This window comes from Paenibacillus senegalensis JC66 (assembly GCF_000285515.1).
GTDB lineage: Bacteria > Bacillota > Bacilli > Paenibacillales > NBRC-103111 > Paenibacillus_L > Paenibacillus_L senegalensis.
The window spans coordinates 475,086-590,428 of record NZ_HE610959.1; the positions used below are offsets into that span (position 1 = coordinate 475,086).

The 115,343-nt window shown below is 48.6% G+C and carries 120 protein-coding genes, 1 pseudogene, 2 riboswitches and 1 other annotated feature (1 of these 124 only partly in view); of the genes and pseudogenes, 13 read left to right on the forward strand and 108 right to left on the reverse strand.

Features of this window, described 5'->3' with window-relative positions:
* Positions 1-71 precede the first annotated feature (71 nt).
* The 22 genes from PSHG_RS14175 to PSHG_RS14280 all read right to left on the reverse strand — a co-directional run bounded on the left by PSHG_RS14175 (position 72) and on the right by PSHG_RS14280 (position 19,523).
* Positions 72-344, reverse strand: coding sequence for an HU family DNA-binding protein (locus PSHG_RS14175; protein ID WP_010273870.1), 273 nt, complete (start codon positions 342-344; stop codon positions 72-74).
* A 284-nt stretch (positions 345-628) separates the two neighbouring features.
* A complete protein-coding gene (gene spoIVA / locus PSHG_RS14180) occupies positions 629-2,107 on the reverse strand; it encodes a stage IV sporulation protein A (RefSeq protein ID WP_010273872.1) in 1,479 nt (492 codons plus the stop codon).
* Positions 2,108-2,588: 481 nt separating this feature from the next.
* Entirely contained in the window at positions 2,589-3,362 is a 774-nt protein-coding gene (locus PSHG_RS14185) for a hypothetical protein (protein ID WP_235782057.1), read from the reverse strand.
* Positions 3,363-3,409: 47 nt separating this feature from the next.
* Positions 3,410-3,754 carry a 2Fe-2S iron-sulfur cluster-binding protein gene (locus PSHG_RS14190; protein WP_010273876.1) on the reverse strand — a complete coding sequence of 115 codons (345 nt, stop codon included), beginning with the start codon at positions 3,752-3,754 and terminating at the stop codon, positions 3,410-3,412.
* A 20-nt stretch (positions 3,755-3,774) separates the two neighbouring features.
* Complete coding sequence (locus PSHG_RS14195) at positions 3,775-4,359, reverse strand: hypothetical protein (protein WP_010273879.1); 585 nt, start codon at positions 4,357-4,359, stop codon at positions 3,775-3,777.
* Positions 4,360-4,446: 87 nt separating this feature from the next.
* A complete protein-coding gene (locus tag PSHG_RS14200; protein ID WP_010273881.1) occupies positions 4,447-4,746 on the reverse strand; it encodes a 2Fe-2S iron-sulfur cluster-binding protein in 300 nt (99 codons plus the stop codon).
* Between the two features lie 356 nt (positions 4,747-5,102).
* A complete protein-coding gene (locus PSHG_RS14205; RefSeq protein ID WP_010273883.1) occupies positions 5,103-5,381 on the reverse strand; it encodes a stage VI sporulation protein F in 279 nt (92 codons plus the stop codon).
* Positions 5,382-5,471: 90 nt separating this feature from the next.
* The gene (locus PSHG_RS14210) at positions 5,472-6,497 is read right to left on the reverse strand and encodes an NAD(P)H-dependent glycerol-3-phosphate dehydrogenase (RefSeq protein ID WP_010273884.1); all 1,026 of its coding nucleotides are present in this window, start codon (positions 6,495-6,497) and stop codon (positions 5,472-5,474) included.
* Positions 6,498-6,609: 112 nt separating this feature from the next.
* On the reverse strand, positions 6,610-7,218 hold the full coding sequence (gene plsY, locus PSHG_RS14215) for a glycerol-3-phosphate 1-O-acyltransferase PlsY (RefSeq protein ID WP_010273885.1): 609 nt from the start codon (positions 7,216-7,218) through the stop codon (positions 6,610-6,612).
* Between the two features lie 15 nt (positions 7,219-7,233).
* The gene (gene der / locus PSHG_RS14220) at positions 7,234-8,556 is read right to left on the reverse strand and encodes a ribosome biogenesis GTPase Der (RefSeq protein ID WP_010273886.1); all 1,323 of its coding nucleotides are present in this window, start codon (positions 8,554-8,556) and stop codon (positions 7,234-7,236) included.
* A gap of 149 nt (positions 8,557-8,705) precedes the next feature.
* Positions 8,706-8,885, reverse strand: a complete 180-nt coding sequence (locus PSHG_RS14225) for a capping complex subunit for YIEGIA (RefSeq protein WP_010273887.1) — start codon at positions 8,883-8,885, stop codon at positions 8,706-8,708.
* 77 nt (positions 8,886-8,962) lie between these two features.
* A complete protein-coding gene (locus PSHG_RS14230) occupies positions 8,963-9,850 on the reverse strand; it encodes a YIEGIA family protein (RefSeq protein ID WP_010273889.1) in 888 nt (295 codons plus the stop codon).
* Complete coding sequence (locus tag PSHG_RS29425; RefSeq protein WP_148497725.1) at positions 9,847-10,476, reverse strand: hypothetical protein; 630 nt, start codon at positions 10,474-10,476, stop codon at positions 9,847-9,849. Before PSHG_RS29425 ends, PSHG_RS14230 begins: the two co-directional genes overlap by 4 nt.
* A gap of 275 nt (positions 10,477-10,751) precedes the next feature.
* Entirely contained in the window at positions 10,752-12,014 is a 1,263-nt protein-coding gene (gene rpsA / locus PSHG_RS14240; protein ID WP_010273894.1) for a 30S ribosomal protein S1, read from the reverse strand.
* Positions 12,015-12,123: 109 nt separating this feature from the next.
* Positions 12,124-12,714: a lysophospholipid acyltransferase family protein gene (locus PSHG_RS14245; protein ID WP_010273895.1), complete on the reverse strand. Its 591-nt coding sequence runs from the start codon at positions 12,712-12,714 to the stop codon at positions 12,124-12,126.
* Positions 12,711-13,388 (reverse strand): (d)CMP kinase, encoded by a 678-nt coding sequence (gene cmk, locus PSHG_RS14250; RefSeq protein ID WP_010273897.1) that lies wholly within the window; start codon positions 13,386-13,388, stop codon positions 12,711-12,713. The genes PSHG_RS14245 and cmk overlap by 4 nt, the downstream gene beginning before the upstream one ends.
* Positions 13,389-13,492: 104 nt before the next feature.
* A complete protein-coding gene (locus tag PSHG_RS14255; protein WP_010273899.1) occupies positions 13,493-14,143 on the reverse strand; it encodes a flagellar brake protein in 651 nt (216 codons plus the stop codon).
* A 180-nt stretch (positions 14,144-14,323) separates the two neighbouring features.
* Positions 14,324-15,679 carry a germination protein YpeB gene (gene ypeB / locus PSHG_RS14260; RefSeq protein ID WP_010273900.1) on the reverse strand — a complete coding sequence of 452 codons (1,356 nt, stop codon included), beginning with the start codon at positions 15,677-15,679 and terminating at the stop codon, positions 14,324-14,326.
* 327 nt (positions 15,680-16,006) lie between these two features.
* On the reverse strand, positions 16,007-16,711 hold the full coding sequence (gene prsW / locus PSHG_RS14265) for a glutamic-type intramembrane protease PrsW (protein ID WP_010273901.1): 705 nt from the start codon (positions 16,709-16,711) through the stop codon (positions 16,007-16,009).
* Between the two features lies 1 nt (position 16,712).
* Positions 16,713-17,963 carry a Glu/Leu/Phe/Val family dehydrogenase gene (locus PSHG_RS14270; protein ID WP_010273904.1) on the reverse strand — a complete coding sequence of 417 codons (1,251 nt, stop codon included), beginning with the start codon at positions 17,961-17,963 and terminating at the stop codon, positions 16,713-16,715.
* 263 nt (positions 17,964-18,226) lie between these two features.
* On the reverse strand, positions 18,227-18,835 hold the full coding sequence (locus tag PSHG_RS14275) for a genetic competence negative regulator (RefSeq protein WP_010273907.1): 609 nt from the start codon (positions 18,833-18,835) through the stop codon (positions 18,227-18,229).
* Positions 18,836-19,160: 325 nt separating this feature from the next.
* The gene (locus PSHG_RS14280; RefSeq protein WP_010273909.1) at positions 19,161-19,523 is read right to left on the reverse strand and encodes a hypothetical protein; all 363 of its coding nucleotides are present in this window, start codon (positions 19,521-19,523) and stop codon (positions 19,161-19,163) included.
* A 181-nt stretch (positions 19,524-19,704) separates the two neighbouring features.
* Between PSHG_RS14280 and PSHG_RS14285 the strand changes: the two genes are divergently transcribed.
* Positions 19,705-20,637 (forward strand): polysaccharide deacetylase family protein, encoded by a 933-nt coding sequence (locus PSHG_RS14285; RefSeq protein ID WP_235782058.1) that lies wholly within the window; start codon positions 19,705-19,707, stop codon positions 20,635-20,637.
* Positions 20,638-20,648: 11 nt separating this feature from the next.
* Here the strand turns inward: PSHG_RS14285 and PSHG_RS14290 are convergent, their stop codons facing one another.
* A complete protein-coding gene (locus tag PSHG_RS14290; protein ID WP_010273913.1) occupies positions 20,649-21,251 on the reverse strand; it encodes a CPBP family intramembrane glutamic endopeptidase in 603 nt (200 codons plus the stop codon).
* 276 nt (positions 21,252-21,527) lie between these two features.
* Positions 21,528-21,775: a binding site (T-box leader), on the forward strand.
* Positions 21,776-21,920: 145 nt separating this feature from the next.
* Here PSHG_RS14290 and serA point away from each other — a divergent pair.
* On the forward strand, positions 21,921-23,507 hold the full coding sequence (serA, locus tag PSHG_RS14295) for a phosphoglycerate dehydrogenase (RefSeq protein ID WP_010273915.1): 1,587 nt from the start codon (positions 21,921-21,923) through the stop codon (positions 23,505-23,507).
* Between the two features lie 94 nt (positions 23,508-23,601).
* Here the strand turns inward: serA and PSHG_RS14300 are convergent, their stop codons facing one another.
* The 10 genes from PSHG_RS14300 to PSHG_RS14345 form a co-directional block, all read right to left on the reverse strand.
* Complete coding sequence (locus PSHG_RS14300; RefSeq protein ID WP_026021382.1) at positions 23,602-25,425, reverse strand: ATP-binding protein; 1,824 nt, start codon at positions 25,423-25,425, stop codon at positions 23,602-23,604.
* Positions 25,425-26,141, reverse strand: a complete 717-nt coding sequence (locus tag PSHG_RS14305) for a response regulator transcription factor (RefSeq protein WP_010273920.1) — start codon at positions 26,139-26,141, stop codon at positions 25,425-25,427. Before PSHG_RS14305 ends, PSHG_RS14300 begins: the two co-directional genes overlap by 1 nt.
* A 51-nt stretch (positions 26,142-26,192) precedes the next feature.
* Positions 26,193-27,413, reverse strand: coding sequence for a cytochrome c biogenesis protein CcsA (gene ccsA / locus PSHG_RS14310; RefSeq protein WP_042122091.1), 1,221 nt, complete (start codon positions 27,411-27,413; stop codon positions 26,193-26,195).
* Between the two features lie 35 nt (positions 27,414-27,448).
* On the reverse strand, positions 27,449-29,122 hold the full coding sequence (gene resB / locus PSHG_RS14315; RefSeq protein ID WP_026021384.1) for a cytochrome c biogenesis protein ResB: 1,674 nt from the start codon (positions 29,120-29,122) through the stop codon (positions 27,449-27,451).
* A gap of 69 nt (positions 29,123-29,191) precedes the next feature.
* Entirely contained in the window at positions 29,192-29,716 is a 525-nt protein-coding gene (locus PSHG_RS14320) for a redoxin domain-containing protein (protein WP_010273927.1), read from the reverse strand.
* A 75-nt stretch (positions 29,717-29,791) separates the two neighbouring features.
* A complete protein-coding gene (locus PSHG_RS14325) occupies positions 29,792-30,541 on the reverse strand; it encodes a pseudouridine synthase (RefSeq protein ID WP_010273929.1) in 750 nt (249 codons plus the stop codon).
* 139 nt (positions 30,542-30,680) lie between these two features.
* Positions 30,681-31,214 carry a spore maturation protein gene (locus tag PSHG_RS14330; protein ID WP_010273931.1) on the reverse strand — a complete coding sequence of 178 codons (534 nt, stop codon included), beginning with the start codon at positions 31,212-31,214 and terminating at the stop codon, positions 30,681-30,683.
* Between the two features lie 14 nt (positions 31,215-31,228).
* Positions 31,229-31,819, reverse strand: a complete 591-nt coding sequence (locus PSHG_RS14335; RefSeq protein ID WP_010273934.1) for a nucleoside recognition domain-containing protein — start codon at positions 31,817-31,819, stop codon at positions 31,229-31,231.
* Between the two features lie 91 nt (positions 31,820-31,910).
* Positions 31,911-33,071 (reverse strand): D-alanyl-D-alanine carboxypeptidase family protein, encoded by a 1,161-nt coding sequence (locus PSHG_RS14340; protein WP_010273935.1) that lies wholly within the window; start codon positions 33,069-33,071, stop codon positions 31,911-31,913.
* 200 nt (positions 33,072-33,271) lie between these two features.
* Entirely contained in the window at positions 33,272-33,982 is a 711-nt protein-coding gene (locus PSHG_RS14345; protein ID WP_010273936.1) for a FadR/GntR family transcriptional regulator, read from the reverse strand.
* A gap of 109 nt (positions 33,983-34,091) precedes the next feature.
* On the opposite strand from PSHG_RS14345, the gene PSHG_RS14350 reads away from it, so the two are divergent.
* Together PSHG_RS14350 and PSHG_RS14355 are read left to right on the forward strand one after the other, a co-directional pair.
* On the forward strand, positions 34,092-35,507 hold the full coding sequence (locus PSHG_RS14350; protein ID WP_010273937.1) for an FAD-binding oxidoreductase: 1,416 nt from the start codon (positions 34,092-34,094) through the stop codon (positions 35,505-35,507).
* On the forward strand, positions 35,504-36,997 hold the full coding sequence (locus tag PSHG_RS14355) for a (Fe-S)-binding protein (RefSeq protein WP_010273938.1): 1,494 nt from the start codon (positions 35,504-35,506) through the stop codon (positions 36,995-36,997). The genes PSHG_RS14350 and PSHG_RS14355 overlap by 4 nt, the downstream gene beginning before the upstream one ends.
* Positions 36,998-37,084: 87 nt before the next feature.
* Here the strand turns inward: PSHG_RS14355 and ytfJ are convergent, their stop codons facing one another.
* From ytfJ to pdhA, 19 genes are all read right to left on the reverse strand, one after another.
* Positions 37,085-37,543 (reverse strand): GerW family sporulation protein, encoded by a 459-nt coding sequence (gene ytfJ, locus PSHG_RS14360; protein WP_010273939.1) that lies wholly within the window; start codon positions 37,541-37,543, stop codon positions 37,085-37,087.
* Positions 37,516-38,151, reverse strand: a complete 636-nt coding sequence (locus PSHG_RS29430; protein ID WP_010273940.1) for a DUF2953 domain-containing protein — start codon at positions 38,149-38,151, stop codon at positions 37,516-37,518. The genes ytfJ and PSHG_RS29430 overlap by 28 nt, the downstream gene beginning before the upstream one ends.
* Before the next feature lie 178 nt (positions 38,152-38,329).
* Positions 38,330-38,935, reverse strand: a complete 606-nt coding sequence (scpB, locus tag PSHG_RS14370) for an SMC-Scp complex subunit ScpB (protein ID WP_010273941.1) — start codon at positions 38,933-38,935, stop codon at positions 38,330-38,332.
* On the reverse strand, positions 38,904-39,686 hold the full coding sequence (locus PSHG_RS14375) for a segregation and condensation protein A (protein ID WP_010273943.1): 783 nt from the start codon (positions 39,684-39,686) through the stop codon (positions 38,904-38,906). Before PSHG_RS14375 ends, scpB begins: the two co-directional genes overlap by 32 nt.
* A gap of 32 nt (positions 39,687-39,718) precedes the next feature.
* Positions 39,719-40,357, reverse strand: a complete 639-nt coding sequence (locus PSHG_RS14380) for a site-2 protease family protein (RefSeq protein WP_010273945.1) — start codon at positions 40,355-40,357, stop codon at positions 39,719-39,721.
* A complete protein-coding gene (ribH, locus tag PSHG_RS14385) occupies positions 40,357-40,827 on the reverse strand; it encodes a 6,7-dimethyl-8-ribityllumazine synthase (protein ID WP_010273947.1) in 471 nt (156 codons plus the stop codon). The genes PSHG_RS14380 and ribH overlap by 1 nt, the downstream gene beginning before the upstream one ends.
* Before the next feature lie 2 nt (positions 40,828-40,829).
* Positions 40,830-42,062 carry a bifunctional 3,4-dihydroxy-2-butanone-4-phosphate synthase/GTP cyclohydrolase II gene (locus tag PSHG_RS14390; RefSeq protein ID WP_010273950.1) on the reverse strand — a complete coding sequence of 411 codons (1,233 nt, stop codon included), beginning with the start codon at positions 42,060-42,062 and terminating at the stop codon, positions 40,830-40,832.
* Between the two features lie 119 nt (positions 42,063-42,181).
* Positions 42,182-42,856 (reverse strand): riboflavin synthase, encoded by a 675-nt coding sequence (ribE, locus tag PSHG_RS14395; protein WP_010273952.1) that lies wholly within the window; start codon positions 42,854-42,856, stop codon positions 42,182-42,184.
* Between the two features lie 7 nt (positions 42,857-42,863).
* A complete protein-coding gene (gene ribD, locus PSHG_RS14400; RefSeq protein WP_010273954.1) occupies positions 42,864-43,964 on the reverse strand; it encodes a bifunctional diaminohydroxyphosphoribosylaminopyrimidine deaminase/5-amino-6-(5-phosphoribosylamino)uracil reductase RibD in 1,101 nt (366 codons plus the stop codon).
* 401 nt (positions 43,965-44,365) lie between these two features.
* Positions 44,366-44,536: riboswitch (FMN riboswitch) on the reverse strand.
* Between the two features lie 78 nt (positions 44,537-44,614).
* A complete protein-coding gene (locus PSHG_RS14405) occupies positions 44,615-45,046 on the reverse strand; it encodes a peptidylprolyl isomerase (protein WP_010273956.1) in 432 nt (143 codons plus the stop codon).
* Positions 45,047-45,188: 142 nt separating this feature from the next.
* Positions 45,189-46,523, reverse strand: coding sequence for a diaminopimelate decarboxylase (gene lysA, locus PSHG_RS14410; RefSeq protein ID WP_010273958.1), 1,335 nt, complete (start codon positions 46,521-46,523; stop codon positions 45,189-45,191).
* A gap of 403 nt (positions 46,524-46,926) precedes the next feature.
* A complete protein-coding gene (gene sigF / locus PSHG_RS14415) occupies positions 46,927-47,682 on the reverse strand; it encodes an RNA polymerase sporulation sigma factor SigF (RefSeq protein ID WP_010273960.1) in 756 nt (251 codons plus the stop codon).
* A 15-nt stretch (positions 47,683-47,697) separates the two neighbouring features.
* Positions 47,698-48,138, reverse strand: coding sequence for an anti-sigma F factor (spoIIAB, locus tag PSHG_RS14420; RefSeq protein WP_010273962.1), 441 nt, complete (start codon positions 48,136-48,138; stop codon positions 47,698-47,700).
* On the reverse strand, positions 48,135-48,488 hold the full coding sequence (gene spoIIAA, locus PSHG_RS14425; protein ID WP_010273964.1) for an anti-sigma F factor antagonist: 354 nt from the start codon (positions 48,486-48,488) through the stop codon (positions 48,135-48,137). The genes spoIIAB and spoIIAA overlap by 4 nt, the downstream gene beginning before the upstream one ends.
* Before the next feature lie 129 nt (positions 48,489-48,617).
* The gene (locus PSHG_RS14430) at positions 48,618-49,790 is read right to left on the reverse strand and encodes a D-alanyl-D-alanine carboxypeptidase family protein (RefSeq protein WP_010273966.1); all 1,173 of its coding nucleotides are present in this window, start codon (positions 49,788-49,790) and stop codon (positions 48,618-48,620) included.
* A 240-nt stretch (positions 49,791-50,030) separates the two neighbouring features.
* The gene (lpdA, locus tag PSHG_RS14435; RefSeq protein WP_010273968.1) at positions 50,031-51,440 is read right to left on the reverse strand and encodes a dihydrolipoyl dehydrogenase; all 1,410 of its coding nucleotides are present in this window, start codon (positions 51,438-51,440) and stop codon (positions 50,031-50,033) included.
* Between the two features lie 3 nt (positions 51,441-51,443).
* Positions 51,444-52,775 carry a dihydrolipoamide acetyltransferase family protein gene (locus PSHG_RS14440; RefSeq protein ID WP_010273970.1) on the reverse strand — a complete coding sequence of 444 codons (1,332 nt, stop codon included), beginning with the start codon at positions 52,773-52,775 and terminating at the stop codon, positions 51,444-51,446.
* Positions 52,776-52,833: 58 nt separating this feature from the next.
* A complete protein-coding gene (locus PSHG_RS14445) occupies positions 52,834-53,814 on the reverse strand; it encodes an alpha-ketoacid dehydrogenase subunit beta (RefSeq protein WP_010273973.1) in 981 nt (326 codons plus the stop codon).
* A gap of 114 nt (positions 53,815-53,928) precedes the next feature.
* The gene (gene pdhA / locus PSHG_RS14450; protein WP_026021385.1) at positions 53,929-55,014 is read right to left on the reverse strand and encodes a pyruvate dehydrogenase (acetyl-transferring) E1 component subunit alpha; all 1,086 of its coding nucleotides are present in this window, start codon (positions 55,012-55,014) and stop codon (positions 53,929-53,931) included.
* A 328-nt stretch (positions 55,015-55,342) separates the two neighbouring features.
* On the opposite strand from pdhA, the gene PSHG_RS14455 reads away from it, so the two are divergent.
* Entirely contained in the window at positions 55,343-56,071 is a 729-nt protein-coding gene (locus tag PSHG_RS14455; RefSeq protein ID WP_010273978.1) for an alpha/beta hydrolase, read from the forward strand.
* A 70-nt stretch (positions 56,072-56,141) separates the two neighbouring features.
* On the opposite strand, the gene PSHG_RS14460 is transcribed toward PSHG_RS14455, so the two are convergent.
* From PSHG_RS14460 to PSHG_RS14520, 13 genes are all read right to left on the reverse strand, one after another.
* The gene (locus PSHG_RS14460) at positions 56,142-56,987 is read right to left on the reverse strand and encodes a lipoate--protein ligase family protein (protein WP_010273979.1); all 846 of its coding nucleotides are present in this window, start codon (positions 56,985-56,987) and stop codon (positions 56,142-56,144) included.
* Positions 56,988-57,797: 810 nt separating this feature from the next.
* A complete protein-coding gene (locus PSHG_RS14465) occupies positions 57,798-59,150 on the reverse strand; it encodes a pyrimidine-nucleoside phosphorylase (protein ID WP_010273982.1) in 1,353 nt (450 codons plus the stop codon).
* Between the two features lie 551 nt (positions 59,151-59,701).
* The gene (locus tag PSHG_RS14470; RefSeq protein ID WP_235782059.1) at positions 59,702-60,469 is read right to left on the reverse strand and encodes a C40 family peptidase; all 768 of its coding nucleotides are present in this window, start codon (positions 60,467-60,469) and stop codon (positions 59,702-59,704) included.
* 129 nt (positions 60,470-60,598) lie between these two features.
* Positions 60,599-60,744: riboswitch (cyclic di-AMP (ydaO/yuaA leader) on the reverse strand.
* Positions 60,745-60,833: 89 nt separating this feature from the next.
* Positions 60,834-61,679 carry a purine-nucleoside phosphorylase gene (locus PSHG_RS14475; RefSeq protein ID WP_010273986.1) on the reverse strand — a complete coding sequence of 282 codons (846 nt, stop codon included), beginning with the start codon at positions 61,677-61,679 and terminating at the stop codon, positions 60,834-60,836.
* A 27-nt stretch (positions 61,680-61,706) separates the two neighbouring features.
* Complete coding sequence (locus PSHG_RS14480) at positions 61,707-62,525, reverse strand: purine-nucleoside phosphorylase (protein WP_010273989.1); 819 nt, start codon at positions 62,523-62,525, stop codon at positions 61,707-61,709.
* A gap of 107 nt (positions 62,526-62,632) precedes the next feature.
* On the reverse strand, positions 62,633-63,802 hold the full coding sequence (locus PSHG_RS14485; protein ID WP_010273991.1) for a phosphopentomutase: 1,170 nt from the start codon (positions 63,800-63,802) through the stop codon (positions 62,633-62,635).
* Positions 63,802-64,779 carry a tyrosine-type recombinase/integrase gene (locus PSHG_RS27705; RefSeq protein WP_162137289.1) on the reverse strand — a complete coding sequence of 326 codons (978 nt, stop codon included), beginning with the start codon at positions 64,777-64,779 and terminating at the stop codon, positions 63,802-63,804. Before PSHG_RS27705 ends, PSHG_RS14485 begins: the two co-directional genes overlap by 1 nt.
* Positions 64,780-65,031: 252 nt before the next feature.
* Complete coding sequence (locus PSHG_RS14495; RefSeq protein WP_010273994.1) at positions 65,032-65,265, reverse strand: DUF4227 family protein; 234 nt, start codon at positions 65,263-65,265, stop codon at positions 65,032-65,034.
* A gap of 141 nt (positions 65,266-65,406) precedes the next feature.
* Positions 65,407-66,522, reverse strand: coding sequence for an alanine dehydrogenase (gene ald, locus PSHG_RS14500; protein WP_010273996.1), 1,116 nt, complete (start codon positions 66,520-66,522; stop codon positions 65,407-65,409).
* A gap of 166 nt (positions 66,523-66,688) precedes the next feature.
* A complete protein-coding gene (gene fur / locus PSHG_RS14505) occupies positions 66,689-67,177 on the reverse strand; it encodes a ferric iron uptake transcriptional regulator (protein ID WP_010273999.1) in 489 nt (162 codons plus the stop codon).
* A 218-nt stretch (positions 67,178-67,395) separates the two neighbouring features.
* On the reverse strand, positions 67,396-68,046 hold the full coding sequence (gene spoIIM / locus PSHG_RS14510) for a stage II sporulation protein M (protein WP_010274001.1): 651 nt from the start codon (positions 68,044-68,046) through the stop codon (positions 67,396-67,398).
* A gap of 143 nt (positions 68,047-68,189) precedes the next feature.
* On the reverse strand, positions 68,190-69,389 hold the full coding sequence (locus tag PSHG_RS14515) for an endonuclease Q family protein (protein ID WP_010274004.1): 1,200 nt from the start codon (positions 69,387-69,389) through the stop codon (positions 68,190-68,192).
* A 4-nt stretch (positions 69,390-69,393) separates the two neighbouring features.
* A complete protein-coding gene (locus PSHG_RS14520; RefSeq protein WP_010274006.1) occupies positions 69,394-69,954 on the reverse strand; it encodes an NUDIX hydrolase in 561 nt (186 codons plus the stop codon).
* Between the two features lie 130 nt (positions 69,955-70,084).
* Between PSHG_RS14520 and mciZ the strand changes: the two genes are divergently transcribed.
* Entirely contained in the window at positions 70,085-70,267 is a 183-nt protein-coding gene (gene mciZ / locus PSHG_RS14525; protein ID WP_010274008.1) for a Z-ring formation inhibitor MciZ, read from the forward strand.
* A 32-nt stretch (positions 70,268-70,299) separates the two neighbouring features.
* On the opposite strand, the gene wsfD is transcribed toward mciZ, so the two are convergent.
* From wsfD to PSHG_RS14540, 3 genes are all read right to left on the reverse strand, one after another.
* The gene (wsfD, locus tag PSHG_RS14530) at positions 70,300-71,901 is read right to left on the reverse strand and encodes a glycan biosynthesis hexose transferase WsfD (protein WP_010274010.1); all 1,602 of its coding nucleotides are present in this window, start codon (positions 71,899-71,901) and stop codon (positions 70,300-70,302) included.
* An 82-nt stretch (positions 71,902-71,983) separates the two neighbouring features.
* On the reverse strand, positions 71,984-72,532 hold the full coding sequence (locus PSHG_RS14535) for a GNAT family N-acetyltransferase (RefSeq protein WP_010274011.1): 549 nt from the start codon (positions 72,530-72,532) through the stop codon (positions 71,984-71,986).
* Positions 72,533-72,734: 202 nt separating this feature from the next.
* Complete coding sequence (locus PSHG_RS14540) at positions 72,735-73,877, reverse strand: M20/M25/M40 family metallo-hydrolase (protein ID WP_010274012.1); 1,143 nt, start codon at positions 73,875-73,877, stop codon at positions 72,735-72,737.
* 150 nt (positions 73,878-74,027) lie between these two features.
* On the opposite strand from PSHG_RS14540, the gene prli42 reads away from it, so the two are divergent.
* Entirely contained in the window at positions 74,028-74,126 is a 99-nt protein-coding gene (gene prli42 / locus PSHG_RS30565) for a stressosome-associated protein Prli42 (RefSeq protein ID WP_157213455.1), read from the forward strand.
* 8 nt (positions 74,127-74,134) lie between these two features.
* Here the strand turns inward: prli42 and PSHG_RS14550 are convergent, their stop codons facing one another.
* The 4 genes from PSHG_RS14550 to lpdA (PSHG_RS14565) form a co-directional block, all read right to left on the reverse strand.
* Complete coding sequence (locus tag PSHG_RS14550; protein ID WP_010274014.1) at positions 74,135-75,508, reverse strand: dihydrolipoamide acetyltransferase family protein; 1,374 nt, start codon at positions 75,506-75,508, stop codon at positions 74,135-74,137.
* Positions 75,509-75,541: 33 nt separating this feature from the next.
* A complete protein-coding gene (locus PSHG_RS14555; RefSeq protein WP_010274015.1) occupies positions 75,542-76,528 on the reverse strand; it encodes an alpha-ketoacid dehydrogenase subunit beta in 987 nt (328 codons plus the stop codon).
* Positions 76,529-76,531: 3 nt separating this feature from the next.
* The gene (locus PSHG_RS14560; protein WP_010274018.1) at positions 76,532-77,545 is read right to left on the reverse strand and encodes a thiamine pyrophosphate-dependent dehydrogenase E1 component subunit alpha; all 1,014 of its coding nucleotides are present in this window, start codon (positions 77,543-77,545) and stop codon (positions 76,532-76,534) included.
* A gap of 154 nt (positions 77,546-77,699) precedes the next feature.
* Positions 77,700-79,121 (reverse strand): dihydrolipoyl dehydrogenase, encoded by a 1,422-nt coding sequence (lpdA, locus tag PSHG_RS14565; protein WP_010274020.1) that lies wholly within the window; start codon positions 79,119-79,121, stop codon positions 77,700-77,702.
* 260 nt (positions 79,122-79,381) lie between these two features.
* Here lpdA (PSHG_RS14565) and PSHG_RS14570 point away from each other — a divergent pair, with 260 nt between their 5' ends.
* Positions 79,382-79,669 carry a DUF2627 domain-containing protein gene (locus tag PSHG_RS14570; protein ID WP_010274022.1) on the forward strand — a complete coding sequence of 96 codons (288 nt, stop codon included), beginning with the start codon at positions 79,382-79,384 and terminating at the stop codon, positions 79,667-79,669.
* Positions 79,670-79,927: 258 nt separating this feature from the next.
* Here the strand turns inward: PSHG_RS14570 and spo0A are convergent, their stop codons facing one another.
* From spo0A to PSHG_RS14700, 26 genes are all read right to left on the reverse strand, one after another.
* Positions 79,928-80,731, reverse strand: coding sequence for a sporulation transcription factor Spo0A (gene spo0A, locus PSHG_RS14575; RefSeq protein ID WP_010274024.1), 804 nt, complete (start codon positions 80,729-80,731; stop codon positions 79,928-79,930).
* A 235-nt stretch (positions 80,732-80,966) separates the two neighbouring features.
* Complete coding sequence (gene spoIVB, locus PSHG_RS14580; RefSeq protein ID WP_010274026.1) at positions 80,967-82,304, reverse strand: SpoIVB peptidase; 1,338 nt, start codon at positions 82,302-82,304, stop codon at positions 80,967-80,969.
* Between the two features lie 120 nt (positions 82,305-82,424).
* Positions 82,425-84,170 (reverse strand): DNA repair protein RecN, encoded by a 1,746-nt coding sequence (gene recN, locus PSHG_RS14585; RefSeq protein WP_010274027.1) that lies wholly within the window; start codon positions 84,168-84,170, stop codon positions 82,425-82,427.
* A 22-nt stretch (positions 84,171-84,192) separates the two neighbouring features.
* Positions 84,193-84,642: a transcriptional regulator AhrC/ArgR gene (ahrC, locus tag PSHG_RS14590; RefSeq protein ID WP_010274028.1), complete on the reverse strand. Its 450-nt coding sequence runs from the start codon at positions 84,640-84,642 to the stop codon at positions 84,193-84,195.
* Between the two features lie 6 nt (positions 84,643-84,648).
* A complete protein-coding gene (locus tag PSHG_RS14595) occupies positions 84,649-85,119 on the reverse strand; it encodes a hypothetical protein (RefSeq protein WP_010274029.1) in 471 nt (156 codons plus the stop codon).
* Positions 85,120-85,184: 65 nt separating this feature from the next.
* Positions 85,185-86,030 carry a TlyA family RNA methyltransferase gene (locus tag PSHG_RS14600; protein ID WP_010274031.1) on the reverse strand — a complete coding sequence of 282 codons (846 nt, stop codon included), beginning with the start codon at positions 86,028-86,030 and terminating at the stop codon, positions 85,185-85,187.
* A 17-nt stretch (positions 86,031-86,047) separates the two neighbouring features.
* A complete protein-coding gene (gene dxs / locus PSHG_RS14605) occupies positions 86,048-87,955 on the reverse strand; it encodes a 1-deoxy-D-xylulose-5-phosphate synthase (RefSeq protein WP_010274032.1) in 1,908 nt (635 codons plus the stop codon).
* Positions 87,956-88,212: 257 nt separating this feature from the next.
* The gene (locus tag PSHG_RS14610; protein WP_010274035.1) at positions 88,213-89,118 is read right to left on the reverse strand and encodes a polyprenyl synthetase family protein; all 906 of its coding nucleotides are present in this window, start codon (positions 89,116-89,118) and stop codon (positions 88,213-88,215) included.
* Positions 89,115-89,369 carry an exodeoxyribonuclease VII small subunit gene (gene xseB / locus PSHG_RS14615; RefSeq protein WP_010274037.1) on the reverse strand — a complete coding sequence of 85 codons (255 nt, stop codon included), beginning with the start codon at positions 89,367-89,369 and terminating at the stop codon, positions 89,115-89,117. Before xseB ends, PSHG_RS14610 begins: the two co-directional genes overlap by 4 nt.
* Complete coding sequence (gene xseA, locus PSHG_RS14620; RefSeq protein WP_010274038.1) at positions 89,344-90,720, reverse strand: exodeoxyribonuclease VII large subunit; 1,377 nt, start codon at positions 90,718-90,720, stop codon at positions 89,344-89,346. Before xseA ends, xseB begins: the two co-directional genes overlap by 26 nt.
* Before the next feature lie 3 nt (positions 90,721-90,723).
* Positions 90,724-91,587: a bifunctional methylenetetrahydrofolate dehydrogenase/methenyltetrahydrofolate cyclohydrolase FolD gene (folD, locus tag PSHG_RS14625; protein WP_010274039.1), complete on the reverse strand. Its 864-nt coding sequence runs from the start codon at positions 91,585-91,587 to the stop codon at positions 90,724-90,726.
* A gap of 160 nt (positions 91,588-91,747) precedes the next feature.
* A complete protein-coding gene (gene nusB / locus PSHG_RS14630) occupies positions 91,748-92,197 on the reverse strand; it encodes a transcription antitermination factor NusB (protein WP_010274041.1) in 450 nt (149 codons plus the stop codon).
* A gap of 194 nt (positions 92,198-92,391) precedes the next feature.
* The gene (locus tag PSHG_RS14635; RefSeq protein ID WP_010274043.1) at positions 92,392-92,625 is read right to left on the reverse strand and encodes a DUF2273 domain-containing protein; all 234 of its coding nucleotides are present in this window, start codon (positions 92,623-92,625) and stop codon (positions 92,392-92,394) included.
* Positions 92,626-92,638: 13 nt separating this feature from the next.
* Positions 92,639-93,199, reverse strand: a complete 561-nt coding sequence (amaP, locus tag PSHG_RS14640) for an alkaline shock response membrane anchor protein AmaP (protein WP_010274046.1) — start codon at positions 93,197-93,199, stop codon at positions 92,639-92,641.
* A gap of 229 nt (positions 93,200-93,428) precedes the next feature.
* Positions 93,429-93,839 (reverse strand): Asp23/Gls24 family envelope stress response protein, encoded by a 411-nt coding sequence (locus PSHG_RS14645; RefSeq protein ID WP_010274048.1) that lies wholly within the window; start codon positions 93,837-93,839, stop codon positions 93,429-93,431.
* Positions 93,840-93,974: 135 nt separating this feature from the next.
* Complete coding sequence (accC, locus tag PSHG_RS14650) at positions 93,975-95,318, reverse strand: acetyl-CoA carboxylase biotin carboxylase subunit (RefSeq protein WP_010274050.1); 1,344 nt, start codon at positions 95,316-95,318, stop codon at positions 93,975-93,977.
* Positions 95,319-95,377: 59 nt separating this feature from the next.
* Complete coding sequence (gene accB, locus PSHG_RS14655; protein ID WP_010274052.1) at positions 95,378-95,857, reverse strand: acetyl-CoA carboxylase biotin carboxyl carrier protein; 480 nt, start codon at positions 95,855-95,857, stop codon at positions 95,378-95,380.
* Between the two features lie 211 nt (positions 95,858-96,068).
* A complete protein-coding gene (locus PSHG_RS14660; protein ID WP_010274054.1) occupies positions 96,069-96,719 on the reverse strand; it encodes a SpoIIIAH-like family protein in 651 nt (216 codons plus the stop codon).
* Between the two features lie 566 nt (positions 96,720-97,285).
* The gene (gene spoIIIAG / locus PSHG_RS14665) at positions 97,286-97,915 is read right to left on the reverse strand and encodes a stage III sporulation protein AG (RefSeq protein ID WP_010274056.1); all 630 of its coding nucleotides are present in this window, start codon (positions 97,913-97,915) and stop codon (positions 97,286-97,288) included.
* Between the two features lie 51 nt (positions 97,916-97,966).
* Positions 97,967-98,716 (reverse strand): stage III sporulation protein AF, encoded by a 750-nt coding sequence (gene spoIIIAF, locus PSHG_RS14670; RefSeq protein WP_010274058.1) that lies wholly within the window; start codon positions 98,714-98,716, stop codon positions 97,967-97,969.
* A gap of 27 nt (positions 98,717-98,743) precedes the next feature.
* Entirely contained in the window at positions 98,744-99,946 is a 1,203-nt protein-coding gene (gene spoIIIAE / locus PSHG_RS14675; RefSeq protein WP_010274061.1) for a stage III sporulation protein AE, read from the reverse strand.
* A 33-nt stretch (positions 99,947-99,979) separates the two neighbouring features.
* Positions 99,980-100,369 (reverse strand): stage III sporulation protein AD, encoded by a 390-nt coding sequence (gene spoIIIAD, locus PSHG_RS14680; RefSeq protein ID WP_026021388.1) that lies wholly within the window; start codon positions 100,367-100,369, stop codon positions 99,980-99,982.
* Between the two features lie 9 nt (positions 100,370-100,378).
* A complete protein-coding gene (gene spoIIIAC / locus PSHG_RS14685) occupies positions 100,379-100,582 on the reverse strand; it encodes a stage III sporulation protein AC (protein ID WP_010274064.1) in 204 nt (67 codons plus the stop codon).
* Between the two features lie 82 nt (positions 100,583-100,664).
* A complete protein-coding gene (gene spoIIIAB / locus PSHG_RS14690; RefSeq protein WP_010274066.1) occupies positions 100,665-101,183 on the reverse strand; it encodes a stage III sporulation protein SpoIIIAB in 519 nt (172 codons plus the stop codon).
* Positions 101,184-101,202: 19 nt separating this feature from the next.
* Positions 101,203-102,183 carry a stage III sporulation protein AA gene (gene spoIIIAA, locus PSHG_RS14695; RefSeq protein WP_010274069.1) on the reverse strand — a complete coding sequence of 327 codons (981 nt, stop codon included), beginning with the start codon at positions 102,181-102,183 and terminating at the stop codon, positions 101,203-101,205.
* Positions 102,184-102,252: 69 nt separating this feature from the next.
* On the reverse strand, positions 102,253-102,519 hold the full coding sequence (locus PSHG_RS14700) for a YqhV family protein (RefSeq protein WP_010274071.1): 267 nt from the start codon (positions 102,517-102,519) through the stop codon (positions 102,253-102,255).
* Between the two features lie 201 nt (positions 102,520-102,720).
* Between PSHG_RS14700 and comA the strand changes: the two genes are divergently transcribed.
* Together comA and PSHG_RS14710 are read left to right on the forward strand one after the other, a co-directional pair.
* Positions 102,721-103,518: a phosphosulfolactate synthase gene (comA, locus tag PSHG_RS14705; RefSeq protein ID WP_010274073.1), complete on the forward strand. Its 798-nt coding sequence runs from the start codon at positions 102,721-102,723 to the stop codon at positions 103,516-103,518.
* A gap of 69 nt (positions 103,519-103,587) precedes the next feature.
* Positions 103,588-104,052, forward strand: a complete 465-nt coding sequence (locus tag PSHG_RS14710; RefSeq protein ID WP_010274074.1) for a DUF441 domain-containing protein — start codon at positions 103,588-103,590, stop codon at positions 104,050-104,052.
* Positions 104,053-104,105: 53 nt separating this feature from the next.
* On the opposite strand, the gene PSHG_RS14715 is transcribed toward PSHG_RS14710, so the two are convergent.
* The 4 genes from PSHG_RS14715 to aroQ all read right to left on the reverse strand — a co-directional run bounded on the left by PSHG_RS14715 (position 104,106) and on the right by aroQ (position 107,761).
* Complete coding sequence (locus PSHG_RS14715) at positions 104,106-105,362, reverse strand: aspartate kinase (protein WP_010274075.1); 1,257 nt, start codon at positions 105,360-105,362, stop codon at positions 104,106-104,108.
* 203 nt (positions 105,363-105,565) lie between these two features.
* Positions 105,566-106,123, reverse strand: a complete 558-nt coding sequence (efp, locus tag PSHG_RS14720; protein ID WP_010274076.1) for an elongation factor P — start codon at positions 106,121-106,123, stop codon at positions 105,566-105,568.
* A 105-nt stretch (positions 106,124-106,228) separates the two neighbouring features.
* Positions 106,229-107,308 carry a M24 family metallopeptidase gene (locus PSHG_RS14725; protein ID WP_010274078.1) on the reverse strand — a complete coding sequence of 360 codons (1,080 nt, stop codon included), beginning with the start codon at positions 107,306-107,308 and terminating at the stop codon, positions 106,229-106,231.
* A 6-nt stretch (positions 107,309-107,314) separates the two neighbouring features.
* Positions 107,315-107,761, reverse strand: a complete 447-nt coding sequence (gene aroQ, locus PSHG_RS14730) for a type II 3-dehydroquinate dehydratase (RefSeq protein ID WP_010274081.1) — start codon at positions 107,759-107,761, stop codon at positions 107,315-107,317.
* A 209-nt stretch (positions 107,762-107,970) separates the two neighbouring features.
* On the opposite strand from aroQ, the gene PSHG_RS14735 reads away from it, so the two are divergent.
* Together PSHG_RS14735 and PSHG_RS14740 are read left to right on the forward strand one after the other, a co-directional pair.
* A complete protein-coding gene (locus tag PSHG_RS14735) occupies positions 107,971-108,918 on the forward strand; it encodes a DUF1385 domain-containing protein (RefSeq protein WP_010274083.1) in 948 nt (315 codons plus the stop codon).
* Positions 108,919-108,943: 25 nt separating this feature from the next.
* Positions 108,944-109,246, forward strand: a complete 303-nt coding sequence (locus PSHG_RS14740) for a hypothetical protein (protein ID WP_026021389.1) — start codon at positions 108,944-108,946, stop codon at positions 109,244-109,246.
* 35 nt (positions 109,247-109,281) lie between these two features.
* Here the strand turns inward: PSHG_RS14740 and PSHG_RS14745 are convergent, their stop codons facing one another.
* From PSHG_RS14745 to mntR, 3 genes and pseudogenes are all read right to left on the reverse strand, one after another.
* Complete coding sequence (locus PSHG_RS14745) at positions 109,282-110,265, reverse strand: patatin-like phospholipase family protein (protein WP_010274086.1); 984 nt, start codon at positions 110,263-110,265, stop codon at positions 109,282-109,284.
* 114 nt (positions 110,266-110,379) lie between these two features.
* Positions 110,380-110,496, reverse strand: a pseudogene (locus PSHG_RS30570) (transposase); the annotation flags it as partial.
* Between the two features lie 401 nt (positions 110,497-110,897).
* Positions 110,898-111,320, reverse strand: coding sequence for a transcriptional regulator MntR (gene mntR / locus PSHG_RS14750; RefSeq protein WP_010274087.1), 423 nt, complete (start codon positions 111,318-111,320; stop codon positions 110,898-110,900).
* Between the two features lie 301 nt (positions 111,321-111,621).
* Here mntR and splB point away from each other — a divergent pair, with 301 nt between their 5' ends.
* Positions 111,622-112,680 (forward strand): spore photoproduct lyase, encoded by a 1,059-nt coding sequence (gene splB / locus PSHG_RS14755; protein ID WP_010274088.1) that lies wholly within the window; start codon positions 111,622-111,624, stop codon positions 112,678-112,680.
* A 41-nt stretch (positions 112,681-112,721) separates the two neighbouring features.
* On the opposite strand, the gene PSHG_RS14760 is transcribed toward splB, so the two are convergent.
* The 3 genes from PSHG_RS14760 to PSHG_RS14770 all read right to left on the reverse strand — a co-directional run.
* The gene (locus tag PSHG_RS14760; protein ID WP_010274090.1) at positions 112,722-113,528 is read right to left on the reverse strand and encodes a metal ABC transporter permease; all 807 of its coding nucleotides are present in this window, start codon (positions 113,526-113,528) and stop codon (positions 112,722-112,724) included.
* A gap of 63 nt (positions 113,529-113,591) precedes the next feature.
* A complete protein-coding gene (locus tag PSHG_RS14765; protein WP_010274092.1) occupies positions 113,592-114,422 on the reverse strand; it encodes a metal ABC transporter ATP-binding protein in 831 nt (276 codons plus the stop codon).
* 264 nt (positions 114,423-114,686) lie between these two features.
* Positions 114,687-115,343 carry the 3' portion of a metal ABC transporter solute-binding protein, Zn/Mn family gene (locus tag PSHG_RS14770; RefSeq protein WP_010274094.1) on the reverse strand. It continues 603 nt past the right edge of the window, so the window shows 657 of its 1,260 coding nt (coding positions 604-1,260); its start codon lies beyond the right edge, outside the window; its stop codon occupies positions 114,687-114,689.

The following is a 115,343-nucleotide window of genomic DNA, read 5'->3' on the forward strand; positions in this document are numbered from 1 at the left end:
AGTTTACAAAAAAACCGTGCTGAACCAGCACGGTTTTACATGTCACTCCGATTTAATATGTAAATGGAGAATTATTGGATGCCGTCTCTAAGAGCTTTTCCTGGTTTAAATGCAGGAACTTTGCTCGCTGCGATTTCAATCTCTTCACCGGTTTGCGGGTTACGTCCTTTACGGGCGGAACGTTCGCGAACTTCGAAGTTACCGAAACCAACCAACTGGACCTTGTCACCGTTTTGCAGCGCTTCGGAGATGGCTTCAAAGACTGCTTCTACAGCCTTAGTAGCATCTTTCTTGGAAAGCTCAGATGTTTCAGCCACTTTAGCAATTAATTCAGATTTGTTCATTCCTTATTCACCTCCTCCAACAAGTGGAATTTGTTCTTAATTCATTGTTTAACGAATTCAACGGAATTTATACGTATGCCTAGGAAAAACGGACAAACTAATAGTAATACACCTTGTGGGCACATTTCAAGTATTCAGCCCTCTTTTTTTAAAAAGGAAAGGAACACCCCGAGAGAGTGCTCCTTAATTAATTCTATATGGGTGGCAATATCATCCAGATACAACCACCTAATGGAAGACCTTAAATCTGTTGCAATTTCCGAATTCCATGTCTGTCCTAAGGCCTACAAAATTATAGCAATCAGTCCGCCGGAGCCTTCATTGATGATCCGTCCTAACGTCTCCTGCAATTTGTAGCGGGCATTGTCCGGCATCATCGCAAGCTTGCCCTGTATTCCCTCACGAACAATGGAATGCAGCGAACGCCCGAAAATGTCAGACTCCCAAATTTTTAATGGATTGTCTTCGAAATCCTGCATCAGATAACGGACCAGTTCCTCACTTTGCTTCTCGGTCCCGATAATCGGCGAGAATTCGGATTCCACATCGACACGGATCATATGAATTGAAGGGGCTGTCGCTCTCAAGCGTACCCCGAAACGGGAGCCCTGGCGAATCAATTCAGGTTCGTCAAGCGCCATTTCAGCCAATGTAGGCGGCGCAATGCCATAACCCGTTGTCTTAACCATTTCCAGCGCTTCCGCGAACTGGTCATATTCGCGTTTGGCATGGGTGAATTCCTGCATCAGCTGCAGCAAATGATCCTTGCCGCGAATTTCTACGCCTACTACTTCAACCAGAATGCGGTCATACAATTCATCCGGTGCATGGAGATCAATTTCAGCCACTCCCTGCCCCATGTTCATTCCGGCCAAAGCCGCTTTTTCAATAAAATCATACTCAGCAAACTGGCCCACGACTCGGTCCACATCGCGCAAACGGCGGATATCCTGGACAGTCTCCCGCACAGAGCTTTCAAAGTCGTTTCTCAGCCAATGATTTTCCTTGAGGACCATTACCCAGCTCGGCAGATTAACATTCACCTCATGGACAGGGAACTCATAAAGCACTTCTCTAAGGACTGACATGCATTCCTCTTCACCCATCGTCGCCACGCTCATCGCCATTACCGGAATATCATATTTCTCGGCAAGCTCATTACGCAGCTCCAGTGCCGACTCACTTTGCGGCTTCATCGTATTTACGACGAGAATAAACGGTTTGCCTACTTCCTTTAGTTCAGCAATGACTCGTTCTTCTGCCTCCACATACGAAGACCGGGGAATTTCTGAAATGCTGCCGTCTGTCGTAATGACTACTCCCAAGGTGGAATGCTCCTGGATGACCTTGCGGGTCCCGATTTCTGCGGCCTCCTGAAAAGGAATCGGATCATCAAACCATGGGGTCGATATCATCCGCGGGCCATTCTCATCCTCATAGCCTTTAGCGCCCTCCACAGCATACCCGACACAATCAACTAGACGGACATTGACATTCAGTCCCTCGGTCACAGTAAGCTGTACGGCATTGTTCGGGACGAATTTCGGCTCCGTAGTCATGATGGTGCGTCCTGCGGCGCTTTGAGGCAGCTCATCCTGGGCGCGGACTCGATCCGATTCATTGCGAATATTCGGGAGGACACCCGCCTCCATAAAGCGTTTGATAAAGGTTGATTTACCTGTGCGGACCGCTCCGACGACTCCTAGGTAGATGTCCCCGCCAGTTCGTTCCGCGATGTCCTTAAAAATATCGATTTTTTCCACAAAGATCCCCTCCCACAAGTTAGGTTAACGAAGCACGCGTTTGGACGAACCGGGAAGCCGCGAGCGGGATCGGTTCGTATGCGGCCACACTCGTACATTCATTTGGACTAGTAATAATATATGTGCGGTTTCATAGATTATGACTTATTAATCCCTCTTTCTTTGTTCAGCTTTTTGCCTAAACGCCGTCCAAGCCTGTGACAAGATCTCCGGCAGGAAAACAAATTACAATAAACTGCTCTATTATAAAATGAATGAAGCCTCACTATGTTTATATGTCCATGCTCTTATGTTTATACGGAAAAAAGTAAGCCACAGCAAAAAGGGGCTGTCCAGAAAGTCAGTGTAAACTGACTGATGGACGCCCCATTTCACTTCCGATTGCGCTGCGGAGGCAATTGTATGCGTTTTTTTGCATAAAACATGCTTGTACAGCATCATCGAATTCCAAGAAAAGAATATCTTTGATTTTCAATTCCCTTTATTCCTGCAGATCAGGCCGAAGGACCGGCTCGCCGTCAAGAAGCCCATAGGGCAGCGACCACACTGGAACAAAAGTCGATTGCTGAACGATCAGCTCTCTCAAATCGGTATCCTCCGCTGGAGCTTCCACTTGACCTGAGGTTATTAAACTGCGCAAATCCAGAGAATAATCGATATACAGCTGTCCATCCTCATTAATCAGCACAGGAAGAGTTTGTCCTGTGTTTGGGCTTTTTATCGTTTCCGCATTTCTGCCCAGCTTCTCGCGATCGAGCCAATAAAGGCCTTCCTGAACCTCATCACCTGCCGGCAGCTGTCCATTGCGGTGCATATACTCAGAAACCATGTGCTGCATTTTGGTCATCGCCTGGTAGGAGACCAGGTCCAATAGCTTGACCGTAGGTTCAGTTTCCACGTCTACAAGAACATAAATGGCCGTTCCTCCATTTTCGAAGGAATTAGTAGGAATAAGGCTGAGCAGCCCGTAATCCTGCAGCTTCTTAAAATCAATAAAGTATTTTTCATACAGCGGAGTATCGTTAGGCTTGTTTTTAATCGGCAGCACTCCCGTTCTTTGCTGAAACTGGTCTACCGCATTTTGCACTAGCAGCATATACTCCCCCGGGGCTGGAGCGTTCTCCCGCACAATCTGGCCTCCATATAAACAACCGCTCAGCAAAGTGCTAATCAACACCAAACTGGCAGCAAGCCTCCATATGCGGAATGCCCCCCGTGAAGACCTGCCCATCCGACTGATGTTACGGATTCTCATTGTTTTCTATCCTTTCGCACTGAAAATCATATACCGTTGCGTAAAAACTAATCCCAATCGTCCTCTTCCTTTTGCTTGGCTAACAGGGCCCGCACAGCAGCACGCAGCGGGTCTTCCGGGACTAGGACACTCACCGCCCCAGTAATTTTGGCCTGACAAGCCAGACGATAGCCTTGTTCGGCCAGATTGCCCAGTTTATTGACTTCCGCCCTAGTTAAAGGAGACAAGCCCTGCTGGTCCTCGACTATCACCTTGCACATTAGACAGCCTGCCTTGCCCCCGCATCTTGTACGAATCCCCGCACCCGCTTTGCGGCCGGCAGCGAGCAGAGTCATGCCAATCCGAAATGTTCCGGTGTACTCTGACGGCTTAAAGGTAACCGATGCCTCCACCTCGGCCTCCTCCTTTCTGCTTAGCTTCCCAGCAGCAGCTGGTTAACCTGCCGGATTACCTTCTCAGATAAGGAATTATCCTTAATAATGGTAAAAAGAGCGGGTCTGTGCAGCTGCGGTTCCTCACGTATCTTTTCAGCTATGGAGTAATATCGATCAGGACGCTGTCTCAGCAAATTAAAAACCAGCTCATGCGCCAAAGGCATCAAGCCCACCCGAATCCCGCCCACATCTGCTGTACTGCAGGCTTCCTTCAGCTTGGAAATGCTGACATTATATTGTCCCAGCGCAGTGCTGACTTGAAACCCGCCGACCAGCTCTACATTCATCCCTGAAATGAGAAAGCGGGACAGGACGGAACGATAACGGTCCGTTTCACTGAGTGCCGGCGGTTCACAAGCAAAAGGAAGCAGCTGCTCATAGATCGCAGTTATGTCAGGCGTATCTGCATAAAGATCAATATCTTTTGGCGGCTCAGCTAAACGTACACCCTGCAAAAGCAGCCCGCAGCTGCCGCCGAGCAGAGCAGTTCCCGCTGTAAAAGGGGTTTGTAATCGAGCAGCTAATGTTTCCAATATTTGTTCCAGTTTTGCCTCAAGCACCATGGTTCACACGCACCATACCTTCCGAGTCTTCATCCTGTATGTCATCTTTTATCTGATTTCGAATCGCGGCACTGACCTGATTCGAGGTTAAAAATAGGTCTTATTGATAGCTGCGATAGCCCCGTTCTTTTTAACAACAGCCTGGCAGCCGAGACGGTAGCCTTCCTCAATTTCCTCTGGCTCCAAACGATCCCATTCGGCATCAGTCGGTTCCTCAAGCAGCTCTCTCCCCTCCGTTACAAGACAGCGGCAGCGGGCGCATGTTCCCCGGGTACAGGAAAACCCCCACTGCACTTTATTTTTTAAGGCATGATCAAGTATGGAGTGTCCGATCTGTTCTTCCACTTCCACAGTTTTTTCCGCAAAACGGGTAGTTAATGAAAGCATCCGGTATTCCCCCCTATTATTTCTGAAGCTTATCTTTCTTTAGCTCAACTTATCTAGTATTAGTATAAGTGAAGCATTCTTTTGCCGATATCTCTATTAACGGCATCTGTCGTCATTATACCATTTACGGCCTTCATTTGTGAAATCAGGAACAGACAGATTGTGGGCAAAGGAGCTCCAAGACTTACCCCGCAAGGCGGGACTTTCACTTCGAAGCTTATTCAGGTAGCTTGCAGGGACCCCGAAAAGCTTATAATTTTTCAAGTTCAAAAAAATGCCCGGACTGTTCCATTTCCCTGAATAGAGGGCTATGGAAAGCCGGGCATTTTAGCAGGCGCATTCATCGATTACCGGATTTACTTTTTGGAGATCATCTTCATAAGCTGTTCCAGATTATCCGGGCTAACTTTGCTTCCTTTGACCGCTTTGACAATATCGTTCATTGTGGACTCGGATACTTTGACATTGACCAAAGCCGACACTTGCTTGATCAGCTGTCTTAATTGAGCCTCACTCTGCATCGTCGAAGGCTTTACTCCGCTAGCCAGCTTTTGAATGTCTTTCTCCGAGACGGATTTGCCGGTTTTGCTTTTCACAACGTTAAGCACATTCCTGGGAATCTGTCTGCCACTCATTCCCATACCTCCTTAGTCCCATTATGACTGCTAAGGTATAGTATGTTAGGGTGACTTCTTTGGTGTAGGCTGTGCTGTCCGAACAGGCTTTTAACGCTTGGCAATTTCCTCAAGCTCATGAGTAGGCACGCGGCCCATCAGCTGCTCCACGGCTTCCTTGGCTTTTTTTCCGTTGAATAAGACATCGTATAATGCCTCGGCAATGGGCATTTCCGTGTTGTACTCGCGAGCCAGCTGGTAAGCCGATTTCGTTGTTTTGACCCCTTCCACGACCATTCCCATCGATTCCAGCACATGGTCCAGGTCCGCTCCCTGTCCAAGCATATGACCTGCGCGCCAATTACGGCTGTGCTTGCTTGTGCAGGTTACAATCAGGTCGCCTACTCCAGCCAGTCCGGCAAACGTTAACGGATTCGCCCCCATAGCGACACCGAGTCTTCCCATTTCGGCCAGTCCGCGGGTCATTAAGGCGGCTTTGGCATTATCTCCATATCCAAGACCATCGGACATGCCGGCCCCAAGAGCAATGATATTTTTCAAGGCGCCGCCAAGCTCAACCCCCTTAACATCGGGATTTGTGTACACGCGGAAATAAGAATTGCTAAGCAGTTCCTGGGCTTGTTCAGCTGCCTGCAGTTGAGCGGCAGCCACTACAACCGTAGTCGGGCATTGTTTGACTACTTCTTCCGCATGACTAGGCCCTGACAGAACGACGATTCGTTCCTGCGGATAACCGACCAGCTCTTCTGCAATCACCGTCGTCATAGCTTTTAAGCTGCCTACTTCAAAACCTTTGGTCGCATGGATCAGCAGCGTTTCTTGATTGAGATGGGAGTACAGCTGCTGGCATACCTCCCGCATTCCATGTGATGGAGCGGCTAAAATGATCGCATCAGCATCCTGTACCGCCTCTTCCATAGAGGTTGTTGCTTGAATTGCAGGAGATAACTCCGCCTGCTGCAAAAATCGTGAGTTCCGGTGGTCCCGGTTAATTTCGGCTGCCTGCGCTTCATTACGCGACCAGATCGTGACCTCGTGCCCGTTGGCTGCCAGCACCGTTGCCAAGGCAGTACCCCAGCTTCCTGCAACCAATACGGATGTCTTCCGATATGTCATGATGGATACCTCACTTTTAATTGCGGAATCGATATCCGCTATTCTCGTTCTTGCTTCAGACCTTATATGTAGACTTGTTCATTTGCTTAATACTGCTCGATTGCTGCTCATCCTATCCCGCTTTTTTCCCGATTTTGCTCTCTTGCTTACGAACCAGCTTGATTATGTTGCTCTTATGCCGGACAAATGCAAAAATAGCGATCAGCAGTGTACCGATTACAATCTCTAATTCCCAGCCCATAACAGCAGCAAAGATAGGCAGCAGCCCGGAAAAAATTAAAGAACCCAACGAAACATAGCGGGTAATAAAGATGGAACCGATAGCAATCACCCCGGCTATCAATGCCGGCAGGAAGCATAGGGTAGCCGTAACGCCGATAGCGGAAGCAATACCCTTTCCACCTTTGAAGCCAAAGAATACCGGCCAATTATGCCCGGCTATTACAAGAAGCCCGCATATTACCGGAATCCATGTGTTGCCGTCTCCCAGCCATTTGCCAATCCAGACTGCCCCAATTCCTTTAAGGACATCCAGGGCGAGCACCAGAATGGCCGGACCCGTCCCTAAAATCCGCAAAGTATTCGTTGCCCCCGCATTGCCGCTGCCATGCTTGCGGATATCAATTCCTTTGAGGAGCTTGCCTGCAAAGAAACTGAAGCTCACTGAGCCTAGCAAATAACTGAGTACAAATGCCGCAAAATATTGAACTCCCACTCCCACGTCCTGCTCCCCCTATCAATCATCCGCCGATTTTCTGCGCGTCATAATTCGCAAGGGTGTTCCCTCAAAATTAAAGGCTCCCCGAATTTTGTTCTCGAGATAGCGCTCATAGGAGAAATGCATTAACTCCGGCGAATTGACAAACAGAATAAATGTCGGCGGCTTTACCGCAACTTGTGTTACATAATTGATCCTCAGCCTTCTTCCCTTATCGGTGGGCGGAGGGTTAATGGCCACTGCATCCATAATGATGTCGTTCAACAGATGAGTCGTGACCCTCATCGCGTGATTCTCCGCCACTTGGACAACAAGCGGCAGCAGCTTGTGAAGGCGCTGCTTGGTCTTGGCAGAGACGAACAATATCGGAGCATAGGACATGAACAAAAAGTGATCGCGAATGCTTTGCGTAAACTGCTGCAGCGTTTTGTCATCCTTTTCCACCGCATCCCACTTATTGACTATTAATACGCAAGCTTTTCCTGCTTCATGAGCATAACCGGCAATATGTTTGTCTTGCTCGATAATTCCTTCTTCTCCGTTAATGACAATCAAAACAACGTCCGCTCGCTCGATCGCTTTCATAGCGCGCATTACACTGTATTTCTCCGTGTTTTCATAGACCTTGCCGCGCTTGCGCATGCCCGCTGTATCGATCAGTACGAAGTCTTGCCCATCTCGTTCAAAAGGAGTATCTATAGCATCGCGTGTCGTTCCGGCTACACCGCTCACAATGACCCGCTCTTCACCGAGAATCGCGTTGACCAGCGATGATTTCCCCACGTTGGGACGGCCGATTAGCGCCACCTTAATGACTTCCTCGCCATACTCATCCTGGTCGTCCGGAGGACATTTCTCCAGTGCCGCATCCAGCAGATCCCCAATGCCGATCCCGTGAGAGCCGGATATCGGTATAGGATCTCCGAAGCCAAGGCTGTAAAATTCATAGATCATTTCAGCTCGCTGCGGATTATCTACTTTATTAACGGCAAGCACTATCGGCTTGCCCGAGCGAAACAGAAGTTGTCCAATTTCTTCATCAGCAGGCGTAAGCCCGGCTTTGCCGTCCACCATAAAAATTATGACATCTGCTTCTTCAATAGCCAGTTCTGCTTGTACCTTAACCGATTTAATTATCTCATCCTCGCCATCAATTTCAATACCGCCGGTATCGATTACATTGAACGTGGTGTCAAGCCATTCCCCCGTTCCGTATAACCGGTCTCTTGTGACACCGGGCTTGTCTTCCACAATGGCCAACCGATCACCAATCAAACGATTAAAAATCGTTGATTTGCCTACGTTAGGACGGCCTACTATGGCTATAACCGGTCTTGCCATACTATCCTCTCCTTGCTAATAAGCTGAGCTAATGATGCCGGTAAAGGTCTCAATAGTCCCTTACCCTTTCTGTAGTTCATTTATAGAACTTAAATCCATTCTTCATCATAGCAAAAATGCATGGAAATGGCTATTTTTGTTTCTGCATATCAATGCTTGACCAAAAGAATCGTCCCATTCTCCAGATCATGCGCCATGGCATCCAATATTTTTTCCAGCTTGAAGGCTAAAGGCTGAACGTCCTCTTCTTTGTCCGCGATAAAAATAGGGATCCCCCCGGATACCTTGCTTTTCTCTGCGGTTACAATCGCCATAATTCTTCGTTCCATCACTGGCTCCTTTCCTCCAACGCTTGGAAAGCTGCAGCAGCCTCCCCTTAGTCAGCATACTCCATTATCCATTCTTCTTATACTTTTACATCCGTAGGCATTTTCACGGCACTCTCTAATAGCGGGACATCAAGCGTTACCTTTCTCGCTTTGTGAACATCCCTTTCCTGCGGGAGCAAAAAAATGCCCAGCCGCCCGTCCGAGATATCCAGCTTGGATAGTGGAAGCAGGGAGGGCTCTCCCGAATCCCGGCAGACGCCAAGTATGGTCGACAAATCATGAAGCAGGGCCTGCCTTTGCCCAAGATTACCAAGAATCGCACGGGCATTTTTATTTTTGGGTACAGCGATTAATCCAATACCCTGTTTAGCTATCATCTCCTGTGAGGCCTTTAATCCCACATTCATAATATAAATGTCACCTACATAAAGGTTAGGACCATCCTGGATCACTTCAGCTATTTCGATGTCGGCTACATCCTTTAATGTTTTCCCGGAACGCAGCATAATCCCAGTAACCAATGCGGCAATTCCGAAAAGCACTCCCCAGTACCATGCTGACAGGACACTGATACAAGTTGTCATTAATGACGAAAAAATAACGAGGTAGTTACGGCCTTCAAAAACCATGGCTATCCCCTCTATATAAGAAGCCCCACGGGGCACCAATTCCATTTCGTCCAGCTTTGATAACGTCTCTCGTTCCATATTGCGGACTTCCCTGAATTGCTGGGCCGCGAGTGACAGAAAGGTGATGGCTGTGAAATCCTTGTCGATAAATGCCGGTACAGCGACGGCCCCTAGTCCGGCCGCAATAACACCAAGCGATAAATGAATAATTCGTCCGTGCGGATAGGTCGGATATTGTCTATAGTCTGTTCTTAACAAGACCATACGGGTTATTATGCCTATTGCAAGCCCTATCGCAATTCCGATCACAGTATTCTGATCTTCCAGCCAATTCATTTATACTTCCTCTCCTTCCATAGTTCAATTCCGTACCGGTATACATGGCGGGAGAAGGTTAGAAAGTACTGCAGCAGGACAGAGACGGCGCGTATGGAGACCATAAACAGCCACCAATGGTCTGCAAGCAGCCGGGGCGTTATTCTCATTCCTTGAAGATGCGTCTCGGCATACCCTTGAAGGAGTGCGCCAAATAGCAGTGCTCCCGTCACTATAGTCAACTGCTCATTTACCTGTCTGGTTATTCCGATTACCATCACTGTTATTACCGTGACTAATGTTGCGTTTACCGAGAAGGGGAACCAGGGAAAGCTTGTCGCAGCTTCAACAGATAAAAAATAGTACAGGCCAATGAGCATAGCGCTTAGCATAGTCCGTATACGGGTCCACTCATTGGATAGGGAGAGCAGAAGAAACAGCCACAGAAGTATGAGCAGCACATAAATCCCGCTTACGAGCCGGTCTCCAACAGGGATAGATATTTTAAAGCCTATAAACCAGCCTAGAAAGAAGCAAAACAGCACACGGGAAGAAATATTACGGACCAAAGCCTGCTTCCAGCCGCTCAACAGCAGGGTAATTACCATACAGATCAATATATAGGACAGGTAACCGGCATTCATCATTATCCTCCGAAGGGTAGCGCATTCCGAGAAGTTCCTTGTTAGTATGTAACCAGAACATAAAATTAACCCTTCAAACTTGGCAGGAGCTAACCAGCAAGATAAGAACCCCACAAAGTAGGAATTTCGCTTCGCAGCTTATACAGACACTTTGCGCAGGCCGCGAAAAAACTTAGCCATTCTTTAAGTTCAAAAAAAAGCTGGGTGGAAAACGTGATGTTTTCCACCCAACTTCTTGATTAAGGATATATTTACAGCCCAATAATCATCATGCGGGCTTATTTGAATTTGCTTAGCTTGTCGCCAAAGCGCTCCCCAAGGGTCAGGCTCAAGCTTTGATTAGGCTGAGCAACATAGTCCCCGGTGTTATCCTTTTCTTTACGCCCTTTCTCCGGTTTAGCCGGAGCTTCAGGAGCTTCTTCGGTTTCTTTAATGCTGAGGCTGACTCTCTTCTCCTGAGGGTTAAGATCAAGAATTTTCACTTGAACTTCCTGGCCTTCTTCGAGAACTTCATGCGGAGTACCGATATGACGGTGGGAAATCTGGGAAATGTGAACCAGACCCTCAACTCCTGGAGCGATCTCTACGAACGCGCCAAAGTTCACTAGACGCTTGACTGTTCCAGAAACAACGGCGCCTACTTGGATATGATCGCCAAGCTGCTCCCATGGTCCTGGCTGAGCGGCCTTCATACTGAGGCTGATGCGCTCGTTCTCCGGATCAACCTTAAGCACCTGAACCTTGACCTTATCGCCTTCCTTAACTAGCTCGGAAGCTTCTTCTACATGGTGCCATGCCATTTCGGAGATGTGAACCAGACCGTCAATACCGCCGATATCAACGAAAACGCCAAACGGAGTCAGACGCTGAACCGTTCCTTCAATCTCTTGACCAATCTCGATGCTGTTCAGGATTTCTTGTTTTTTCGCATTGTATTCTTCATCCAGAACGTCCTTCTGGGAGAGAATAACCTTGTTCTTCTCGCGATCCAATTCTTTCACTTTCATGCGCAGCGTACGGCCTTTGTAGTCGCTGAAGTCTTCTACAAAATGACGCTCGACCATGGATGCAGGAACGAACCCGCGAAGTCCAACATCAATCACCAAACCGCCTTTTACTACATCGGCGACTTTGGCTTCGATTGTTTCTTGGCTCTCCAATTTAGCCTGCAGGTCATCCCATGCCTTCTCGCTGTCCACCAAGCGTTTGGACAGGATGAGTTTTTCCTTCTCGTCATCGATTTTAACGACTTTCAGCTCAAGCTCTTGACCAACTTCAACGGCTTCTGAAGCTTCGCTGATCGAGACTGCGGATAATTCTCTCAAAGGAATAATGCCGTCATACTTATAACCAATATCTACAAAAGCTTGCTCGTTATCGACTTTAACGATTTTTCCTTTTACGGTATCGTCTTTTTTAACGGCTGCGATATCAGCGTAATCCGTGTTCTCCTCAGCTGCAGCTGGAGCCGCGTTCTCTTCGGTAACAGCTTTCTCCTCGCTGATCTCAGCATTTCCTTGTACTTTAGTTTCCTCTGACATTCTTAAAAAACCTCCTCGTTTAGCAACCCATTTCTATATGAAGATGGGCATAGTAGACATTGTTAAATAAAGTTGTATAATTCCAAGATACCATGTCCATGCCCATCAATCAATTTTTCGCCGAATTTTTGTGGTCGGCTATCATGCCGCGAATGGTAGTCATGATTTTCTCGGTTGCTTTCTCTAGTTCCTCGGATCCACCCTCGGCGAATTCAGAAATATCGACCGGAGGACCATATACTACATACATTTTGCTAAAAGGCTTGTAATTGCCAATTACAGCAACAGGGATGACGGTTGCATTGGATTTCAAGGCCAGCATTGCCGCACCCTTCTTTCCCATGCCTCCAGCATTTTTGCGTGTTCCTTCCGGAAAAATGCCGATGATTTTTTCTGACTTCAGCATGTTGATAGCCGTTCTTATGGAGTCTTTGCTGACTCCCCCCCGTTTCACTGGGAATGCCCCAAGCTGGGTAATCAACCATCCGAATACCGGAACATTAAACAATTCCTGCTTAGCCATGTAATGGACCTTGCGTTCAAGCGGAATGCCTACTACCGGGGGATCCAGATTGCTGATATGGTTGGAGCATAAAATGACCGGGCCCCCATCGGGGATATGGTCTAGCCCCCTTGGCTCCAGACGATAGACGATGGCAAAAAACATTCTTAACAAAGCTCTGCAAAAACGATAGATCATTCAGCTCCGCCCCCAACTCGATCCATGCACAGTTCAAGCACAGCATCGACCACTTCTTGAAGACTCATCTCCGAGCTGTCCAGATGATAAGCATCTTCCGCTTCTCTAAGCGGGGAAACCTCCCGGTTACGATCGATGTCGTCCCTGCGTTTAATTTCTTCTTCCAGCTCTTCCAAAGTCATCTCAGGCTGTTCAAGCTCGGCATACCTGCGCTCCGCGCGGACACGAGGATTGGCCGTAAGAAATACCTTGACCTCGGCATCAGGCAGCACAGATGTTCCGATATCTCTTCCATCCATGACCACTCCTTTATTTGCAGCCATTTGCTTCTGCATCTGAACCAGCCTCTGGCGAACAGAAGGGATTTGAGAAATTTGTGAGACGGCTTGATTGACCTCGGAAGATCTAATGAATGTCGTGATGTTCTCCCCATCTACTATGACTTGCTGGCCTGTTTCACCGGGATGCAGGACCAGATGCATGCGCTCCACACAGTCACGGACGGAACTCTCATCAGTAATGTCAAGACCCGATTGAAGCGCTTTCCAGGTTACTGCCCGATACATGGCCCCTGTATCCACATAAATATAGCCAAGCTTATGAGCCACCATTCGAGCTACTGTACTTTTACCCGCTCCAGCAGGTCCATCCAATGCTACGTTAATTTTGTCCAACAACGTGTGCCTCCCCTAGTTCGCTGCCAACCGCGATAACAGGCGATTGAGCCATCTAACGGACAAAATTATACCATAACTTCACTGCCCGATGCAAAAACAGTTCAGGCTTTTCGCGTCCTTCTCTGCTTTTCGAAACAATAACGGACGATTTCCTGGCGATGCTGCTCTTTGATTTCCGTAAATGTCATCTGAACTACCTGGCCATTTGGGGTGATTGGCAAGCTTCGCACCAGCTCGGCCCGGAAGTCGACGACTACCGGATTGCCCTTGCTCGTATGCAGCAGCAGCCAGCAGTGATATTCCTCATGATGAATGAGCTTGATCGTGCTTTCGCAAGAGAAGGTTACACCATCGCCGCTCACCTGCTCCGTTATCGCTACAAAATGCAGCCCGCCCGGACCCTTGACGGCTAGTTCCAGCTGTCCATCCATTTTAAAATAACTTTCTTCATAATCAAGGAAAATTTCTCTTCTGCGGGGCCGCTTAACAACGATTAGAGGAACCGGTTCCTGCAAATGGCCCAGCACGGAAGTAAGAAAGGAATGACTGCGGCCGTTCCGCGTATACGTGATCCGGAGCTCATCCCCGATATAGGGTAGTGTGAGCTTCCCCGATTCACAATGAATCGGAATGTCGATCATTATATACTGTGAATTGTAATCAGCCAGTCTGGAACGGTATTGCGCCTGCTGCCCCGGGGAAGAACCGGTAGAAAATTGGCACTTTAATTCTTGTGCAATCTGCGGCTCCATAAAATCCTCTCCTTCAGATCGACATATGCTTATTGAAGCACCCATACCTGGGCATTCTCCGGGCCTTAAACCATTATACCACTGACGCTTCATGATAAAAAAACCTGCACCGAAAAAAGAACAGGTCTCAATTTGAGAAGCCTGTCCTTCGTGATGGCTCTGATGCCTATATTAACAGCACTACGCCTCGGCTTGTACATCCTGCTCTCTGATCGGCTCTACTCTTTCCTCAATGCCGTCGTTGGCGTTCAGGAAAATTTTGAAGCGTGAGCCGTTGACCCTCCCTAAAAACTCATAGCACAGCACTTCTTCATCCATCTCGTTGCGAATCAGGCTTAAACGGGTTTGCTGCACCTCAAATTCCGGATTGAGATTTTCCCTTGCCTCCGCTTCCGTCATTGCCGGCTCTTCGAAAGAACGTTCCTTCTTTTCCAGGATATAGTCGGCCGTCTGCAAACCGATTACTTCGCCGGTATCAAGAGCCACCTCAACTACCATTTTTTCCGGATATACAAACACATCTCCTATTCGGTTAACCATCGTCAGCGATGCAATATTCATATATTCGTCAAAAGAAATTGGGCTCATCTCCGCGAATCCGAGCCGGTCCAGAAATTCAAGAGCGGCATCCCTTGCTCCGCGGATGTCGATATTTTTGGAGGCAACGTCTCTAGGCGCCATGTACCAGGTCATTTGGCCGCCCTTTTTCGTGTAGTCGATATGGACTTCTTGCCCGCTGTCCGGCTTTGTCGTAACTACCCGGTAGGAATGAAGCGGTGTGCCTTTCCCTTCCTCAATCACCTGTAAAGTGCTCTGATCCTGGATGCCGAGAAATTCTGCTGCTTTGGCACGCACCTGCTCCGCACTAACATCCTCTCCCGGTATGGAAGCGAAGGAACGGAGCGGGGTTTGTCCCGGGGTTCCCGGTCCCCATTGGATCTCCGGGTATTCACCGATTTTTTTGTCGACCAGCTGAAAACCATCCAATATGGCGTTATCCACCGGCTGTTTTTCTGAAGCTATCGCCATTTCGACATCCATCCACCGCAAATTGCTGGACAAAATGTTGTGCTGAACCGTGGACAGTTCATTAGAAATTTCTTTGGAGTGTTCATATAAAGCAAACAATGTATCTCTTTCTTCTTCTGTCATCGGTTTTTTGGAAAGGTCCCTTACTGCTGTGCGATAAGAAAACTTGGAAATTTGGTCCAGGAAATCCGATGTTTTGGTAAATGGCATTACCGCCAAAGGAAGCTGGCTGATCTCATTCTGAGCCTGGCTGGTCAACCTCCATATGTTAACCAGACCTTTCCGGTACATGTCATTATGGGTTGAGTTTACGGCGAGTGTATTACCAAGCTCGGTTTGCAGCTTGCCCATATGGGAGGTCAAATCGTGAAAGGCTCTTTGATATTGGTTTTCCGCTTTAATAAGTACGGAGTTCTTTTCTTTATTCTCCTGATACCCCCACACAGCCATTCCAATTAGAGCAACCAGTAAGATAGGAAACATAACACCGCTTAATCTTCTGTACATAGCTAGGGCACTCCTTTAATCATTTATTGGATGCCCATAGCTTTCGTCAAAAGGGAAACCTTTATTCATTTAGTAAGAAGTGGGTGTAATAAGGGACTAACGTCCATACCGCTACTGGCTGCTCTTGCCATAGGTCAGGATAAAACATCTATTTCGAAATCCGAATCATTGTTGCAAAGACATCTTTGAAATCCGGTCTCAACCTTTCCGTTACTTTGCACTCCTCTAAGGACAAATCTTTCGCCGCAGTGAATGCAGCGGATTCTTACTTTTATTCTCGTATTCAAACCTGTTCCCTCACTTAACTAATGGTCTATTTATCCACCATTATAGACCGGTGCCTGACATTTTAACCTCATCTTCAAAAGGGATTTGCCTTAGCGATGATTTACTGTTCGCTTTTTTAACCTTCCATAAGCTGCGCAGCCACAAGAAAGTCATCAGCGGCACCATCAGCATAACCCAGTTGGTGTGAATGAGCAAAATATAGTCAAAAATTCCGTGATACAACATTGGAATGATTAGAGCCACCAGCAAATATTTGCGTTTTTCCGTTGGATGGAACCTTGCCTCGCCGAGATAATATCCCATCGTAACCCCAAACATCGCATGAGCGGAAACAGGCAGCAATCCTCTCAGAAACAAATCGAAAAACGTAGGCTGATTAAGAAAGGCATAAAAAATGTTCTCCATGGTAGCAAAGCCCACTGATACAGCTACCGAATAAATAATTCCGTCATAAGGCTCATCAAAGATAACGTTCTTAAATAAAATGAAAAACAAAATAAACCATTTAAAGAATTCTTCAATGCCTGCCGAGTAGATAAAGGAATACACTAAAGGATTCTCACCAAAGCCGAGTACCAGCGCTCTTTGAAAGACCATTGTCGGAAACACGATCATGATCCCCATCAAGAACATTTTGGCAACCATTCCAATAGGTTCCGTATCATATTGATCTCTCAGGTAGAAGTAGAGAACCAGACACAGCCCGGGGGCAACCGCGGCTGTGAGCAGGGCAAGGAAAATCATCTTAGATCCAGCCCCGGAAGCGAGCCGCCTCCGCCATTTTGCGAACACCGACCATATAGGCGGCCAGACGCATGTCTACACGACGGGTCGTATGAACGGTATACACGCTCTCAAATGCATTCACCAGCACTTCATGGAGTCTGGAGTGCACCTCTTCTTCCGTCCAGTAAAAGCCCTGATTGTTCTGCACCCATTCAAAATACGACACGACCACTCCGCCTGAACTCGCCAATACATCAGGGACGAGCAGGATTCCCCTCTCCGTGAGTATGCGAGTTGCCTCAATAGTGGTTGGTCCGTTGGCTGCTTCCACGACGATGCTGGCCTGAATCCTCTCGGCATTTTCATGGGTAATCTGGTTTTCAATGGCTGCTGGAACAAGGATATCACAAGGAAGCTCCAACAGCTCTTTATTCGTTAATGTGTTCTTGAACAGCTTGGTTACCGTACCAAACGAGTCTCTGCGGTCCAGTAAATATTCGATATCCAGGCCGTTTTCATCATATAAAGCACCATATACGTCAGAGATAGCGACGACCTTGGCGCCAGCTTCATGCATCATTTTAGCCAGATAGCTTCCCGCATTCCCAAATCCTTGTATAGCTATTTTGGCTTCTTTTAAAGGAATATTCCGTTTTTGCAGCGCCTGGTCAATCATCAAGGTAACGCCTTTGGCGGTGGCAGTCTCCCGCCCTTGGGAACCTCCCAGCACGATTGGCTTGCCCGTTATAAATCCAGGTGAGTCAAATTCACGGATTCTACTGTACTCATCCAGCATCCAGGCCATAATTTGAGAGTTGGTCATGACATCCGGAGCCGGAATGTCCTTGGTAGGACCTACAAGCTGACTAATAGCACGCACATATCCGCGGCTCAGTCTCTCCAGCTCGCCAAATGACATCTCCCGGGGGTCACAGATGATGCCTCCTTTACCCCCTCCATAGGGCAAGTTAACGATACCGCATTTCAAGCTCATCCAAATCGACAAAGCTTTCACTTCGTCTTCGGTAACATCGGGATGAAAACGAACTCCTCCCTTGGTCGGACCGACAGCATCATTATGCTGGGCCCTATACCCTGTAAACACCTTAACCTTGCCATCATCCATCCTAACTGGAATTCGCACCGTAAGCATTCTCATAGGTTCTTTAAATAACTCATACATTTCATCGGGATACCCCAGCTTGGCCAATGCCTTCTGAACGATAAGCTGTGTTGAGTTAAGTACATTCAAGTGATCGGTTTCCGCCATTTGTTTCACTCCGTTCCAAATGATAGACAACTCTCATTGATGACATGTCCGCCAGATAATGAAATCTGACTCTTACCATATCCTTCTATAGAATAGCATCAATCTCAGGATTTCAACCATAGGTTTTTCTGATTATTTTATCCTGCATCAATTATACTTTAATTATAGACTAACCTGACATGACTTGTCCGGTATTTTTAAATTTTGGAACAATGAAAAAGCATCCAGCAAAAACAATAGTTTTTGAAGATGCTTGTCAAGGTTTACTTAAAGTGCTCGCATAATGTATGGACCGCTTCTTCAGCAATTACAACGGTACCATACTCATCTAGAAAAGCGCTCGTCACAGATGTAGCTTCCCCATATTCAGACAACACGGCGATAATGGCCTGATATCTCTGTTCCTTCTCATCCATTCCGTCAGGATCAAGCAGCAGAATCCACTTATTCTGGTAAGAATACAAGGTGCCTCCTTGATGGGCCAGCGGTTTGATTACCTTAGCCATACGGATTAGATCCTCAAAATCATGAAATACGTAAGAGATGGTTTCGCTCTGCTCCAAAGTGACTTCCATTTCATACATATCCTCATCGTCATCGTCCAGCAAGGCGTCATCCGTATCGGAATTCATCTTGCCTCTTGTGACAATTACGACCATCCCTTGAGCGGGGACAGAGAACACCTCTACAGCCAAAGGTCCGGTAGCGTCAAAACCGAGTTCAGAGTATGCTTGCTCCATCATTTCACTAAAAAGCTCGTGAACCTTCGGAATTTCCCTCCACATGTCTTCCTTCTGGATCCCGCGTTCCGTCAAATCATCAAAAGTGAGGAAAATCCTGATTTTGTCGGTACTCAAACGCTCAATTTTCATACTAGGATCCCCCTTAAGCTCTCCATAACCCGATAATCTGCCCGCTTGCTAGCTTTCTTTGCTATTCTATACTAACAGATTATGAAAATTATGTTTTTTTGTGCTTCCTAAAGTATAAATGTTTATACCACTAGTATTATAGCATGTTCTACTTTAAGAATGCCATTCCTATTCAAGTTCTTTGTCCGGCGGCCGCCTTTGCACGGTCAAGACTCCCAAGTTCCTAGCTGCGCACAGGCCTCTGCCTGATATGAAGCCTATCCGTTTCGGGCGGGTTGAAAAAGCCTGGCAGCTTCAAAAATAGCTGCCAGGTCAAGTAATTTACTTAGTGATGGGCTTGGGATTGCTCATTGTTATGCTGCAAAATTTCCTGTACAGTAGCACTTAGATTAGGATCTTTTGCCACCCATTGCCTTACCTCGTCCAGCCCGTTATTCGCGGGAGCACTTGTTGTTCCCGTTGCGAACGCTGCATGCGAAGTATTCGCCGCGGCCAGGTCCTGTTTTGCGGATGCTTCCGGCTGAGCCCCTGCTTGTCTTTGTGAAGATTGGGAAGAAGAAGCAGCCGGCTGAAAGCCGGACAAGATCAGATCCGTTGTCAGATTAAACAGCCTGTCTTTATTTTTGTACAGGTAGACGGTGGCGGCGGCGCCTGCCAGACTACCAAGAATAAAACTTGCCATGCGCATTTGATTAGTCCCCTTTCCGCTGGAATCGGTTAGTCGGTTTTCTTTTCGTATTGTTTGCCCGGATTAGGAAAGTATTCACGTGAAAATAAGGAAACAGCAGCCGTCAGAACCACACTTAGATTGACCGTTCACAACCCCTTCAGGGTCTAACATTTAATCACTTAGAAATGGAGAGATCAAGATGTCGACTCAAACCTTAAGTCAAGATAGGACTACTAAAGCCGCTTCGTCAAAACAGCACCTTGCGCGAGCCTGGTGGACACGAACCCTTCCATTGGCAGTATTTGGCCTTATGCTGCTGACAGCTGCCTGCCAGTCGAATGCGGGTGAAGAAGGGGCATTGCCCCCGAGCGTGCCTCCGCAAGCCCAGGATCAGGTGCAGCAGCCCCCCTCAGCTTCCCCTTCTGCAAAGGAAAATGAAGATGGAGCGGATGAGGAAGCGGCACCGGAGCCCCAGCCGGAGCTGGAACCGCCTGCCAAAGCCTATCGGATGAATCAGAATTATGTCTTCGTGCCGCTGCAGGAGGAAGAGGATAACAAGGTCGTATTATTGACATTTGATGACGGCCCGAAGCATCCTGATACTCTTGAGCCTTTACTGGACACCCTGGACAAGTTCGAGGCTAAAGCGATTTTTTTTGTTAATGGCACCCGGGTTGAGCAAAATCCCGAGCTGCTGCAGCTGATTCATGAGCGGGGACAGATAATCGGAAATCACTCTTGGGATCATATCAATCTGAAGAATGAACCAGCGGATGTCATTGATCAACAGGTGGAGAAGGTACAAGCCATTGTGGAGGAAGTCACGGGGACGGTGCCGCAATTTTTTCGGCCCCCTCACGGAGCAGGCAACGACTATTTGCGCCAGAAGGTTCGCGAGGAAGGCATGCTGTACATGACCTGGTCGAATGGCTCCCTGGATTGGGATGCCTCCGCGCGTGACAATCCCGATGCCGTTGTCAGCAATGTGCTGGAGCAGCTGCATCCAGGAAGTAATATTTTAATGCATGAGCTGCCCTGGACGGCAGAAGCCCTGGAGCCGCTGCTAACCCAATTAGTAGAGCTCGGGTACGGATTCATTGATCCCGATACAATCGAGATAGAGCTTGAATGACCCGGCAGCCCTTAGCGGCTGTCCTTTTTTTGATAGCGGATTATACAGCCCATGACCAGATCAATAACAAAGTGAGCAATAATAGGCGCCCACAGCGTGCCAGCTTGGATGTAAATCCACCCTAATGCATAGCTGATACTAAAAACGAGACCGGTCATTAACCAATGCCTTAAATATCTTACATGAATAAGGGCAAAAAGAATACTTGTCCAGTACGGTCCAAACCAATGCTGAAGGGCCCCTCTGAACAGCAGTTCCTCACAAACGGAGACGACAAAACAGAGCGCGATGATATGCCACAAAGGCAGCGTCCTAAAAAGCTTCTCATTAATTCCCCCATCATCGCTCATTTCCTCCGGAACCCAGCGGGTAAGAAGCAAATCGGCAGCAATGACGGCTACCGCCAAGCCTACTCCCCAATACACGGGCTGCCATCCGTTTGTCCACAGAAAAAGGCCTAACAGAGGATTGTCTCTTTGAAACAGTATTAAAATAATAGCCAGCAGCAGACATAGCAGTTGCGTAAAATATACATTGATCAGTAGCAAGCGGGGGTCCAAATTATTGATATCCAGCGGCTGAAGCTGCGGTTTTTTAAACTTCCATTTTTTCATATATTCCCCTTATCTTGACATCCTAGTTGTCGTAAGCTTTACTTGCAGAATAGCGAAAAGAAGGAACAAATTCAAGCCGCGGCCTTCTGTTGTGTACAGCAAATCGAGCTTGACACAAAATAGTCTTTATTTAATAGTTGACACTGCTTGACCGCCATGTTACATTATGTAAAAACTTCTATCGGATTCATTTCAATAAATGTATACCCGCGAGGAAGTAAACATGGCGCGCCGAAGGCTTTTATTCAACCAGCGGCAGCTTACAATTGCATATCCGCACAAACCATGAAGGAACCAAGCATAAAGAAGCCTACAGAGAGCCGGTGGTTGCTGCAAACCGGTGGTGATGCTTTATGTGGAGCATTCCGGAGTTATTATGTTGAACCAGCCGTTCCTCGGCAGTAGGCATAATCGGATGGGAAACCGTTAAATTTCCGGCCTGATTTTCAGGCCATGAGGCTGTATTACGCAAGTAAGCAGCGAATGAAGGGTGGTACCACGATCAGCTGACTCTCGTCCCTTCTATACAGGTAAGCTGTATAGAAGGGCGGGAGTTTTTTTAGGTCGCCCTCGTCGGCATTCCCGTTCAGATCGGCTCCACCCTCTTGCTCGTTAGGCTTATTCTTATGAACTCTACTGTTTTCAATACATCAAGGAGGTTAATTAAGCATGTTTAAAGTATTAGTATCTGATCCAATCAGCGATTTTGGACTTCGCCAGCTAAGTGAGGCAGAGGATGTCATCGTTGACAAGAAAACCGGACTTTCCGAGGAAGAATTGCTGTCCGTTATTGGCGAGTATGATGCCCTGCTCGTCCGCAGCCAAACCAAGGTTACACCGGCTATTATGAAGGCAGCCAAGAAACTAAAAGTGATCGGCCGAGCCGGAGTTGGTGTTGACAATATTGATTTGGACGCGGCTACTCAATATGGCATTGTAGTCGTTAACGCTCCGGACGGAAATACGATCGCCACCTGCGAGCTGACATTTGCGATGATCATGGCTGTCGCACGGCAAATTCCTCAAGCCTATCAGAAGACAGTCTCCGGTGTATGGGATCGCAAAGCGTTTGTCGGGGTAGAGCTCCGCAACAAAATCATCGGAATCGTTGGCATGGGACGCATCGGCAGCGAGGTGGCCAAAAGAGCCAAGGTGTTTGGCATGGAAGTATACGGCTATGATCCATTTCTCACCGAGGAAAGAGCCGACAAGCTGGGAGTCAAGCTATCTTCCGTTGACGAAATAGCTGCCCATGCTGATTTCATCACTGTTCATACCCCGCTTACCAAGGAAACCCGGCATTTGATTGACCGCCCCCAGTTTCAGCTGATGAAGCGCGGCGTGCGGATTATCAACTGCGCACGCGGTGGTATTATTAATGAGGAAGCACTGGTCGAAGCCATTGATGAAGGCATAGTAGCAGGTGCAGCCTTTGACGTATTTGTCGAGGAGCCGCCGGCGCCCGATCATCCTTTCCTGAACCGCCCGCAAATGATCGTAACGCCTCACCTTGGCGCATCCACGGTAGAGGCGCAGGAAAATGTGGCCATAGATGTTGCTGCGGAAGTGCTGCACATTTTGAGAAACGAGCCTTTCAAGAATGCTGTTAACATGCCTGCTGTTCCTCCTATGGTGATGAATAAGCTGCAGCCTTATTTGGGCCTTGGGGAGAAGCTGGGGCGCATTGCAGGACAAATTACGGAAGGGCCGGTCAAGGAAATTTCCGTCGTATTCAGCGGAGAGCTGGCTAATGTAGATACTTCACCGCTTAATCGCTACATTGTTAAAGGCTTGCTCGGCAACCATCTGGGCAGCGATGTCAATATTGTCAATGCGCTGCACATGGCGAAGCTTAGAGATATTCAGCTGGTCGTGCAAAAAACATCGGCAGCAGAAAGCTTCACTAACCTGATTACTGTCACTCTAAAAACCGATAAAGAAACCCGGTCCTTGTCAGGAACACTTCTGGAAGGTTACGGCGAAAGAATTGTAACGATCGACCAATATACGGTAGACGCGACACCAGAAGGCGCGCTGCTGCTAATTTCTCACCATGATAAGCCTGGAATTATCGGTCGGGTGGGCACGCTGCTTGGCAGCAATGACGTCAACATTGCCTCTATGCAGGTGGGGCGTAAGGAGGCCGGGGGCGCCGCCATTATGATTCTAACCATCGATAGACAGGCTCCGGACCAAGTGTTAAAGGAATTAACCGGGCTGCCCGAGATTTCCACGGTTAAGCAAATTATTGTCTAGCTGTATATTGTTTCACGAACAACAAGAATAGTCTCTATTATTCTACAAAAAAAAGGCTTCTTCCGCTAACGGAAGAAGCCTTTCCTTTGTCTAGTCATCTTCTTTCCACCGGAAGAAGGATGGAAAACGTCGTACCTTGTCCTAATTCACTGTCTACGGTTATCGTCCCTTGATGAACGTCGATAATATTTTTTACGATAGCCAGACCTAAGCCCGTCCCCCCGGCGGCCCCTCTTGTTCGCGCCTTATCGGCTTTATAGAACCTTTCAAAGATGTTAGGCAGTGCTTCCTTGGGTATGCCTTCTCCTTCATCCTCAAATTCTATGCGAAGGTGGTTGCCATCGTTCTCTTCCATTCCCCGAATGTAAATGTTGGCATTGGCATGGGTATGGCGAATAGCATTATCCAGCAAATTCGTCATTACCTGTTCCAGCCGGTCTTCATCCCCTTGCTCCAACAGCAGCGGCTTATCCGGAATATCCAAGATCAAGCCGATTTCCTGCTCCTTGCATAAGGCAGAGAACTTGCGGTGAACCCTGGTCATCAGGGAGGACACATCCACCTCCGCAAGTTTCATCTCCATTCGGCCATTCTCCATCTTCGCCAGATCCAGCAAATCCTTAACAAGCCTACCCATTCGAAGCGACTCGTCATGAATGATCTGAACCAGTTCCTGGCGATCTTCCACCGATGTGGCCATATCGTCAAGCAAGGCTTCGCTATACCCTTGCAACATAGCTATAGGGGTTCTTAATTCGTGCGAAACATTGGCGACAAAATCCTTGCCGAGAGACTCCAAGCGGGATTCTTCCGTCACATCACGCAGCACGGCGACGATGCCGCGCACTTGATCACCGGCGTACAAAGGAGCAAGCACGACGGACCACACATTGTTCTTCACATGAAGCCGCGAGCTGATTCCGCGCATTTCCCGGACAGCCGATTGATAGAGCTCCTGCAGCGGTTCCGGGATGCTGCCAGGCATCTCTTGCGCAGAAGCTTCATGGGCATCTTCTTCCCAGGAAAGCCCCGTCCATTCCTCCAGTACGCGCTCGCCTAACGGATTAATAAAAATGATGCGGCCATCATTATCAAACGAAATAACTGCGTCACCCATACTATGGAGTACGCTGGCCAGGTTCTGTTTCTCATGATTTAAATCCTGAATCGTTCCCTCCAGCTGCTCTCCCATCAGGTTGAACGTCTTGGTCAGTTCTCCGATCTCATCCGAGGAAAGGACCGGCACCCGTTTGCCGTAATCGCCCCGGGTAATTGAATCGGCTGCTTTCTTGAGCTCTGTGAGCGGACGGGTAATCCGCGTAATCAGGAAAAAGGCAAAAAAGGTGGTCATCAGGAAGCCCATTAAGGAAACCAGAGCAAACAAACGTTTAACATACATTTGCGTGTCTTCAACCGATTGCATCGACTGATAGACGATGACTGCCTGGTCAGGCTCCCCTGCATTTGAAGCTTCAATCTTTCTCGCAGCAAAAATATAACCGCCGTGCCATGGATTGACACTGCTGGAGAATTGTCCGGACAGAAGCTCCCCTGTCATGAATAGATCGTCCAGGCTCTCTTGTGACAATAGATCACCCAGCGTCACCGCTCTTTCCCCCGTAATAAATAACAGTTCGTCCGCCGAATACTCCCCTTGCTGTATCAGGGTCATTCCCGCATCCTGTGTCGCTAGCAGATCGCTCATGGCAGTATAATAGCCGCTTTCGGCAGTATGGTAGGAAGAATCCTGTGATATTTGGTTAGTGAGACGAATTAAATTCGTTTTTTGATTACTGACGTTGGGGATGCTGGTGTCGATGTACTGAAACAGGAAGAAGCCCAGAATGATTAGCACAACAGCCACCAGGCCTATGATCGTCATCCAAAGCTTTCCTACTACACTATTAAATATAGTCACTACTTGGGCACCTCTAACTTATAACCGACTCCCCACACCGTAGTAATCATGGATGCCGCTTCAGGAGATACTTTATTTAATTTCTCACGAAGCCTTTTTACGTGCGTATCCACTGTTCGCAAATCGCCAAAAAATTCGTAATTCCATACGTCTTTCAACAGCTCTTCACGGGAAAACACCTTGTCCGGCGAGCTGGCCAAATAGTGGAGCAGCTCATATTCCTTAGGAGTGAGCGTAACTTCTTCTCCGCCTGCTGTCACACGATGGGCATCATGCTCAATGACGAGATGAGGGAATACGATATTGTTGCTCGACACTTCATCCTTGGACAAATAAGCCGTAGCTGAGGAGCGGCGCAATACAGCTTTTACCCGATAAATCACTTCACGCGGGCTAAACGGCTTTACTACATAATCGTCCGCGCCAACCTCGAATCCCTGTACCCGGTTAGCTTCTTCACCTTTTGCCGTAAGCATAATCACCGGGGTTGACTTATGCTGGCGGAGCCGGGTACATACCTCCATCCCGTCAATCCCCGGAAGCATTAGATCTAGAAGAATCAAATCATAATCTTTTTCCAGCGCCATTTGCAGCGCCCCTTCGCCATCCTGAGCCTCCTCAATTTGGTAGCCTTCCTTTTCGAGATACATTTTTAACAGCCGGCGAATGCGTTCTTCATCATCCACGACGAGAATTGTTGTCTGGGATTCCGTCATCACAGGCCACTCCCCTCTTCTCCATAATAATTGCTTGCATTTCTAAATTTATTATACACCGGCGTAGGAATGAAGTCCCGAGATTAGCAGATTAACGCCAACCAGTGTAAACAACACTACGACAAAACCTAGAACAGCAAGCCAGGCCGATTTTTTGCCCTGCCAGCCGCGCGAAAGCCGAAGATGCAGGTAGGCCGCATAAAACAGCCATGTAATGAGCGCCCATACTTCTTTCGGGTCCCATCCCCAGAAGCGTCCCCACGCTTCATGAGCCCAAATCATTGCAAAGATCAAGGCACCTAACGTAAAGATCGGATATCCGATAGCTATAGCCCGGTAGCTCATTTCATCAATGTCTTCCTCATCAATTTCTCCCAGCACAGGCTGAATCACAAGGCCAAGCGGTTTGCGGAACAACAGGCGAAGCAGGCCGTAAGCAGCAAGTCCTGCTATGAAGGACCAAATCACCGTATTGAACTGCCGGCCTGCATCCTGGCCGTTCATCCATTTAGGAGCTTCGAACAAAGGCTCGGTCATGCCCAGGAAAGGCTTCATTTCCAGCGTTGTTCCGCCATAAGGCTTAACTAGCGGAGGAATGACGTATACCTCCTGGCGGGTAATGACCTGCTGTTCCCCATCCACAACCTGGGTCATTTGCTTTTCAAAGCGTGCCTGGTAACCGGCGCTGTTAAACGAGAAGGAGACAGCAACGAAAGCGAGAATCATCAGAATACTGAATATCGTCAGCTCTACGCCAAAGCGTTCCCACTTGGCCGCTTTCGTTTTTGCCCGAAAATCAACCTTTTTGATCAAATACATAAGTCCAGCAGCGAACGCTACCGCGAAGAAGGCTTCCCCGGCAGCTGCCATCGTCACGTGGATTTTAAGCCAGATCGACTGCAGAGCCGGAATCAGCGGCTGAATTTCCCGCGGAAAAATTGAAGCATAGGCCATGATCAGAATCCCTACCGGAACAGCAAATGCACCAAGCAGCAGGTTGCGATAAAGCAAATATACGATAATGGTGGCCAGGAAGATCATCATCGACAAGAACGTCATAAACTCATACATATTACTGACGGGGATATGACTGATATACCATCTGGTGAAGAAAAACATCAGATGCAGCACAAATCCGCTAACCGTTAGAACAATAGCGATCTTTCCCCAGCGGTTCTTATGCTCTTCCGGGCTTCTTCCGCTCCACCGCTGTCCAGCTAAAGCAACAGCATAAGCAACAAACGCAAAACAATATAAAATAAAAGCGAACATCAAATATGTTCCGCTATAGGACGCGATTGAATCGATCAAGACGAGTTCCCTCCATTGTTCAACGATTTCGGATCAACCTTGATATTGTTATGCTCCAAAGCATCCGCTACCTCTTTGCGCAAACCGAACCAGTTCTTGTTCGTATGCGCTCCGATAAGCAGCCTTTGCCCATCAATCCTTACCCAGATACGCCTGTGCTGCCAGTAAAAATTCATAATTAAGCCGATCATGGAGATTGCGCAGGCAATCCAAATGTAAGGCATCGCGCGGTCTACTCTCACGTTCAAGTAGCTGGTAAAATCAGCAATTTCAACATTCTCCATAGAGCCGGCGGAGATTTCGATTTTTTGTGCAAGCTCTCCGTTTAAATCGTCTTGGCGGAAACTGTTTTTATCCACTTCCCGTGGAAAATAAATAAAAATTTCTCCATCGGGCGCTAAAGCGGGTCCTTTAACGGTGAAGATATATGCCGGAGCATTCGGATCCGCTGACTGGGTGATCGGTTCGCCGCGGCTGTCCAAAGCGAAATCAGGAAAGTACCCTTTTAATTCCAGTGAATAAGGCCCAACCTCAAAATGAGTCTGCGGATCGTAAGTCGATAGATAGAAAGGCCCGTAGCTTTCTCCGGTTTGCTTGTTCGTAATGCTTGGGCTAACCGACAAAAGCCTCGGCGTTTGCTGGAAATCGAATTGATAAATAATCAGCCCTTCATAGACGAGCGGGTGGTTCACCTCAATATCATGACGGTGCACCTCTTCGAGTACGCGCCGGGACGGGTCATTACAATGCTCCGTACACTCGTACAGCACCGCCTTAGTTTGAAACAGCTTGAAGGCCGCACGGTCTTTAGCTCTGAATTCCTCGGACATTTCTTCCGGGGAATAGAGCTCTACCGTGAACTTTTCATTCTTGAGGAAAAACTTAGTGTCAGGAATCTGCACGGTCTGTCCTTCCAGGAAGCCCATATAGCGATCCATTTGCCAGCCAGGCAGGCTGCGCATAAATGCCGCCATCAAAAAAATAATAAGTCCGATATGCAAGATGTATGGACCCCAGCGGCTAAAACGGTATTTTTCAGCCAGCAATGCCGAGCCTTCGGTATGCACGCGATAAAATCGTTTGCGCAAGCGCTTGGCCATATTTTCTACCCAAGCCTCAGCATCGTCTTCTGTGCGGATTTCCGCAATCTCGCTTTGATAAGTTACCTTTTGCCTGGTTAGAAATTTCTCATGCTTGCGGATCTGCTGCTTCTTCAGAGCGCGGTAAAGCGGCAGAACCCGGTCCAGGCTGCAGACGACAAGAGAGGTTCCAATCATAAACAGCAGGGTGAGAAACCACCAGGATTCATACGTTTTATGAAGGCCAAGCAAATAATAAATGTGGCCCAGTGTACCGAAATTGTCCCGGTAATAGGTCGATGGGTCAAAATTGTTAATGAAAACATTTGACTGCGGGTAAATACTGCCCAATATAGCTCCAAGCAGCGTTATAATGATCAGGTAAACCGCTACCTTTACCGAAGAAAAGAATCTCCAGATTTTATCGATCCATGACGGGTTCTGCTTCTGCGACCTTCGGGCCACCCCGTCATATCTCATCTCCAGCACTTCGTCTCCATGGTCATCGTAAAGAGGTTTACCGCATGATTCACAAAGTACGGTCCCCAGATGATTCTGGTGACCGCACTCGCACTTCGTATTTTCTATCAAGCCCTTCACCTCCGTGTCCCCATCCGGATGCCTGTCCATTCTTTTAAAGTCAGGTGAAAGCAGACATGCTTATGATCCAACGAGCTTTTTCACACTGTCCTCGATGTACTGCTCATCCATCAGGCCAACCCGAATATGATCGATTTTGCCATCAGGCCTGATAAACACCGTGGATGGATAATGGGTAATGCCATAGTTGCGTGCAACCATTCTCTGGTTGTCCAGCAAAATCGGAAAAGTCAGCTTCATCTGGTTTACGAAATTTTGGGCTGTGACCCGGCTCTCCCCCAGATTAAGCCCGAGAAAGACGACCTCATCATCAGACCATTTCTCGTATTGACTTTGGATATCCGGCATTTCCTCACGGCATGGCTCACAGAATGTGCCCCAAAAGTTGACAACTACCGCTTTGCCTCTATAATTTGATAGGTTATGAATTTCTCCATCCAACCCGACCAGTTCAAACTCCGGCGCTTCGTTTCCCGGTTTAGCCTGCGCGCTGTCTTGTGTCAGACCGTTGATAATCGTCCAGCCGCCAAGAATGAGAACGGCGCCCAATATTATAACCTGCATCCACTTTCTGCTTTTTTTCAAGTTCATCACCTTCATTCAATTCAAAAAAGAGGAGTGCTTTACCCTCTTCATTATAACTAAAATAAGGGCTTGCGCTTATTTTGTATTTTGAACATTGTGTGACTCCATTGCCGCCGCTTTCAGCTGTTTGACTTCGTCCTGGGAGAGCTCCCGATATCGGCCGCGTGAAAGGCCGCCAAGGTAAATCGGCCCGAATTGCACTCGCTTCAGCTTGACAACAGGAAACTTAACCGCCTCCAGCATTCTTCTCACCTGACGGTTCCTTCCTTCGTAGATCGTCATGGTGAGCACGGTGCGGTTCTTGTCCGGATCGATATCATGGTATTCCACCTCGGCAGGCGCCGTCATCCCGTCATCGAGCTCTACACCCTGCTTCAGCTTTTCCAGCACATCCCCATGCGGCACACCCTTCACCGTTACATGATAGGTTCTAGGAATATGATACTTCGGATGGGTCAGCAGCTGCGCGAATTCCCCGTCATTGGTCAGCAGCAGCAGTCCCTCTGTATCGTAATCCAGTCTCCCTACCGGATATACTCTCTGGTTGATTTGTTGTACAAAATCCGTTACGACTTTCCGTCCCTCGGGGTCCTTCACACTGCTGATGACGCCCTTGGGCTTATAGAAGGCCAAATATAGTTTAGATTGCAGCCGGATAGGACGTCCATCGACCTTAATTTCATCCTGCTCCGGATCCACCTTTACCCCTAACTGGGTAACCACTTGCTCATTAACTTCTACCCTGCCGCTGGTTATATACTCTTCGCATTTTCTGCGTGAAGCTATACCGGCCTGGGCCAGTACTTTTTGTAGTCTTTCTGTCATTAGCCTTCACCTCAAAACTAATGATACCATCCTTTGTAAAAATCACAAGAGAATGTGATGGTTCATATTGACATGTACAACAAACAAGAGCCGCTGTTGCAAACAGCCGCCCTTGAATAAACGATTGTCACTATCTAGTTTAACCAAAAACCAGGAAACAAATTACAATCGCTGCAATGAAACCGATCACATCCGACCATAATCCAACCTTAAGCGCATACCCGGCTTTGCGAATGCCGACAGCCCCGAAATAAACGGTCAACACATACAGGGTGGTGTCCGTGCTTCCTTGAATGGTCGATGCTATTCTGCCAATCATCGAGTCAGGTCCGAACTGCTGGATCAAATCAGCGGTGTATGCCAGGGAGCCCGAGCCGGTCAACGGCCGCAATATGCCGAGCGGCATAATTTCTCCGGGAACCCCAAACCAGTCCAGAACAGGCTTCATCATGCCTACCATCAGCTCCATCGCACCGGATGCGCGAAAGATAGAGATGGCGACCATCATCCCTACAAGCTGGGGAATAATCGAAATGGCCGTTTGGAAGCCATCTTTAGCCCCTTCCACAAACGATTCGTAGACCGGCACTTTACGATACGCGGCGAATAAAGGAATAAACACAATGATGACGGGAATGGCCCATGCGGAAATCAATGTAATAATCGAATACATGACGGCCCTTCCTTTCAGGTGGATTTGGACATAGAGCGCTTGCGGTACCAACGGTCAAGGATAATAGCGGCGAATGTGGCTATCGCTGTCGCGAGCAGGGTAGTGCCAACGATTTCAGCCGGATTGGCCGATTGATAGTTTAACCTGATGCCGATCAGGGTTGTCGGAATCAAGGTAATACTGGCCGTGTTAATCGCCAGCAGGGTTGCCATCGAAGCGCTTGGAGAATCCTTATTTGGATTAAGCTTCTGCAGCTCCTGCATTGCTTTGATGCCCATTGGCGTGGCCGCATTGCCCAGCCCGAGCAGGTTGGCACTCATATTAGACATAATGTAGCCTAGTGCAGGGTGGTTGTCGGGTACATCCGGGAACAAATATTTAACTATAGGCCTGAGCAGCCTGGCCAGCATCTTTAATAGACCGGCATCCTCCGCAATCCGCATCATTCCAAGCCAAAAAACGAGTATGCTGATCAGGCCGAAGCATATGCTTACTCCGGATTTGGCTCCGTCAAACACTGCCTGCGTGACCGCCTCCATATTTCCATTTATGGCGGCAACCACGAATCCGCACACGATAAAAAACAACCAAATGAAATTCACCATTCCCCTCATCCTCCCCCCCTTGCCAGGCAGTGCAAATCTATCTCCTTGTCGGATCAAAAGCTGCACTGCTCACAAGGTTATTGCAGAAAGGCTAGCGCCTGAGCGTAAATAAAGAATTTAGCAGCCGGTAGAAGCTTTGCCAGTAGCTCTCCAGGCTCCCTGACTGGCTTTGATTGGCTTGACCAGACGCTGATTGTTCGAGAAGCCGCAAGCTATTTGCTTCGTACAGCGGTATGCTGCCAATCGTTTTGCCATTTAAGTAAAAGGTCGCTCTGCCTCTTTCCCCAAAACGATAATCAACGGAGTCAACAGGGATAGCAGTAACCTGCCTTTCGAGCTGTTCCCGCTCGCCCTCAGCCAAAGCGTAAGAAAAGGAACTCCCGTATACAAGTCCCTCCTGTGCGCTGGCCCCCCGTTGAACGACTTCTTCCAGCGGAAAATATTGAAAGCCGTAGTCCAGCAATTCACGATGATCAACCCAATCATTAGGGTCGTTCAAGGTAACGACCGCCAGCTGCTGGCCGTTTCTGGTTGCCGAGGACACGAGACACCGTCTGGCCAATCGGGTATAGCCTGTTTTGACGCCATCTGCTCCTTCGTAGAAATGAAGCATTTTGTTCTTGTTGTACCAGATCGTATCCCATGATTCATCCGCTCGCGATACTCTTTTCCTTTCAGTTTTGACAATTTCTTGGAAAACCGGATTTTTCAGAGCGTATGCGGTCAGTTTGGCCATATCGTTTGCCGTCGAATAATGGCCTTCCTCATCCAGACCATGCGGGTTCATAAACTGGGAATTATCCATTCCCAGCTCTTCAGCTTTTTGATTCATTAAATAAACAAACCCTTCAAGCGAGCCGCCGACATGCTCGGCGATAGCTACTGCCGCATCATTGCCCGACCGCAGCATAAGTCCGTACAGCAGATGATGGAGACTCATCTCCTCACCCAGCTTCAAGTAAATGGATGAGCCTTCCTTGCCAAAGGCCCGCCTGCTTACCGTAATGGAATCAGACAGCTCTCCGTGTTCAATGGCCACAATAGCTGTCATAATTTTGGTCAGGCTGGCTATTCGCATCGGCTTGTCACCTCCGCTGCTGTGCAGGATTCTTCCCGATGTGACATCGATCAAAGCAGCAGCCTCGGCATTTGTGTAAATGGGTGGCGGCGCGGCTTCAACTACAGATTCAGCAGCCGGCCAGATTAGGCTGAACAAGGTGACAAGCAGTACTCCGGCGATCCATTTGTTCATGTTTTCCTCCTGTGCTCTATGGTTTTCTTGTACGAATTTAGAATGGATATTGTTGGCTTATTATATGCTTTGTCCGAGTAGAACATGTCCGCCGCGTGCCGAACGAAGCATAACAAAAAGCCGCAAAACCGCCTGAATTCAGGAATTCAAGCGCTTTGCAGCTTTTTTCGCGATTCCGTTATGCTCTACAAGACTTTCTTCTAAAACAGCTTAGACAGCACCTTCTCTACCTTTTCAAGATGGCTCTGCATAAGCGAGGAAGCTCTTTCTTCATCATGCAGGCGAATTGCCTCATAAATGTCCAGGTGTTCGGCAGCCAATCGTTCCGCAGCCGCCCGCTCGCCATAAAACCACAGTTTGCGGGTTTCTTTAATACTTTCCTGCAATTTGTCATGAAGAGACTCCATCATTTGAAACAGCAAAGTATTGTGCGAAGCCCGGGCTACAAGCAGATGGAATTCCACATCCGCCTCTTCCCCCGCTCCATCGTCATGGACCACTGTCCGCATCTTATGAACGATGTCTTCGAGCCTCCGCAAATCCTCCTCCGTGCGATTGCGGGCGGCCAGGGAGGCGCTGCCGGTCTCGAGAAGCTTCCGAATCTCCATAAGCTCCTTCAGTGACTGGGTCTGATGAAATAGGGATGCGGCTCCTTCATCGCCTGCCGGTTCGGCTGGCAGCTCCGTACAGACAAATGTTCCTCCCCCTTGACGAATTTCCAGCCATCCCATTGCTTTTAATGCACTTAGCGCCTCTCTTAAGGTGGAGCGGCCTACTCCATAGGTTATTGCCAGATCCACGACGGAAGGAAGCCTCATGCCCGGGAGCAGCTCCCCTGATTCGATCCGGGACTTGAGGTCATTCATCACGATCTCATAACTTTTTTGGGGTTTCACTTGTTTTACTTCCATTAGACGGCAAATCCTCCAATTGTTCTATACATTTATTTAATCATACGCTATACTTTAGAAAAAGTCATCAGATGACCTGATTAATTTAGAGTGGAGGTTTAACTATAACATGCTCGACCCTAAAGTCCGTGAACTACTGCTTGCTGTAACCGGTGACAAAGGCTTCCGCGATGATCCGGAATCACTCGTCACCCACTCCTACGACGCGACTCCCATGGTCCAGGCGATGCCCGATGCCGTTATGTATCCCGAGTCTACTGAACAGGTATCCGCCATTCTGAAAATCGCGAACGAACACCGTGTTCCTATCGTCGGACGGGGAGCAGGCACTAATCTGTGCGGCGGTACCGTTCCCGTTCAGGGCGGAATTGTTTTAGTGATGACCCGTATGAACCGGCTGCTTGAAATTGACCAGGACAATTTGACCGCAACGGTTCAGCCCGGATTGAACACTAAACAGTTCCATACCGCACTGGAGGAGCTCGGCTTGTTCTACCCGCCGGATCCAAGCAGCATGGTTATTTCGACTATTGGAGGCAACATTATGGAATGTGCCGGCGGCCTGCGCGGCTTGAAATACGGTACGACGAAAGATTTTGTTCTTGGTGTGGAAGCGGTGCTTCCGTCCGGAGAAATCATCCGTACCGGCGGCAAGCTCTATAAGGATGTTGCCGGCTATGACCTGACGAAGCTTCTCGTCGGATCGGAAGGCACTTTGGCCGTCCTTACCGAAGCCACTCTGAAGCTGCTTCCCGCACCCAAGTACAAGAAAACGATGCTCGCCATGTACAAGGATATTCACGCCGCTGCCCGTACCGTATCCAGCATTGTAGGCAACCGCATCATTCCGTCCACATTAGAATTTATCGATAATGCCACGCTGCGTGTAGTCGCTGAGTTTAATAAGCTTGACCTGCCGCTGGATATGGAGGCATTTCTGCTAATCGAGCAGGACGGCGCCGATTTGGGTGTCGTTGAAAAGGATATCGAGCAAATCGTCGCCATATGCCGCGAGGAAGGCGCCGATCAGGTGCAGATGGCCCGTGACGCCGCTGAAGCGGAAAAGCTGATGACCGCTCGCCGCAGCGCCTTGTCTACTTTAGCGCGAATACGGCCGACGACTATTTTGGAGGATGCCACGGTGCCCCGCTCCAAAATTGCAGAAATGGTACTAGCCATTAATGAGATCGCAAAAAAATACAATGTCCATATTTGCACCTTCGGTCATGCCGGTGACGGCAACCTGCATCCGACCTGCCCGACCGATGCACGAGACCCGGAAGAAATCCACCGGGTGGAGGAAGCATTCGCCGAAATTTTCGAAGCGGCCATCCGCTTGGGGGGCACGATTACTGGAGAGCATGGCGTCGGAATGGTAAAAGCTCCTTATCTGGAATGGAAAGTCGGTCAGGCCGGTATAGAAGTAATGAAAGGAATTAAAAAGGCGTTCGATCCGAACAACATCATGAACCCTGGCAAAATATTTGCCAAGGAATCTCGCAAAAGAGTGGTGATTCAAAAGTGAAAGCCGAAAAAACCGGCAAGCTCACTGCCGCTTCTTCCAGTACGCAAGCCTTGGCCGAAGCGTTAAAGGTAAATCTCGATTATGAAGAGCTGACTAATTGCATGCGGTGCGGATTTTGCCAGCCGGCCTGCCCTACTTATACCGAAACCGGTATTGAGGCCGCTTCTCCCCGGGGAAGGATCGCCTTGATGAAAGCTGTAGCAGACGGTTTGATGGAGCCGGATCAAGCCTTCAAGGACCAGCTTGATCTCTGTCTTGGCTGCCGGGCTTGTGAGCCGGTTTGTCCCTCCGATGTCAAATACGGACATCTGCTTGAGCAAGCAAGAGCGACCATTGAACAGCATACCGAGCATCCGCGGCATGTAAAGCTGGCCAGGAACGTTATGTTCAAACACGTATTCCCCAAGCAGCAAAGAATGAAGCTTGTCGGACTGGGGCTGAAATTATATCAAAAAACAGGTCTGCAATGGGCAGCAAGAAAAAGCGGGATGCTGAAACTGTTCCCCGAATCGATGAGACAAATGGAGGCTATCCTGCCAGAGGCCCAATCGGACGGAGTCGTGGAGCAGCTTGGCACATTTTATCCGGCTGAGAACGGCCAGGCTGTGGCTAAGGTAGGGATGTTTCGCGGCTGCATTATGGATGTGCTGTTCACAGAAACCAACATCCGTACCGTTAAGCTGCTGGCCGCTTCCGGCTTTGATGTCATTTTGCCGCCAGCGCAAAATTGCTGCGGGGCGCTGCACGCCCACAGTGGAGAGATGGAGACAGCCAAGGAGCTGGCCAAGCGCAACATCCGCGCTTTCCAGGAAGCGAACGTCGATTATATCGTTTCCAATGCTGGCGGGTGCGGAGCGCTGCTGATGGAGTATGATCACCTGCTGCAAGACGATGAGGAATGGGCGGAGCACGGCAAATGGTTTGCCGAGCGTGTCCTCGATATAAGTGAGCTTATTGTAACTAAAGGACAGCTGCCTGTCTTCAGAGATGTTTCCGTGGAGCGGGAATCGCTGGATAAGGCCAAGCTTCCTTCCGAACAGCTAAAGGGAGCGACCAAGTTCACTGGAGTCGGCACAAAACAGCGTCCCGAGGATGTACCTGTTGCTGCTGCTGCAGATGGGAAGCCTAAAGTTGTAGTAACCTACCAGGACTCCTGCCATTTGCGCAATGTTATGAGAGGCGGCAGCGCGCCCAGAGCTTTAATGAAAAGCGTGGAAAACATTCAATTTACCGAGCTTAGAAATGCTGATAAATGCTGCGGCTCGGCCGGAATCTATAACATTTTGCAGCCGGAGATGGCTACGCAAATCCTCGATCACAAAATGGAGGATGTCAAGCAAACCAATGCCCATTATTTAATAACGAGCAATCCGGGCTGCCTGCTGCAAATGAAGCTTGGCATTGAGCGTGAGAATTTAGGCAACACGATGAAAGCCCTCCATATTGTCGATTTTCTGTATGAGCGTTTGCAAAAGGAAGATAAATTGTAGTTTTTACGCGGGAGTACTCGCTTAACGCCCATGCCGGGCGTACAACAATTAACAAGCTGCCAATAGGACGGCAGCTTGTTTTTCGCTTCAGGCAAGGGGTTGAAGCTCATCTTGATGAGTATCCAGGTGAGGCTCATTCTGCTTATTCCCTCGAACCATCGTTTGAATTTTTTCCACGACCTGTGGCGCGGAATCAATCAAGCGCTCGATTAAATGGGTTTGATTATCCAGTGGTACGATTTTTACCCCTTGAGTTCCTACAACAAGGAACGCGATAGGTGTAATGGAAATACCGCCGCCGCTTCCACCGCCAAATGGCAGCGAAACTTCTGCATGATCCATAGGAGCCGCACCGGTGTTGCGGGAAGGCTCTGTTGTGAATTCACTGCCCCCCGCCGCAAAGCCAAATCCCACCTTGCTGATCGGCATAATCACACTTCCGTCTGGCGTTTCTACGGGATCGCCTACGATCGTATTCACATCCACCATGTTGCGGATGTTCTCCATTGCCGTTTTCATTAACCCTTGAATCGGATGATCTGCCATCGTTTAAATCCTCCCTTCACTAATCTCTTACGAGCCAGCAGCTGAAGTCCGGCTATTATAGCATTGCCCGTGCGGATTTTCGTTATGCAGGCCAATTCAGTGGAAAAAAGTGTCCGGTTATACATGGGGACGACAGCCAGCTGTGGTGTTTTCATCATCATGACATGGTGAAGCATCCACCCGCTTATCGTTCCCTTCACAGCCCAAATCATGCCGGACAGCACTGCAGTCTCCGGGGCTTCGCCCATTCCAACCCGGGTATACCAGTTGAATTCCGTAACCTGTAACTTCCTCAAGGTTTGCTTGAGCCAATGCAAACTCCCGTAAAATTGATGAAATATGCGCATAGATTGATCAAAAGATCTGGCGACTTTATCCCAAGTGATCTTGGCAGCCTTGTCCTTGTCGGGTAAAGGCATATTTTTGTTATTCTCTTCAGTCTTCAGCTGTATCCCCTCAGCCAAGCTGACAAATCGGATCAGCGGAATATCATACCGATACTGAATCCAGCCAAATAAAGCTTTTATTTGTATAGAGATTTGGTCCTGATCCTGAACGCGATTGATGTACAGGTTTATATGAACAAAGCTGGCTAAGATTAATACCAAAGCCGCTAATATGACAACAGCCGCAATCCACCACCAGACGATGGGAACCTCCTCCCTTCCTGCTTCGACAAAAACAAAAAAACTCCAATTCGCTAAATAGCCTGAATGGAGTTTATTATGAGCATAACGTATGAAAAATATACCATATCAAAAACCAATTGTTTCCTTAATGCCGACCTTACTTTTTGTCGACATCATCTATGGTTAGCTGCTGTACGTCCATTTTCTCAAACAGCAGTCTTGTTTCCTCTTCCAAGTCAATCTCTTCATCAAACTGCTGTTGATCCGGCAGCTGATCGAGACTGCTTAGTCCAAAATAATCGAGAAATTGCTTGGTCGTGCCATACAAGATAGGTCTTCCAATTGCTTCTGCCCGGCCTTTCTCTTCAATCAATTCCTTGGCTACTAACGTTTGCAGCGCACGGTCAGACTTTACACCCCTTACTTCCTCAATTTCCACTCTAGTAATCGGCTGCTTATAGGCAATGATGGACAGCGTTTCGAGAGCGGCTTGGGACAACGAAGTGCGGTTAGGCGAATAAGCCAGACGTTCGAAATAAGGCGCATGCTCCGGTACGGTAGTCAGCTGATACACTCCGGCCATCTCAACAATTTGAATGCCTCTGCCGGTTTCGCGAAATTCGCTCTGCATAGCGCGAACGACTTCCTGAATGTCCTTGGCATCCAGTTCCATCACTTCCGCGAGCTGCTTATTATCAAGGCCTTCATCTCCAGCAACAAACAGGAGACCCTCAATAATCGATTTCATCTGTTGTAATTGCATCGTTTCTTACTCCATTCTCCCTTGCTTGAATAACAATATCATCAAACAAGCGGTGCTGATAGCACACAATAGCCTTCATTTTCATAAGCTCAAGCAGCGCAAGGAATGTAACGACCAGCTCTTCCCTGCTGAAGCCCGGGGCCAACAGCTTGGAGAATAGCACTTTGCCTTTGCGTCCGCTTAATTGCTCATAAATTTCGCTAATCCGGTCCTTGACCGAGATTTCGTCACGCCGTATCTTCGATACCCGTGTCCGGTCCGCCATCTTGCGAAGGGCTTTCTTGAATGCCCAGACTAGATCGGCTACATGCAGGCCTTCCACGGGATTCACCTGGACATCCGGAATGTACGCTGTAAGATCCTCCGGTTCACGGGTATAGATCAGGCTGCGCTCAATCTCTTTTTCTTTCAGATGATCGGCGATTCCCTTGTATTTACGGTATTCGATCAGCTTCTGAATGAGCTCCGCCCGCGGGTCTTCTTCCTCTTCATAGCCTTCCCAATCCATTTCGATAACAGGGGGCTTCGGAAGCAGCATCTTGCTTTTGATTGACAGCAGCGTGGCCGCCATGACCAAAAACTCGCTCGTCACCTCAAGCTCCAGCTCCTGCATCATTGACAGATATTCCATATACTGGTCCGTAATCATTCTGATCGGGATATCGTAAATGTCCACCTCGGCCTGATCGATTAAATGCAGCAGCAAATCAAGGGGACCTTCGAATGATTCAAGTTTAAAAGTTACCTTCAATGCTTAGCTTCCCCTCCATTGCTTACAGCATGTTATAACGGCAAAACCGAGGTAATCCACGAATGGGCAATCCGGTATACGGCCTCTATCATGTTTCGTCCAAAGGGCAGTGTAAGAAGAGCCACCCAAAAGATAAGGAGCCATTTTTCTTTGGCCGCAAGCTTGACGCCAGTTTCCCCCGATACAGCACTCCGCACAAGCCTCCATGCATCCATCGGATAAAGGGGAATCAGATTCATGATCGCAAGCAGCGTGGCAGTGATCGATATATACTGGAGAATGCCAGTCCACAGCAGCGTTAGCGAGCCGCCGCCCATATCCGGCAAACTAAGAAACCACCAGCTGCTCAGAACAGCAATCAGCGCGTAAATTAACGGACCTGCAGCATACACAGCAGCCGCTCTTACGAGCTTGCCTGATTGGCTTTCAACAGGTTGGCGGATCGCCATGGGGCGGCTCCAGCCGTAAGGCCCGAACAGCACCATTAGCGTTCCTAACGGGTCCAGATGCCGTCCGGGATTGAAGCTCACCCGGCCCTGCTCAGCCGCTGCAGGATCACCGAGCCGCTTAGCTGCCCACGCCAGTAAACAGTCATGCAGAGTAATTAATAAAACAAATGCGATTGCCCGAAACAGCAAAGTATCCAGCTCAAAATAATCCAATACGCCCATTAAGCCTGCAATTGTTTAATAAGATTGACCATCTCGATCGCTCCCGAAGCAGCCTCCCAGCCCTTGTTGCCAGCCTTCGTTCCGGCACGCTCCACAGCCTGCTCAATCGAGTCCGTAGTCAGAACGCCGAAAATAGTAGGCACTCCGGTTTTCAAATTGATGGCGGCAACACCTTTGGACACTTCGCTGCAAACATAATCAAAGTGCGGAGTTGAGCCGCGGATGACCGCGCCTAACGTAATAACCGCATCATAGTTTCCGCTTTCGGCCATTTTTTGGGCAATCAAAGGGATTTCAAAGGCACCGGGTACCCAGGCAATACTGATCTCGTCTTCCGCAACCCCATGACGCTTAAGAGAATCTAAAGCCCCGCTCAGCAGCTTATTGGTTATAAACTCGTTAAATCTTCCTACAACAATTCCGTAACGGGCTTTCTCGGATACTAAATGACCTTCATATACTTTCGTCATGGTTACTTCATCTCCTCTTCGGTTTCTTTAAAATTAAGCAGGTGTCCCAGCTTCGCTTTTTTGGTGCGCAAATAACGGCTGTTGCTTTCATTCTCCGGCATCTGAATAGGGACTCTCTCCACCACTTCCAGCCCGTAGCCTTCAAGCCCTTTAATCTTCCGCGGGTTATTGGTCAAAAGCCTCATCTTGCGAACGCCCAAATCTCTCAATATTTGCGCGCCGATTCCATAATCCCGCAGATCAGAAGCAAATCCCAGCTTAAGATTAGCGTCCACCGTATCAAAACCTTCTTCTTGCAGTTTATAGGCTTTTAGCTTGTTTATCAAGCCAATTCCTCGCCCTTCCTGGCGCATGTACAGCAGCACCCCATTACCGGCGGCGTCAATTTGCCTCAAAGCGGCTTCCAACTGAGGGCCGCAATCACAGCGGTGGGAATGAAAGATGTCCCCAGTCAAGCATTCAGAATGGACGCGAACCAGAGTAGGCTGCGAGCCGTCAATCTCTCCTTTAACGATAGCGATATGCTCCTTGTTATCCACTTCATTCGTGTAAGCAATCGTGTTAAAGACTCCAAAATCGGTGGGAAGCTTAACCTCCACCTCTCGCTTGACCAGGTTTTCTTTTTCATTGCGATAGTGGATAAGGTCTTGGATCGTAATCATTTTAAGGTTATGCCTGCGGGCAATCTCCTTCAAATCGGGCACCCGAGCCATCGAGCCGTCTTCCTTGATCACTTCACAAATAACACCTGCGGGATAAGAGCCGCACATTCTGGCCAAATCTACAGCCGCCTCCGTATGCCCTGCCCGTCTTAGCACCCCGCCCTTTTTCGCAATAAGCGGGAAAATATGGCCCGGTCTGCGAAAGTCATCTGCGCGCGCTTTATCATCGATCATCGCCCGGATCGTAAGAGAGCGTTCATGTGCAGAAATTCCGGTTGTCGTCAAATTATGATCAATGGAAACGGTGAACGCAGTGCCATGGAAATCGGTATTGCGGGTTACCATCGGCGGAAGATCCAGCTCCCTTGCCCGCTCTTCCAATATAGGGACACAGACCAGGCCGCGCCCTTCTGTAATCATGAAATTTATCACTTCCGGAGTTGCTTTATCGGCCAGTGCGAAGAAATCACCTTCGTTCTCGCGATCTTCGTCATCTACAATTATAATGACTTTGCCGAACTTCAAATCCGCTATTGCTTCTTCAATCGTATTAAAAAATGAAGAGTCCGTCATAGCCGTCCCTGCTTTCTGTAGTTTGATTCTTTCAGCCCTATTAAGCATCCTTCTTTATTTCATATTTGCTGCTGCATAATGCAGGAATTGTATACAAGTAATCATTCCCGCCCTTATGATTAAAATCCGTTATCGAGCAAAAACTGGCGGGACAATCCTGATCTGCTGCCGGAAACTGAAGCCGGTTGACGATCAGAGCCATCTGCATAAAACAACAGCTTCTCAACATATTTGCCTAATAAATCGCATTCCAGATTAATATAATCTCCCGGGAACTTATACTTCAACACCGTTTCCTGAAGCGTGTGCGGGATGATCGAGACCGAGAACTGTTCTTCATCTGCTTCAACAACGGTGAGACTGATTCCGTCGATTGTCACTGAGCCTTTAGCGACGATATATTTTAAGGTAGAGAGGTCCTGCGGAGTGAAGGCAAAGTATACGGCGTTATCTTCCGATTCCCTTTTAACAATTTGTGCCGTCGTGTCGACATGACCCTGCACCATATGACCGCCGAAGCGTCCTTTGGCCGACATTGCCCGCTCGAGATTGACCGGCTGCCCAGGCTTTAATTGATGGAGTGTCGTATGGCGAAAAGTCTCGGGCATAACATCAGCCGTAAAACAAGACTGGTCATAGTCAATCACGGTTAGACATACTCCATTTACCGCTATGCTATCGCCTATCTGAACATCCTCCAGCACTTTCTTCGCTTCGATAATAAGCACCATGGCTTGACCTTGCCTGGCAGAACGCCGGAGAGTGCCTATTTCTTCAATAAGACCAGTAAACATCGTTATTTCACCTCTGATATTCAGGATAGCCGACCAGGCAGATGTTATCGTCAAACATCTCCACCGTAATTTTTCGCAGCGAAACCGCATCTGCCATTTTTTCTTGGCCCGGGAATTGAAAATTGCTTGGAGCGCCTTCTCCTCCAATAATTTTCGGAGCATAAAATAAATAACATTTGTCGATCAGGCCTAGCTCCAGCATAGCTCCATTGATCCGCCCTCCGCCTTCCAGCAGAATGGAGCTGATCTGGCGCTCGCCAAGCAGCTTCATGGCCAGAGTAAGATCGACCTCGGGGCCGGCGCCAGCCGCGATTACCTCGGCTCCATTCTGTTCGAGTCTCATCCTGCGTTCCACTGCTGCTTCTTCCGTCGTTATAATTAAAGCTCGGCCCGGCTTATGAAGCACCCGAGCATCTGGAGGAGTTCGCAAGCGGGAGTCGATGATCACGCGCAAAGGGTCGAGCGCAGGTACCGGTAAGCGAGTCGTCAAGCTCGGGTTATCAGCCAGCACGGTGCCAACGCCAACCATTATGGCCTGATGTCTATGTCGGAGCGTATGAACGAATTCCCGGGACGCTTCATTGGTAATCCAGCGGCTGTCGCCGCTCTTGCTTGCTATTTTGCCATCCAAAGTACTCGCCGTCTTCAAGGTAACAAAAGGAAGTCCGGTTACGATGTATTTGTTGAACACTTCGTTCAGCTCGCGTGCTTCCTGTTCCAGAAGTCCTACAGCCACCTCAATGCCTGCTTCTCGTAAACGGGAAATGCCGGAGCCTGCCACCTGCGGATTAGGGTCGGTAGCGGCCACCACCACTTTTGCCACTCGGCTGGCAATTAACAGCTCGCAGCATGGCGGGGTGCGGCCGTGATGGCTGCATGGCTCCAGGGTGACATAAACTGTGCTGCCCTCCGCTTCGTCACCGGCCATACGAATCGCATGCACTTCAGCATGTGCGGAGCCCATACGCAGATGCGCGCCCGTGCCGACAATTCGCCCGTCCCTGACGATGACGCAGCCAACCATCGGATTAACGCCCGTCTGCCCCTGTGCTCCCTTGGCCAGTTCCAGGGCAAGCCTCATATAAGTTTCCTCGGTTAACTTATTCAAAGTTTGCCCCCCTATTTACTCATGATTAAAAAACAGAAAAACCCCTTGATTATGCCGCAAAAGCGGAATTTCCGCATTTACGGTCAAATCCAAGGGGCTGTTATGGATGAGGTATCCCATTTCCTAATTATAGGCTGCACATGTCGCTCTCACCCAAAGTTGTCTATACTATTTGAGATCATTCGGCTAAAAAAGCAAACCTCAAACAGACCACGATGGCTGCTCTTCTTATGCAGGAAAGCCAGGAATGGCTAATCCAACATTTCACTGGGCCTATTATAAATCTGTGGCTCATGGCAGTCATCGCCAATTAACGGGTAAAGATCAGCCCATCACCCTTATTGCAGCCACAAAAAAATAAGCATGTGAAAAAAATCGCAAACGTGCAGTAAAAAAGAATTGGAATCCTTCTCCCATCCAGACTATACTGTCGGTTCCGGAATTGCACCGGATCAGCCGTTAAGCGATGCTCACGCATAGCTTAACGGGTCACGGACTTTCCCTGTCTGCCCGGATGAGCTCAAAAGGGAATCACCGCCGGTAGGGAATTTCACCCTGCCCCGAAGGATCAATTACTTAATTGAAAAATATTGAGTTGACAGCATAGTACCACTTTACAGGCAAAAAATCAAGAGTAGAGAGTCTGCTGATTATACCTCTGTTACCTTTACGCTTGCCATTTTCTCCCGGCCTTTGAATGTATCTACGACATCCATACCTTTTACCACTTGCCCAAAAACGGTGTGCTGGCCGTCCAAATGAGGCTGCGGGTTATAGCAAATGTAGAACTGGCTTCCCCCTGTATTGCGGCCGGCATGGGCCATAGCCAAGGTGCCCCGCTCATGCTTGTTCGGATTGATCTCACAATCAATCTGATAGCCAGGTCCGCCATTGCCAATTCCGTTAGGGCAGCCGCCTTGGGCAACAAAGCCCGGAATCACTCTGTGAAATACCAATCCATCATAAAAACCGCTATTAGCCAGCTTTTCAAAGTTGGCTACCGTATTCGGCGCATCTTGATCGAACAAATCAATAACAATCTCTTGCCCATCTTCCATCTTAATCGTTGCTTGCTTTGCCATAATAATCGTCTCCTTCCGGCCTCGTAGGCGGATTAAAAATATGGGCCGGAGCATGCAAGCTCCGGCATTTAAGGGAATTTAGCAGCAGATAACTTGTGGTCAAATATTAAAGCAAGTGGCTGCCGGATGCAAAATGCAGTGCTTAAACCTGGCCAGCGACTTTCTTTTGCAAACGCTCCGGAATCAGATCATTGCCAATGATATCCTGGTGGGATTCCCGCTGTACAACCAAATCCGCTTCGCCATCCTTCACGAAGACAACGGCCGGTCTGCGGATCCGGTTATAGTTATTGGCCATAGCGTAGTTGTAAGCCCCCGTCGAGGATACAGCAAGGATATCGCCGGTTTGTACAACAGGAAGGTCAATATCCCAAATTAGCATATCGCCGCTCTCACAGCATTTGCCGGCGATGGAAACCGTCTCTGCGTTAGCCTCATTGGCGCGGTTAGCCAGCATAGCTTCATATTTGGAATCATACAGCGCCGGACGAGGGTTATCCGTCATACCTCCATCTACGGCAACGTATTTGCGCACTCCGGGAATATCCTTGGAGGTTCCAACGGTATACAAGGTTGTTCCCGCTTCCCCAACAATACTCCGGCCCGGCTCAACCCAAATTTCCGGAAGCGGATAATTGTGCTCACCGAAATAGCTGGTAATTCCCTCGGTGATTGCTTCTACATACTTGGCAACCGGCAGTGGGGTATCCTCCGCTGTATAGCGAATGCCGAAGCCGCCTCCCAGGTTTACGACCCGGAACGTAACATCCAGCTCGGAACGAACCTGAGTGGCGAAGCCGATCACTTTCTCAACAGCCATTTTAAAGCCTTCTACCTCAAAAATTTGGGAACCGATATGGGAGTGAATGCCGAGTATTGTCAAATTGGATAACTGCGCTGCTTCTTTAACTGCTTGGAAGGCTGCGCCGTTGCCCAGATCGAAGCCGAACTTGGAGTCGGTTTGCCCTGTGGAAATGAATTCATGCGTATGAGCTTCGACCCCTGGAGTTATGCGAAGCAGGATGTTAACTTGAGCGTTTTTCTCAGCGGCAATTGCATTTAGCATATGCAGTTCTACGAAATTGTCAACAACAAAGCAGCCGATCTTGGCATCAATCGCCATCTCGATTTCAGCAGGAGTCTTGTTGTTACCGTGAAAATGAATCCGTTCTACCGGGAAGCCAGCTTGCAATGCGGTAAACAGCTCCCCATCGGATACTACGTCCAGGGACATGCCTTCTTCTTCAGCGATCCGGCACATAGCCATTACGCAAAAGGCTTTGCTTGCATAAGCAACTTGAAATTTAAGGCCCGATTTCTGAAAAGCCTCTACATACTCACGGCATCTTTGACGTACCAGCGCCTCGTCCACAACGTAAAGCGGAGTGCCAAAACGCTCCACGAGCTCTACGCTGTCGACTCCGCCGATCTGCAGATGGCCCTTGTCGTTTATTTGACTTGTTCCATGTAAATACATGCATTATTCCTCTCTCTCTCCTCTAGTCTCTCTCCCGGCATGTCCTTCCTTCAATTCGGTACACGCCGGCGAGTGTGAACCCTCCTATAGCCAAGGACCTTCCCCGCTATGGCTTTAACCTACAAGCATCATGCATAGTTCGCTCTCCAATCTAAACCTGTAACGAAACGCAAACTATTCGCACCGTTCTGCCGCAAATTTGAACCGAAGTATTGCAGAGGATTTATGCAAGATGCTGGCATAGTCAAAATCATAGGTAATACTATAAAGTTATCATATCCGACCTGGGTTGACAACAAAAGACGGAGCTGCTGCATTCCTCCAGGAAGAGAATGCGGGGACAACAAAAAGCAAACGCCCCGGTTCAAAAGAACAAAGGCGTTTGCCAGCATTAGCCAGGGTGCTATTGGGCAATCTGGCTTTTGATCGACTGTAAAATCTTTTTCTCCAATCGGGATACCTGCACCTGGGAGATGCCAAGTCTTTCTGCCACCTCCGATTGCGTCTGATCCCGAAAATAGCGCAAATAAACAATCAGGCGTTCCCGTTCATTAAGACGGCCGATCGCTTCATTTAAAGCGAGCTTCTCAAACCATTTGTCCTGGGAATCGTCCGAAATTTGATCCATCAGTGTAATCGGATCTCCGTCATTCTCATACACCGTTTCGTGTATGGAGGATGGGGGCTTATTGGCCTCTTGGGCCATAACCACATCTTCGGCCGCCAGCTCCAATGCTTCAGCGACCTCATTAATGGTAGGCAATCTGCCCAGCGTTTTGGACAGCTCGTCTTTTGTTTTGCGTACCTTGTTGGCCAGCTCCTTTAAGGAACGGCTCACCTTAACGGTCCCGTCATCTCTAAGGAACCGTTGAATTTCTCCGATGATCATCGGTACCGCATAGGTCGAAAAGCGCACATCATAAGACAAATCGAATTTGTCCACAGATTTGAGCAATCCAATACAGCCAATCTGAAACAGATCCTCCGCTTCATACCCCCGGTTCAAAAAACGTTGTACGACGGACCAGACCAAACGAATGTTGCAATTAACGAGTGTGTCTCTGGCAACGCCATCGCCGGATTGGCTGAGCGCAATCAATCGTTTTACTTCTGCATCATCCAAGTAATTGTGTGAGGCATGCTTCAAGTCAACATTCATTATCAAAACCCCTAATTAGACAGCGCATTTTTTGGATTCAATTCGCTTGGTCATCGTCACAACAGTACCTTTACCTACCTGAGTGTCTATCTCGATGTGGTCCATAAAGTTTTCCATAATGGTAAAGCCCATGCCTGAGCGCTCCAGCTCGGGCTTGGAAGTAAATAAAGGCTGTCTGGCCTCATCCAGATTTTCGATCCCCATTCCGCTGTCTTCTATTGTTAACCGGACGGTCTCATCCTCAATGACGCATGTTATGGTTACTACGCCGTCTTCTTTGTTGTCATAGCCATGAATAATCGCGTTAGTTACCGCTTCGGAGACTACCGTCTTGATATCGGTTAATTCGTTCACTGTCGGGTCAAGCTGGGACACAAATGCGGCTACGGCAACACGGGCAAACGATTCATTCTCGGAGCGGCTGGAAAATTGCAGCTTCATCATATTCGCACTCATGATACGACCTCCAGACTGGAGACCGCTTGTCTCTCGTTTTCTTCCAAAGCCAAAATTTTGTACAGCCCCGACATTTCGAATAACCGGTGTACGGGAGGCTTGACGCCACACACGATCATTTTTCCGCCCTTGGCTGTAACTAATTTGTAGCGGCCGAGAATAACTCCTAACCCTGAGCTGTCCATAAAATCAAGATTTTCCAGGCTCATGATCACATGAGAGGCATTCCCCTTGCCTATAGCCTCTTCCATGCGGACTTTAACCACTTCTGCCGTATGATGGTCCAACTCGCCCGACAAGCGGACGATTAAAGCATTTCGGCCTTGCTCGATTTCAATTTGAAGACTCATCTGCACATTCCTCCTCCATCATGCACACTCAATTCTAGCTGAGGGAGGGCAAATCCTGCCGCCCCGACAAAACTAGAAGAAAAGTGCTACAAGTAGAAGAAATCCGCTAGATTCCGACTTCTTTTGCAATCAGTCTACGAAAAAGAGCTGCCCTGCCGTACGCTTGAACAACGTCCACCAGCCGGCTTTCTCAATTTCAACAGGCGAGGTTAGAGGAAATTCCTTCATCTTCTGATCGCCCTTATAGACAACTAATTTACCGATCTCACTGCCCAGCTCAACCGGCGCATTAAGCTCGGGATTTAACTGAACTTCGTAACGAATGTCTTCCTCACCCTCGCCTTTCTTAAGCAGAACCCCGTATTGATGATTGGCGGTTAGAGGCACAATCCGCTGTTCGCCCTTGTTAACCTTGATGACACCCAAGCTGTCCCCGGCTTTAACAATAGGGTAATTGGTGTATTGAGAGAAGGCATAATCGAGCATTTTGCCGACTTCGGCATTGCGTGTTTTCGTATCCGGCTCTCCAAGGACAACCGCTATGACACGGAAGTTGTCTTTCTTCGCAGTAGCGGCAAGACAGAACTTCGCTTCGCGGGTGTAGCCGGTTTTTAGGCCGTCGACCCCATCGTAAAAGCGCACCAGCTTGTTCGTGTTGACCAGCCAGAAGGGGCGATCCGTATCTTTACGCAGGTAGTCCTGATAAGCGCCCGTATACTTCGTAATTTGCTCATATTTCATCAGCTCTTTAGACATTAGAGCAATATCGTGAGCCGTGGTGTAATGATTGTCTGCGGGCAAACCGTTCGGGTTGACAAAATGGGTGTTGGTCATGCCGAGCTGCTTTGCTTTTTCATTCATTTTCTGCACAAAGGCTTCTTCGGAGCCGCTGATTTTTTCAGCTAAGGCTACTGAAGCGTCATTAGCCGAAGCCATAGCCACTCCTTTAAGCATATCCTCCACGGTCATTTCCTCTCCCGGTTCGAGAAAAATCTGTGACCCGCCCATGGAGGCCGCATATTCGCTTGTGCGAACCATGTCGTTCCATTGCAGCTTGCCTTTTTCTACTTCCTCCATGACCAGCAGCATAGTCATAATTTTCGTGATGCTAGCAGGCGGCAGCTGATCATCCATATTTTTATTGAAAATGACGGTCCCTGTATCCACATCCATCAAAACCGCTGATCTTGCCCCCGGCGCCAAGTCTATGCCGCTATTATTCTCTTCAGCATTGACTAACGGCAATGACACTGTACACGTCCAGATAAGAACCATCAGTGCCGAAACCCATTTCTTGATCATCAAACAATCCCCTTTCCTCTTCGCTGCTTATTTGGCTTATCTTCAAAAGTCTAGACTGCTTGCTCTCATTGTTAACTACTTTTGAGAAAAATATTCCATAAGGGCTAAACCTTTCCTGGCTATTTTGCATTCATCCTCTCCCACACTCAAAGCCCATAAATCAAAAAAAAGCGAGTTCCGAATAGGGAATGCTCCCTGGAACTCGCTTAGTATATTTTTATATTATCTTGTCAAAAACGATTACTTGGTGTGGATCGGATGGCCCAGCGCCACTTCGGCGGCTTCCATTACGATTTCCCCAAGCGTCGGGTGAGCGTGGATCGTCAGGGCGATATCCTCCAGCGTAGCACCCATCTCGATAGCCAGGCCAAGCTCCGCAATCAGGTTGGAAGCTTCGGCTCCCACGATTTGCGCCCCGAGCACAATCCCGGTTTCCTTGTTGGCGATCAGCTTCACGAACCCGTCGGTAGCATTAAGCGACAACGCTCTTCCGTTAACAGCAAACGGGAATTTGCCTACAGCCAGTTCAATTCCTTGCTCCTTGGCTTGCGTTTCGCTTAAGCCGACGCTTGCGATCTCCGGATCGGAGAAGACCACGAGAGGAATCGCGCGGTAATCCACAACACTAGGCATACCGGCAATCGCTTCGGCCGCAACCTTGCCTTCATAGGATGCTTTATGCGCCAATGCAGGACCGTCTACGATGTCACCAATTGCATAGATGTGCGGAATGCTGGTGCGGCATTGCTCATCGACTTCAATCAGTCCGCGATCGCTCAGCTTCATCTCGATCAAGTCCAGTCCAAGCTCACCATCGGTATTCGGACGGCGGCCAACCGTCACGAGCACATAATCGGCTGTAACCTCTTTTTCCTCGCCATCAACTGTAAACTTCACGGTAACATCGTTATCGGTCTGTTCACAGCTTTGCGCCATAGCTTTCGTATAGATATCTACATCAGCTTTTTTCAGCTTGCGGGCAACCAATTGAGACAGATCTTTCTCGAATCCAGGCAGAATCGTATCAGAGCCTTCCAGGACCGTTACCTTGGTGCCGAATTTGGAGAACGTTTGACCAAGCTCAATCCCGATATAGCCACCGCCAATGACAACCATGCTTTTCGGAATTTCGCTAAGCTCCAGAGCTTCGGTGGAAGAAAGAATGCGTCCGCCGAACGGGAATGCTTTAAGCTCGATAGGACGGGAGCCTGTAGCAATGATGCAATGCTTGAAGCGGTAGCGTGGCGATTCGTTTTCATTAAACAAACGGGCTTCGTTCTGGTTAATGAACATGACCTCGCCTTTGAAAGTCTCAATTTTGTTGCCTTTTAACAGCATGCCGACTCCGCCGGTTAATTTCTTAACAACTGAGTTTTTCCATTCCTGAACCTTGGCAAAATCAACCTTGACATTCTCGGCGGTAATTCCGATATCCGAGCCATGCTGTGCCTGCTCATATTGATGAGCAGCAGAGATTAGAGCCTTGGAAGGAATACAGCCGCGATTCAGACAGACACCTCCGAATTCCGATTTGTCTGCAATGAGCACGCTTCTTCCTAATTGGGCAGCGCGGATGGCGGCTACATAACCGCCAGGACCCGCACCGATCACCAGAACATCAATATCAATAGATGCATCTCCTACTACCATTGCTTACACCTCCATGACCAGCAGCTCAGGGTCAGACAGTAGCTGCTTGATGTAATTCATACAATTTTGTCCAGTTGCGCCATCGATGATGCGGTGGTCGAAACTTAGGGAGAGCGCCATAACCGGAGCCGCGACAATCTCTCCATTTTTTACAACCGGTTTTTCGGAAATGCGGCCTGTCCCGAGAATCGCCACTTCAGGGAAATTGATAATCGGTGTAAAGAACATGCCGCCTGCAGATCCGATATTGGTAATCGTAATGGTACCGCCTCTCATCTCATGAGGCGCAAGCTTTCCTTCACGGGCTTTTCCAGCCAGCTCGGAAATTTCACTTGCAATAGTCCAGATGTTCTTGCGATCGGCATCGTTCACTACCGGCACTACAAGTCCGTTATCCGTATCCGCTGCAATTCCGATGTTATAGTACTTTTTGTAAACCAATTCATTATTCTCTTCATCGATCATGGCATTCAGCGCAGGGAATTCGCGAACAGCCGCCACCAGCGCTTTTACGATGAATGGCAGATAGGTAAGCTTGATGCCTTTCTTCTCAGCCACAGCCTTCCCTTTCTGGCGCAGTGCTACCAGCTGCGATACGTCTACCTCGTCCATCAGCGTTACATGAGGAGCGGTGTACATCGATTTCGACATGGCATTGGCGATCACTTTGCGGATTCCCTTAAACGGAACACGCTCTTCTGCACGTTCGCCAGCCGGTACTGCAGCGGAAGCAGATGGAACAGCTTGCTGAGCAGGTGCCGCTTCTGCCGCTTGTTTGCTTCCTCCGCCTGCCGCGAAGTTCTCGACATCTTCACGTGTCACTCGGCCGTTCTTTCCGGTAGCCGGTACGTCTGCGATCGAAATCCCTTTGTCACGCGCTAGCTTGCGAACGCTTGGCGTAGCCAGCACTTCCTTAGGTGTTGCGGCTGGCTTACCCTCGCTTTGGGCCCCGCCGGAAGCTTTCGCCGTATCGCCCTCATCGAGTGTGGATTCTTGAACGTTTTCAACAACCGCATCGCCAAAGTTGTCTTTGATCTTCTCTTCGCTCGTTCCTACCGTATCTGCTTCGTCCTCATCCTGCTCGGGAATATCTCCCTCAGCATCAATAACCGCCACAACTTGTCCGATGCGGCAAACATCGCCTTCATTAACCTTGACTTCCTTGACCGTACCATTCACCGGGCTTGGTACTTCGACAACCGCTTTGTCGTTTTGCACGTCCATGATGATATCTTCATCCGTAATCTTATCGCCTGCTTTAATATGCAGCTTGACAATTTCCCCTTCGTGCAGGCCTTCGCCCAGCTCAGGGAATTTATAGTTAAAAATTGCCACGGCACCCTACCTCCTTAGATCATTTTTACAATTAAGCCAGTAAGCTGGCTAGCGTTCCTTAAAAATCGAGAACCTCGTTCAAGCCGACAATTACTCTCGCCGGGTTAGGCAGCCAGCTATCCTCGATTTGCGCGAACGGATAAACCGTATCCGGCGGGGCCACACGAAGAACAGGAGCCTCCAGGTGAAGGATGGCCTTCTCGTTAATTTGGGCAATCACTTCGGCCGCAATTCCTGAAGTTTTCTGCGCTTCCTGAACGACAATAGCACGGTTTGTTTTCTTGATCGATTCCACGACAGTTTCGATATCAATCGGCATGATGGTGCGCAAATCAATAACCTCGACCTTAACTCCGCGGCTCTTCTCGATTTCTTCCGCCGCCTTCAAGGATGTATGAACCATAGCTCCGTAAGTGATGATGGTTACGTCGCTTCCTTCTTTAACCACCTTGGCTTTGCCGATCGGCACTGTATATTCACCTTCCGGCACTTCTTCACGGTATGCATGGTACAGATTCAAATGCTCCATGAAAAAGACCGGGTCGTTATCACGGATAGCAGAGATCATCAAGCCTTTGGCATCGTAAGGGTTCGAAGGAATAACAACCTTGATGCCAGGTGTTTGCGCGATAAGCCCTTCCAGGGCATCCGTATGCAATTCTGCAGCCTTTACTCCCCCGCCGTACGGAGTACGGAAAACGATTGGCGCATGGTAACGGCCGCCGGAACGATAGCGCATCCGGGCGGCTTGAACGCAAATTTGATCCATTGCTTCAAAAATAAAGCCGACAAACTGAATTTCAGCGATCGGACGGAAGCCTTGAGTTCCCAGGCCGACAGCAAGTCCGCCTATTGCAGATTCCGCAAGCGGTGTATCGAACACCCGATCCTCGCCGAATTCCTCCTGCAGTCCTTCGGACGCACGGAATACCCCGCCGACTTTCCCTACATCTTCACCGAATAAGAGGACATTCGGATCGCGCTTTAATTCTACGCGCATTCCGTCCCGGATTGCTTCTTTTAAATTCATTTGAGCCATGACTGCCCGATTCCTCCTTAAAATGCTTAAGTTTTGTTACGCCTTATACAAAACTGTAAATATAATAATCAACGCGGCTAACCAGCCTGATCACAGGACCTCGTCAGCGCCTGTTTAGCTCTTGTAGTAAGCTTTTTGTTCTTCAAGATGCGGAGGCGTCGTCTCAAACATGCTGTCGATCAAACCGGGAACGGTCATTTTTTCAATTTTTTCCGCTTTCTTAATGTGCTCCGCCACAGCCGCCTTAGCTTCCTCTTTTACTCGCGCGTCGTCCTCTTCGCTCCACAGTCCTTTCTTATTCAGGAACTTGCGGAAACGCTCAATCGGATCCTTCGCTGCCCATTCGGACTCCTCTTCCTTAGTCCGGTACTTGCTCGCATCGTCAGACATGGAATGAGGGCGGAAGCGGTAAGTCAATGCTTCGATCAGAGTTGCGCCTTCACCGCTGCGGCCTTTCTCTGCAGCATCACGCACGGCTTTAATGACAGCCAAAACATCCATTCCATCAATTTGCACTCCGCTAATGCCTGCTGCCACCGATTTATGAGCAATGGAGGCTGCAGCTGTTTGCTTCGCAAACGGAGTCGTGATCGCATACCCGTTGTTTTGGACAAAATAAATAACAGGCAGCTTAAATACACCGGCAAAGTTAAGCCCTTCGTAGAAATCGCCTTCGGAGGAGCCTCCGTCACCAGTGTAAGTAATGACTACATTCTTCTGGCCCTTCTTCTTAAATGCCATGCCGATGCCGGTGGCATGAAGAATTTGCGCGCCAATAATAATTTGCGGCATCAGTACATTCACGCCCTCAGGAATTTGTCCGCCGTGCTGATGGCCTCTGGAATACAAAAACGCTTGATATAGGGGCAGACCGTGCCATACCAGCTGAGGAATATCACGATAGCCCGGGCAAATGAAATCTTCCTTGTCAAGGGCATACTCGCTGCCAATCATGCTCGCTTCCTGTCCCGATACGGGAGCATAGAAACCGAGCCGGCTTTGCCGTCCAAGATTTACGGCACGCTCATCCCATGTGCGGGTGAACACCATTCTGCGCATGATTTCTTTCAAATCATCATCACTTAGATCAGGCATTAAGTCTTCGTTAATAATTTCTCCATCAGGAGACAAAATGGACAGGGGAGTTACGTCTTCGACTTTCACTTCATGAGCATGGCTGACTTCCGAAGCCTTATTCATTTCTCGCACCTCGCTACTCATTTATTTCGCACCTCGCTAAGACATAATTGTTTCGTATGCTAATCTGTTATACAATTATTATATTACTGTCTCAGTTTAATTTCCACCATATAATTTAAAATATTGATACAAGTAAACGTTTTGTCATAAAACTGTTAGTGAACAGCACTCCAAAAGTTATATAACAGTTCTGAAAAGCAATACGGCTAATCCCGAATTAGTTTGACCTAATTTCGGCAATTTGTTACCAAGCCGAATGAATTTTCTTGGATACCGCCGCTCTGTTAAGCGCTGTTCTAACATTCCACCCCGATAGGAGGATTACAAAATGTCCGAGCAAAATATTTACCACAGGAAAATTGTCAAGAAACAGCTCCATTCTGAAGCTTTAAATACAACCCGCGATTACTGGGTGTACCTGCCCCCGGGCTATAATGAACTTACGACCTATCATGTTGTTTACTGTCAGGATGGTCTCGAATTCCTTAACTTCGGAAGAATCGCCACCATCACCAACAGGCTTATTATTGAAGAAAATATGCAGCCGATCATAATTGCAGGCTTACACGTAGACATGCCGAACCGTACAGAGGAATACTCTCCTGATGGCGTACGCTACCCGGCATATCGCCAATTCTGGACAGAAGAATTCATTCCCGAGATTGAGCGCGACTTTCCGGTAGGCAATACGCGAAGCGAACGAGTGCTGGCAGGCGATTCCCTGGGAGCTACCGTTTCTCTTCATCTGGCCCTCGATTATCCCGACCATTACAGCCAAATCCTCTCGCTTTCCGGAGCGTTTCTTGAGCCGACCCGCCAACGCTTGCAGCAGGAAAGGGACTTGAGCTGGCTGGAACTATATCAGCTGATCGGTTTGCAGGAAACAGCGGTTCCGACCCAAAGAGGGACCTTCGACTTCCTAAGTGCTAACCGGGAGGCCAAGCAGCTGCTGGAAGAAAAATCAGCCGCGGTCAACTATGTAGAAGCGGAAGGCAAACATATATGGGGCTTCTGGCAAAAACACCTGCCTGCCGGCCTGCTTCATTTCTTTTCTTAAGCGCAGCTTTGGCATAAGCTAAGCTTCGGCATAAGCTAAGCAGTGGCAAAATCCAGCTAATCTTCACCAACTATTTATCATAACGCTCAATTAGTGCGCGCATGGCATTTTCCACTTCGGGGGAGGTCATGCGCGCTTCGCTTCTCAGCAGCTCCTGTCCGCCTTGAAGCCTCGCCCAGCTTCTTACCGCTTGTATGTATTCGTCCGCTGTTGAAATGGGAATTAATTCCTGAAGGCTTGCCGTATGTTCCAATGTGACACGCGGGAACTGGCCCGATTCCCCTCCTGCAGCCCGTTCGTAAAACGTTTTGGCCAGCCTGGCACGGGATGCCCCCTGTCCATCCACATTGATAAACGCTTGTATAACGACCCCGTTTGCCTGCCTTCTCTGGGCAATCCCGCAAAACTTTTTTCCATTGATGGACAGATCGTAATCTCCCGGACAGTAGGAGCCTGCAATTTCTCCGTCCTGCACCTGATCAGTCCAGCCCCGCAACGTTTCTCTAATCAGGCTTACCATTGCGGCAAAGTCGCGGTGAAAATTGATTCTCCCGCTCGGCTTCGGAAAGATCAGGGAGAGATTAATAACACCGGAATCCAGTGGTACAGCTGCGCCTCCGGAATTGCGCACCACGGTTTCTCGGCCCTCGTTCCTCAGCCATTGCAGCGCTTCTGTTACTTTGGGCAGCCTGCGATCTCTTAACCCGATAATAAAAGCTGACGGGTGACGCCATACATGCAGGATTGGGCGGTCGCCCGGGCGGGCCTGCGCACACATAACTTCATCCCAGGCAAACGGCATAATCGCGGGAAAAGGATCGTGGTCATAGTCGGAAACGACCAGTCTTATTGCTTCCATCCCCCCGGCTTCAAGGGAAGCTTCATTGTGCTGATTATTGTGTCCATGCTGTTTCAAGTTACCCCTCATCCATTCTATATCGATAGTTATCCCTATTTACTTGAATATTTACTTGAATATTTACTTGAAATCCTGTTTTTTCTGTGAAAATAACCCCCGCGTATACTCCCCGCACGATGAGCAGTCTCGGGTATTCGCACCCCAATTCATAACCTGGTTATAACTGTTACGAAATTTCGTATGAAACACTGGCTGCAGATGGCTGCAGGATCTTAATAGCTTAAAGACCTGCATTTGTACGGACTTAACTCTTAGACCCCGGTATTTGTACGATTTGTCATACAAATCTCGGGTAATCGTCCTTCAATCCCATGCTTTTGTACGACATTTCTGTGAAAATAAAACGCCCCACATGATGACCAATCTCGGGGAATCGGGGGTAATCGGCCTTAATCACATAACTTGCTGCGAAATTTCGTCTGAAACACTCGCTGCAGATGGCCGCAGGCCCTTAATAGCTTAAAGACCTTGCATTTGTACGATTTGTCATACAAATCTCGGGCAATCGCACTCCATCCCATGCTTTTGTACGATTTGTCATACAAATTTTGGGTAATTGCCCTTCAATCCCCTGTATTTGTACGACGTTTCATACAAATCTCCGGTATTCGCACTTTAACCCCATGCATTTGTACGACATTTCGTACAAAACGCAAGTTGCGGGCACGCCAACCCCGCCAGCTCGCGAACCCCGCTACCCCGCGTACCCGCCAACCTTGGCTATTTTCATGCTGGAGTTGTGCCAGAACTGGAGAAGACATGACTGTTTTTATATAGCTTCTTCTACTGTAGCCCTAAACCGTACCCCTAAGCTTCCCCTTCGTTCCGCGAATAAACTATACCATTTCTGGTAACGGTCGCATATACCAATGGCTTGGCAGCATTGGGACGCTCTGCAATGTGAAAGGCTTCCAGCACCCGGCTTCTGACTTCCTCTACCTCTTTCTGTGCTTTCTTATTGTAGTGAAGCTCAGCGAGCAGCTCTCCTTGCTGTACGGTTTCACCGCTTTTCTTATGGATGACGATGCCGGCTGCCAAATCGATAGAATCATCCTTGGTTGCCCTGCCCGCCCCCAGATGCATAGCCGCGAGTCCAAGCTCTTCCGCTGCGACTGAAGCCAGATAGCCTTCCTTTGGTGCGGCAACCGGTTCTACGTAATCGGCTGACGGAAGCAGGTCCGGCTGGTCGGCTGCCCGCGGGTCGCCTCCTTGCGCGGCAATCAATTCCCGCCATTTCGCTAAGGCTGAACCATCATCGATCAAGCTCTGCAGGCGGGGCACGGCTTCATCCACGGCTTGCGCTTTGCCTCCGAGCACGAGCATATGCGCCCCCAAGAGCAAAGAGAGCTTGTGCAGAGGTGAATCCCGCAGTTCTCCGCGAAGCACCTGCATAGCCTCTTTCACCTCAAGCGCATTGCCGATAGCGTGGCCTAAGGGCTCGTCCATATCTGTCACCACTGCAATGGTTTCCCGGCCGACCTCGCTGCCAATAGCGACCATCGACTGTGCCAGCTTCACTGAATCCTCCAGAGTCTTCATAAAAGCACCCTGGCCCGTCTTCACATCAAGCACTATAGCATCGGCTCCCGAAGCAATTTTTTTGCTCATGACTGAGCTTGCAATCAACGGAATGGAATTCACCGTGGCGGTTACATCCCTTAGGCTGTATAAATTTTTGTCAGCGGGCGCTATATTGCCTGTCTGTCCGATAACCGATACGCCTATGGCGTTAACTTGATTTATGAATTCATCCACCGAGCGCTCTATCCGATACCCGGGGATTGCTTCCAGCTTATCCAATGTGCCGCCGGTATGGCCCAAACCCCGCCCGGACATTTTAGCGACAGGCACTCCTGCCGCCGCCACTAGTGGAGCCAGGATGAGAGTCGTGGTGTCGGCAACTCCGCCAGTGCTATGCTTGTCGACCTTCCTGCCGTGAATTCGGCTTAAATCCATTTGCTCTCCCGATTCGGCCATGGCAAGCGTCAGCAAGGCCGTCTCCCGATCCGTCATTCCGCGGAAATAAACCGCCATCGCCCAGGCAGATAACTGATAATCCGGAATACTTCCGTCCGTTGCGCCTTGAATCAGGAAATTCAATTCCTTCTCGGTAAGCTCCTTACCGTCTCGCTTTTTAGCAATAATATCAACCGTTCTCAAGCCCGCCTTCCCCCTTCCGCGCAAATCTGCTTTTTACTGCGCTCAAGCTTTTTTTGCGATTATTGTACCATAAATTGCAGCATACCATCACATGCCCGCTATCAGACCAATATCGCAGCATTTACTACAGCAGCAGCTTGTATCTATCCCAGCGGAGTATTTAATCAATGACTCGCCTAAATCGGACAACTTGAAGCATGGCCGGGCAAAGAGCAGCATAAGATTTATAAACAGCAAACACTAAAAATTTTTTAAAGGCCTGTTTCATTTACCGGGCTTATGGGTTAAGACAAGTTATAGACAGAAAAACCAAGCGGGCCGCCGTTCAAGTGAAATCAACAACTGGTTTCCATTTTGCTTTTCGCTGCTTTTCGCTTTGATTTTCGCTGCTATTCGCTTTGCTTTTCGGCTTGCCCCGTTATCTTGGAAACTGTTCTACTTGATATAATTTCCTATAAAATAAAAAACCAAGCATGCAGCAGCATACCTGGTTTAATGATATTAGGCGTGAAAATGAAATTGTCTTCGTAAATTGTAACTATTCTGTAACTCTATAAGACTCGTTTTGCTCCAATATAGTAATTACCCCAGTAGTTATCGTTAATCTTGTCGATCTTAACTCCGTAAGAAGTAGTGGCAGAGATAAACTGATTATTTTCGATATAAATGCCTACATGAAATACTCTGCCATTATTGGCGAAGAATACAAGATCCCCTTTTTGCAGGTCGCTTACCGATTGACCTGACTCACTATACATTCCTGCTGAAGTTCTGGGCAGACTAACGCCATATTGGTTGAACACATAACTGGTGAAGCCCGAGCAATCGAACCCTTTAGGAGTTGACCCGCCGTAAACATAACGGGTGCCAATATACTCTTTGGCCGTGCTTATGATTTGATCCTGTACATCAGACTCAACAGATGCTTCCAGTACTTGCGGTTCAGGTTCCGGAACGTTATACCAGGCCGGAGCATGATATTGGCCGTCCAAGGAAATAATCGCAATCAAGTTTACATCATCCCACTGCATCATATATCCGAAAGTCTCAGAAATAAATCGCACAGGCGCATAAACTTGCCCTTCAATTTGCTGGATGCTGGAATCTAACAACACCGGATTCCCATTAACCATAATTTCTTCATTTCCTGGAACTAATTCGACCTTAACATCGTCATTAGATATGTAGATCTTTAATTCCTCGTTTACCAGTTCCCAATCGATACCTAAGCCAAGACGTTCTGCAACGGCTCTGACAGGAACCATTGTCGTACCGTTCTCATCAATAAAAGCACGATTACCCTCTGTGAATGTCAGCAATTCATCATTCACCTGGATTTTAACATCATAATCTGCAGCTGAAGCTTCAGACTGATTGGCGATAAACCAACCTGATACTAAAATAGCCGACGACAAAGCAATCTTATACGTAATCTTCTTGAAATTCAGTGTTACTTCCTCCTTATGCCTCCGAGGTTAGTTGACGGATTCGGGAAGAGGTATTCCCTAGTCTGCTAGTGTGATAGCAGTCATTCACCCCATAATAAATCCCCCGTAGCAGCCTTAAACCAGGCTGTATTCGGCATGCCAGAATATATTAATTTCATACATATCTATTAAATTACCACAAGTTTACTAGATATTCAAAACAAATTTTGTAAAATCGAAAAGCAAAAGAGGCGGATTAGCTCATCCGCCTCAATACTCTTCTAATCAATTCTGCAAATGCCGGCTTTGTCCGGTTGGCTACTTCCACGACTTGCTCATGGCTCAGTGCCTCCAGTTCTTCACCAATAGCCATATCTGTAATGCAGGAAATACCCGCAAGCTCCAGACCGCAATGGCGGGCAGCTATCGCTTCAGCTACGGTAGACATCCCGACAGCATCACCGCCAAGATTTGCAAGCATGGTCAGCTCAGAAGGTGTCATATAAGAGGGCCCGCTGATTCCGCAGTACACCCCCTCTTGAAGGGTCAACTGAAAGGTGGTCCCATCCAGTTCCTCAGCTGCATCTCTTATCAGATCGCGCAATCTTCGTGAATACGCTTCCGAAAGATCGGGAAATCGCGGTCCCACAGCTTCATCATTCGGACCAATCAAAGGATTGCTGCCCGTAAAATTAATGTGATCCTTAATCAGCATCAAATTACCCGGCTCGAAAGCGCGGTTCATACCTCCTGCCGCATTAGTCAGGATTAAGGTCTCGACACCCAGCTCCTTCATTATGTACACAGGAAATACCACCTGCTTCATGGAGTATCCTTCATAGTAATGGAATCTCCCTTGCATGACGATCACCGGATGCTCCTCAAGCTTCCCTATAGCCAAACGTCCCGCGTGTCCCTCCACAGTCGGTAGGGGAAAATGCGGGATCTCCACGTAATCCAAATATACAGCCTCTTCTACTTGCTCCGCCAAATCGCCCAGACCTGAACCGAGAACCAGCCCGGTTGCGGGTCTCATTCCGTCAATCCGGCTGCGGATATATTCTGCTGATTGCTTAATATGCTCCCAATAATGGCTTTCCATTACCTGTTCCTCCTTAATGTGAATGATCTATAATTGGGGGATAAGCTGCACCATATAACGAATAAAGGTATCCCGCTCTCTGACAGCGGTTTCCACAACCTCATCATGCGATAGCGGCTGCTCCAGCATCCCTGCAGCCATATTCGTAATACAAGAAATACCCAGTACCTGCATGCCCGCATGACGGGCTGCTATCACTTCCGGGACGGTAGACATTCCTGCCGCATCTCCGCCCAGCTTCCTCAGCATTTTCACTTCCGCCGGAGTTTCGTAGGTCGGTCCGGTCATACCAACGTACACACCCTCCTGAAGCTTCAAATTTTGTCCTGCTGCGACTTTTCGCGCGACCTGCAGCAATTTTTTGCTATAAGCCTCGGAAAGATCCGGAAACCGGGGGCCGATGCTGTCTTCGTTAGGACCAATAAGCGGATTGCGAAACATCAGATTGATATGATCCCGGATCAGCATGAAATCACCGGGCTTAAATCGCTCATTGATGCCGCCTGCCGCGTTAGTTACAACCATTTTATCTATGCCTAGAGCTTTCATGACTCGGATCGGATAAGCTACCGTTCCCTCACTATAGCCTTCATATAAATGAAACCTTCCTTTGAGTACGGCGACAGGCGTTCCATTCAGGTTCCCGACTACAAGAGCTCCTTCGTGCCCTTCCACCGTAGTCACAGGAAAATGCGGAATGTCTTCATACTTCAGATAAACCGATTGCTCAAGAGAATCAGCGAGAACTCCCAAGCCGGAGCCCAAAATAAGAGCAAGCCGGGGCTGAACGGATATTCTTGCACGAATCCATTGTGCTGTTTCTTGCAGTTTATGTTGGAGACTCATAAAATATGGATGCTCCCTTCAACTTTTATTTATAAATAACATATTTTTCTCAAGCGCCATGGCAAGGATTCGATTTTACGCCTGGATCCATTTATGTTTGAATCAATCTACTGTGGTAAAAAGCTGCTTCCCAGATCTGGCATACGAACATTAAAATTATGCGCAATGGTGGCCCCGACATCAGCAAAGGTATCCCGTATACCGAGCGATGAAGGACTCTTTAGGCGCGGGCTCCAAACCAGCAGAGGAACATACTCGCGGGTATGATCTGTTCCAGGGTGATACGGATCATTGCCGTGGTCAGCAGTTAAGATCAGCAAATCATGTTCCCCGATGCTCTCCTTCAGCGTCGGCAGTGCCTGATCGAATTCCTCCAAAGCTTTGGCGTAGCCTTGCGGGTCCCGGCGGTGGCCATACAAGGAATCGAAATCAACGAGGTTGGTGAACAGAAGACCGGTGAAATCTTCCTTTAGCCAGGCCAGAGTTTTCTCGATGCCGTCCTGGTTGCTTTTCGTGCTGATAGCACGGGTCACGCCTTCTCCGGAATAGATATCATTAATTTTGCCGACAGCCCAGCAATCATACCCCCCCTGCTGCAGCGAGTTCATCACCGTCAGCCCCGGAGGCTTGACTGCGTAATCATGCCGGTTGGCTGTACGCTGATAAGAGCCTTCCGTACCGGTGTAAGGTCTGGCAATTATGCGGCCTACCACATAGGGTTCATGCAGAGTAAGCTCCCTGGCGATTTCACAGGCGCGGTACAGCTCATCCAGAGGAATTACATCTTCATGCGCCGCAATCTGGAAGACGCTATCCGCCGATGTATACACAATCCAGGCACCGGTCTTTTGCTGCTCACTTCCCAGCTGCTTAATGATCTCCGTCCCTGAGGCTGCTATGTTGCCGATAACGGGACGTCCGGTCCGCCTCGAAAACTCCTGCAGGAGAGGCTTGGGAAAACCATCGGGATAGGTCTGAAAAGGTGTTGTGATTTTCAGCCCCATGATCTCCCAATGGCCGGTCATAGTATCTTTTCCTGCGGAAACCTCAGCCATTTTTCCATAATAAGCCTGCGGACTAGAAACAGGCTCCATGCCTTTCAGCGGGGCAATGTTGCCAAGGCCCAGCTGCTGCAAATGCGGCAGCTGGACGCCGGTTCTCTCTATTAGATGACCAAGTGTATGGGCACCCTTGTCTCCGAATGCATCAGCATCCGGCAGCTCGCCGATGCCTACGCTATCCAATACGATGAGACAAATACGTTTGTATGCGGTCATTACATTTCCTCCTTAGTCATTTCTGTTCTGGGCTTAGCGGAAGACGCCAAGTTCAATCCCGACCGCGGATGTGCGCGCTCATAGACCTCTTTTAAGCGATATTCCTTCAAGTGGGGCATATACTTCTGTATAAAATGGGTATCCGAATGGCCCAGAAGCTCCTGCAGCGATCGTGGATCGGCGCCATTGTCCAGCATATGTACGGTAAAGGAATGGCGGATCGTATGCGGAGACAGCAGGCTCTCTGCAATTCCTGCCTGACGGGCGTACCCTTTCAGCAGCTTCCAGAAGCCCTGCCTGCTGAGCCGGGCCCCCCGGCTGTTCAAAAAAAGACTATCGACTGGCCGCTCACTAGCAGTTGCGAGCTTCGGGCGACTGCTGGCGAGGTATCTTTGTACCGCTTCAACCGCAATAGGTCCCAGCGGAACGATCCGCTCCTTCAGTGAAGCGTCCGTAAGCCGGACAAAGCCCATGTCCAATTGGACATGCTCCAGAAGAAGCCCCAGCATTTCACTTACGCGCGCCCCCGTTGCGTATAACATCTCCAGCATCGCCAGGTCTCTTATCCCCAGAGTGGTCATGGGATCAGGCGCCTGCAGAAGAGCTTCCATCTCTTCTGTGCGTAAAATGAGTGGCGGAGAATCCGAGGAAGACGTTGGTACCAGCTGTTCATCTGCCGCCAGATGTCTGGACACTTGACCGCGCCGCCATAAAAATTTATAAAAAGCCCGCAGAGAAACCATGGAACGGGTCATCGTCTTCGGAGCTTTACCAAGTCGCTTCATCTCCTGCCAGTAGGCTTGCAGATGCCGGTTCTCAACCTGGCCCCATGCGGTAATTCCTCTATCGAGCAAGTAATTAAGATGCTGCCGGATATCACGCTCGTAGCAATCCTGACTTAATGCAGACAAGGAGCCATCTTCCCTCATCTGTTCTACATATTGCTCCACCAAACTGTGCATTGTATAGTTCGTCACCTTAATCATCCTTTTGGCTGCAGGCTTGTCTCTCCAAGAGCTTAGATCAAGCTCTCTTAATCGACGGGCAGAAGACCGCCTCCAATGGTTACCTCTATTGTATAGGTTATCCTCTTATCTTGCCAACACAGCAATACAAAAACTGGAGCCTGAACGAAAAGGAGCTTTTTATACGGCACCTTAAAAGTCAACACCCAAGAATGCTGTAAGATCAACATTCTTGGGTGTTTCATTTTGACATCACAGCTCTTACTATCCGCCGTACCAGTAAAAGATTCGCAGACGGTCGATGAAGGTTCGCTCCGGCTCGGCCAGATGCTCCGCCTGGAATACCTTGACTGCCCGTCCGGTCGGCTCGCGGTAGCGATAAGCAGGTTCCATCCATTCTGTAATCAGACTGATGAGATGGTACATGGCGTAAGTGAGAACAACAAAGATCAGGACAAAGCGTGTCCGCTGAATCCATTTTTGCACATAAACGATCATGGGGATTCCTCCAACATCCAAGTGTTATACCACTTTATGTTCTTGTCCCCCTGCTTATGTCGATCATTTTGCGCAAGATCAGTTTTACATCTGCACTTTCACCGGGAGACTTCTTGGAAAGGAGGGCGCCCGTGTCCCGCCCTACATCCATTGATCCAGCGAAGCATAATTCAATCCGACCGCTTCGGCAACCGCCGGGTGAGTGACATGCCCGCGATAACAGTTTACGCCCGGTCTTAGCTCTGGCGTTTGGTTAACTGCCCTTTCCACTCCTAGCTGGGCGATTTTCATTGCATAGGGAAGGGTCGAATTGGTCAGCGCCAGCGTAGACGTCCGGGGCACGGCTCCCGGTATGTTCGCCACAGCATAATGCACCACACCATATTTCAGATAGGTCGGATCACTGTGGGTGGTGGCGCGGTCTATCGTCTCAATGCTTCCGCCTTGATCTACGGCGACATCCACAATGACTGCACCGGGCTTCATCGTCTTGACCATCTCTTCTGTTACGAGCTTAGGAGCTTTCGCTCCGGGAATTAATACGGCCCCGATCAGCAGATCCGCTTTTTGTACCGCGTAAGCAATGTTGAACGTGTTGGACATCAAGGTTCGAATTCGCCCGCCGAATACATCATCCAAATACCTCATCCGCTCCGTGCTTCGCTCTACGACCACTACGTTAGCCCCGAGACCCAGCGCCATTTTGGCCGCATTCGTCCCCACAATACCCCCGCCGATAATAATAACATCCGCTGGCGGAACTCCGGGAACACCTCCAAGCAAAATGCCTCTGCCGCCGTAAAATCTCTCCAGAAATTGAGCGCCTACCTGCACGGACATTCTACCGGCAACTTCGCTCATTGGGGTTAGAAGAGGCAGGCTGCCGTTAGGAAGCTGTATCGTTTCATAAGCGATCGCCGTCATTTCGCTTTCAACGAGACGCTGTGCCAATTCGCGGGCGGCCGCTAGATGCAGATAAGTAAACAGAATCAGATTTTTGCGAAAATAGCCGTATTCCGACGCAAGCGGCTCCTTCACCTTCATGATCATCTCCGCCCGCTCCCACACTTCTGCCGCCTGCTCGACAATAATTGCACCAGCCTGCTCATATTCCTGATTTTGAAAACCGCTGCCGATGCCGGCATTTTGCTGTACGATTACTTGATGGCCATCGCGGACAAGCTGCTCCGCTCCGGCCGGTGTCAGTGCGACCCGGTATTCTTTGTCCTTCACTTCCTGAGGCACTCCAATAATCATTATTCATCCTCCTCAGCTTTTTTGCATGAGTCATTTTGCCCCTGTCTTTGACAGCACATCAACCTTCTTAGTCTTTCAATTCAACCCCTTTTCTATGTCATATTTTCTTCATTCAAAACTTAGAGTTTATAAAAGTAAAAAGCACTCTGTCGGGTGGCAGTCCACCTTATGAGTGCTTAGCTTTCGTATGTTGTCCAGCTTGGGCAAGCTGATGCTCCTTCTCTATGCAGCGCCGGCATATCCCTTGAAAATCCAAGCGGTGATCCAGCACCTTAAAGTTAAACTCCTGCTCCAGTCTTTCCTCCAGCGGGCCGAGCCAGTCCTCCATAATTTCGTCGACCGTACCGCAATGCACGCAAATTAGATGATGATGGTGATGATGCGAGCTGTCGCTTCGCAGATCATAACGGGCCACACCGTCTCCAAAATTCATCTTCTCCAAAACATGCAGCTCATTCAGCAATTCCAGCGTTCGGTAGACGGTAGCCAATCCGATCTCTGGAAATTTATCTTTAACCAGCATGAACACATCTTCTGCGCTCAAGTGGTCTTGTTCATGCTCCAATAATACTCGGACAGTCGCTTCTCTCTGGGGGGTCAGTTTATAACCTTGCGACTGCAGCTGTTGCTTGATCTTTTCAATACGCGATTCCATTTGCCTCCCCCTTACCATTCACCCATCAAGCGGGTCAGGAATCCGAAGCGGATCACACAGATTCCCGGGCTTCCTCTCGGAATGATTTGCTTTACTAGTACGACTGAAAAACGATGCGAACAGTAACCTATTCTCATTATAGGGGGAGTTCCGAGGCAAAGTCAAACCTTTTGCATCCAGGCATTCCTTTCACTCTCATTTCTCAGGCTTACCTTGCTTTAGCTCAACGGAAAGGCTGTGACGATAGCTACAAGATGAGGAGTAACCCACTGCATCATAGTCGGCACAAAAAATGCTTCGAATAAAGAAACAAGTGTAACAATCAGAGCCAACAGGAAATTGGTCGTGCTATAAGCTATAAATTGCGAATAGAGCTTTCCTTTTCTTTGAGCCAGCCGGTTCTTAACTAGAGAAAACGAAAAAGCCAAGGCTAGCACGCTGGCCGTTATGATGACCGGTATAAGGATGATGTTGCGAGGCGCAATCGATGTAAGCCCGAAAAACATCCCTTTCCAGGAAAATTCCTCGACTAAAAACGCAAAGCTGAAGCCAATCAGCACTCCCTTTAAAAAATCAAGGGCGAGAATTACCGGCAGGCCTATTACGGAAATCCCCAGCACCCAAATAATAACAAGCCATTTCAAATTTAAAGATAGCGTCTGCGGGAACGACTGTTTGCCTGGCATTAATTCTCCCTGATCGACTACGTGAAAATAATTTCCCATATGTCTGGCCAGCTCCTGTTTTTGTTCTAGAGTTAGGGCACTGACCATCATCACGCCAAAAATGACGCCCGTCACAAATAGCATGGATACAAAAACATACAAAGAGAGATGGTCCTTCAAATGTGTTCGTATATTGCTTGGCATCGCGACTTCCTCCTCTTGTCCCATTAATAGAATCATATGAGAGAAAGAGAGAAAGTATACACGCCAACCAGGGAGTTATTTGTGAAATTGGAAACAGCTTTCAGCCGGATGGTGCCGCAGCAATCTTGAAGCGTCTGCCAGTATTAATGCCGCCGAACCTTGCCGTAATGCCCGCCGCCTCCTGCTTCTATACCCAGCTGACCAGATCTGGCTTCACTGAGATAACGGGCTTTTTCCTCCCCTATACGGGCGATCAGTTCCTCCTCGGGCACATGATGAAGGATATTCATTTCCGTGCCGAAGTGAGCAAGCAGATCCTCCAGCGTCCGCCGGCCGATACCCGGAATAAATTCCAGAGGCACTTGATAGTAATAGGGCGGCCGTTTGGGAGGCGATTCACCCGGCGGGCGGTCCGCCAGCTCCTCAATACGGTTCATGACCCCTCGGATCAGCTTTTTGCTGCCGCATTCAGGACACTGATGGAATGTTGTCTTATTCGCCTGGGCAGCCGGATGCTGTGAAATATCCATCGTGCTGCCGCAGGAATTGCAGAAGCTGCGATGATATTTTCCGAGATAGGGATTAAGCCCATAGTTCGCTATAATCGCTCGCCCTGCTTCACCTTTCAATGCTTTTACACATTCCGAGAAGCTGGGTTCGGCAACCTTCAGCCTATTGTATTCCCGTCCGATTTTGGCTAGGGAATGGGCGTCTGAATTGGTCACAAAGGCAATGGTATCCAGCTCCGTAAGCATGGATGCCATCCGGGTGTCCGAGCTCAATCCAAGCTCGCCGGCAATGACTCCATCAAGATCAAGCAAATGACTCAGCTTGTCCGTGCAACTGCCGTATACACTTTTGTGAGGCGTAAACATATGTGCCGGAATCAGGATACCGCCCCGTGCAAGCACCTCCTGCTGCAGGGTTCTGGCAGGCACGTAGATTCGCTGCGAACTGAGATGAATATTGCTCATATGGGGCTTCATCCATTCGGTAAAGCTCTTCATCTCAGCCAAGGTGGGCAGATATACAAGCAAATGGGCAGGTCCCATTCCCTGGTCCTTCACTTCAATTTCCGTACCGAGCAGTACAGTCGTATTCCGGTAACGGATTCCCCCGCCCGGCAGCTCCGTCATCTCGCCTGCTTCCAGGTACCGCTCAATATCCTCCTGCACACCAGGGGAATGACAATCAATAATTCCTATTAATTCGATTCCTTTGCGTTCCGAAGCCTCACGGGCAATCTCGTGAAAGGTGAGATTTCTTGATCCGGATATTTTCACCGCCCGGCCGCTATTGGTGCGTCCTATATGAATATGCAAATCCGCAAAAATATTCAACATAGCTCTACCATTCTCCAGTTAGCTGATAGAGCTGCCAGGCATAGATCGCCGTTATCGTCTTCGCATCGCTAATCCGCTGCTGCCTGATGCAGGTTTTGGCTTCTTCCAGCGTTATCAGCTCCACCTGCAAAAATTCATCCTCGTCCGGACTTGCCGTCCCCGGCTGCAAATCTTCCGCCCAGTATAGATGCAACAGCTCGTCGGCGAAACCCGGCGAAGTATAAAATGAGTGGATATGCTTGAGAGATCCGCAGCGGTAGCCCGTTTCTTCCTCAAGCTCCCGCCTGGCTGTCAGCTCCGGCTGCTCTCCAGGCTCGAGCTTGCCTGCCGGAATTTCCAGCTGCATCTTGTTCAAAGGCTTACGATACTGATCGACTACAAGTAGCTTGCCGTCAATGACAGCAAGCACGCAAACCGCACCCGGGTGGCGCACGATTTCCCGGGAGGCGGTCTGACCATTAGGCAGGCGAACGGTGTCCACCTGCAAAGAGATCACTTGACCTTGAAAAATAGGCTTTGTAGCTATCGTAACTTCTTCAAATTCAGTTGGTTTATAGGATGTCATAGAATTCCCCTCGATTCCAAGAAAAATAAATAGATGCTCGTGACAGGTATAACTTGTCCCCACTCTCCATACCTTGTAAGTATACATGATTTCACCAGGTCTGATTACAAGAAGAAAGTGGGGGCTACCTATGAAAGCATATCGCACCAAGGGGCAGCTGAAGCTAGTTGGCAAAGCGTGGGAGGTCCGGACCTATCTTCAGCGTGAAGTTAAGCATAATCAACAAGGCAATATTACGCTGAATGATTGGCTGTCTCCTTCATCACCTATTAATGGACAGGCCCGTTCGCTATCGAGTCGGTTTAAATCCTAAACGACACTAGCTGCCGCCATAACACCTGAAGCTCAGGCAGAATTAAGCAGCTTGTTGATTCTTTTTCTCCGCTCCACCAGAGTATGGACGATCCAGGCAGCGACGGCAACCGTCATCATATCCCACGTTACATTGAACATAAATAAATGCTTTTCCAGATCAGCCAGCCCGTCTCCGATAACAGGGACAACGAGTTGAATCAAGCCGATGATGGCCACGCCCATAATCATTTCAAGCGCAAGACGCCGGGCACGGCTGCGTTTTTTTACATACTCGCTAATCCAGATAAGACCAAATACAAGGTAAGAGACTATGATTAAGGCCATCGACTTCGGAAGCAGATGAAGCTTTGCCTTGCTGTATAAAGTAAAGGCATGAGAGAGAGCGCCCGGAGACTGGCCCTCTTCTTTTTCATAATTGCCCATATACGTTGGTTTGATCGTAAATGCGTGTTCGGCAGCGATCGATAGAATATTCCAGAAGCGCTGCGGATGCTTCAAGTAAAACAAAGCAACTTTGGAATGGCTGATATGCTCGCGAAGCTCTGCCTCAAATTCAGGGTCTTTAATATCTAGCGGCATGTCGGGCACAAAATAATTATAGCCGGCAAGCACGGCCCAATCCGGATTTAAACCAAGCTCCCGCAAGTCTTCCTCCGGAGTTTCAGATGTTTTTAAAATCCCGTAAAATACCGTTTGAAATTGATTAATCACTTTGATATCTTTATTAATCGCCGTGTAGGCAGCAACTGAGGTGAGCACAAGCAGCGCCGACCCGGTAACCACCGCTGCCTTCCATAGCTTTGCCGGGCTTAATCCCCATAATCTAATACCGATTAATAGCAGGATCAGCACTACCGGCGCGTTCTGCACCTTGGCCCCGACTACAAATATGCCTGCCAGGTAAAACCCTGCCAGCAGCCACCATTGAGTGCGTTCACTGCGCTTTGCCTTCGCCCGCTCTGTACGCTGCTCTGTGCGGGTGCTTTTTCTTGAATTCCGTACCTGCCCGCCTTCATCCGAACGCTGCCCCTCCTCAAATTGCGAACCGGAGTGCTGTTCCTCCCGCTGCAACTCTTGTACGCTGCGCTGATGAACCTGCCTGGATATGGCCATGGCAAAGCCCATGAGAAGTAACAGAAACACCAAGGATACCGGCTCGCCGAACAATGAATTGAAATAAGCGGCATAACCGGCATCTGCAAAGACCACTATCAGCATAATCGCCAGCGTCCAGCGTACTGCCCGATATTGTGCCGGTACCGAACGGATAATACAATAAAAAGCAGCGGAAAGCAGAAGCATGTACAGCAATGCTAAAAATCTGATATCAAGCCAACCTGGAGTAAACAATTGGCTAATCCAGGTCGCAAGCTTGACCAATATAACCTGCGAAGAAAGATAGGTTGGGATCGCTGTCCAGATTTCACCGGTAATCGGAAAGCGGCTGATGAAATAGTTAAAGTATTTTTCCTCGCGATCGTCAGTGGCATAGGACAGAGAGGCCGATGTCATGATCCTTTCGAAATCTCCGTTATTAGCCATCCCGATCAGTGGCTTGAACAGCAAAATAACGCTAAGAATCAACAGTGAGGCAAGCACCGCAACATATTCAGGTCTCAAATATTTGTTCATCCAAGATTCCCCTTATTATTCGAATGCTTCATGGGCCTGCTTTACTCGTGTTGTCCCTGCTTCTCTATTCGTAACAGCCCGATTATCCAGGAAAAATTGCTTCAAATTCTTCCCTGGTCATGCCGTAGCACAGCAAATCGTGATATTGGCCGCTGGTGTATACCATTCTCCTTAATGCGCCTTCTTTAGTAAATCCAAGCTTGGCATGCAGCCGGATTCCCCTGTCATTAAACGAGTATACCTTTGCATTTACTTTCTGATACCTGAGTTCGAAAAAATAAAAGACAAGCACCAGTTTAATCATTTCTACTGCATAGCCTTTGCCCCAACGCTCTCTGTGCAGAGCGATACCATAGGAGAATGTGCCGGCACGGGGGTCGCAATCATAAGTAAAGATTAGGCCAATGCGCGTTCCCTCCCGATTCTCCGCTATCCATTGGTAAGCATGATCATTTCTCGTTTCCTCATGCTCAATCTGCCGTCGAACGGTTTCTTTGGAATGAGGAAAATCTATTTGTTGAATATGCTGGGTAACCTCGTCATCCTGGATAAAACGGTGAAACCAATCCGCATCCTCAGGCTCCATTGCCCGCAATCTAATCGTATGTCCCTGCCATATGCTGTACTGCATGTTTTGTTTCTCCTCCTGCCTCTAAAAAACGTTACGCTTATGCTCGATGTAAAACAGCTCCAGAAATCAAGTTTCCCGGAGCTGCATAAGATTCGGCGCCAGTAGCCATGGACCCGCTGCCGCGCGGCTATGTGCGTGCGGTAAGTGCTTATGTCATTAGACGCCTGGAATCAGGCTCCCCAGCTCTGGCGGCAGAAGCTGCCTAGCTATTTGCCGCAACCTCCACGATAATCGCCACTACCAGTTCAGTTAGGGAAACCAGCTCCGCTACAGGCATTTGCTCGCTGGTGGTATGAATATTTTCATAGCCTACGGCAAGATTAACCGTCGGGATCCCCATCCCGTTAAAAATGTTGGCATCACTGCCGCCACCTGTATGAAAAAGCTCCGGTTCTTTGCCGATTTTGCGGATGGCTTTGCCGGCAAGTTCAACGACAGGAGCCGATTCATCATACTTATAGGATGGATAAATTATCTCGCTCTCAAATTGGACGGCAGCGCCCATCTCCTGAGCAGCGGCTTCTGAGGCTTGCCTCATCGCATCAATTTGCTTGTCAAGCTTATCCTGCACCAAGCTTCTGGCTTCTGCCTCCAGCTTCACTTGGTCACAGACAATATTCGTCTGGCCTGTTCCCATAAAGCTGCCGATGTTGGCTGTTGTCTCAGGATCGATACGTCCCAGCGGCATTTTGGAAACGGCCTTGCTGGCAACGGTAATTGCACTGATGCCATCCTCGGGGTTCACCCCGGCATGGGCGGAACGGCCGGTGAACACGATTTCGATTTTGGCTTGCGATGGCGCGGCCACAGCAATCTTCCCTACATGGCCATTCGAATCAAGCGCATAGCCGAATTCAGCCTTCATCAGCTGCGGATTCATCGCGGTGGCACCCTTCAACCCGGATTCCTCTCCTGCTGTTATGATGAATTGGATAGGGCCATGGGCGATGTCCTGTTCACGCAATACCTTAATCGCTTCCAGCATCGCCGCAATCCCGGCCTTGTCATCACTGCCAAGAATGGTTGTGCCGTCACTGCGGATTTTTCCATCCTCATCCAGCTGCGGCTTGATACCGTTGCCCGGGGCCACTGTGTCCATGTGGGAGGTGAAAAAAATCGTTGGTACCTTGGACGGCCCGGAGGCTTGTCCCGAAGCCGGCAAATAGCAAATAAGGTTGCCCGACCCGTGACCGGAACGGACAGCGGAATCATCCTCCTCCACCTCCAAACCGAGAGAGGAGAATTTTTCCTTAAGCACGCGGCAGATCTCCGCCTCGTATTTGGACTCGCTGTCTATTTGAACCAGCTCCATAAACTCTTCAATTAATCGGTTTTGTTGGATCATGAGCCTTTCCTCCGTCGTGTTTAATAAGGTACAATGGTTGTATATCTATTGTACAGGCTGCCCTTTTCCTGCGTTTCTATTACCGCCTAGGCAGCGGAATGAATAACGCTTGGGCTTCCCCTTGATTATATGGTAAGAGGAGTTGAGAACATGCCCAAAAACAAGTGGTGGTTCAAGCTGGTTATCTATCTTATGCTTATCAGCATGCTGCTAACCAGTTTAATGTTTGGCATCAGTTACATTTTCTAATTTATAAATCAGTAAATCTGACTGTCTTCCGTATAGCTTTCCAGATTTTCTTTAACACGTTGAAGGAATCTGCCACAGATAACTCCGTCTAGAATCCGGTGATCCAAAGACAGACAAAGATTAACCATGGAGCGTACCGCGATCATATCCTGAATAACAACAGGCTTTTTCACAATAGACTCAAAGGTCAGAATAGCCGCCTGCGGATAATTAATAATCGGATAAGATAAGATAGAGCCGAAAGAACCGGTATTGTTGACACTGAAGGTTCCTCCTTGCAGGTCGTCCAAGCTGAGCTTTCCGGCTCTTGCTTTTTTGGTGATGCTGTCGATTTCCCTGGCTAAACCGGCTATGTTTTTCTGGTCCGCATTTTTAATAACGGGAGCGATAACCATATCCTCGGTGCCAACCATCAACGACAGATTAATGTCTCGCTTAACTATAATTTTGTCTACCGCCCAGACGGAGTTCATGATCGGATAGTCTCGGATGGCACTCACTACAGCACGCAGCAAAAAGGCCAGATAAGTGAGATTGATTCCTTCCTTGCGCTTGAATTCTTCCTTCCACTTGTTGCGCAAAACGACCAGGTTAGTCACATCAACCTCAATCATCGTCCAGGCATGCGGGATTTCCGACACGCTCTGGCGGGTGCGGCTCGCTATAGTGTTGCGGATCGGGCTTACATCAATGAAGTGATCCCCCGCATTTTTCTGTTCCTGCTCTTCCATCTTGACCCACGAAATAGGCGGATCCTGGGACAAATGCAGTCCGCTGGAACGTACTGGAGGCAGTCCGGATGCTCTTTCGTCTGCGGCCTTATCCTTCGTCTCCATTTTGTCAGCGGACGAGGCTTGGGCTGGGGATCCGGGTGACTGGGCAAGCTTATTTATGTCTGCGGTTCTGCTTCCGGCAAAGGCAAGGACATCCTTGCGCGTTATCCGCCCGCCAAGTCCGCTTCCCTGTACTTGCTGCAAATCAATGCTGTGCTCAGCGGCCAGCTTAAGGACAGCTGGAGAATATCTTCCGCGCATCTCCTGGCCCGGCTGGGCATTCCCTTCTTCATTATGGGCTGCGCCGGAAGGCGTTTCCTGGCTTGCCGAAGGCATTTCCGCATTGGCCTCTTCAGAAGCGCGAATCACACAGAGGACCTGTCCAACCTCCGCCGTTTCTCCCTCGTGAACCTTAATTTCGCTAATAACCCCTTCCACTGTGGAAGGCATCTCCACATTGACCTTATCGGTCAGCAGCTCACACAAAACATCATATTGCTGAATGTAATCTCCAGGCTGCTTCAGCCACTTGCCTACAGTCGCGGAAACAAGCGTCTCCGCCAGTTGGGGGACAGTAACTTCCACTTCGCGTCCTTTGGTTTGTGTCATATAGGACCTCCTAGCTTAAGCCCTGCTATTAGCTCATAGCAAGGCTAACTGTTTCATTGCGCTTTTCAGCTTATCAGTGTTTAACAAAAATTCCTTTTCCATCACCGGATTCATGCCCACCGCGGGCACATCCGGACCGCATAAACGCATAATCGGTGCATCCAGGTCGAAAAACAGCTCCTCCGAAATGATTGCGGATACCTCTGCACCGACGCCTCCGGATTTATTATCCTCATGGACGATCAGCACTTTTCCAGTTTTAGCCGCGGCTTTCAGAATAGCTTCTTTATCCAGAGGCTGCAGCGTCCGCAGGTCGAGCACATGAGCCTCGATCCCGTCTTCCTCCGACAATTCCTTGGCAGCATTCAAGGCATAATGAACCGTTACTCCGTAAGTTATAACGGTGAGGTCTTCACCGTCGCGCTTCACTTCCGCCTTTCCGATTGGCACAATAAAATCGTCCTCAGGCACTTCACCGCTGATCATCAAATAACATTTCTTATGTTCAAAAAAGAGGACAGGATCACGGTCGCGAACCGCTGCCTTCAGCAGTCCCTTGGCATCGTATGGAGTGGAGGGCGCAACAAGCTTCAGTCCTGGAGTACCAAAAAACACCGACTCCGGACATTGCGAATGATACAGACCGCCACCTCCCGTAGCTCCGTAAGGAGCACGGATAACAACCGGACAATCCCAGTCTCCGTTGGAACGGTAATGGATTCTGGCTGCTTCGCTAATAATCTGGTTCGTGGCGGGAAAGATAAAATCAGCAAACTGCATCTCCGCTATCGGCCTCATTCCATACATCGCCGCTCCGATGGCAACTCCGGCGATCGCCGATTCGGCAAGCGGGGTGTCAAGTACCCGCTCCTCGCCAAACAAATCATACAAATGCTTCGTTGCGTTGTTCACTCCGCCCTTTTTTCCAACATCCTCGCCGAGCACGAACACATTCTCGTCTCTCTCCATTTCCTCCTGCATCGCCGAACGAATCGCTTCCAAATAAGTAATGACGGCCATTCCCTAATCCTCCTTCACAGGCTGAGCGTATACATAATTCATTAAATCCTGCGGTTCCGGATAAGGCTGACGGTCAGCATATTCCGTTGCATCCTTGATCTGGGCGGCAAGCTCTTCGTGAAGCCTGGCGTCCTGCTCCTCGCCCCACAGGCCGCATTCGATCAGGTACGATTTGAAGCGGACAATACCATCCTTCGCTTTGTGATGCTCGACTTCTTCCTTAGTTCTATACATCATATCGTTATCCGCAGTTGAATGCGGAGATATCCGGTACATCATCGCCTCGATCAGTGTCGGTCCTTCTCCGCGAACGGCCCGCTCCCTGGCTTCCTTGACCGTACGATAAACCTCCAGTGCGTTATTGCCATCTACGCGGACGCCTTTGAACCCGTAGCCAATAGCACGGTCGACAACGTTGCCTGCCACCTGCTTTTTCAGCGGCACAGAAATCGCATACTGATTATTCTCACACATCAGAATAACCGGGAGATTGTGAACACCGGCGAAATTACAGCCTTCATGGAAATCCCCCTGATTGCTTGAGCCTTCGCCGAACGTAACAAAAGAAACAAAGTCCTGCCGTTTCATCTTGGCTGCCAAAGCAAAGCCTACTGCGTGAGGAACCTGAGTAGTGACGGGACTTGAGCCCGTCACTATGCGCAGCTTCTTATGACTGAAGTGCCCTGGCATTTGCCGGCCTCCGCTATTAGGATCCTCCGCCCGGGCAAAATTGGACAGCATCAACTCGCGCAGCGTCATCCCCACGGAAAGAACAAAGCCGTAATCGCGATAATAAGGCAAAAAATAATCCTTATCCCGGTCCAAGGCAAACGCAGCAGCCACCTGGGCAGTTTCCTGACCGATGCCTGAAACGTGAAAAGCAACCTTCCCGGCACGCTGAAGCAGCAAGCAGCGCTCATCAAATTTGCGGGCTGCTAGCATATTTGTATACATCTTAATCGCATCTTCATCAGTTAATCCTAAAGAACGGTGTTCCATTAATTGGCCGACGGACATAAGTACCGACCTCCTTGGTTTCCTATTGCAGTATATGCCAGGGGCATAAAATTTAATACCTGGTCTTAAGACTTGCCATTAGTCTTATCATAGCATAGATGAACCCTGTAAAGATAGAGGTCTTTCTGCTCGACTATAAAACACCGCCAATATATTACGAGCTCATCGATTTGCCCTGCACGGCAAGCATCGCCTCGCCTATTATTTCCGAGGCTGAAGGGTGCGGATGGATGGTCATTGACATCTCCCAGGGAGTGGCGTCCAGCAGCTGCGCCAGCGCCGCTTCCGAGATCAAATCGGTGGCATGATGGCCGATAAGATGAAGGCCAAGCAAATCTCCGCTGTCCTTATCGGCGATCACCTTGGCAAACCCTTCGGGCTCGCCTGAAATTACCGCCTTGCCGATCGCCCGGAAGGGAACTTTTGCGATTTGAACCGATATCCCCTGCTCTCGAGCCTGCTTTTCTGTAAAGCCTATACTGGCGCTTTCCGGGCGAGCATAGGTGCATCTTGGTATTTGATGCGGAGGATAATGATGCGGCTTCTGACCGACAATATGATCGACAGCTGCAATGCCTTCATAGCTTGCTGAGTGAGCAAGCTGAACTCCCCCTATACAGTCGCCTATAGCATAGATGTGCGATTCTGCTGTCTGCAGATTGGCATTGACCTTAACGAATCCGTTAGCCAGCTTAACATCTGTATTTTCCAGACCAAGCTGATCCAAATTTGCTTCACGGCCTACAGAAATAAGCATTTTTTCCGCTTTCAGCTCTATCGTTTCCTCATTGCGGCTGGCTGATAAGGATACCTGTCCTTTTTCGGTATTGATGGAATGCGTATCTATCCGGGTATCCGTGAGCACTTGTATGCCCCGTTTACTGAACTCCTTCTGCAGCTCTTTGGAAATGTCCTCATCCTCCAGCGCCAGCAAACGGCTCTCTGTCTCCACGATCGTTACTTCCACACCGAAGTCATGCAGCAGTGAAGCCCATTCAACTCCGATCACGCCGCCACCGACAATAATGACTGATCGCGGAAGCTCATTCCAATGCACCGCATGATCGCTTGTGGAGATCGTCTCACCGTTCGCCTCCAAACCGGGGAGCAGACGCGGCTTCGAGCCTGTGGCGATAATCAAATGTCCAGGTTCTACTGTTATAGTCTCTCCGTCCTCCTGCTCGACTGCAACGGTTCCGCTTTTGGGTGAAAAAATCGAGGGAGGCACGATTCTCCCATTCCCATTAAGTACATCGATTTTATTCTTCTTCATCAAATACTGCACACCTTTGTACAGCTGCTCGACGATATCATTTTTTCTTGCCAGCACTTTTTCATAATTCAAGCCGACTTCTCCAACCGTGATGCCATAAGTATCACCTTCTTTGAGCCTGGCGTACAATTCGGCGCTTTTCAGCAGAGCCTTGCTCGGTATGCATCCCCTGTGAAGACATGTGCCGCCCAGCTTGTCCCGCTCTACTATAGCAACCGATTTTCCAAATTGAGCGGCCCGAATTGCTGCGGAATAACCGCCAATGCCGCCGCCCAGTACAACAATATCGTAAGATTTGGACATGATTTACCTCCTTGCTGACCGTTACCTCATGGCCTATCATCATGCAAAATTAAGTTTTGTTATGAACAGCAAATCCCTTCTATTGTACTCTTTTTCCTGCCGGGAAAAATAGTGAATTTGAAATATTCGTGGACAAGCTTTCTTTTTTTCCCGAGGATTTGTATGATGATAGATAAGCATTTTGCATAATTGATATCCAATTATGTAAATTGCCTGCTCAGAAATACGCGGATATAACCGGAATCAGGAGAGATGTGCTCATGAGATTATTGATCTCCCGCATGATCGCTGCGCTGCTGCTTGCCGTACCAGGAATAGCGGCGACTTACGGATTTATTACTATGAAAGACGCATTTTTAAGCCAATGGCAGCCGGATCAATCCTTTCAATGGCTTCGATTTTTGCTCGGCTTTGTTCTTTTTTTTGGCGGTGTCGCCTTTATTGCAGGATGGATCTTCTACAGAGACCGCAAGCGGAATTATGTCGCTCCCCGTTTTAAGGAAAAGAAAGCGCGACCCCGCCCGCGTCCTACCCCTCCTACGGAATGAACGAGCTGTTTCCTAACGCCAAGTTTGCAGAGTGGTTCCCCTTTTAGCTGCTGCTCCCGAGTATATGAACAGAATAATGGGCAAATAAAAATGAACTAGCATAATTAAGACGACCTTTAAGGTTCGTCTTTTTTTCACTTTATGGGGGCTGTTATAATAATACCGCTTATTCAAGGCTTCTAAACCTCTGAATAAGCGGTATAGTGACATTGGCTTCCATTATTCCTCAGGTGTCTGCTCCTGCTGAGGCTTACCCTTTCACGAAACCTTGTGTTCAATTCTTAGCTTGTCCGCCACCATAGCAATAAATTCTGAGTTGGTAGGCTTCGCTTTTGATATGTTTATCGTATACCCGAACAAATGACTGATGGAATCGATGTTGCCGCGCGTCCAGGCTACCTCAATAGCATGGCGGATCGCACGCTCGACACGGGATGGCGTCGTCTTGTAACGTTCAGCAATCGCCGGATAAAGCGTTTTCGTGATGGCTCCCAGAATTTCTATGTTGTTATAGACAATCGTTATCGCTTCACGTAAGTATTGATATCCCTTAATATGAGCGGGTACGCCAATCTCATGAATAATGCTTGTTATGTTAGCATCCAAATTACGGCTTTTGTTCATAGGGACTACATTCGGTTTGGACGGAGTGTTCGCCGTGGAGGATGTGACCGCTTGACCATTGCCAACCAATTGACGAATCCGGTTCGTGAGAACCTCCATATCAAACGGTTTTAAGATGTAATAAGAGGCCCCGAGCTGCACTGCTTTTTGCGTAATTGTCTCTTGTCCGAATGCGGTTAACATTATAATTTTGGGTGCCGGGGATAAATTCAGCTCACGCAGCTTTTCCAGCACACCTAATCCGTCCAGGTGAGGCATAATGATATCCAGAATGAGAACATCAGGAACTTTATTCTGCTCCTCTATAAGACGAAGCACTTCATTACCATTATAGGCGACACCAGTTACTTCCATGTCCCCTTGATTATCGATAAATTCGGATAGCAGGTTCGTAAATTCCCGGTTGTCATCGGCCAACAGAACTTCAATCTTGTGCAAGATCTTATCCTCCTCATAACTAAATGGATTTGCTAAATTTTCCATATAAACATTTCGACACTACCAATTGTTTTCCTGCTGTCGATATTTATTTTTCTTTCATTTTTTTCTCTTTTGCATTATAATAAATATTTTCATTCATTTCTCCCGCTAATTCGTCATGATTTTACAAATTTAGCTTTTTTTATACTTTCTAAATGAAACAGGAGCGCCTGCTGACAGGCACTCCCGCATGTTAACTTGCTTGCTGCTGAGAAGCAGAGCCGGCAGATGGTTTAACCAAAACCCCTGCATCCTGCAGCATCCATTCGATAAAACATCCATAACCGGAGCTCGGATCATTCACAAATACATGAGTTACGGCACCGATCATTTTACCGTTCTGAATAATGGGGCTGCCGCTCATGCCTTGAACGATACCGCCTGTTTTTTCAAGCAGTCTCGGGTCGGTAATTTTGATTACCATCCCTTTGGTTGCAGGATAATCCTGCTTGGTTACGTGGGCAATTTCGATATCGTATTTTTCTACTTTCTGGCCATTGACCACGGTGTAAATCTCTGCTGGTCCTTCCTTGACCTCATCGGCGAAAGCGACCGGGATCGGCTGGCTGGTCATGCCATAATCGGGATTGTCCACCATTTTGCCAAAAATTCCAAAGGGTGTGTTTTTCTCAATCGTGCCAATTCTTTTGCTTTCTTTAAAAAAATGTGCCCGCTTCTCTCCAGGCTCGCCATTTTGGCTTTTGGAGATCGACGTAACGTTCGAATGTACAATTTCACCGCCACCGACCTCAATCGGGGTCTGGGTATCCATGTCTGTGATCACATGACCCAATGCGCCATATACCCCTTGATCTGGTGCATAAAAAGTAAGTGTGCCTACGCCCGCAGCGGAATCGCGAATATAAAGCCCGAGCCGATAAGTTTTGTCCATGTAATCATAAGCTGGCTGCAGCTCAAGCTCCATGATTTCATTCTGGCGCTTGACCGTTAATTGAAGAGGCTGCTTGGACTCTCCGGATTTTGCGACCCACTCTGCCACCTTAGACACGTCCTTGACCGGAGTACCGTTAATTTTCATGATCAAATCACCGACCTGGATTTTGGCTAATTCACCCGGAGATACTTTTTCATTTTCCGAAACAGACACCAAGTGATGACCAACAACCAGTATACCCGATGACTTCAGCTTGACACCGATGGTCTGGCCGCCGGGAATGACCTTCAAATCCGGTACGACATTGACTTTGACGGTCTTTAACGGAATTTTGCCGAACAGCTTGAGCTGCATTTCGGTTTGCCCTGCCCGCTCGGAATGAAGAGTGAAGGGCTCCTTCAAATTCAACTCAAAAGAAGGACGGGAAGAGCCGTTGACCTTCACCACTTCCGGGTCCTTAACGTTCACTTGCGCATAAACCGGCATCGTTAAAGCGAGCTGCTTGTCCTGACCCGAGAAGAAATTCAGCTCGTTCGGAAAAGCGGCGTAGCTTTGGAATGGTGCGGAAATACTGAATAAAGCAATTAAAAAGACAAGAAGCAATCCAAACCATCTTGTTTTGTTGCTGGGGTACAAACACACCACGCTCCCTTACTTCTGCTGGCCTGACGAGTGATGTCGTCAAAAGCGTACCTATAAGTTAACCCCAGCCAAATCGTTTTATAACTGTAAATGATGCCACGGCAGACAAGGAAATTAAAGGTTTGATGCTGTTTGGGCTGATTTGAAACGGGCAGCCATTCTTAGCATTTCCTTGGCATGATGAAGGGTTGTTTCCGTTACTTCCACCCCGCCGAGCATTCTGGACAGCTCCCTGGCCCGATCCTCTTCATCCAGATCTTGTACACGCGTAAACGTTCTCTTCTTGTCCACTTCCTTATAAATAAGAAAATGTGCGTCAGCCATACAGGCGACCTGGGGTAAATGGGTAATCGAGAAAACTTGACAAGATGCTGACAGCAGCGACATTTTTTCGGCAATCGCCTGAGCTGCCCGACCGCTGACTCCCGTATCCACTTCATCGAACACAAGCACCGGGATCCGGTCAAGCTTCGAGAAAATGGCCTTCATGGCCAGCATAATGCGTGACAGCTCACCGCCTGATGCTATTTTGCCCAACGGTCTTAGCGGTTCCCCCGGATTCGCTGAAATCATAAATTCCACTTGATCAATGCCCGAGGATGTGAAAGCATAATCAGGATCATGGTGCTCAGAGAAGCCCCCTTGTCCAGACCACCTTTCAATATGCACGGCAAAGCGAGTTCTCTCCATGTGCAGGTCTTTAAGCTCATTCTCAATCGATACCGCCAGCTTCTTGGCCGTCTTCATTCGAAGTCTGGAAAGCTCTTGTGCATATACGACCAATCTCTCCCGTTCAGCCTCGGCTTCCTGCTGAAGCTTGCTTACACTTTCCTCTTCGTTCTCGAGAAGGGCGAGCTCTGCGGATATCCGCTCATGATAGCTAATAATTTCGCCGAGCGTCTGCCCGTATTTTCTCCTTAAGGAGCTTATGAGATCCAATCGCTGCTCTATCTCATCAAGCCGTTCCGGGTTAAATTCAATTTGCTCACGGTAATCCCTTAACTGATGGGCCGCATCTTCCAGCTGATAATAAGCGTTGCGCAGCTGCTCTAATAGAGGCTGCAGCGACACCCTGTCAACATGGACCATTTCCTCCAGCTTCTGTTCAGCCTTCCCGATTTCGTGCACCGCATTGCCGCTGCCGTACAAGGCCTCATAAGCAGAAGACACCGCCTCTGTCAATTTCTCTGCATTTCCTAGCTTGCGCTTTTCTTCCAATAACCATTCATCTTCTCCCGCTTTTAATTGGGCCGCAGCAATCTCTTCTACTTGAAATCGGTAAAGATCCTGCATCTGAATAGCTTGTCTGGCGGAATCCATCAGCTGCTTGATTTCTTTATTCAGCTGCTTGAATTTACGGTAGCTTTCTGTATAGCGCTGTTTGGCAGAATGCAAAGCGGGGCCTCCGAACAAGTCAAGCCATTGAATATGCCGCTCAGCCTTTAGCAAAGATTGGTGCTCATGCTGTCCATGAATATTGATCAGCCATTCCCCTACTTCACGGAGCATAGAAAGGTTGACCAGCTGTCCATTGATCCGGCTGATGCTCTTTCCTTGGCTGGAAACCTCTCTGCGAATAATCAAGTGCTCTTCCTCATGAGTATCAATCCCCAGGCGGTCCAATGTCTCCCACACAGGATGCCCTGGCGCAAATTCAAATAACGCCTCGATCTCCGCTTTTTCACTACCATGACGCACCAAATCAGAGGCGCCTCGTCCTCCTGCAATTAAACTCATAGCATCGATAATGATGGACTTACCTGCCCCGGTTTCCCCAGTTAGCACATGGAAGCCCTGACGAAAGGTCAGCCGAACGGACTCCACAACAGCAAGATTGCGTATAGACAGTTCAAGCAACATCATGATTCCCCCTGCCCCGCGATTATGAAATCATTCCTACAATTTGATTAACAACTGCCTGGCTTTCTTCTTTGCTGCGGCAAATAATGAGGATTGTATCATCTCCGCAGATCGTTCCCATCACTTCGCCCCACTCCAGATGATCGATGATCGAACCGATCGTATTGGCTGTCCCCGGCATGCATTTGACCACAATCAAGTTATCGGTATAATCAATAGACACAAAATGGTCGGTTAATGCCCTTTTTAAACGCACTTGATGATTGAAGCTTTTTTCCGTTGGTACCGAGTATTTATAACGGCCGTCTTCCAGTGGCGTCTTAATTAGCTGCAGCTCTTTAATATCTCTAGAAACAGTAGCCTGGGTCACGGGGAAGCCCGATTCACGCAGAGCAAACACCAAATCATCCTGGGTCTCAATTTCCCGGGAGGACAGTATTTCTCTAATTTTAATGTGGCGTTGGCCTTTCATGTTCGCTTAATCTCCTTCTACCTCAAAATAGATTTTTTTTATCGTTTGGGTTAGCGGATCTACGTACAATACTCCCTCTATTTCCAAAAATAAAAGCGGATAAACCATCATTTTGTCGCGAAGCTGGCTTCCGGTCATTTCCAAAGGCTGTCTGGATTTGGCGATTTTGACTGCGTACAGCTTTTCCTCATGATCCCTTACAAAATGATCAACAAATAACCGGCTCTGGTATTCTTCTTCATCGTTGACAATAAACTTCAGGTTGATTTTTCTTTTAACCGTCATTACTTCATAGCCTGAACTTTCCAGCAAACGCACCGCTTCGGTGACGGGAATTTCATCATCCACTTCTATCTCTGATCTATTCGGCTGATCATCTTCATCTTCTTTAGTCAGCCATTTGCGCAGTCCTTTAACAAGCAAATAAACGACCAACAGTAAAATGATAATAAATACATAGCGATCACTGCCTGTCATTGGTTCACCCCGTCTACCTCTTCTTCGTCAAGTGCGGCAAATCCTCTTTCTGCACAAAAAACCCATCATTTGGATGGGTTCTCCATATGCACAGCTACAGCTTCTGCGGTGACCTGCTCTATCCAGTTGTCTGCATCATGCGGAGGCTTGATGTCATTCAACGCCATATCCGTTTTTTGCCAGCAGGCTAAAAATTCAATATTGCCTTCTCCCCCTGTAATCGGAGAATAAGTCAGCCCCCGTAAACGGAGACCTAATTGTTGCGCAAAGGATAGTATCGCGGCGAGCACTTCCCGGTGTACTTCAATATCGCGTACGACGCCGGATTTCCCAATCTTATCTCGCCCAGCCTCAAACTGGGGCTTAATCAAGGCGACGATCAGACCATCCTCCTGCAGCAAAGGGATGAGGGGAGGCAGTATCAGCTTTAAGGAAATAAAGGAGACATCGATCGCCGCAAAATCAGCATCAGGACCCTGCAGATCCTCCGGACGCAAATATCGGAAATTGGTTCGTTCCATGACCTTGACTCGAGGGTCGTTACGCAGTGACCAATCCAGTTGGTTGTAGCCTACATCAATCGCGTAAACGTAACGAGCTCCGTTCTGTAACGCGCAGTCCGTAAATCCCCCAGTCGAGGCTCCAATATCGAGCATCACCTTTTCCTTGAGATCAAGGGAGAAAAAGTGAATGGCCTTCTCCAGTTTTAATCCGCCGCGGCCCACATAAGGATGGGGGGCACCTTTAACGTTAAAGCGGGTATCCCGTGGACATTTCATACCAGCCTTCTCTATTCTTTCCGTACCGACATACACCACTCCGGCCATAATCGCGGCTTTCGCTTTTTCCCGGCTGGCAAAATGCCCCTGCTCCACCAACAAAACATCGACTCTTTCTTTCTCTGACCCCATTGGACACTCCTGTCGCCTTAAGCTCTCACTTTCTTGCTTCGCGGAAGCATAGTCTGAATTTGCATCGCTAAATTCTCTGCCGTTAATCCAACCTCTGCCCGCTGTTCTCCAATACTTCCATGCTCGACAAAATAGTCTGGAATACCAATCGGCTTAATCTGCATGCCGTACATACCACCTAGAGCGTAATATTCCATCACTGCACTGCCGAATCCGCCCATCACTGCTCCTTCCTCCAGCGTAATGACACTTAAGCCTTCCTTGAACAGCTGCTCAAGCATAGCTTCGTCCAGCGGCTTAATAAATCTTGCATTGATGACGCGAATATGAATGCCCTGCGGTTTAAGCAGATCCGCTGCCTGTTCTGCCAGGGCAACCATAGGCCCTACCGCGAGCACCGCGTAGCCTGTACCTTCCCGCGTCACTTCCCAGGACCCAATCGGAATTGGCGTGAATGTCTCATCCAATTTAACTCCTGTTCCGTTAATTCTCGGATAACGTACCGCTATCGGTCCTTCATTATAATCCAACGCGGTTTTGAGCATATGTCTAAGCTCATTTTCATTGTGCGGCATCATAATGACCATGTTCGGAATGCTTCTCAGGAAAGCTATGTCATAGACGCCTTGATGCGTTTCTCCGTCAGGACCTACAAATCCGGCACGGTCAATAGCAAATACAACATTCAGATTCTGGCGGCAAATATCATGAACCACCTGGTCATAGGCTCTCTGCAAGAAGGTCGAATAAACCGCAAATACCGGCTTCATGCCTTCACCTGCAAGCGCCCCGCACAACGTAGCTGCATGCTGTTCAGCAATGCCGACATCGAGCATGCGATCCGGGAAATGCTCCGCGAATTTAAGCAGCCCTGAACCCGGTGCCATTGCCGGAGTAACAGCAACGATACGCGGATCATTCTGGGCCAATTCAATTAGAGTATTACCGAATATCTCGGTATACATAGGCGGCCCGACCGATTTAAGCATTTTGCCCGACTCAATTTTGTAAGAGCTTGCACCATGCCAATTCTGTGAATCGGCTTCCGCTGGCTGATATCCTTTGCCTTTAACGGTAACAACATGAATGAGGGCAGGCCCATCCACTCTATCCGCCTGCTGAAAAGCATCCAGAAGAAGCGGAATATTATGCCCATCTATAGGTCCAATGTAAGTAAAGCCCAGTTCCTCGAAGAATACTCCGGATACTACAAGATATTTCAAGCTATCCTTCAGCTTCTCAGCTGTTTTAGCCAAAGAGTCGCCGATCGCCGGGATTTTCTTCAGCAGATGCTCGACCTCTTCCTTGGCTTTCTTGTAATGCTTATCCGATCGCAATTTGCTCAAATAATTGTGAATAGCTCCAACGTTAGGGGCTATAGACATTTCGTTATCGTTCAGCACAACCGTCATTTTCTTCTTTTCGTGACCGATGTGGTTCATCGCCTCCAGCGCCATACCTCCGGTCATGGCGCCATCACCGATTACCGCTACGATACGATAATCGTCCTTTTGCAGATCACGAGCAACCGCCATCCCCATGGCCGCAGATAAGGAGGTGCTGCTATGACCTGCCTCCCATACGTCATGCTCACTTTCCGATTTTTTCACGAAGCCGCATAGTCCTTTATACTTTCTCAGGGTATGGAACAGATGCTTGCGTCCTGTCAAAATTTTGTGTACGTACGATTGATGCCCCACGTCGAATATAAATTTATCACGGGGGCTGTCATACCTATAGTGCATTGCAAGAGTCAGCTCTACGACACCCAGATTAGGGGCGAGATGACCACCGGTAACTGAAAGCTTCTCGACAAGAAACTTACGGATATCCTCAGCAAGCACTTCCAACTCTTCTATCGATAATCGCTTCAGGTCTTCGGGCTGATTGATACGTTCAAGCACATGCATTCCCTCGCTTCCCATTGACTGCATAGTCTCCTCGATAAATGTTTTGATAAGGGAACGGTGAGGGCAGTCTGCCCTGGCCTGTACACCCATGAATTCCATTGAGTAGGCCGCTGCAGCTATCCTTGCTATGTACAAATATCGTAAGCAAGATTAACAGCCAGCTAGGAATGGAATAGAGCAAATTAGCCTGAAAGGCACCGTTCGTTCGTGCCAATAGTCATTGCTTATCATTATAGCACAGCATTCAAAATGAACTCAACGAATCGCGTTCCTCAATAATCCCTGTCCATCATATAGTCTGCCAATTCCAGAAGTCTCTGCGGAAAAGGAAAATGCGCTTGGTTTATCGCTTGTTTGCCCGCTTCTGTATGCTCCCGCACCAGCTTTTTGGATTCCTCGAGGCCGATAAAATAAGGGTAGGTCACTTTTTGCTGTTTTTCATCGCTTTTTACAGGCTTTCCAAGTTTTTGTTCATCACCTGTAATATCCAAGATATCATCCAATATTTGAAATGCCATGCCGATAGAGCGTCCGAATTTCTCAAGCGCCTTCATCTGCTCTTCGTTAGCATTTGCTAAACGGCCGCCAGCCTTGACACTAAATACAATCAAATCACCGGTTTTGTGCGTATGAATGTATTGCAGCTCTTCGAGCCGGGTAATCCCCTGCTCTCCCACCATATCAGCCACTTGGCCGCCAACCATCCCTCTAGCACCGGCGAATTCAGCAAAGTCACGAATCAGGGCGAGCCCTTGCTCGGGAGCGATACCGCTTCTCAGGCATGCATCAGAAGCCACATAAAAAGCATGTGTCAGCAGCGCATCACCAGCAAGAATCGCCATGGCTTCCCCATGTACCTTATGGTTAGTTGGCATTCCTCTGCGGAAGTCATCATTGTCCAGGGCAGGAAGATCATCATGAATCAGGGAATACGTATGGACCATTTCTACAGCGCAAGCAATCGGCAAAGCCGCTTCCCGGTTACCGCCAAGGGATTCAGCTGCAGCCAATACCAGAATAGGGCGTAAACGCTTGCCCCCTGCATGCAAGGAATACGCCATAGCTTCCTTCAGCGGCTGGGGAACGTCCCAGGCAGAGGGCAGGAAGTGCCGCAACTGTTCTTCCACGAACCGCGCTTCATTTTGTATATAGTCTTTTATTGTCATTGCTTGTGTCAAATTGACTCACCCTCATCCGTTTCGGCTAGAAAAGGCTTTTTGCTGAACGTACCGTTTTCCTCCAGCAGCAGCTCAATTTTACCTTCTATTTGATCCAGCTTATGACCACATAATTGCGAAAGCTCCATGCCTTCCTGAAACAATTCAATTGCTTTTTCCAATGGAACGTCTCCGGTTTCCAGGCGGGAGACTATTTGCTCCAGCTTGTCCATCGCCTGCTCAAAACTAAGCTCTGTTTTTTCTGCTGTCATTCTGTTCATCCTCCTCCATTCCCCAAATCTGACAATTCAGCTTGCCATCAGTCAGCTTGACTTTAAGCAAATCCCCCGGCTGAACCTGCTCAATAGAATTGATCAGCCTTTGTTCCTCCGCATCATAGACCAAGCTATATCCCCGCTGCATGATCTTCAAAGGGCTTAACGAGTCCAAATGGCGAATCTGCGAGGAAAACTCGCTGCGCTTCATCTTCATGACTGTCTTCATCGCTTGAATCAGCTGGCGGCTGGAACCCTCTACTCTCTTGCGGGAAAAGGCGGCTTGCTGCTTCGGATTATGAGCCCCCAAATTCCGTTCGGCTTTAATTAGCCTTTGCTTCTCGGCAGAGAGCTTGCTCTGTATTCGGTAGGCCAGCTGCTCCTTGATCCGGTCCAGCCGCTGCTGCGGCTGCTGCAAATGCCTGTGAGGATTAGTCAGGCTAGGTGACTTTTGCAAACGCGCAAGGCGCATCCGCGAATCCTCCAGCATTTTGAACAGCCCCCGCTGCATCCGGGCCTTATACTGATTTAACTGCTGCTTCAACTCCAGAAAGTGAGGAACAGCCAGCTCAGCAGCAGCCGTTGGCGTTGCCGCCCGCAGATCCGCAACAAAGTCAGCTATGGTGTAGTCCGTCTCATGCCCGACAGCCGATATGACCGGGATCCGGGATGCGACTATACTGCGGGCGACCGCTTCTTCGTTAAACGCCCACAATTCTTCCAGCGATCCCCCTCCACGGCCGACGATCAGCACTTCCGCTTCCCCGTGACGATTCATCACTTCGATAGCTTTAACTATCGAGGGAGCCGCCTGCTTCCCCTGGACTAGTACAGGATAAAGCAATATGGGCACCCCCGGGAATCTTCGTTTAAGGGTGGTCAACACGTCTCGGACCGCCGCACCTGTCGGCGAAGTTATTACTCCGATAGTACGCGGAAAACGGGGAATCGGACGTTTGCGCGAAGCTGCAAACAAGCCTTCTTGCTCCAGTTTTTTCTTTAATTGCTCGAATGCCAGATACAGATTTCCTATGCCGTCAGGCTGCATTTGCTGGACATAGAACTGGTATTGCCCATCCCTTTCATAAATGGAGATACTTCCCCTGGCCAGCACCATCATACCTTCCTTAGGCAAAAAGCTCATACGCTGGTTGGCTGAGCTGAACATAATGCTTTTTACCCGGCTGTGCGCATCCTTTAACGTAAAATACATATGTCCGCTGGAATGGTGAGTAAAATTGGAAATCTCGCCCCTCACCCAAATATTTTGCAGGTGTATCTCATTCTCCAATGTGGATTTGATCTGACGAGTCAGGTCACGAACGGATATTACGGCTGCACGGTTCATTATTTACAGGGATCCCTTCCCGCTTGCCGCCCGGGCAGCCTGCACCGTGTTAGCCAGCAGCATCGTAATCGTCATCGGACCCACACACCCGGGGACAGGGGTAATTTTGCTCGCAACGGTTGCAGCATCCTCATAATCGACATCACCGACAAGCTGACCGCTCTCGAGACGATTGATTCCGACATCAATGACGACAGCCCCCGGTTTGATATGATTGGCTTTGATCATTTGAGCGCGGCCCACTCCGACAACCAGGATATCGGCCTGGCGCGTTATAGCTTCCATGTCAGGAGTGCGCGAGTGACAGATCGTAACAGTCGCGTGCTCTCTTAACAGGAGCATGGCCATAGGCTTGCCGACAATGTTGCTCCGGCCCACTACAACAGCGTGCTTGCCTGCTATTTCCGTGCCTGTCCGGCGCAGAATTTCAATGACTCCCGCAGGAGTACAAGGAAGAAGCGACGGCTTGCCAATCATCAAATTCCCAACATTAACCGGGTGAAAGCAATCCACATCCTTCAGAGGGGAGATCGCATCAATGACGGCATCTTCATCAATATGCTTCGGCAAAGGAAGCTGCACGAGAATTCCGTGAATCTCGTCATTCCGATTGAGCCGCTCGATCCATTGCAGCAGCTCTTCCTGCGTCGTTTCAGCAGGAAGCCGGTGTACTTCCGAATGAATCCCTACCTGCTCGCAAGCCTTTGCTTTATTGCGAACATAGACGGCCGACGCTGCGTCATCCCCAACCAGAATGACGGCAAGACCAGGCCGAATGCCCTCCGCAGTCAAAGAGCCGACTTCATGGGAGATTTGCTCCCTGAGCTCGGCAACAATTTGCTTTCCGTTAATTCTTTCCGCTGTCATACGGTTTCCTCCCATGATAAGCATTCCACTTTGGATTGGTTTACGATTTCTGTTAATACATCCAGTGTAACGTGATTAAATACCCCGTGTAAAGCAGCCGCTGCCAGATAACCCGACAAAGGCCGCCATATGGCGGCCCTTAATAAGCAATAGCCTGGCTCTACACTTGAGACTTCAGCTTTGCCAGCTCGAGGATCATTTTTCCCAATACTCCGTTGACGAATTTGCCGGATTCCTCGGTCCCAAAGTGTTTAGCCAGCTCAATGGCCTCATTGACGACGACCTTGGGCGGGACATCATCGCGATAGATCATTTCATACGTAGCCAGACGGAGCACTTCCCGGTCCACCCTGGACAGGCGCTCCATCGTATAGCCTTTAATGTATTGCTCCAACAACCGGTCGATCTCAGCGCGATGCTGGATTGTACCGGCTACCAGCTCTTCAACATAGCCCGGATGAATAACTTCATTCTTGACGTCAAGCTTGCCTTCGTTCTCGTGTTGAGCTTCGTCTATGACCATCTGGATTGCTTCTTGAGGAGAGACCTCGTTCATTTGCATTTGATATAAGCTTTGCAAGGCCAGCTCTCTGGCCAATCGGCGTTTCATTACTAGTTTCCTCCCGAGCCCTTGTTTATAATATTAAGCTTACCCTTAACCCGTTCACTTTCAAACCACCTGCTGGCGAACGGCATCATTTCTTAAGAAGCAGCGGATCTAACAAAGCCCTTCGAAGATGAAATAACCAGGTAAAAAAACCTGTAGAAGAGCAACTTCTAGCGGACCGTTGCCCTTTACAGGATTTATCTGAACATTCTCCATTTGTCGGTTAACCATTGCCAAAGACTGTCCGCCTGCTCCCGGCCTTCCAGTAGATCGGTTTTTTTACCCACATAATAACCGATGAAAACGATAAAAGCAAAGATTAACATGTCCCAAAATCCGAAAAACAAATAGACAATTCCCAGGAACAGGCCAGCAGACGTACCTATTACGGTACCGGGGTGTTTGTCCCATAATTGTTTGAAAAACATCATACAGGAACCCCCCTTATTCTACTCTGCTTTTGAACGTCGGAGAAGCCTGAACAATATTGGCCACATACACGGATACTACTGCCACGGGAATTCCGGTAATATCTTCTACAAACTCTTTAACAGAGCGCTGAATTTCCTCAGTCATCTCCGGAATGGAAGATTCCCCGTCAACAACCGTTCTCAGCTCAATCTCGATTCCGGAGGAATTCACCCTCACCCGGGCTTTTAAATCACGAACTCCACGGGTGCGATTAGCTGCTTTTAGCGCTAAGTTTTCTACGGTATCCAAAGAGATCTTAATATCCCCGTAATCGGTTCTTTGATCGATGGAAGCCGCGTGATCTTTACCCGGCCTCACCGAGATAATAAACAGTCTTAAGCTGATCAGTATAATCAAAAGCAGTGAAGTAATCGTAGCAGCAGCAGTCACATTGTGAGTATATACCTGCTGAATAAACTGTCTGGTAGTATCAAAAGGAATGACATTGAATGCTGCCAGCAGCATTACGCAAGCAGCAATAATAATCGCCAGGCTGAACAGAAACAACAGGAAGCGGTCAATAATTTTGGCCAATGCAGCTTGTCCCTCCTTCTAATGACCCGCAAAATCCAGGAAATAATGCCTCATCAGCGGCCTCGCCCATGACGCATCGATTCCCGGCAAACGGGGAGATAGTTGTTGATTCTATTAATCCTATAAACCAGAGCAGAACCTATGTACCTGATTCAAGGGCGGCTTGCGGATAATTATTCCTACAGCAAACCCCCTGCTGCGAGGGGGCTCTTCTTACGATAAGGCTCGGTTATTTTACCCGGTTGATAGCAGTTTCTTCTTCTACTACTTTCTCTGCGCCTTTGAAATGGACGTCATGAATATGAACATTCACTTCAATAACATCCAAACCGGTCATAGACTCGATAGCCTGCTTAACGTTCCGCTGAATCTCTCCGGCTACTTCCGGAATCTTGTTGCCGTAATGGATAATAATCGATACATCGATCGCTGCTTCCCGTTGACCTACTTCGACTTTAACTCCTTTGGAGAGGTTCTTTCTCCCCAGCAATTCGGCGATGCCGCCGGCAAAGCCTCCGCTCATACCTGCAACGCCTTCAACTTCAATAGTAGCCAAACCGGCAATCACTTCAATAACTTCCGGAGCTATCTGAATATTCCCCAAATCCGTTCTCTCGTAATCCGGAACAATTGTACTCATTAGCGCTTACCTCCTGATCAGCTTTCAGACCGAGTGGATAGAAAGAGTTCTGGCAAGGTCTGTCTTATTTAATTACTATACCATTGCTGAAAAAATATGACAAATAATTAGTCAAGCTTTCAGCGCAGGATAAAACTATACCTCGTATTCTTCCAAAAATTTAATATCGAAGGTTCCTTCTATGAACTTAGGATGATCCATTAATTTCATATGGAAAGGAATGGTCGTCTTAACCCCTTCAATAGAAAATTCGGATAAAGCCCGCTTCATGCGGCTAATCGCTTCTTCCCGCGTTTTCCCCCAGACGATCAGCTTGGCAATCATCGAGTCATAGTGCGGTGAAATGACATAGCCAGGGTATGCCGAGCTGTCAACCCGCACTCCAAGACCTCCGGCTGGGAGGTAAAAATCGATTTTGCCCGGGGAAGGCATGAAATTGCGATCGGGATCTTCCGCATTAATCCGGCATTCAATCGACCAGCCGTCAAATTCGACTTCATCCTGAGTTACGGACAGCGCCTGGCCTTCTGCCACGCAAATCATTTCCTTAATAATGTCCACCTTTGTGATCATCTCGGTTACCGGATGCTCAACCTGAATACGGGTGTTCATTTCCATGAAATAGAATTGACCGTCCTCGCCAAGAAGAAACTCCAATGTGCCTGCGCCTGAATAATTGACGGCCCGGGCCGCGCGCACCGCCGCCATCCCCATTCTTTCCCGAATTTCCGGAGTTAATACAGGGCAGGGAGCTTCCTCGACAAGCTTCTGCCTTCTGCGCTGCACAGAGCAATCCCTTTCTCCCAGGTGAACCACATTACCGTACTTGTCGGCAATTATTTGAACCTCAACATGCTTCATGCCGGTTAAATATTTCTCCAGGTAAACACCGGCGTTGCCGAAAGCTTTCTCCGCCTCCTGGCTCGCTGTTGTAATTTGTTTAATTAGCGACTCTTCATTCTCCGCCAGACGGATGCCCTTGCCGCCGCCTCCTGCCGTCGCTTTAATAATGACAGGATAGCCGATTTCACGGGCGATCCGCACAGCGTCCTCTATCTCGGTAATAAGACCATCGGAGCCTGGTATGACAGGCACTCCTGCTTCTTTCATCGTTTGCTTGGCTACGGCCTTATCCCCCATCTTGCTGATTGCTTCCGGGGAAGGTCCGATAAACGTAATTCCGCACCGTTCACAAATTTCTGCGAAATCGGCATTCTCCGCTAGAAAGCCGTACCCGGGATGAATGGCATCAGACTCCGTAATCGTAGCCACACTCATCAAATTAGTAAAATTCAAATAGCTATCCTTCGACAATGTAGGCCCGATGCAATAGGCTTCATCCGCCAGTCTTACATGCAGCGAATCCCGGTCTGCTTCGGAATAAACAGCTACCGTTTCCAATCCAAGCTCTTGACAAGCGCGGATAATCCGAACCGCGATTTCCCCCCGGTTGGCTATCAATACTTTCTGAAACTTCATTGACGTTCCTCCTGAAGGCCGCAGTTAAGTGGTTCATGCGGCTGATCTGTAGCTTGTAATTAATTCGGTTTCACCTTGAATAAAGGTTGGCCGAATTCGACGAGTTGTCCATTTTCTACCAGCACCTCAACAATTTCCCCTGTAACCTCCGCTGTAATTTCATTCATCAGCTTCATCGCTTCAACGATACAAACGGTAGTATCTTCCTGCACACTGCTGCCGACTTGCACATAAGGTGCGGCCTCAGGCGAAGGAGCTTTGTAGAATGTACCCACCATAGGGGAGACAATGGTATGTAAATTTGCGGCGTCCGGCCGTGCTGCAGAAGTTGCTGCAGCGGCTTCCTGAGGAGCCTGTGGGGCTGGCTGCGAAGCGATCAAGGGCTGCTGCTGGACAGCTGGTGTACTGACATAGACCGTCTCCGATTTCCCCGGCTTGCGAATAAACAGCTTGCTGCCTTCATTCTTGATTTCCAGCTCTTGTATAGTTGACTCATCGACCATCTTGATCAGTTCCTTGATTTCGCTTAAATTAAACATGTCACGGTTCACTCCTTACGGTTTATGCAAACATAAAAAGCGGGCAAAAGCTGCAGGAGCGTAAGCTCCTGTCCACTTTTAAGTAGCCGCAAAGCTTTGTACCGTTGTAATTATATCATAAACAAAAGAAATAGAAAGAGCCCAGTTTATCCGGGCTCTCGGGTCAGACTGCTGCGTTCGCCAGGAAGCTGCTTACCCGGCTGGAGACGCTTTACTGAATGACCTGAATCTGTAATTTCTCCGCGCCGATGTTCATTTCTTCCATGACCAGATCAGCTATGCTAACCGCTTCGCTTTTCTCCAGCTTGTCAGCCTGGACAACAACCTTCCATTTGTCATTTTCCTCGAGAACTACAGCTTGCGAATAGCTTTGGCTAAGAACTCCCTCAATATGGTCCAGCTTGGCAAGCGTAGTTTCCAGTTTTTGAAGCTGGTCATAAGCGCTGCCGATTTCTTCATCGCTCTTTTCCTGATTGACCGTGATGCTTCTCAGCTCATCCATTTGCCTGTAGAGTTCTTCCGCACGCTGGATGGCCATCGCTGCAAAATATTCTTCGCTGGTAGAATGCTGCTGATTTTCAAGCCGGCTGATAACTTCCTGATCCTCAGGAGTAAGCTCATTGGCGGCTTCTGCCCCAGTCTCTTCAGCACCAGTGTCAGCTCCTGCTCCAGTCTCTGCTTCTGCTCCACCTTCATGATCGTGGCCGATTACTTCGCTGCTTACGTTAATATCTTCGATAACCGTCCCATCCGCGTTCAGATCGAGCTGGTTGACATCTTCGGAGAACAAATAATACGCAGACAGGACAACCATTAAGCTAAGCATGGATACGAGCCAAATTGTTTGCCTTTTGGAATTCATTTGGGATACCTCCAAGTTTTTTTGATTAAATTTAAGAAATAAATTAGGAGAAAAAACTGCTTCGGAAGCATGGGCTTAAGTTTTTTGATGATTTTCTGTGAAAATAAAACGCCCCGCATGATGAGCAATTTCGTGTAATCGCATCTCAATCACATGATTTGTACGACATTTCGTCTGAAACACTGGCTGCAGCTCCTTAATAGCTCTTAAAGCCCTGCATTTGTACGATTTGTCATACAAATCTCCGGTAATGGCACCTAAATCGCATGCATTTGTACGATTTCTCATACAAATTGCTGGTCGCTTGCCTTAAATCCCCTGAATTTGTACGACGTTTCATACAAATCTTCGGAAATCGCACTTCAACCCCATGAATTTGTACGACATTTCGTACAAAGCACAGGCAACACGCCCGCGAACCCCGCCACCTTGGCCAACCTTGGTTATTCTTCATGCTGGAGTTGTGTCTGAGCCTTCAATGGCATGACTGTTTTCATTACATGACAAGAAAATTAGAGATAAAACTGCTTCGAAAGCGGACACTTGCGTTCTTACGATTTCGCAATCTATTGCTTTCTTGGAACGACCGAAATCCGGTTAGCCGGCACATCCAAGCCTCTTCCCACAGCTTCTAAGATCAGCTTTTTTACCGTTGCATTTTCTGCTCCATTCGCAACAACTACCACCCCCCGGATTTTTGGTTTAATGTATTTAAGCACGAGCGGAGATTCGCCGCCTGACTTCTGCTGCATAACCACTTCCCCGCTGCGTGTTATATCTGTCACATTACGATTGGAGCCGTTTTGGTCGCGCTCATTGGTGATCTGCTGTGATTCTCTGTTATTTTTTTCTACGGTTATTTCTTCGGTTGACTCAATCGTTACCAGCACTTCCACTTCACCTACACCGACAATTTTTTGCAGCAAATCTCGGAGCTGGGACTCATATGCTTCCTCGTATTCCCGGAACAACGATTTTTCCCCTTGTCCGAGATCGGCCAGAGCCTGTTGGCTGCTTTGTTCTGGAGGAGTAGTGCCTGCGGGGTCAACATCTTCTATGGACACAAAAGAGTTAATGATCATTAAAGCCAGCCCGATAAGCCCTATAATCAGCAGCCAGCGGAAGCTCTGCACCCTTTTGGGTCCTCCCGGCCCCCCGCTCACCCATTTCTCGATGGTTTCCCACAGCTTTCCCATAAGCACCTCTCCAGAATATTGGCTTCCTCTCTTAACAAACCAATTTAACGATTAGCGATTATCATGATCGAATGTTACCGTAATTCTCTCCGCTTCCACCTGCCAGGCAGAGCTGATGTAATGACTGGCCACCTCTCGCCGTGATTGCAATGAGGCGGAAGCAGCTATCTCGGCGTCAGACTCTAAGGAAGCGGAACTTCCTGCTGTGTCGATAGAGGCTTGCGCACGAGCTTCACTCCCGATTCTGATCGGCTCTACCGGCTGGATTGGCCGGATTGGCTCCATGTGGGCGATCGGTCTCTGCTGCTCTGTGCTTGCAGAGCTTGCGTTCCCATCAAATTCTTCAGCTACGACTGCAAGTACGGCCTGCACACTTGATATGTAAGGGTTGCCCTGCTCATCTTTTGTCGTACTCACCTCCAATTGGCGTACCGTCTCTCCGGTTGCTTGTGCCAGCTCCCTGCTTAACTGCTCGGCAAGCTGCTTCTCCACCAGCTGTTTCGCTTGCAGCTCGTTGTCACGAGCCAGCCGTTCACCCTGTTCATAAATTTCGGCTAAGGCCGGAATCGCCGTCCCGGGCCCTCTCTGATGCTGCTCGTCAATACTGGCTATCATTTGCTCCACTTCTTTGGGAGAATTCAGCAGTTGGATAATCGGTGAGAGCAGTATCAGAACGAGAAACAGGCTGACCACAAGCTTGACATACCGCTGCATCGCACTGTTTGGCAAGAGCAAGTCGACGAATGCCGCCAGCATAACAATGATAATGAGCTGTTTCAGCCAATCGCTGAGCCATTGCATCGCCATCCCCTCCAAGATAAGATCTCGCTACCGCATCATGACCGTAACATTGGCAGCGGTAATCATCACCGTTATCGCCAGGAAGAACATCAGACTGACTACAGCCATTGCCGCAAATATATAGATCATGCTTTTCCCGATCGTTTGCAAACAGCTGACTATCGGACTGTCACCTAGCGGCTGCAGGACTGCTGAGGACAAGAGATAAATAAAGGCCAGAGTCAAAATCTTCACAGCCGGAAAAGCGCAAAGCAGAACCAGAATGACGACTCCTACAAGACCGATCGCGTTCTTCACCAGCAGCGAGGCGCCGATTACGGTATCGGAAGCATCCGCGAACAGTCTGCCCACCACCGGAATAAAATTACCGGTAATGTATTTGGCTGTACGGAGAGTTACGCCGTCGGTAACACCTCCGGTAATGCCTTGGACTGACACGACACCGAGAAATACGGTGACGAAAAAACCAAGAACCCCTACACTCACCTTGCGGATCAAATTAGCCAGTTGAGTCAATTTATACTTATCGGAAAGCGAGCTGACGATATGCAGAACAACGGAAAAGAACAATAGAGGAAACACAACAACGTAAATCGCAGTACCCGTCGTGTGAATCATGAACACAATGAGCGGGTGCAAGATGGATACGGTAGCCAGATTCCCCATGGAGGCGAGCAGTGTCATAAGCAGCGGAACAACCGCAACCATGAAATGGATCATATTCGTTATGGCCGTTTTAGCATAACCGATCGCAACGCTAAAGCTGTTAATCGCAATTACAATCATAACCATGTAAGTAATTGCAAAAGCGATTTTGCTCACACTGCTTTTTTCAAATGCGCTCTGCATCGTTTCGAGTATCATGCTGAATACCGTTAGCATGACGATCGTCAGCATCAGCTTTCCGTTGAGCAGCACTTCGTGCATAAAGTAGGAAAGCAAGCCCTTCATGACACCGGAAAAGCTGAAGCCCTGATTGCCAGGTACCAACTGCTCGATAAAGCCAGGTGTTTGTCCTTCCGGAAAAAATCCTCCGTATTCTTTCATAAGATTTTCCCAGAACTGCTCCACCTTATCTGTAGGCAGATGCTCCGCTTGCTCGCGAATGAGAATATCAGCCGGACTGGCCGGAGAAGCTGATACTGCTAGGACCACTGCAGGACCCAGCATGTACAGCAGTATAGCCAGTCCTACAATTATGGTCTTGGCCAGCGAGTTGCTACGGATCATCTTTCATCAGCTCCTGTTTGTTAAACAACCGCATCAAGTGGGCAGCAAGTTGACAACCGTCTCGATAATAACCGAGATTATTGGAATCGCCATGACCATAATTAGAATTTTTCCAGACAGCTCAATCTTGGCGGCAATCGATTCCTGTCCTGCATCTCTGACTGCTTGTGCACCGAATTCTGCAATGTAGGCAATGCCTATAATCTTAAGAATCGTTTTAAGAAACACCGGGTCAATCCCGGATTTCGTTGCTAGATCAGACAGGACATCAATGACATCCGAAATTTTGCCAAGCAAAAACAGAAAGATGACGATTCCGGTAAACACGGCTAGCAAAAAGGCAAATAGCGGCATTTGCTGTTTGAGAACCAGAATCAGAATGGTAGCAAGCAGCCCCAAACCGACAATTTGAATAATCTCCACCGCACTCACCTACTGAAACAGGAATATCGTCTTGATCTCCTTAAACAGCTCATTGAGCATACTGACAACCATAAACAGGACTACGACAAAACCTATTACAGTTACCCAATGCGCCATGTCCTCTTTACCCATTTGTTTCAAAACGGTATGAATCATGGCAATAATAATGCCAATCCCCGCTATTTGAAATATCGCGTTAACATCCACGTTCATAAGCGGCACCTCTTTTTTTGCTCCAACAACCTGTCCGATGGATGAATAATTACTTTAACTAGGACTCGTGCTGCTGCGATGGCTAAACCATGATGATGACAATCAGTGCGCCTGCCAATAACCCCAGGCTTTTCCACATCCCGGCATACTTTTGCTGAGCGGTACTGGCTTTCTGTTCCTCGGCCTGCAGATGGGTTACAGCCAGCCTGATATGCTTCTGCTGGTCATCGCGGTCCGAAATTCCTAGAGAACATCCGAGCCGCTCCAGTACTTCACGCTCGCCCGTTTTCATGGAAGTATCCGCCCACACTGTTTCTACAGCCCGCGCCCAGCATTCTTCTGCTGTCCTGCCCTGATCCGATTCGAGCCGGCCGGCGGCCTCTTGAAATAAGGCGGCAATAGCGGGGGAGAATGGCCTTCCCGCTGACTGCAAAGCGTCAGACAAGGGGGTAAATCCATACACAATTTCCGTCTCCAGCCGCTGCAAAGCCTGGATCAGTTCACGGATTTGTTTAGGTCTCCGAGAAAGCTGAAGCGACTGGCGGAAGCCGAACATTGTTGAGGCAAAAAGGATCAGCACCGCCCCCAGTACGTTAAGCATTCATTCCCTCCCCCTTCCGCTATCTGCCGCTTGTCCCTGCAGCCGCAGCTAGCGTCAGAGCTGATCCCGATTCATCAAACGCTGCAGCAACCCGCACTTTATCCTGCAATTTTCGCAGCACAATGTATCTTGAAAACGCCCTTGATTCGTAAAGAGTGCGCAAGCCGGGGCGCTTCTCAATATCACCGAGACTGGCCGCATGGGCGGTAGCCAGCACTTGAATTCCTGCATGAATCGCTTCATGAACCGCAGCAGCGTCCTCGTCTCTACCCAGTTCATCAACAATCAGCACTTCTGGTGACATGGAACGAATCATCATCATCATGCCTTCCGCTTTAGGACAATGGTCAAGCACATCCGTGCGCGGACCGACATCGAAGGTGGGCACTCCTTTGACGCAAGCGGCAATTTCCGACCGCTCATCAATGATTCCGACTTTTCTGCCGGGGACACGGATTTGCCCACAAGTATAGCCGCCGCTGATAGATCGCGCCAAATCGCGGAGCATCGTTGTTTTGCCGTGCTGCGGCGGCGATACCAGAAGAATGGATCCGCCCCTGGCATCGGAAAGCAGCGGCAGCAGCTGCGACGCGCAGCCCGTTCTTTCCCTGGCTATGCGAATATTAAAGCTGCTGATCTCCCGAAGCAGCTTTACCTGCCCCTGCTCCAAAACAGTCCGGCCGGCTAGTCCGACCCTATGCCCGCCGCTAATCGTGATGAAGCCTCTCTTCAGCTCCTCTTCATAGGAGTAGACGGAATGATTGGTCAACAAATCGAGGAGCTTGGCGCAATCTTCCGAGGTTGGATGATAAGCCTTGCCAGGCTCGTCTGTCACCGTGCCATCGGCTGTCAGAAAGCGGGACCTCCCTCTGCTGATTATCTCCAAAGGACGATTCTGGCGGATTCTAAGCTCCTCCAATTCGCTAAGCTCGGCGGCAGATAGCTGTCTGATCACAAGTTTTAAATGGTGAGAGAGTACGGAAAGCACTGACTCTATCATTTTTTCCGCCTCCAAAGTTGTCCAGTGTCTACAAACATACTTATGCTTGGCTATAAAAAATATGCTAGTTCACTTCTTCAGAATGCCAATAAAAATACAAGAAACTCCAACGATAATCCAAGCGAATTTGCCCAGAGAGATTTTATCTGCGATGCCTACCAGACCGATGGTTGTCGTAGTTAATAGAACTAGCGGCCCCACCACGGCCAAGCCGGTATTGACCATTAAGGCCTTATCTACCTGATTCAATCTTAAAATCCAGATCGCCGCCAAAATTTCCAGTGTTCCGGAAATAACCCTCAGTGCGGCCATACTAAGAATGATTTTGCTGAACATACCATCCCCCCCCAAAAAGCTAGTCTTGTACTGCATTTACTTTACTGTATGCGGGCTAGTCTCTTTTTAGCATGGAGGGAACCGCCGCCCATTTACATGCATACCATAAACAGATCAGTATTTGCCCAGCTTACAGCATGCCTACCTACGATCAGCATGTGGGATTTTTTAAAAAAATTTTTAGCGAGGAGATTGTTCATTATGGAAGCCGTTACCTACCAAGGATGGCCGGCCGAGCTTGCCGATCCCAGCGGCCGGCGGGCAGCCAAGCCGAGACTTAAAGGCAAAACGATGATTATTGACAAAGGAATAGGCCTCTATCGATTTGAAGATTTGCTGGTTACCGCGGCTGAACATATAGATATGATCAAACTCGGTTTCGGAACATCAGCGCTATACCCTCCGCCCGTTTTAAGGAAAAAAATAGAGCTGGCCCGAGCCTTCGATGTGGATATTTATCCGGGAGGCACCTTTTTGGAGGTAGCACTTGCCAAGGGTTCCTTGGATTCTTTCTTTTCTATGGTGCGCAACCTCGGGTTCAATGCTGTGGAAATTTCCGATGGAACGATTGACATCGACCGCAAAACAAGGAACGAATTGCTTGAAAGAGCCTCGCAGCATGAGCTTAAAGCTTACACCGAATACGGCAAGAAAAGCCGCGGATTTGAAATTTCGTTGGATGATCTGGTAGAAACGGTAGAAGAGGATTTAAGTCTGGGGGCAGAGCTTGTCACGATTGAAGGAAGGGAATCCGGCGAAGGTGTGGGCATCTTTAATGAAACCGGGGAGTGCCGCGATGACTATATCGAACAGGTGGTTCAACGGCTGCCTTTTGTCGATATGCTGCTCTGGGAAGCCCCCCAAACCAGCCAGCAAGTGCATTTGCTGAAAAAATTAGGTTCAGACATTAATCTTGGCAATATTGCGCCAGATGAGGTGCTCTCTTTGGAAGCACTCCGCCGCGGGCTGCGCTCCGACACACTGGAGCCAGGAGTATAAGCCGTTCTACTCAAGCCTCTTTTGCCATAGACTCTAACAACAACACCTATGGACAAGGGGTTAACAAATATGAATGGTAATGTTATTCTCGTCATCTTAATCATCGTCGGGCTGATCGGCCGCTCGCATATTATTACAACGGCATCCTGTATATTGCTTGTTGTCAAGCTGGTCCATCTCGAGCGTTATTTGCCCGGCATTGAACGTCGTGGCTTGGAGCTTGGCCTGCTATTTTTGACTATGGCGGTGCTCGTCCCGTTTGCCAGCGAGAAAATCAGCTGGAAGGAGGTGACGGGAGTGTTTACTTCCTGGCCCGGGCTGCTTGCTTTGGCGGGCGGAGCTTTAGCTACCTATATGAACGGAAAAGGGCTGGATTTATTAAAAATAGACCCACAAATGATTGTGGGTCTGGTCATCGGTTCGATCATCGGAATTGTATTTTTTCGCGGTATTCCCGTCGGCCCTCTGATGGCTGCCGGGATTACTGCTGTTTTGTTAAAGGTGTTTACTTATATCGCAAACCGGCTGGGCTAGCTCTCCGTACCCTAGCTCGCCATATCCTAACCGCGGCCTTAACGCCTTCTCGGCTAGCGGCGTTCTGCCGGACCTCCGACAAACGCTTGGACATCCGTATCCAGGCCGTAAGCAGTATGAAGGGCTTGAATCACTTCGTTCAAACGGGAGCTGTCAATGACACAAGACATTTTAATCTCGGAAGTGCTGACCATGTTAATGCTGACTCCGAGTGCTGAGATCGTTTCAAACATCTTGGCGGCTACACCGGGATTGCTGACCATTCCCGCACCCACAATCGACACCTTAACCAGATTTCCTTCGGAAACCGCTTCACGGAAGCCGATATCCGGCTGAATCCGGGAGATGACTTCCATCGCCCGCTCACTGTCGAAGGAAGAGACCGTAAAAGAAGTATCTGCGGCTCCGTCCATCACCCCGCTCTGAACAATAATATCCACGTCAATGCCTTCTTCTGCCAAGGCGGAGAATACTTTGGCCAGCTGGCCTACTTTCTCGGGCACTCCCAATATGCTGATGCGCGAGACGTTCTTGTCATAAGCGATTCCCCGCACGACGATTCCTTGTTCCATCTGTGCTTCCTCCTTCACAAAGGTTCCTTCATTATTCGTAAAGCTGGATCTGACCACTAATGGCACCTGGTAATGCTTGGCGTATTCCACTGCTCTTGGATGCAGAACGGCCGCCCCCAGATGAGCAAGCTCCAGCATTTCATCGTAAGAGATTTCGTTCAGTTTACGAGCAACCTTGACTACGCGCGGATCGGTAGAGTAAATTCCGTCCACATCCGTATAGATCTCGCACAAATCCGCTTTGATCGCGGCTGCCAGAGCAACCGCAGTCGTATCCGAACCGCCTCTGCCTAGCGTAGTGATTTGTCCCTCTTCAGACATTCCCTGGAAGCCGGCCACGATAACGATGTTCCCCTGCTCGAGCGCGAACTGGATCCTCTCCGGTTGAATATCCTTAATTCTGGCCTTGCCGTGGACAGGCTCAGTCAGCATTCCCGCCTGCCATCCTGTATAAGAAATGGCCGGTTCACCTAGTGATTGAATGGCCATAGATAACAAAGCAATCGAGATTTGCTCTCCGGTAGTTAACAGCATATCCATCTCGCGATCCGGCCGCTTGCCAGGCATGATTTGTTCAGCCAGATCGATCAATTCGTCCGTAGTATCGCCCATAGCGGAAACGACGACAACGCACTGGTGCCCCTGTTTTTTCTTCTCTACAATTCTTGAGGCTACACGCTTCATTCTCTCGGCATCCCCGACCGAACTTCCGCCAAACTTCATAACAATTAATGACACCGTTTCTCACACTCCCCCAAAAAAGCTTTGACAGTTCAACATTATAGCATATTCCACTGCAGTTGTAACAAATTCCTGCTTCTGCGCTGAAAACCTGCATCCTTTAAATAAAAAAGCCCTCACCCGTCAACATCCATGCAGGTGAAGGCTAGATCAGCTTGTGGATCACAGGCCGCAAAAAGAGATAGTCCCGATAAGCGGCTCTATGCTCTGGAAATGTATTTGCCGTCACGAGTATCTATGGTCAGGACATCCCCTTCATTAATAAAGAGAGGGACCTGAACTGTCAGCCCGGATTCGAGAGTCGCACTCTTCGTAGCGCCCGTGGCCGTATTTCCTTTAATTCCCGGCTCGGTTTCCGTTACTTTTAAATCTACACTATTAGGAAGGTTAATGCCCAAAATTTCCCCCTGGTAGCTAACGATATGAACAAGCATATTTTCCTTCAGGAATTTCAGTTCCCATTCCAATTGGGAAGAAGGCAGCGTAAATTGATCGTAGGTTTCGGTATCCATAAAGGTATGCTCCGAACCAGCCGAGTACAGATATTGAGTTTCCCGGTTCTCGACATGAGCTCGTCCGACGTTCTCACCTGCACGAAAGGTTTTCTCCACCAGGTTGCCATTGCGCAAATTTTTCAGCTTGGAGCGAACAAAGGCAGCTCCTTTTCCCGGCTTTACGTGCTGGAAATCGACAACGGAAAACAATTCGTTATCCACTACAATTGTTAAACCTGTTTTAAAATCGTTCACTGAAATCATAAATAATATCCTCCTTAATGTTCGTAACCGCTAGAAGTGTGAAAACCTAATGTCTGTTAGTTGGGGCAGGCCCGACAACTAGCAGGAATTACTATGGCGCTGCCGCTATAATATCAGCAGCTGTTTATCCGACCAGGTCAGTCGCTCCGCTCCGCTGTCAGTGATCAGCACGTCATCCTCAATCCGAACCCCGCCAACACCCGGCAAATAAATGCCCGGCTCCACGGTAACGACCATTCCCGGCTGCAGGATTGTGGAGGAATTCATGCTCAAACGCGGGTCCTCATGTATTTCCATACCGAGTCCGTGTCCAGTAGAATGACCGAAGTGCTCCCCGTACCCGGCTTTGACAATGCGGTCACGCGCCAATGCATCCGCCTCCCGGCCTGTCATTCCCGGCTTCAGGTTCTCGAGCGCATATTGTTGGGCATCCAATACAATGGCATAGATTTCCTTCAATATATCCGGAGGCGTACCCAGGCTGACCGTCCTTGTAATATCGGAGCAATACCCTTTCCAGTAGGCTCCGAAGTCGAGCGTAACCAGTTCACCTGTCCCCAGCAGGCGCTCACTGGCTACTCCATGCGGAAGTGCCGACCTCTCCCCCGAAGCAACGATAGTATCAAAAGAAGTCGAGATAGCACCGGACTTGCGCACATACATTTCAATTTCCAGCGCAATATCCCTCTCGGCCACTCCCGGTTTAAGGAACGATTGAATATGGCTGAAGGTTCGGTCCACTAATTCGGCCGCCTCCCGGATAACCGTTATTTCGGAATCGTCCTTGATGATTCTCAGCGTTTCCACCAAGCCTTGGACTGGCACCCATTCTACAGAGGTTAGCTGACTGCTCCACTGTGCATATTGGGCATAGGAGATGTGTTCCTGCTCAAACGCAAGCTTTGTAAGCTTCGCAGCAGACAAGTATTGCCCCAAATGCTCCATCAGCCGGTTGCTAAAATCCACAATTTCGAAATCCGGTGCTTGCTCGGATGCCTGGGTTGTGTAACGGAAATCAGTCAGAAGCACCGCCCGCTCCTCGGTGACCAGCACATAGCCGGCGCTCCCGGTAAAGCCGCTTATGTACTTTCGGTTAATGGGGGAGGTAATAAGCAGTGCAGGCACCTCTTGACGCTGCATCTGTTCACGCAAGCGCATCAAGCGGTTGCTGCTGTTAGTCGTCATGACGGATCACCTGGCTTTCTCATGGAAATGTTGATGAAGAGCCAGCAAGCCAAGCTCATAACCATATGCGCCTAAGCCGCATATTTGGCCAATGGCTACTGGAGCTATTACGGAAACTTCGCGGAACGGCTCACGCTTGTGAATGTTAGACAAGTGAACTTCAACCACAGGCAAATTCACTGCAGCTATCGCATCGCGAATCGCATAACTGTAATGAGTAAAGGCACCCGGATTAAACAAGATTCCATCATGCTTGCCATATGCGGCATGAATCCGGTCGATAAGCTCGCCCTCATGGTTGGACTGGAAAGCTTCCAGCTGAAGTCCGAGCTGTGCTGCCTTCGTCTTTACATTCTGCTCAATCTGAGCAAGTGTTACCGCACCATATACACCCGGCTCACGGATTCCCAGCATATTCAGATTAGGTCCGTTCAATAACAAAATAGATTTCATATTTACGTATCCCCACCAGTTTATGCCTTCATAACTTAGACATTTTACCATATAATAAGCGGGTTTGAGAATAGCTTTTGCCCGCTTTTCCCTAGGGCAATCGTGCTCCTTCCCTAGTATGCGCCTTTTCTGCTGATGTAAACAGTGGCTTTCCTATAGGATTTCCGATAGAATAGAAAAAAAGATTACCAACTTGAGAAGGTGAATGGATGTCATCACAAAAAGATTTAAAGCTCTATGGGGGACAGGCTGTCATGGAAGGGGTTATGTTTGCCGGCAAGACAGTCCATGTTACAGCCGTACGCAGAAAAAACAACGAGTTATCCTTTCTGGAGGTTCCACGCGAGGAAGAGGCCCGCTGGCTTCAAATTGCGAAAAAGATTCCTTTTCTCCGGGGAATTGTAGCGATTCTGCAGTCGTCCATCAATGGAACCCGTCATCTTAATTTTTCAGCTGAAGTTTACGCGGAGGAAGAGGGCGGCGAAGAGGAGAAGGCTAAGGAGGATGCCAAGCCAACCCTCGGCGAAAGGATGACGCTTGTCTTGGGTCTAGCTTTTGTTGCGGTTCTCTCCTTTGTATTCGGCAAGCTGGTCTTCACGGTGGTCCCGGCTGTGATCGAGCATGCCTTGTTTGGAAGTTTGTTCGAGAATCAAATCCTCCACAATATAATAGAAGGAATTATTAAAATTATATTTTTGGTGGCTTACATTTACTTTTTATCGTTAACCCCGGTTATCCGCAGACTGTTTCAATATCACGGAGCCGAGCATAAGGTTATTAGCGCTTATGAAGCCGGTGTCCCTTTAACTGTAGAAAATGTGCAAAAGTTCAGCACTCTGCATTACCGCTGCGGCAGCAGTTTTATGGTTTTGACCGTCCTTATTGGCGTCGTCATATACTCTTTCATGACCTATGATACTTTATGGGACCGGGTATGGCAGAGAATCATTCTGCTTCCAGTCGTCATCGGGGTATCTTATGAAGCGCTTCGTGTGACGAATGCCATGCGTGACGTTCCCTTGCTGAAATATTTGGGCTATCCGGGATTATGGCTGCAGCTGCTGACAACCAAGAAGCCGACCGATGACCAGGTAGAGGTTTCCCTCGCATCATTCAACCGGATGCGGGAAATTGACGAGCAATCTCTCAAAAGTTAACTGTCCTGAAGAAAGGGGAACGCTGATGAGAAGTCGATTCTCAATCGCCATGTATGTCATTATTGCGCTCTTCATAATCGGAGTGTTAACCAGTCTGTTTAGAAACCCTGGGCAGTTTTTGCTTCCTGTCATTCTGTTTGCCGTTATTTTTTATTTGTACAAATTTCCGCCTTCCTGGCTGCGACAGGCAGTCCGCCGTGGCGGCGGACGCTTCACTCCCCCGCCCCCTGCCAAACGAACCAAACCAGCCAAGCGCAGAAAGACGCCCTTTCGGGTAATCCCCGGAAACAAGCGGGACCCGGATGATGAGCCGCCCCGCTACCATTAACTAACGCTGGGCCATTAACCTGGCTGCGACTTTAATCAACGCTCTGCCATTGCCCTGGCTGCGACCTTCATGGCTTTACACTTTTCCAGATAGCTTTCGTAAGACCATTTATCCAAAAACTTAGCTGCAGCTTTTTGGCCTGCCTCGTAGAGAGCCAGGCTTTTTTCTTTGGATAAATCAAATTCTGTCGTATGAACATCCAGCGTAGGAATCTTAATCGTACGAAACGCCTTGTGCTCCTCTATGTAGCGTTCATCGTGGGCATCCATCATCGTTGAAAACAAGGCTTGCAGCATCGTTAACGGGCCGATAATTTTATTGCCTTCGTGCCCCCCTCTACCTACTAATTGAAAGCCCAAGGTAGGCAAAGGTCTCGCCCCCTGTTCCCAGCGCTGTTTTTGATCAAAGATCCATAATGGAAAGTTGCTTAACAATCCCCCATCGACAATATGCACAAACTGATCGGAAAAAGACTCACCTTTGCGTCTGGGAGCATTTTTGCGGATGATGACCGGTTCGAAAAAGTAAGGAATACTGGTGCTCATCCTGACAGCTTTCGCCACCGTCAAGTGCTCCGGCTGGATGCCATAGCGGGCGATATCATCAGGAAGAACCAGCAGACGTCCCATCGTAATGTCAGAAGCAATAATTTTCAATTGCCCTTTACGGAGGTCACCGAATGTCCGGATCCCTTTCGCCAGCAAAAGCTTGTAAATCCATTGCTCCAGTTCCTCTCCGGCATACAGTCCCTTTTTAATAAACAGCCGGAAGACCGGACCTACCCATTTGACCTGATGAATCCAGCTCTTTTTCAGGAACCGCTGAAACGGAGTGTTCATGATAATGGTTTTCATATCATTCCCTGTATAACCGGCAGCCAACAAAGAAGCAACTATTGAGCCGGAGGAAGTACCGGCTACCTGGTGAAAATCCACCCCTCTTTTTTCGGCTTCGCTAACCGCCCCCGCCAGGCCAATGGCCTTCACTCCACCGCCTTCAAATACTGCATTCACCCGCATAGCCAGCCTGCCTCCCTGCTCATTTTTCACTTTGTTGTTAAGCTGAAATCGTTCTTATATTTATGAGCAAAGGGAATGTCCTTATGTGGTTATAAATAAATTTAACTTGGGCAATCGGGCAAATAAGTCTTTGGAAAACTTCCCGTCCCGCATTCTGGGGACACGCAGGGTCAACTTGCCAATACGGGTACTGAGCTGATGAGGGTACGTCCCACATCGACCCCGCTTTTTCCTGAAAAAGCCGATGCACAAATAAGGTTGGACGGGAATACCACATTCATTCCGGTCCAACCTCAATAGCCAGGTGCTTATTAAGAGCCCTAGTTTTCCATTCCAGAGCCTAAGAACTCCCGCATACATTCCGCACCCGCTCGCTCTGCGGGGCGATTGTACGTGACACGACATGCCCTAATTTCTTTCAAGGGTCCAGGAACTCGTGACACCTCACATGCTCCTTTGTTTCTTTCCCAGCTCCTAGAAACTTACGAGACTATCCTTTGTTTCCTTCCCAAGGCCTAGAAACTTACGAGACTGTCCTTTGTTTTCGTCAATTCCAGGCCTTGGCACTTTTGAACAGCCTTAGTTTTCAGCATATTTGTTATGACTTGTCCCCTATGAGATAACGAAAATGGTTATTCTGATTCAAGTTCACTGCGGATTTTGCGTAATTGCTCTAGTGCTTCCGGATGGCGATGAAAGTATTCCACCAGCGTTTCGATACATGTTATGGAATCCCAGCTCAAATGATGCTCTATCCCTTCAACGTCACTGTAGATATTCTCCTCCTGCACTCCAATAACCGTTAAAAAATCTTCAAGCAAATGGTGCCGATCCATTAAGCGTTTCCCCATCTTTTTCCCTTTGGGAGTAAGAATGAGTCCGCGGTATTTCTCATAAATCAGATAGTTGTCTTTATCCAGCTTCTGAATCATTTTCGTGACCGAGGAAGGATGGACTTCCAACCCTTCAGCAATATCGGATACCCGGGCGTATCCTTTTTCATCTATTAATTTGTATATTCTTTCCAAATAATCTTCCATACTGGGTGTAGCCATCCGGTTCCCTCCTAAAGATTAGCCTTACACATAACCGTAGACGGAAAAAACATCTCCGCCAGGCGAACTCGCGACAATTCTTCTCGTGCTCCGTTCTTATGTACTCTAGTTATGATAACTAATTAAACCGGTCAAAGCAAGCATTAGCCTTGTGTGACAAGGAATTAAAGAAAATTTACCAGACTTTCGGGAAGGCGTCCGAGGAATCCTAACTGTATGAATTTAAAATCACAACTGCCTTTACTAATATTAGCAGCCAAGGCTCACGTTTATTATTAATTACCAGGAGGAACCTCAACCTATGGTCACCCAAACTGCTCCTTCTCCAAGAACAACAAAGGTGTTTAAACCCGAGCTTGTTTATTTTGAGCCATCCGCTCTCGATTATCCCAAAGGTCAGAAAATTATGGAGTGGGCCAAAAAAGAAGGTCTGCCCATTCGCATGACCAGCTCGCATAACCGCATTACCAATCTCCCCGGAGAGACCGATTTACAAAAATATCGCATGGCCAAAAATACGCTGGTCGTTGGTTTGCGCAAAACATTAACCTTTGATCAATCGAAGCCGTCTGCCGAATACGCTATCCCTATTGCAACTGGATGCATGGCGCACTGCCATTACTGCTATCTGCAAACCACCCTGGGTGCAAAGCCCTACATCCGTGTGTATGTAAACATGGACGATATTCTTCAATCGGCGAAACGATATATAGATGAACGGGCTCCGGAGATCACCCGGTTTGAAGCGGCTTGTACTTCAGATCCGTTAGGCCTGGAGCATATCAGCGGATCTTTAGCGGAGCTGATCACGTTTATGGCAGATGAGCCCTACGGCCGCTTGAGATTTGTCAGTAAATTTCATCACGTTGAGCCGATTCTCGGCTTGAAGCACAATGGACATACACGAGTAAGATTCAGTGTGAATGCCGATTATGTTATCCGCAATTTCGAGCCGGGGACATCTACCTTTAACGAACGAATTGAAGCCGCTGGGAAGATTGCCCGCGCCGGCTATCCGCTGGGCTTCATCATTGCCCCAATCCTGTGGCACGAAGGCTGGGAAGAAGGATATACCGAGCTATTGGCCAAGATCAAGCAGTCTCTTCCCCAGGAAGCTCTTTCTGATCTTACCTTTGAATTAATCCAGCACCGCTATACCAAAACAGCGAAAAAAGTCATTTTACAGCGCTATCCTAAAACAAAGCTGGAGATGGATGAAGAAAAACGGAAATACAAATGGGGCCGCTGGGGCCAGGGCAAGTATGTGTACCCCGACGAACAAGCGACCGCACTTAGAGAGCATATTACGGAACAAATATTTGAGCACTTCCCGGAAGCGACAATCGACTATTTTACTTAAATTTCTAGATCACTGCCAGCTTAGGGACTGTGCTTGGTTTTTTAAACCGAGCGCCGTCCCATCCGCAAGAGAAGCATTGCGATCAGAATGACGATTTGCAGCAGCACAATGGAAGAGCCTGGAGCCAGATTCCAGACACCAGCCGCAGTCAGCCCCGCAATGACAGCTATTTCAGAGAAAATCACCGCCATAATAACGGAATTTTTAAAGCTGCGGGCTACAGCTAGACTGGCGGCCACCGGGATCGTTAGCAGCGAAGATACGAGCAACGCTCCCACTATTTGAATGGAGATACTTATGACAAGCGCTGTCAGCATTGTGATCAGGATGTTGTAAAACTTCACGGGAAGTCCGCTGACTGCGGCTGCTTCTTCGTCAAAAAACATGAGAAACAGCTCTTTGAAATTAATCAGTACGACCGCTGCAATAATGAAGGAAACGATGACCACCAGCAGCAAGTCGAAACGATCCAAGGTATAAATGCTGCCGAACAAATAGCTGGTTACACGCTCATTAAATCCCCTGCCCAACGTAAACAAAAAAGTGGCCAGTGCAATTCCGCCTGACATGATAATGGCAATAGACAGCTCCGCGTACGTTTTATAGGCCTTTCTGAACCACTCAATTGCGAAAGAAGCCAACAGCGCTACCAAGAGCCCCACAAAGAATGGATATATATTGATTAAAAAGCCTAAGGCAACCCCTGCTATGGAAACGTGAGACAGTGCATCACCAATCATCGATAAGCGTCTCAACACAAGAAAAATGCCCATCAATGGGGCCGTAATTCCAATAATCATTCCCCCAAGGAGAGCCCTTTGAAAAAAAGGTTCAAGAAAAATGTCCACAAGCTCGCCTCTTCCTGCTTCTGCATTTGCATTAATTCGAACGGGTCTACCCGACACCCGTCATTATTTCATCTTAATTAGTTCGTTCTCATCTAATAGCCCTGGCCTGCTTCCATTTTGTTCGGCGGCCTGTTGTTGATCGGCTAATGCATGCACGAGCCCCGGAACCTCACAATCCTCCGGATTATGGGTATGGCGAATATAAAAGTTTAATTTCCCGGCTTGGTAAGCTGCTTCGGAGCCAAGGTATGACTGCATCATTTCCATATCATGGGAGACCATGAGGAAGGTGATATCATGACGCTCATGCATGTGTCGAATCAGCTGAATAAAGCTGTCCTGAGTCTGCCTGTCTATTCCGACAGTAGGCTCGTCAAGAATGAGCAGATCCGGCCGGTTAATAAAGGCTCTCGCCAAAAAAGCCCTTTGCTGCTGTCCCCCGGAGAGCTGTCCGATTTTACGGTCAGCCAAATCAGCAATATTCATTGTTCTCAGAGCCTCGTCACACTTTTGATGATCCTGCTTAGTCAAGCGTTTAAAGAGCTTCTTGCGGCCATATAAGCCGGACAGCACAACTTCCTTAACCGTAGCCGGAAACAGCGGGTTAAATGAATTAGTTTGCGGTACATAACCAATTCTTTCCCAGTCTTTAAATTGCGACAATGGCTCGCCAAACAGCTTGATTTGGCCGCTCGAAGGCTTAATGAGGCCGACGATCATTTTTAGTAGCGTCGTTTTTCCCGCACCGTTAGCCCCCACTATCCCGACAAAGTCTCTCTGCTGGATTTGCAGATCCAAATTGCGGATAACTTCGTTCCGGTTGTAAGCAAACGTCAACTGGCTGATTTCAACGACGTTATCATGACACGGGCTTCTATCCACTGCTGTAACCATAACGAAAACCCCTTTATTTTACGCCTGATGGGACAGCAGCTTCACCTTTCGCGAAGCAGCTGTCCCATGCATAATATCCGCATACTGCAGATTAAGTATAATATACAACTTCTTTATTGTACAAATGAAGCTTCTGCATTTGGGGTAAATCCGGGTGGCCGGACCAAGCGGCCAGCCTTAACTCAAAGCTGTCTGCCCTTCTCTTTTCCTGCAGCATTAGAGAAAACAGTTAGGGCAGCCCGGAATCCGCAATGCAAAACTGCTTTACTTCAAAGCGTAAATCAGGTTCTCCAAATTTTGCTCCATGATGGAAAAATAATCTTCTCCAGCTTCCATTTGCTTAGGGGTCAAGCCTTCAAGAGGATTGAGCACCCGTGTTTCTACCCCTGCATCGTTGGCTAATGTTTTGGCCAAGGAGTCGGATAACAATTCCTCGAAGAATATAACTTTGATCCCGTTATCCTGAACATGGCGTCGGATTCTCATCATGTCTTGCGCGGTGGGCTCTGCGTCTGGTGAAATGCCCATAATGGAGATTTGCTCCAAATTGTACTCATGAGCCAAATAGCCGAAAGCTTGATGAGTAACTACTATCTCCCGGCGGGTAACATCCTTAAGAGATTCCTGGAATTTGGCATGCAGCTGGTCAAACCGCTCCGCCAGTTCATTATAGTTGGCCTCATAATCGGCTTGATTCGCCGGGTCAACGGCTACCAATGCGTTCTTGATCTTCTCAGCCATTTCCTTGGCATGAACCGGACTTAGCCACAAATGCGGGTCAAATTCATAGTCATGAGAATGTCCATGATGATCGTGTCCGGAATGGTCTTCCTCGTGCTCGTGCCCCTCGTGGTCATGATCCGCGTGGCCTTCCTCGTGCTCATGCCCCTCGTGGTCATGATCCGCGTGGCCTTCCTCGTG

Bases quoted from the DNA above. Each gene is read 5' to 3' on its own strand.
- PSHG_RS14280 (WP_010273909.1), bottom strand. From the start codon at position 19,523: ATGCGCATGGCAAGTTTTATTCTTGGTAGTCTGGCAGGCGCCGCCGCC.
- splB (WP_010274088.1), top strand. From the start codon at position 111,622: ATGGTCACCCAAACTGCTCCTTCTCCAAGAACAACAAAGGTGTTTAAA.
- ccsA (WP_042122091.1), bottom strand. From the start codon at position 27,413: ATGTTCGCTTTTATTTTATATTGTTTTGCGTTTGTTGCTTATGCTGTT.
- PSHG_RS14515 (WP_010274004.1), bottom strand. From the start codon at position 69,389: ATGTTGAATATTTTTGCGGATTTGCATATTCATATAGGACGCACCAAT.
- PSHG_RS14660 (WP_010274054.1), bottom strand. From the start codon at position 96,719: ATGAATTCCAAAAGGCAAACAATTTGGCTCGTATCCATGCTTAGCTTA.
- PSHG_RS14535 (WP_010274011.1), bottom strand. From the start codon at position 72,532: ATGCAGTACAGCATATGGCAGGGACATACGATTAGATTGCGGGCAATG.
- PSHG_RS14480 (WP_010273989.1), bottom strand. From the start codon at position 62,525: ATGAGTCTCCAACATAAACTGCAAGAAACAGCACAATGGATTCGTGCA.
- PSHG_RS14635 (WP_010274043.1), bottom strand. From the start codon at position 92,625: ATGATGTTTTTCAAACAATTATGGGACAAACACCCCGGTACCGTAATA.
- dxs (WP_010274032.1), bottom strand. From the start codon at position 87,955: ATGGGAAGCGAGGGAATGCATGTGCTTGAACGTATCAATCAGCCCGAA.
- PSHG_RS14205 (WP_010273883.1), bottom strand. From the start codon at position 5,381: ATGAGTGGCAGACAGATTCCCAGGAATGTGCTTAACGTTGTGAAAAGC.
- PSHG_RS14275 (WP_010273907.1), bottom strand. From the start codon at position 18,835: ATGAAAATTGAGCGTTTGAGTACCGACAAAATCAGGATTTTCCTCACT.
- pdhA (WP_026021385.1), bottom strand. From the start codon at position 55,014: ATGAATAAGGCTTCGGAAGTCAGCCATGCTCATGAAGTGAAAGTCGAA.
- ytfJ (WP_010273939.1), bottom strand. From the start codon at position 37,543: ATGGCAGATCATCCGATTCAAGGGTTAATGAAAACGGCAATGGAGAAC.
- recN (WP_010274027.1), bottom strand. From the start codon at position 84,170: ATGTTGCTTGAACTGTCTATACGCAATCTTGCTGTTGTGGAGTCCGTT.
- PSHG_RS29425 (WP_148497725.1), bottom strand. From the start codon at position 10,476: ATGATGAATGCCGGTTACCTGTCCTATATATTGATCTGTATGGTAATT.
- PSHG_RS14330 (WP_010273931.1), bottom strand. From the start codon at position 31,214: ATGTATTCGATTATTACATTGATTTCCGCATGGGCCATTCCCGTCATC.
- PSHG_RS14765 (WP_010274092.1), bottom strand. From the start codon at position 114,422: ATGGTTACAGCAGTGGATAGAAGCCCGTGTCATGATAACGTCGTTGAA.
- PSHG_RS14475 (WP_010273986.1), bottom strand. From the start codon at position 61,679: ATGGAAAGCCATTATTGGGAGCATATTAAGCAATCAGCAGAATATATC.
- PSHG_RS14745 (WP_010274086.1), bottom strand. From the start codon at position 110,265: ATGCGGGTGAATGCAGTATTTGAAGGCGGTGGAGTGAAGGCCATTGGC.
- PSHG_RS14735 (WP_010274083.1), top strand. From the start codon at position 107,971: ATGTCATCACAAAAAGATTTAAAGCTCTATGGGGGACAGGCTGTCATG.
- der (WP_010273886.1), bottom strand. From the start codon at position 8,556: ATGGCAAGACCGGTTATAGCCATAGTAGGCCGTCCTAACGTAGGCAAA.
- spoIIIAC (WP_010274064.1), bottom strand. From the start codon at position 100,582: ATGAACGTGGATGTTAACGCGATATTTCAAATAGCGGGGATTGGCATT.
- PSHG_RS14245 (WP_010273895.1), bottom strand. From the start codon at position 12,714: ATGATCTATCGTTTTTGCAGAGCTTTGTTAAGAATGTTTTTTGCCATC.
- mciZ (WP_010274008.1), top strand. From the start codon at position 70,085: ATGAAAGCATATCGCACCAAGGGGCAGCTGAAGCTAGTTGGCAAAGCG.
- spoIIAB (WP_010273962.1), bottom strand. From the start codon at position 48,138: ATGAGTGCGAATATGATGAAGCTGCAATTTTCCAGCCGCTCCGAGAAT.
- lpdA (WP_010273968.1), bottom strand. From the start codon at position 51,440: ATGGTAGTAGGAGATGCATCTATTGATATTGATGTTCTGGTGATCGGT.
- nusB (WP_010274041.1), bottom strand. From the start codon at position 92,197: ATGAAACGCCGATTGGCCAGAGAGCTGGCCTTGCAAAGCTTATATCAA.
- PSHG_RS14285 (WP_235782058.1), top strand. From the start codon at position 19,705: ATGTCGACTCAAACCTTAAGTCAAGATAGGACTACTAAAGCCGCTTCG.
- spoIIAA (WP_010273964.1), bottom strand. From the start codon at position 48,488: ATGAGTCTTCAAATTGAAATCGAGCAAGGCCGAAATGCTTTAATCGTC.
- ahrC (WP_010274028.1), bottom strand. From the start codon at position 84,642: ATGAAAGGCCAACGCCACATTAAAATTAGAGAAATACTGTCCTCCCGG.
- PSHG_RS14600 (WP_010274031.1), bottom strand. From the start codon at position 86,030: ATGGGGTCAGAGAAAGAAAGAGTCGATGTTTTGTTGGTGGAGCAGGGG.
- PSHG_RS14175 (WP_010273870.1), bottom strand. From the start codon at position 344: ATGAACAAATCTGAATTAATTGCTAAAGTGGCTGAAACATCTGAGCTT.
- PSHG_RS14570 (WP_010274022.1), top strand. From the start codon at position 79,382: ATGAGATTATTGATCTCCCGCATGATCGCTGCGCTGCTGCTTGCCGTA.
- PSHG_RS14560 (WP_010274018.1), bottom strand. From the start codon at position 77,545: ATGTCCGTCGGCCAATTAATGGAACACCGTTCTTTAGGATTAACTGAT.
- PSHG_RS14325 (WP_010273929.1), bottom strand. From the start codon at position 30,541: ATGACAGAAAGACTACAAAAAGTACTGGCCCAGGCCGGTATAGCTTCA.
- comA (WP_010274073.1), top strand. From the start codon at position 102,721: ATGGAAGCCGTTACCTACCAAGGATGGCCGGCCGAGCTTGCCGATCCC.
- folD (WP_010274039.1), bottom strand. From the start codon at position 91,587: ATGACAGCGGAAAGAATTAACGGAAAGCAAATTGTTGCCGAGCTCAGG.
- PSHG_RS14185 (WP_235782057.1), bottom strand. From the start codon at position 3,362: ATGAGAATCCGTAACATCAGTCGGATGGGCAGGTCTTCACGGGGGGCA.
- PSHG_RS14230 (WP_010273889.1), bottom strand. From the start codon at position 9,850: ATGAATTGGCTGGAAGATCAGAATACTGTGATCGGAATTGCGATAGGG.
- aroQ (WP_010274081.1), bottom strand. From the start codon at position 107,761: ATGAAATCTATTTTGTTATTGAACGGACCTAATCTGAATATGCTGGGA.
- PSHG_RS14700 (WP_010274071.1), bottom strand. From the start codon at position 102,519: ATGTTCAGCAAAATCATTCTTAGTATGGCCGCACTGAGGGTTATTTCC.
- PSHG_RS14495 (WP_010273994.1), bottom strand. From the start codon at position 65,265: ATGATCGTTTATGTGCAAAAATGGATTCAGCGGACACGCTTTGTCCTG.
- PSHG_RS14645 (WP_010274048.1), bottom strand. From the start codon at position 93,839: ATGAGTACAATTGTTCCGGATTACGAGAGAACGGATTTGGGGAATATT.
- spoIIIAF (WP_010274058.1), bottom strand. From the start codon at position 98,716: ATGCAATGGCTCAGCGATTGGCTGAAACAGCTCATTATCATTGTTATG.
- PSHG_RS14255 (WP_010273899.1), bottom strand. From the start codon at position 14,143: ATGGAGCCGCAGATTGCACAAGAATTAAAGTGCCAATTTTCTACCGGT.
- lysA (WP_010273958.1), bottom strand. From the start codon at position 46,523: ATGTATTTACATGGAACAAGTCAAATAAACGACAAGGGCCATCTGCAG.
- accB (WP_010274052.1), bottom strand. From the start codon at position 95,857: ATGTTTAATTTAAGCGAAATCAAGGAACTGATCAAGATGGTCGATGAG.
- PSHG_RS14710 (WP_010274074.1), top strand. From the start codon at position 103,588: ATGAATGGTAATGTTATTCTCGTCATCTTAATCATCGTCGGGCTGATC.
- PSHG_RS14380 (WP_010273945.1), bottom strand. From the start codon at position 40,357: ATGGGCGTATTGGATTATTTTGAGCTGGATACTTTGCTGTTTCGGGCA.
- fur (WP_010273999.1), bottom strand. From the start codon at position 67,177: ATGGAATCGCGTATTGAAAAGATCAAGCAACAGCTGCAGTCGCAAGGT.
- PSHG_RS14390 (WP_010273950.1), bottom strand. From the start codon at position 42,062: ATGACGGACTCTTCATTTTTTAATACGATTGAAGAAGCAATAGCGGAT.
- prsW (WP_010273901.1), bottom strand. From the start codon at position 16,711: ATGATTTTCCTTGCCCTGCTCACAGCCGCGGTTGCCCCCGGGCTGTGT.
- PSHG_RS14290 (WP_010273913.1), bottom strand. From the start codon at position 21,251: ATGAAAAAATGGAAGTTTAAAAAACCGCAGCTTCAGCCGCTGGATATC.
- spoIIIAA (WP_010274069.1), bottom strand. From the start codon at position 102,183: ATGATAGAGTCAGTGCTTTCCGTACTCTCTCACCATTTAAAACTTGTG.
- PSHG_RS14540 (WP_010274012.1), bottom strand. From the start codon at position 73,877: ATGATCCAACAAAACCGATTAATTGAAGAGTTTATGGAGCTGGTTCAA.
- PSHG_RS14305 (WP_010273920.1), bottom strand. From the start codon at position 26,141: ATGACGGAATCCCAGACAACAATTCTCGTCGTGGATGATGAAGAACGC.
- scpB (WP_010273941.1), bottom strand. From the start codon at position 38,935: ATGCAATTACAACAGATGAAATCGATTATTGAGGGTCTCCTGTTTGTT.
- ribE (WP_010273952.1), bottom strand. From the start codon at position 42,856: ATGTTTACTGGTCTTATTGAAGAAATAGGCACTCTCCGGCGTTCTGCC.
- accC (WP_010274050.1), bottom strand. From the start codon at position 95,318: ATGAAGTTTCAGAAAGTATTGATAGCCAACCGGGGGGAAATCGCGGTT.
- prli42 (WP_157213455.1), top strand. From the start codon at position 74,028: ATGCCCAAAAACAAGTGGTGGTTCAAGCTGGTTATCTATCTTATGCTT.
- PSHG_RS14595 (WP_010274029.1), bottom strand. From the start codon at position 85,119: ATGACAGGCAGTGATCGCTATGTATTTATTATCATTTTACTGTTGGTC.
- PSHG_RS14555 (WP_010274015.1), bottom strand. From the start codon at position 76,528: ATGGCCGTCATTACTTATTTGGAAGCGATTCGTTCGGCGATGCAGGAG.
- spoIIM (WP_010274001.1), bottom strand. From the start codon at position 68,046: ATGCCAAGCAATATACGAACACATTTGAAGGACCATCTCTCTTTGTAT.
- mntR (WP_010274087.1), bottom strand. From the start codon at position 111,320: ATGGCTACACCCAGTATGGAAGATTATTTGGAAAGAATATACAAATTA.
- spoIIIAG (WP_010274056.1), bottom strand. From the start codon at position 97,915: ATGGGAAAGCTGTGGGAAACCATCGAGAAATGGGTGAGCGGGGGGCCG.
- PSHG_RS14225 (WP_010273887.1), bottom strand. From the start codon at position 8,885: ATGGAACGAAGAATTATGGCGATTGTAACCGCAGAGAAAAGCAAGGTA.
- PSHG_RS14725 (WP_010274078.1), bottom strand. From the start codon at position 107,308: ATGACGACTAACAGCAGCAACCGCTTGATGCGCTTGCGTGAACAGATG.
- PSHG_RS14270 (WP_010273904.1), bottom strand. From the start codon at position 17,963: ATGGCGGAAACCGATCACTTGAATGTACTTAACTCAACACAGCTTATC.
- rpsA (WP_010273894.1), bottom strand. From the start codon at position 12,014: ATGTCAGAGGAAACTAAAGTACAAGGAAATGCTGAGATCAGCGAGGAG.
- PSHG_RS14520 (WP_010274006.1), bottom strand. From the start codon at position 69,954: ATGACATCCTATAAACCAACTGAATTTGAAGAAGTTACGATAGCTACA.
- PSHG_RS14210 (WP_010273884.1), bottom strand. From the start codon at position 6,497: ATGACATATCGGAAGACATCCGTATTGGTTGCAGGAAGCTGGGGTACT.
- PSHG_RS14200 (WP_010273881.1), bottom strand. From the start codon at position 4,746: ATGCTTTCATTAACTACCCGTTTTGCGGAAAAAACTGTGGAAGTGGAA.
- PSHG_RS14430 (WP_010273966.1), bottom strand. From the start codon at position 49,790: ATGATCAAGAAATGGGTTTCGGCACTGATGGTTCTTATCTGGACGTGT.
- PSHG_RS14345 (WP_010273936.1), bottom strand. From the start codon at position 33,982: ATGGAAGTAAAACAAGTGAAACCCCAAAAAAGTTATGAGATCGTGATG.
- xseA (WP_010274038.1), bottom strand. From the start codon at position 90,720: ATGAACCGTGCAGCCGTAATATCCGTTCGTGACCTGACTCGTCAGATC.
- PSHG_RS14350 (WP_010273937.1), top strand. From the start codon at position 34,092: ATGCTCGACCCTAAAGTCCGTGAACTACTGCTTGCTGTAACCGGTGAC.
- serA (WP_010273915.1), top strand. From the start codon at position 21,921: ATGTTTAAAGTATTAGTATCTGATCCAATCAGCGATTTTGGACTTCGC.
- efp (WP_010274076.1), bottom strand. From the start codon at position 106,123: ATGATTTCAGTGAACGATTTTAAAACAGGTTTAACAATTGTAGTGGAT.
- ald (WP_010273996.1), bottom strand. From the start codon at position 66,522: ATGATTATTGGAGTGCCTCAGGAAGTGAAGGACAAAGAATACCGGGTC.
- ypeB (WP_010273900.1), bottom strand. From the start codon at position 15,679: ATGTACAGAAGATTAAGCGGTGTTATGTTTCCTATCTTACTGGTTGCT.
- PSHG_RS14195 (WP_010273879.1), bottom strand. From the start codon at position 4,359: ATGGTGCTTGAGGCAAAACTGGAACAAATATTGGAAACATTAGCTGCT.
- wsfD (WP_010274010.1), bottom strand. From the start codon at position 71,901: ATGAACAAATATTTGAGACCTGAATATGTTGCGGTGCTTGCCTCACTG.
- sigF (WP_010273960.1), bottom strand. From the start codon at position 47,682: ATGAATGTTGACTTGAAGCATGCCTCACACAATTACTTGGATGATGCA.
- xseB (WP_010274037.1), bottom strand. From the start codon at position 89,369: ATGACAGCAGAAAAAACAGAGCTTAGTTTTGAGCAGGCGATGGACAAG.
- spoIIIAE (WP_010274061.1), bottom strand. From the start codon at position 99,946: ATGATCCGTAGCAACTCGCTGGCCAAGACCATAATTGTAGGACTGGCT.
- PSHG_RS14340 (WP_010273935.1), bottom strand. From the start codon at position 33,071: ATGAACAAATGGATCGCCGGAGTACTGCTTGTCACCTTGTTCAGCCTA.
- PSHG_RS14445 (WP_010273973.1), bottom strand. From the start codon at position 53,814: ATGGCTCAAATGAATTTAAAAGAAGCAATCCGGGACGGAATGCGCGTA.
- PSHG_RS14550 (WP_010274014.1), bottom strand. From the start codon at position 75,508: ATGACACAAACCAAAGGACGCGAAGTGGAAGTTACTGTCCCCCAACTG.
- PSHG_RS14485 (WP_010273991.1), bottom strand. From the start codon at position 63,802: ATGACCGCATACAAACGTATTTGTCTCATCGTATTGGATAGCGTAGGC.
- spoIIIAB (WP_010274066.1), bottom strand. From the start codon at position 101,183: ATGCTTAACGTACTGGGGGCGGTGCTGATCCTTTTTGCCTCAACAATG.
- PSHG_RS14405 (WP_010273956.1), bottom strand. From the start codon at position 45,046: ATGGCAAAGCAAGCAACGATTAAGATGGAAGATGGGCAAGAGATTGTT.
- PSHG_RS14335 (WP_010273934.1), bottom strand. From the start codon at position 31,819: ATGGTGAATTTCATTTGGTTGTTTTTTATCGTGTGCGGATTCGTGGTT.
- PSHG_RS14740 (WP_026021389.1), top strand. From the start codon at position 108,944: ATGAGAAGTCGATTCTCAATCGCCATGTATGTCATTATTGCGCTCTTC.
- lpdA (WP_010274020.1), bottom strand. From the start codon at position 79,121: ATGTCCAAATCTTACGATATTGTTGTACTGGGCGGCGGCATTGGCGGT.
- PSHG_RS14455 (WP_010273978.1), top strand. From the start codon at position 55,343: ATGTCCGAGCAAAATATTTACCACAGGAAAATTGTCAAGAAACAGCTC.
- ribH (WP_010273947.1), bottom strand. From the start codon at position 40,827: ATGACGAAAGTATATGAAGGTCATTTAGTATCCGAGAAAGCCCGTTAC.